Genomic DNA, 115,343 nt, shown 5'->3' with positions numbered 1-115,343 from the left:
GATGAAGTCCGCTGTGATCAAGAAGTAGGAGGCGAAGCCGAGGTCGTTAATAATGTTGATCTCGTAGTTGAGGCGCTCGTCGAGAATTTTCCAGACACCGTCCACGTCGGTATCGAGGATGCTGCAGAGTTCGTCGACCTTGTCTTCCGGGTAGCGCATCTTAAGGCCTTCGTAACAGACCTTGCGGAAATATTCTTCACGCGGGGAGCCGTCCGGAGCCTCGAACTGAGGGTATTTCTCCGAGCTGGTGGGATCGAGCACGAGCTCTACGTTACATTTTTCGGCGATCTCCAGAGTGTTGTCACACGCGCCGGGGATGTCCTTGAAGAGCTCTCGCATCTCTTCCGGGGTCTTGAAGTAGACCTGGTCAGGGTAGCTCTTGCGGTCCTCGTCCAGAAGAAGACAGCTTTCACCGATACAGATGAGAACATCGTGAGCTTCGTGCTCATCCCTGTTTAGGAAGTGGACGTCATTGGTGGCCACTACCTTGAGGCCGAATTCCTCGGCCAGTCCACGGAGGGCAGGGATGGTCTCCGACTGCTCTTCCACGGCGTGGTCCATTAGCTCGATGTAGAAGTCTTCCTTGCCGAAGATATCGACGAGCTCAGCGACCTGTTCGCGGGCTTTTTCCATATCGCCCTTCTCAAGCCACTCATGGATCGGGCCGTTGTCATCGCCGGAGAGGCAGATGAGCCCCTCGGAAAATTTGCGCAGTTGCTCACGGTCGACACGTGGTTCGCCGAAGTAGTCCCCCTCTAGGTGGCCTACCGAGACGAGCTTGGTGAGATTATTCCAGCCGGTGGTGTCCTTGGCCAGCAGGGTGAGGTGGGTGGAGCGCTTGCGGCCCGGAATGTCCTTCTTGTGGTCAAGTGTAGAGGGGGCGAGGTAGATCTCGCAGCCCAGGATGGGTTTGACACCTGCACCGGTGGTGTTCTGGTAGAACTCGACTGCTCCGAAGAGGTTGCCGTGATCTGTCATGGCTACCGCAGGCATCTCCATTTCTGCGGCCTTGGCCGCCAGTGCCTTGATGCGGACAATGGAGTCCTTGATCGAGTACTCGGTGTGGACGTGGAGATGAACGAATGAATTACCCATGGTGCTGGGACACTGTGCAGGAGACCCGGACAAGATGCAATCCAACAGCGGTACTTGGGGGCAAAAAGAACAGGCGCCAGATCGTGGAGATCTGCCGCCTGCGGGAAATCGCTTTTCTAGTCTCTAGAAATTGAATCGCATATCCATATTTTGCAGTGGGGGCATGAAACAATCTACCCGCACCAGTTGGTGCGGGTAGATCGATTTTAGTATGAATAGAAAATAGTCGCGGGGAACTTAGAAGTTCCAGCGAAGACCGAGTTCAACAAGGAAATCTTCGTCGATGGAAGCGCGCTCGTCGATGTCATCAAAATCGGTCAGGTCCGGATCATCCATGAGAATGTATCGGACACCACCGAAGATTTCAAAGGACTCGGAGAAGTTGTAGGTCAGACCGGTAAAAATCTGGCCGTAGAATACTTCATCATCAAAGCCTTCACTGAAGCCAGAGCCTGAAACATCCAGGTCAACGAATGCGATACCAGCACCTGCGCCTATGTACCAACCAAGGTTGTTGGAGAATGAACGCTCATACTTGTAGTTGAGGGTGACTGGGATGATTTCCACATCCAGATCGTATTCGCCTGGAATGACGGCTGTACTCTGGGATGTGTCGAGAAAGTCGTAGTCTTCATCAAACTCAGTATAGCCAACTTCCAAGTAGAGTGCGTGTGAGTGTGTTGGGCACCATTTCTCCGCACCAAACTGAAGGTGGTACATCTCCTCTTCAGCATCTGTTAAGTATCCGCCAGAGGCTCCCAGGAACCACTGTAAGCGGCATGGATCCGGTGGAGGAATCACTTCCTTCGCAGTCATTACTTCACCAGCTTGCGTGGCGGCTGTTAGTCCAAGTGCCAAAGGTAAGGCAAGTATTGTTTTTTTCATAGCACTGTCACTTAGAGCATAATGTGACAAAAAATGCAACCACTAAACTTACATTAAGCATTTGATGAATAATGGTTTATGTGTCTAATCTATCAGCTAAAAAGCCCATCCGGCAAAGGATGGGCTTTTGTGTGTTAGTGATAAAAACTAGGAAATGTTAGAAGTTCCAGCGTAGGCCGAGTTCCAGCAAGACGTCTCCATCGATGGATGCCGTGTCATCGAAATCGCTGAACCCTGTGAGATCCGGGTCATCCATGTAGATGTATCTAGCGCCACCAAAGATTTCGAAATGTTCGGTGAAATTATAGCTCAAACCTGTGAAAATCTGGGCATAGAAGACGGTTTCGTCATCGGACTCATCAAGCGGGCCGGCAGAGACTTCGAGATCCGTGAAGGCCACACCAGCGCCGGCGCCAATGTACCAGTTGAACTTATCCATCAGGTAGCACTCGTACTTGTAGTTCAGCGTAAGTGGAATGATTTCAGAGTCAGACCCGATGTCAAAACTGGTATCGCTGAGTACAATGCTGCCATAATCCTCGTCTGTTTCTGTATAGCCAAGCTCGAGATAGAAGCCATGCGTGCAGCATGCTGATTTACAGACCTTCTCTGCACCAAACTGAAGGTGGTACATTGGCTCATCAAAGTCGGTGAGATAACCTCCAGATGCGCCCAGGAACCATTGGAGTGAACATTCAGGGGCTGGGACTACCTGCTTTTGAACGGGCATCGGATAGTAATCACCGGCCTGAGCTGCTGCTGTTAATGCGATAAATGATAATGCGAGGGTTGTCTTATTCATAACAAGCATATCATTAAGCAGAATGTGTTAGGAAGATCAATAAGTATTTGTTTGATAGTTCCATAAAAAAAGAAAGGCCCGCAAGTTGCGGGCCTTGAAAAAATCACTCTGAGGGAGGGAATTCCCTAGAAGTTGAAGCGAACGCCGAGCTCGACAAGTACGTCTCCGTCGATGGAGGCATCATCATCAAATTCAGACAAACCGGTGAGGTCCGGATCATCCATGTAGATGTAGCGTGCGCCACCGAAAATTTCGAAGGACTCACTGAAGTTGTAGACGAGGCCCGCAAAACCCTGGGCGTAGAAGACTTCGTCATCGAAGCCTTCACTCTGTCCCTCAGCGGAGAGATCTGTGTCTACGAAAGCGATACCAGCGCCAGCGCCGATGTACCAGTTGAGGTTTCCTGTCAGGTTGCACTCATACTTGTAGTTGAGAGTGAGCGGGATAATCTCCGTATCCATATCGATATCGATGATGCTGTCGGTAAAATCGAAGGCATAGCTCTCATCGAGTTCTGTGTAGCCGAGTTCGAGATAGAGAGCATGTGTGCAGCTTCTATCTGGACACACTTTCTCAACGCCGAACTGGAGGTGGTACATTTCCTCTTCAGCGTCTGTCAGGTAACCACCGGATGCTCCGAGGAACCACTGCAGGTGGCATGATGGAGGTGGTGGGATGACTTCCTTGGAGGATTTAGCAGAATAGCTGTCACCAGCGTATGCGGAGGCGGTGAGGCCGAGGACTAATGGCAAAACGAATGCATGTTTTTTCATAACAGTAGGGATGTTAGTCAGATTTATTCCAGGAGATCAACGGTAAACTGCTGAAGGTAGGGGCTAGGTGGTCATGAAAATGGACATCCTGAGAGGCAAAACAGTACTTGAGTCAGAGGTGTGTATTGCTAGGAATAGTAGAGCATGAAAAGGGTTAAAAAGGTATTGGTATTGGGTGGTGGAAGCGCGGGCCTGCTCGCGGCCTTGGCGATTCGTAAACGCTGTCCTTCGGTCCAGGTCCGAGTCGTGGCTAGTAGCAAGAAAGGGGTGATCGGAGTAGGCGAGGGGACGGTGCCTTATGTGGTGGATTTCGTGCACCGTTACCTTGGAATGGATGAGGCAGAAGTCTACCGCGCCCTTGATCCTGTCTACAAGCTGGGCGTACGATTCGACTGGGGTAAGCGTGAGTGCTATGACTACCCTTTTACAGAAAGCCTACATGTCCAGGCAATACCTGGACTAAAGAAAGTTTCCGGCTACTACATCGGTGAACGATGTGAGGGCTTTGATCTGCCGAGTGCGCTGATGGATAAGGGTAATGCCCTGCCTACACGTGGACACAAGAAGGCTGACGTTCCACCTCCCGGAAATTCAGTGGCTTGGCATCTGGAGAACCATCGCTTTGTGGCCTGGCTGGAAACAGCCTGCAAGCAACAGGGCATCGATATGGTGGATGATGAGGTGGAGGAAGTCGTGTTTGAGGATTCAGGAGATGTGAAGGGCCTGAAGATTTCCAATGGGGCCGTGCTGAAAGCTGACTTGTTCATCGATTCGAGTGGCTTTGCCGGGGAGATTATCGGCAAGGCGATGGAGGTTCCCTTCAAGTCCTATGCGGATGCGCTGTTTTGTGACCGGGCACTAGTAGGCGGCTGGGATAGAGAGGAAGGAGAAAAGATTCTCCCATATACCGTGTCTCAGACCATGGACTCAGGCTGGTGCTGGAGGATTGACCATCCAGAGAGGATTAACCGTGGATATGTCTTTAGCTCAGATCACATTTCTTTGGAGGATGCGGAGAAAGAGATGTTAGAAAAGAATCCGAAGATCAAGCAGGTGCGCGAAGTCAAGTTCAGCTCAGGCCGCCGAGAGAAGGTCTGGGTGAATAATGTCATTGCTATCGGTAATGCGGCAGGATTCGTAGAGCCGCTGGAGGCCACCGCGATCATGTGTGCCTGCCTTCAGGCCCGCTGGCTGGCTGATGGATTAATGGACTCAATGAGCGAGCCTACTCCAACGATGCGTGACCTTTACAATGAGCGAGTAGCCAGTGTTTGGGATGAGATCAGGGACTTCCTCGCGATGCACTATCGTTTCAACGACAAGTTAGAGACTCCGTTCTGGAAGCGTTGCCAGGAAGAAATTTCACTGGGCCCGATAGAAAAGCTGGTAGCCTTTTTCCAAGAGAACGGGCCTTCCAGTTTGGGGAGAGCTTTGGTCCCTGAGCAGTCACCATTTGGAGTCCAGGGTTATTATGCTCATTTGGTAGGCATGCGTGTACCACATGCCAGACCCTACAAGGCTGGTAAGGCCGAGCAGGATGTTTGGTCAGCTTACTTGAGCCAGGTTGATCAGGTGGCCAGCAAGGGGATGTCTATGGAAGAGGTGCGCGAGCAGCTCATGGATGCTGGCTACTGGAAGCAGCTGCGTAGCCTATCCCGCTGACCATTATCATGCGCAGGGAGTTTTACTGTAAGTGGGCGTAAAAAAGCCGCATTCTTTACGAATGCGGCTTTGCTTGAAGCGGATGAACGTGCCTCAAGAGATGTCTCCTGATAGCATGGGGAGGTTACTTCCTGCGGCGCAGGATGAAGGCCACGGCACCGAGTCCGAGAAGCGCCGTAGAGGACGGTTCTGGAATGGCTGTGGTGTCTATGATCTGGAAACCAGAGATGGAGGCACGGTCGCCTCCGTTACGGGTCAGCAAATCAACATCGAGGTCTCCACTGAGGTTGGTAATGACCATAGTATTGGTATCGTCAAAGGTCGGGTTGTTTGACCAGACGCTCTTGGTTCCAGTAGTGTCATAGGTGTTACCGTTCACAGTCGCTGTGCGGTAGCTACCCCCTTCAGTATCTGTACTGAAGTAGAGAACGACGGAGTACTGGGCATAGGTGATATTGGTCACGTCAAAAGTGACACCAGTACCTCCACCTGTATCGCCATCATCCAGGTAACCACGAATCAGCTGAGCGGCTGGGTCACCTCCGGCTGCATCGGTATTTGCGGTTCCGTCACCCCAAACGTTGGTTGAGTTCCAGGTAACGTCGGCAGTAGTGGTCAGGCCAGCACTGTCTGTCAGGTCGTTTTGTGTACCTAACTCGCTACCAACGTTGTTCCAATTGGTGGCTTCGAATCCGCTACGGCCAGTACTAGCCGCAGAGTCGATGGTTCCATTGCCTCCATCACCGCCAATAAAGTTGACGCTGATTGAAGCTGCCTGAACCATCCCAATGCTTGCTGCAGCCCCGAGTAAGGCTGAGGAGTATTTGTTCAGTGTTTTCATTGAGTATAGTGTGCGAATAACACATCGGTTGATTCCAATGTGCGAGTGCACTCTCTATAATGCATAGAAACACAGTAATTTAAGGGTGCTAAATTGAGTTTTTTTAAAAGTGATTTTTATGTAACCTTTTATGACTTTGGCGCTGTATACTTGTTACTGAGTTATGGTTTCGCAGTTTGCTTTGTGTCGGAATCGTTGATTTTTATTGGATTAGGACGGTTGGGCTAGTTTGCGGGTATCCAGTAGTATCTCAAAAAAATGTGACTCTATTTTCGAAGATCACGAATAAATACGAAAATTGCCCCTCATAGGGAGTCTGAGTAAGTAGGGAATACGGCCGATTGAGAGAGTGTGACTTGACCTGCTGTATCATGAGCACGCCACAAAAAAACCCGCAGCAGGAAGATCCTGCTACGGGTGAATCTTTAACTCGTTTCAAAGGTCCTTACTTGCGACGACGCATGATGAGAGCGAGGCCTCCAAGGCCGAGAAGAGCCGTAGAAGTTGGCTCTGGAACGGCTGTCGTATCCACGATGATCACACCAGTAATAGGGCCTCTGGCGGCACCATTTCTGATGGATGTGATATCAAGGGTGGAGTCAGTGAGGCCTGTGATTGTTGCATAGTTACCAAACACGGTACCGTCGGCTTCTACCCAGCCTGTGCCGTCAGTCACGCGTCCGTGTGCATTGAAGTCGCCACCGCCAAAAAGAGCGGTTCCTTCTACGGTGATTTCACCATGCTGGTAGTCACCGTTTTGGTCAGAAGTGAATAGTACGTATGCAGTGTATGTGCTGTAGGTGATATTGGAGACAGTCACGGTTACGCCTGTGCTGTCGTCCAGATAACCTACGGCTAGTCTGGCTTCATCAGTTCCAGTTCCATCGGCATTATAGAAGACATTGTTCGAGCTCCAGGTCACGGATGAGGTAGTCGTGGCGCCCGTATCATCGATGAGGCTGCCCATCGTGCCGGTTGCGAGAGTGCCTGAGTCGCGGTCAATGGTGGAGTTCCAATTGGAGCTATCAATGCCTGTTGGCCCGATTGCTGCTCCTCCGGCAAATTGCTGGTTCGTGTTCTCGGCAAAGTTAATAGCGATAGAGGCTGCAGAAGCAACGCTGCTCATCGCTACTAAAGACGCCAAGAGTGAGTATTGGAGTTTCATAGTGTTGTTTGTTCAGTGTTTATATTGAGTGTATTGTGCGCATAACACACCAGATGACTCTGATGTGCACGTGCACTCTCTATGATGCACAAAAACACAGTTCATTGAGGGGGGTTAAATTGAGTTCTCCAAAATTAATTTTTATGTAACCTTTTATGGATTCGAGACTGTATAGATAATACCAAGTGGTATCTTTATCAGTAAGTCTTGTGTCGGAATCGTTGATTTTGCTTGGATTAGGATGGTTTTGCGAGTTTGAGAGTACTCTGTAAATACTTATTACAAAATGCGCAAAATTCTTCACGAAATACGACAAATACGTGAATTGTCCCTCATGGAAAGCCCAGTCAGGTAGAAAAAACAGGCCACTCAAAAACGAGTGACCTGCTCCTGATATGATGTAGATGAAAAGGTTTGCTGAAGGGCTACCTAGACGGTGGCGAGAGCCGCAGGCATGAAGAACTCATCGGGGATGGCGTTCAGGCATGGGGCCACGAGGTCAGGGGTATAGGCATAGCTAGAAGGATTCTGTATGGACGGAGTGAACAAACGGGGCTAGGGGGACTATGCCTGAATATTACCTGGTCTGGATCTACCGAAAGTCGTGCTAACTGAAAACTAACACGTCACACTGAGTGTAGTGACCATGAGAGATGAATCCGATTGCCTTTCTCTCAAATATTGTCTGTCTTTTTATTGTTAATGAAAATCAGAATGACATGGAGAAAGTGGGTGGTTTTTACCATGGTTTCAATACTGCTATTTGGAACATTTAAAATAACGCTAGATAATCCAGCTTGGGTTATTGGGATGAAGTATCCGAATGCAGATCGAAAAATTCATTCAGTCAACAGCCCTGATTTCTACTTTTGGTCATCTTTAGCTAGGTTTTTTGGTGTTCCGATGACTGATCCTGATCATTATTTAGCCGTTCATGTGAGCTGTCACACAGATGATTTGACTCTTCGCGATTTTCGCAAAGTTGATGAGCTTTATGTTAGTAACTCCTCCGTTTCTGATATTTCAGATTTTTTCGATTCTTCTTCCAAGCTGGACTCGGTAGTTTTTACCGATTGTGATTTTTCAAAACTTCCTCAAACACAAGCCATTTATCTGAAAGATTATCATGGTAAAAAAATTCTTTCTTACGAGGAAAAAAAGAAATACATGCAAGACTATTAGATGTTACTCGACACCAAATTGCTTGCCAAAACATTAAGGTCTTGAGTTGCCTGTGAGGAGGTTAACTTACGGTAAGGATCACCAGAAAATTTCTCATCCTCAAATAGTTCCGAATAATATCCGACATGGCGTACCACCTAGAAGGATATAGCCCTTTGGTCGCTCTCATAATAAAGGAGCATAATAAAGAGACAGACAATTTAAGAGAAGAGAATGCTTGGTGCGGATTAACATTCAAGCTGCAACACGAATTCATGGATTTGTTAGGTTGATGTTCTGTGGTCATCCGGCCAATTGTTTGATTAATAAAAGGACAGACAATTTATTTGGCTTAGCTAGAAGGATCCTGTATGGACGGAGTGAACAAACGGGGCCAGGGGGAATATGCCTGAATATTACCTGGTCTGGATCTACCGAAAGTCGTGCTAACTGAAAACTAACACGTCACACTGAGTGTAGTGACCATGAGAGATGAATCCGATTGCCTTTCTCTCAAATATTGTCTTGTTATTGTTTTTAGTGAAACAGTGTCAAACAAGATAATGGATGGTGCCGACCTAATCGCAGCTGCTATGATTAAAGCTCAAAACAATAATATTGGATACAAATTTGTTATTGCTGATGATAGTGCCTATGACATGACGGCATGTGTGGCGAAGTTAAATCAAGCCCTTCAACAGCAGCAGTCGAATCTCGTTTTCTCTGCAGATGATATCATTATTCAATCATTCTAAGTATGGGAGCTGATAGGTCTATCTATTGGATTCGCGGTTCACGTATTCAAGAGTTGGGTGGTAAAGATGTCATCGGAGATGTGGACTGGGCTGAGGCTTTGTTCAAAATACAAGGTGATGGGGGCGCTGGAATGATAGCATCAGCTCCTCTATATCGCTGGGCATTCTGGCATGATGAATTAATACAGAATGCGAGTGGCGCAACTAACAAGTCAGTCAAAAATCTGATAAGAATCATTGAGGTTCTAGAGCCAGATTACGATTTTATTCAGCGGTCCAGTGAGGAAGTATGCGGGATGGAATTGGTTCTTGTGGGTGAACAAAAAAACTTTGTTCTCAACCGGGAGGTTAGTAAAGAACTGATAGCTTTGTCGAAAGAGATTGTCGTCTGTGATGTGATGAAATATTATAGTCCAGATGATAAAACTGTTAAACGGCGTCCTGTTGAAAGGAGTATCTATGAACTAGTGTACGGACTGTCAGATAGTTACTATGCGCTTGATAGGCAGCTCGTGTCGTCTGTTTATTATTAATTAATAATAAACAGACGACACTACTGGACTTGTGTGCGGGTGTTGAGGGCCATTCGGAGAAGCATCACCTGGAACTCTTTGGGAAGCACGCTGCATGAGAGTGCTAGAAGAGAAGGGGACATCACACTTCTGTATCTGTGCGTAGTCCAAATTTGCTCATTGTTTCTGGTCGAAAGGTCCTCGGGTTAATTCGGTTGGTTTTTGCAAAGAGCTGTGTTGGGGAGTAACGGCGCAGTTTGGATTTGAGGCATGATGAAGGATGCGTCACTCTCACGATTCATAGAAAAAACAGGCCACTCGACAACGAGTGGCCTGCTCCTGATATGATGTAGATGAAAAGGATTTGCTAGAGGGCTACCTAGACGGTGGCGAGAGCCGCTGGCATGAAGAACTCATCCGGAATGGCGTTCAGGCATGGGGCCACGAGGTCTGGGGTATAGGCATAGCTCTTGATGTCTTCTTCAGTCGTGTGGCCACTGAGGACGAGGACGGAACGGTAGCCCATCTGAACGGCGCCGAGTACGTCGGTGTACATGGTGTCACCCACCATGATGGTCTCATCGGTACGGAGGCCGAGTGTTTTACGGGCCATACGCATCATGATCGGGCTTGGCTTGCCGAGGGAGAAGGCTTTCTTGCCAGTAGCGCTCTCGATCATGGCCACGATGGCACCACAGCCGGGGCGGATGCCTGCGTCGGTCGGGCAGGTGGTGTCCAGGTTGGTGGCGATGAGGGCAGCGCCGTTGGAAACGAGACGCACGGCCTTCTCGATGTTCTCGAAGCTGATGGTGCGGCCTTCGCCGACCACGACGAAATCAGGATCATCATCCACCACGGTGTAGTCGTTCTGGTGGAGAGCTGCTGCGAGACCGTTCTCACCGATGACGTAGGCGGTGCCATCCGGCTTCTTCTCGGAGAGGAAGCGGGCGGTGGCCATGGCGCAGGTGAAGATTTGTTCGCGCTCGGCAGGGATGCCCATGCGCTGGAGTTTCATCGCCATGTCTCGGCGGGTACGCTGACTGTTGTTGGTCAGGAAGAGATAGGGGATATCGTTTTCACGAAGCTTCTCGAGGAAAGCTGCAGAGCCTTCGATGGCGGATTTGCCTTTGTAGATGACTCCATCCATGTCCAAGAGAAAGCCCACGCGGTTTGATTTAGGTGTTTCCATTACTTAATGTGTAGGGTGTTGGTTTAATATCGTTATGAGTGCCTACGCGCATTGGGCTTGGCGGAAAGGAGTAACGAGCTCGCTTTTCCGCTACGCATGATAGCTGACCTCGCTTGAGCATGTAGTGTGCCAGCGGCAGCTGGTGACGGGATTTTTTGAAACTATTTGTGTGATTGCGGGAGTTATGAAAATGGAGGTACAGGAGACATTAATCGATTTCATTCCGCAGTGCTTTTTAGGGCGTCAAGATGTGTCAATGAGGCTGATTCATGGATACAAAAAACGAGCTCTGCTGAGATAGATCAGAGAGCTCGCCATGATGAAGGGGGAATGAATGGTCTAAATGGCTAGCGTTTGCTGCGTTTGCCCACAGCCATGATGCCAATCAGGAGGAGGGCGATGCCACCTCCCACCATGGCCACGTATTCACCGGGGATGATGAAGTAGTTAACCGTGCTGGTTGTATGGCTCTCTTCTATCTCTGTCGCCTCGACCAAAGGAAGTGGCTTGGTGAAATGAATCGTGACAGGCTCCGAGTGGAGGAAAGAAGCGGTGATCAAGGTGTTGCCATCCTTCAGTTCGGTGCTGACTCCTTCTGGCAGTTGATCGCAGAGGTGTTCGCCTTTGAGGGTAATAGTCGTTGGAAGAGGCTCGCTAGCGTCCGTGCGAGCATCCGGGTTGGTGAAGCTGACGATGAGTTCTTTCTCCGTGTTCTCCGTCATGACCAGAGCCGGGATGGAGGTGGATATCAGTGGCGTCTTGATCTGCGTGAGATCAGCATTGGCATTGAAGATCACGTGGCCGATGCTCTTGCTGGTCTTATCCAAGACAATATGAGCCTCCGCGTCCTTTTTGAGGACCCGGTAGGGAAGTGACTTGGCGAAGGCCTCGGTCTCACCTTCCTCCGGTTGGACTAATACCGCGTATTGATAGCCTGCATCCTGTGGGTCGATGCCATGCTCGATCCAGGCGGTGGCGTAGTTTCCTTTGGTGTCCTTCTTGTCTGAACCATCACGTGAGCTCTGCTCGCCGATGCGCAGATGGACCTGGTCCTGTTTGGAAGTGATGTAGCTGTTTCCGTAGGGGTCTGTTAGGGCGGTGATCTCCCCTGTATAATCTTTGGCAATGACAGAGTCGGCCAAGCTGAAATTTTCTCCGTTCACGATGGTCGTGTTAAACTCATCCGTTAGAAATTTTTGGAAGAGGTTGGTGCGTGCCGGGTAGCTAACATGTTTTGTGGAAATGTTAGATCCCAAGCAGATGATTCGATTGTCAAAGAAGAACCAGGACTTGAGGGCTTTGAAGGGTTCTGGTTTGGGAGAGTCTTTAGCCCGGTCACGCATGACGAGGTCTGAGGCGGCGCTGTTTTGCGTGAGTACGAAGACTCCATTGCGCTGGTCGTGAGAGAGGCCGCCAACGAATGTTTCCTGGCTGCGGGGCATGCGGGTGCCATTGCCGTTGGCGATCTTGTCGAGCGGCGAATGAAAGGTCGTGGCTCCTTCAATGGCGCACCAGTCATAGCCTTCGTTGGGTCTGGTGCCGGAGCCTAGGACGGTGGGTAGCTTTGCAGGGTGCGTGAGTAGCTCAAGCTGGCCCATGGAGAGGTAGTAGCCGTGGCGGTTGGCATTGGCGTAGCTTTCCCCAGAGGCTGCATACTTGGAGTAGCCTTTGACACCGGCCAGCCAGTCCTGGCGGCGGTGCATGCCGAGAGCTGCATAGGGCATAGTGTCAAAGCCATTGGGTGAGGTTTCCGCTTGGTAGCCTTGGAATTCGGGCTTTTCTGCCTGATCCGGTTGGAAGCGAAGATAGGCCGCTGTCAGCTCGCTATCCCATTTGCCCTCCCGGTAGGGGGCATAGGCTTTGGCGAGGTTCAAGAAGGCGCCTACGGGAACCTTCTGGGTGCCGGCTGGGTTTCTGCCGGAGAGCGACCAAAGTGTCGTGCGGCCTGAGTACCAGCGCATTTTCATGACGGCAAGTTTGGCCATATCCAGCCCTTCTTCCGCCACGGCAAAACCGGCTTGGCTCATGAGTGCGAGCGTGCCGGAGACTGAGTTCATGCCCATGCTGCCATAAGCGAAGTAATGGAAACCATGGTGGAAGATGGAGCCGTCCGGCTTGATGGATGTCTGGAGTTGCTTGCCCAGCACATCTCGGAAGGTCTCTACGTGGTGGTAGCGCTCCACGGGGTCGGCATGCATGTTGGCGATGCGCAGGAGGCGTAGGGCCTCGTTATGGAAGTAGTCCATCGACTCGTGGTGATTCTCACCGAAGACCTGATCGTCGTAGTGGTAGGCCCACTTGAGGTAGTTGAGGGTGATGTCTACATTGCCATGTTCCTTGAGGGCATCTCTCATTTTGGTGGCGGCATCCACATAGAGGCGGCCCACGTAGTTGTTGGCCTTGCCGCAGGCACCATTGACGACCAAGCCTTGCTCCTGCAGCCAGTCGTGCGTGGTGTGGAAGGTCTTTGCCAGCTTGGCTTTCATTTCCGGGTCGGCACAGCGGCACCAGTCATTGGCAATGCTGTTGAGGAAGCCAAAGTAGTTGGCCAGTCCCTGGTCGATGGGGTTGCCCATTTGCCACTTCTTGTCCTGGATCGTTTTCTGGTAGCGCGCGATGATCTGCTCCCATTGCTGCCTGCTGACTTTTGGGTTGGGGCTCGGAAGGAGCTCCTTGGAAAGCTGGTCGAGCTTGAGCAGATCCTCGGCGCTAGGTTGGGCTGCGCCGGAGAAGTCGTGCTTCTCTGGTAGCCAGATCTCGGTGATCGCGTTGCGGCCCGCCCTGAAGTCCAGCGGCTTGTTGTAGATGATCTTGTCAAAGATCGCATAGCCTGGCTTTTCCACGTCCTTGGCAGTGATGCGGATGTTGTCCAGCTTGTCGCGCAGCTTGGGTTTGGTCCATTCGATCTTGGAGTGCCAGCTGTAGTGGTAGACGAGCTTTTGCCAGCCAGTATGAGAGAATGGGACCTCAATGAGCCCTGCTGTCTCCTCTCCGGCGCGGATCTCTACCAGCAGCTTGCCTTGGCCGGTCTCGGGCAAATAGACGGGGAGTGTGAGTGCGGAGCGTGAGTAGTTTCCGTAGCCTGTGTAGACATTGATGTTTCCCAGAGCTCCGGTGTTGAGTGTCAACGTGGCTCCCTCTGTAAAGTCCCAGCGTAGCGCTTGGCTGCCGTCCTGGATATGATCCTTGGTCAGTGAGAGCGACCCTCCCTTGGTAAAGTAGTTGGGGGGGATCTGGTCCTTCTCAAAGGAGACGGGCTCATCCAAGCTTTGAGCACTGAGGCTCAGCGGGATCAGAAATGGTAGGATTTTTAGAGCGGAGTGAAACATTCTTGTAATACAGGTAGAGGGGGCCAGACTTTCAATGATGACATGTTATTCTTGCGTCATTTCCCGGCTAGATCGATCTGAGCCTAAAAGAGGACCAGTAAGACTTTGGCATATTTTGCAAGAATTGAGCCCAAAGGTACATATAATTAAGATCAAGTTCACCTCAGGGGTGGGCAACGCAAACACCGAACCTTCTATCTACAGCCCAATGAAATTTACTGTTCTCTATCTACTGAGCCTTTTTGCGGCGTGCCTGACGCAGGCCGCGGAGAAGCCGAATATCATTCTTTTTATCACCGATGACCAATCACCGATAGCCGGATGCTACGGAAATAAAGTCATCAAAACACCAAATCTGGATGCCCTTGCAGCTGAGGGTACCACTTTTACCGAAGCCTTTGCGACAACCGCCAGCTGTTCAGCGAGTCGTTCGGTGATCCTCACAGGTATACAGAATCATGCCAATGGTCAGTTTGGTCACACCCACGATTACCATCACTTCACTACCTACAAGACCATGGCGGCGTTGAGCCTGCCGCTTCAGCTGGCACACCATGGCTACCGTACAGCTACTATTGGCAAGTACCACGTAGCACCAGAGTCGGTTTACCATTTTGAAAACTACCTCCGTAGCTCATTCCACAAGGCAGTGGGAATGGCAAACGGCTGCGAGTCATTCATCAGTGAAGAGAGCGACAAGCCATTCTTTCTGTACTTTGCAACACATGATCCGCACCGCAGTGGGGGAGTGGACAAGACATCCCCGCTCACGCTTAAGGCTAACCTGTTCGGAAACTTGGCTGATAAAAAACATCACAAGGGGGTGAATGAAGTCTTCTATGACCCAAATGAGGTCGTTGTTCCTGAGTTCTTGCCCGATACACCGGAGTGTCGAGAGGAAATCGCCCAGTACTATCAGTCATGCTCTCGAGTGGACCAAGGCTTAGGCCGTCTCATTGAAATTCTCAAGAAGCACGGTAAGTGGGATAACACCATTATCATTTTCTCCGCTGACCACGGCATGGCCTTCCCTGGGGCGAAGACTACCGTCTACGAGGCAGGCCTGCGTGTGCCATTCGTCGTCCGTGATCCAAAGCAGAAGAACAAAGGCGTGGTGAACAACGCGCTGATCTCCCATGTGGACATTACCCCGACTATCCTCGATATGGCTGGTGGCTATGACGTGGCGAAGCAGGCACCGAAGACACTTTTGAAGTACAAGCCGACTGAGAAATTTGAAAACCAGGGGCATCCTGCCAAAAAGTACCAGGGCCGCTCCTGGTATGGGCTGCTTGGTACAGAGGAGTCCGATGGGTGGGATCACATCATGGCATCTCACACTTTCCACGAGATCCAGATGTACTATCCGATGCGTGTATATCGCGACCGCAAGTACAAGCTCATCTGGAACATCGCCCACGGTCTACCTTACCCCTTTGCCTCGGACCTCTGGATTGCTTCCAGCTGGCAGGCCCAGTACCAGCAGGGCAAGGATGCCAAATACGGCAACCGTACCGTGGACTCCTACATCAACCGCCCGGAGTTCGAGCTGTTTGACATCCAGAAAGATCCAGCGGAAGCCAACAACCTGGCCTCTGATCCGGCCTTCGCCAAGGTGCTCGAAGAGTACAAGGAGAAGCTCAAAAAGGTCCAGCGTGAGACCAGGGATCCATGGAGGCTCAAGTGGAGCTACGAGTAGTCCCTCTTTCAGCATAGAGGCACGTTAGAATCATCACACGTGTAACAAGGACGGAACTTGGCTGCAGCTGGGTTCCGTTTTTTGATGGAAATGAAAAAGCTCCGCGAGAGGGCGGAGCTGGCAGATGGAATGATGTTCCTAAATGGCTAGTCGCGTTTGCGCCTGAGTAGTAGGCCGAAGACTCCGAGACCTAACAAGGTGCTGCTGGATGGTTCTGGAACTTCGTTGACTCGGAACTCGCCGAGACCGACTCGGTCGCCACCACCAGCGAAGTCGCCAGCGTAATTGTCTGTCACGGTGACTTGGATATAGCGAGCCGTCACACCTCCTGCGGAGAAGTCTTGGGCTGAATTTGTGCCGCCTAGGTCAGGGACGCTCTGCATGTTGATGTCCAGATCACTGGCACCTCCGAAACTTAAGCCGTTTGCTTCCGTGCTGAATCTTATTTCCAGAGTCTTTGCATGGTTGCCCGGAGTGCCACCTCCATTGTTCTCGTATTGCCAGAAAACCAGGTCAGCAATGGCGATGTCTGCACCGAGATCGAATACTAGGACGGGTATGGTTCCTGCGATAAAGTAGTCCGAGCCAGAAGCGTTGGTGACCCAGGATGTGTCGAAGCCCCCGTCATAGACGTGGTTGGCTGATAAGGCCGTGGCCAGGCTGTCCCCGTTTTCCACCGGACTGAGAAGGCCTGCACCGTTCACCATTTGTTGTGGAGATGAGGTGCTAAACGTATTCGGCGTGGAGCTTCCGGCCACATAGGTGGGCACGACGATAGCAGCCTGCGCGCCTCCGGCGGCTAATAGTGAGCAAAGGACTAGTGGGCATTTTTTCATAACGACTAACTGTCATGCTACTACACGAAGGTAGTCAGCGTCAACATCCTAAGATTTTAATCGACAGTGGTTTCAATCCGATAGAAGGCCTTTCCTGATGAAGGGGTGACTGGAAGAGTCACAGGTTGGCCGGTGGCGATGCCGCTGGAGATCTCAGTCCAGGTAATGAGGTCACTAGATTGCAGGAGGCGATACCTGCGCGATGTCGTTGTCAGGCCGCTGTTGGCCGCAGACGGGACGGTGAAGGTGATACTGTTTCCATTTAGCTGGAGAGGAATGCGGTCTTGCTGAGTAGGAATGAGTCCTTTCTGGAATTCCTGAACCAAGGTGTAGCCGTCCCCATCGTCGTCATTGTCAGCATTCTGCTCCAGAGAGCCAAAGTGGTAGATTTCCCATTCGTCGGCAATCTGGTCGGCATCGCTGTCGGTGAAGTAGGGGATATTCTGGAAAAAATGGCCGCGTGCCCAGCTGGTGGTGTAGCTGCCAGTTCCCTCTGTGAAGGAAGTACTCACGGTGGGGTCATCGCCGACGGTGGTCTGGTAGAGGCCCCATTCCTCGCACACATGGGGAGCCCAGCTGGATTTGACCGAGCCGGCAGGGGCGTAGACGGAAGCGACGTTGAAGCCGCTGCTACCGCCTCCCTGGCTCAGGTGCATGTCCAGTCCCAGGTTGGCAACCTGCAGTGGTGTGCTATCCGGGGTGCCATCACCAGTGGTGTCTATCGAGGTCTGCTTGAAACCATCGTGGAAAAAGGGACGGGTACTGCTACGGTGGACATAGAACTTTTTAACCTGCCAGGCGGGCAAACCATCGATTTCCATCGATTCATCCGCCGCATAGAGTACGGCATCTGCAGTGGCTAGCGCGGCTGCCTTGTGGTTGTTGTGGCCGTATTCGCCATTGAAGTCGTGACCAGCCACGACATCTGGCCGGTAGCGGCGGATGTAGGATGCGAGTCTGGTGGCAGCGATCTGGCGTCCGGTGTCGGCTCCCTGACCATCCAGGGATCCATCCGCCCACCAGTCCCAGGTATCGTCTATGCTCACAGGGGCGTCCTTGAACCTGGGGAAGATCGGCTGGAGTCTGCTGCCGTAGGCCCAGACGGCATCGCGGAATTCTTTCTCCCTGACTTCGGGGGCGCGATTATGGTCACCGCTGGTGACGGACACACAGAGGGTAGGTACTTTGAGAGTCTGGCTGTAGTAGGGAATCACACCGCCGAAGAAGATGCCTTCATCGTCTGGGTGGCAGGAGAAGACCATGAGCCGCACCTTGTCAGGTCGAGCCAACCAGGCACGGCCGTCCTCATTGACTTGAGGGTTGCTACCGAGGAAATACTCCTCGCGGTTTGGCAGACCGTCTTGGTCTGGATCTCCCTCTGCGCCACTGTTCGCATCGGTAGATCCGTTGTCCGTGGCGTCCAGTCCGTGAGTGGTTTCCCAGGTGTTTGGCAAACCGTCTCCATCGGCATCCGTGTTGGGATCTGTAGGGTCCAGAGGATCGCTCTGCAGTTGATTGACTTCCTCACCATCAGAGAATCCGTCGTTATCCGAATCTTCATCCAGAGGGTCAGTGCCCGCGCTGATTTCCTCGCCGTCCTCCAGGCCGTCTTGATCGCTGTCTTTCAGAGTAGGATTGGTGCCTCGCTGGAATTCCTCAGAGTTCAGCAATCCGTCCGCATCGGCGTCAGCATTGGCTGCTCCATCGGTCTGGAGATCGAGCTCGTAGTTCTCGATCCATTGCTCATAGGTGAGCGGAGCGGAGGGACTGTAGACTTCCTCAATCTCCTGAGTGCTCATCTCATGATCATAGATCCGTAACTCATCGATCTTTCCATGGAAGAACTGTGGATTGGACGGGAGCGCCAGCCCTCCGATGATAAAGCGTCCTGAGCTGGCATTGAGTCCAGCCGCAGACGAGTTGACTTGGGAGATGAGCTGACCGTCCACGTACATCGCCACCTGATTGATGGGATTGCCTTTGTAAACATAGGCGAGGTGGTGCCAGGTGTTTGCGCTGATGGTCGAGTTCGTGCTCGTGTCGTAATCCTTGATGCCGTAGGTCGTTGCCCGCAGCGAGGAGGTGGACTGGATGCCGGTACCCCAACCCGTAGCCGAGAAGCCGGAACTCATGTCTGCCGAGATGACTCTCTGCAGGCCGCTGGCCGAGCTGTCCAGCCTGATCCAGTGGCAGACGGTGAATCCATCACCATCACTAGTCAGCCCGCTGGTGTAGGCCTGACCGGATGTGGCTGGCAGTGACAGGTAATCACCAGTACCATCCAGTGCAAGAGAGCCGCTTCCCTGTGCTGCGTCGTTTGAAATATGGGCGTCTCCCGTGAGTGTTCCATGCTGGGCTGCCGAGCCGGAGTCATGGCCCGGGTCTGATGCCTCATCGAATGAAAACGAAGAGACCAATCCAGCATGAGCCGGACTGGTTAATGGTATCAAGATGAGCAGTCTCTTAAGCATCGGGAGGCAGACAAGAGTAAGAAGAGCCCGGCAATGGATCTCGTCAAATTTTTACTATATAGTAATATGCCTTCTCGGAGCTCAAGCTGACAAGAAAAATGAAGAACTGGCCATGAAAGCCAGCGTGGAACCCCGAAAGATGATGCCTATTCGGGAGATGTACGCTGAGTGCGTCGGTGCTTACCAGCGGAGTACTCTGGCGTTCTGCTTTTTACCAGATTTGTGGAGTGTGGTGAGGTCTCTAGGTTCCTCGGGAGGAGTTGCTTCCTTTGTTTGTTGAAAGGGGGAGACGCTTGGTTCGGTTTCCAGATTACGGTACTTTTCCATGAAGTCCCGTTTGCTGTTGCGGGAATTCATATGCCAGATGGCAAGAGAGCAGGTCAGTAATGCGATGATCCCGATTTGAAGAACCACACTTTGCTTGATTCTTTTGATCATGGGAGGGGTTGCCTGGAGAGGCTTGTTTGGGTTGTGTCGCATAATATTTCTCCGAAATCTCTAATAATCAACACAAAACATCCTGTTTAGCAGATTGATGACGAAAGACTTATAAAGTTGCATAGTGTGCTTATTAAGCTGTTTCGGAGATTGAAACTCTTTTCAGATTATGATACGGCCATCCTTTTTTTGTGTGAATGGATAAGGGGGCGTGCAGGCACCCGGAACTGATGAAGATAAATCTTTGCAAGCTGATTCATCGGCTTAGGCTGCGCAGTATGAAAAGCTTCATGTACGTCGTCATTGCTTTATTCAGTGTCATCTTGATCTCCTGTGAGCGAACCAAGAACAGTGGACTTAAGACTTGGGGTGAGCTGCCCATCGCTCACAGCTTCTCTGATAAGCTTGAAGATGGAGCGGATCTAAGTGATGAGATGGTGTTGAAGGTCGTGTTTGAGGAAGAAATTGCAAAAGAGGGCCTCGATAGAGGAGGGGAGGCATTCTTTGTCCGCGGGGTGTTATGGACCGAGCAGGAGAGGGTCTATTATACATGGTTGTGCCGTGTACCAGTGCAGGGAAATTTTGAATTTATGTTAGAGAATGAGACCCATGTGCCTTGAGTTTAGGGGGTAAAAAAAGGGCATCCCCGAGAGGATGCCCTAACACTCTTGATAACACACAGAAAGTGTTTGTTGATTAGCGTCTGCGGCGCAGCAGGAAACCGAGTCCTGTTAGACCGATCAAAGCGGTGCTTGATGGTTCAGGAACGGCAGCGAGAGCAGCAATTTGTCCTGAGGTCAGAGCTTCGTCATAAAGGCGCACATCATCGAGGCCGCCCTTGAAGTCACGGCCGGTATCCTGATAACTGTCACCCATGCGGAGTGGACCAGTACCAGTATTGATGCTCTGGGCGTTTGCGAAGGAACCTACAAAGCTGCCGTCGATGTAGTAGTCCACATCATTGACAGTGGAAGTGGAGTTGTTCACCACGATGGCAACATGGTGCCAGGAGCCATCGACGATGTCGGAGGCGGTGGTGGATCCACCACTCTGGACTTCCAGTCTCAGGTTCTCACCATCCAGGCGAACATCAAAACGAGTGCCTCCACCAGCTCCTGATCCGAGAGAGATCAGGGTAGCGTTGGTGTCACCTGTATCTCCTTCGGCGGCCATCACCCAGAAGCTCAGGGTGCGAACATCGGAGGAGCTCCAGTCGAAGGTGTTGGTGGACACCGCGCCGTCACCGCCAGCGGTATCCGTAAGAGGGGAGCCTGCGAGGTCGAGATAACCTCCGCCTACGGCTGCGCCGGAGTTGTTGATTGAGCCGGAATCTCCCAGGATAGCCTCGCCACCAGAGGTGCCGGAGTCTGTGCCGTCGGAGTCGAAGGTATAGTGTGCAATGAGGGCAGCGTTGGCGCATGGAACCAGTGCCAGAGCTGACATCAGAGTAATTGTTTTCAGCATGTGTACTATGGGATTTGTTTGAGGTTAGTTAGTTATGGGGGGAGTACCTATCCTCAAGAGTCGGCTGGATTGCGGCAAATCTAATTCTAAGTAAATCACTTAGTAATAAACCCCTAACAATGAACATTGTGATCATTGTTAGGGTTGACTCAAAGTTTGATCGAGAGTCTGCAGTGGTGTGGATGACTCAATCGACACAGATGAACTCACCCTGGGGAGTCATGTCACTGGTATAGGGGACGGGAGGGTAGGCTGGATTGAGGGATTCCAAAAAGCCCCGGGTTTTGCCATCGACTTTGCGGCGAACGAATTTTTTGAGCACCTGTCCGTCATCCAGGTTCCAGGCGTAGATGTGGTTCTTAGCAGCGTAGGGTTGCCCCTCTGGCATGGCCTTGATGATGGCCAGCGATCCATCCGGGATGGCAGCAGAGCTACCATCATCCATAGAGTCGCCCATGACTCTGAGGGCGTAGCAATCGGCAGGATAAGCTTTGGAGACGGCAACCTCATCCAGGGGATCTCCTGATATAGCGCTACCGGCAGCTACGGCTCCCAAGAGCGGCAAGCTATAGCTCTCATCCTGTTCATCTTCTTCGTCACTGGGCGGATCCACCAGATGAAGGTGGGTGACTTTGTTGTTTGCAATGTCTGGGAGCTCGCACTGACGGACCTCATCCAGATGTAAACTAGCCTCTCTGGTATCGGGCTCCAGCAGGCCGCCATAGTGGATGAAGTGCTTGAGAGACTCCGTGAGAAAGTCCTCGCGGGAGTCGAAGCCCCCCAAACGCACACATTCATCCAGTAGTTTGTGCTCCAGATCGCCAAGTGGCAGGTGAGAGATCTCATCGTTGAACAGGCGGTCCAGCTGGATCAAGGCGGAGCCTGAGGGGTTTCTTTGTCCCTTCTCCCACTTGCTGACGGTGGCTTTGGTCACCCCACAGAGTTGTCCGAGTTGCTCCTGACTCATCTTCCTGTGTTTCCGGAACGCCTTGATCTCGTCTGGATTCATGGTGAGTAGTCTAAGGAAAAAGTATCCAATGTCGACTAATATCCTTGACCAATGGTATCCAATGTATATAAAAGGGGTGTGATGTGTGTCCTATGTCGATTTAAGGCAGGGAGCTGAACAGTGTGTGTTTGTACGAAGCTTGGAGCTAAATATCAGTGTACGTGGCAGGATATTTTCAATCTCAGAGCAGACAATCACGCCGAATTATCTAACATGAAGAAAATGACTGTGATGAAGACGAGTGCCCCATTGTGCTATGCGGATGTTGCGGAGGTAAAGTGTGAAGAGTTCTATGAAGATCAATATAAAGCCGGTGCAGAAGAGCTGTTTGATAATACGTCTTATGACCGACTGAAGGTCTATCTGGAAAAGCATGGGGGACTTGAGGGTGTGCATGCTGATGTTGTTAGAGCTGGTGATACTTTTGTCTATCGACCAGGTGTCATACGCAGACATGGCTATGTGCCGGGCGAACAGAGGGGGCAGGTGTATGCCGTGTATGCGAAGGCCCACATCAAGGGTGGGGCTACAAGGTGTGTCATACTTGCTCGCCATGAAGTGGAGATAGATATGGATGCGAAGCATGGTGGAAATCCAGATGGAGACTGGGAGAATCTGGCTAAAGTCGTGGCGCTCAGGAGTTTGGCGGAAGCGCTTCCATTGCCGTCCGCGGTGCTCCAGAGCTGCCGGACTTGGTCTGCCAAATAGTTGTGCCAGATTTGTCATGAGAAAGTGGATGCAAACAGGTGGATGAGGTGCATAGTTGGCGCAGGTCGGACAGGATACTGCCCGACCAAAGATCAGTGAAGTTTTGCCTGAGGCTGTGTGTTTCGGTCTCAGGAATACTGGTACGCTTGAGCAGGCGTACTTGTGTGAGGTAGACCTTCTGCTGCATCGGACCTTGTTATCGAATATGGCTTGGTAGTCCTTTTTATGGGTTTAGCGACTGCTGAGTTGGTTACAGGGTAGATAGCAGCAGGGGGTCGAATCGCCTCTCCGGCGGTGAATAAGCCAGCAGTATTCAGCCAATAGGTGAATCAGGAAGATGGTTAGAGTGTGCTCAGTAGAGCTGAGGCTGGGGAAGGCTCTGGAAAATCAAGATGAGCATGACGAGGCCTGCCATGATGCCCAAGGTGAGCAAGATATACATAGCACGGTCTGTGCTGCTTTGTTCGTTCTTCATGATACCGGGGGGGGGACGTACTGATCAAAGACAACTTTAAATACGGATACGAGTGGAGAGATATTACAATCTCGCCAGACAAAAGCCCCCATATAGGGGGCTGGAGTGTGGACTTCCATGAAGACGGGGAGAGCTTTTATTTAGGCAACTCGTCGATGTTTGCCATGGTCCAGAGTGTGAGACCGAATGAGGTGAGCTGCAGCTCTTTGACAAGACGCGCTTTGGGAATCTCGTTGGTGGAAAGGTCCGGGCTGATAGGGTTTCTCCGGCATACCATGACTGAGCGCTTTCCTGCTGCAGCTTCGTAAACCCAGGCAGAGCCATCGAGAGTTTCACTTTGCCAAGGCTCTTTGGGCAGTGATTGCAGGGGGGCCAGGGTGTAGATGGACTTCAGAGCCTTGGTCTGTGCCTGAGTCAGCGTAATGAGCCTATCCAGAGTGATGGTGGTATAGGAGGTGGTAGCCTGAATGGTGTCCACCTTGAGCACTTTGACGTGCAAGGTAGAGGTGCCGTCCCGTCTTTCCGGATGCCAGATCATCATTACCGGTGATTGATTCCCGCGCAAAACGGTGATTCTGATCACGGGCTTCCCATCGGGGGATCCATTATCAAGTCGAGGTTCATTGAACCGGTCGAGAAGATGCTCGCTCAGGTATTGCTCTGAGGCGGGCAGTTGCACGATCTCTGCTTTAGGCGGAGATGTAGAGGCGGGGACTGTCTGTCCATAAACACAGGCAGGCAGCGCAAGTAGCAGGGCTATGGGGAGCGCTTTCATGATGACACAAACACTTTAGGTGGATATCACTTATCGCACGGATCTCACTAAATTCCAAGGATTTGTTGATTATTTGGGAATAGATTTAAAGGCCGGGATCCAGTGTTGATCTTGCTTGCTCAAGCCAGAACAAAAAGCGCCATGAAGCAGGGCTTCATGGCGGATTCTAGAATCACTTTTTGTATCACACAGAGCTACCAGATTTTCACGGTCCAGGAACTCGACTGGGAGGCTCCTGGACTTTGACACACACACTGGGGAGTCTATCTAACGCGTCATTAGACGCACCCGACTCCTAAGTATTCACGAAAACCTGAAGAAAAAAGATGGTTAGCTCAGGATGTCTTTGACGACTTGGCCGTGGACGTCTGTTAGGCGGAAGTTTCTGCCCTGGTATTTGTAGGTGAGTTTGGTGTGATCAATGCCCAAGAGGTGCATCATGGTGGCGTGCAGGTCGTGCACATGGACTGCATTCGGGTTGTAATGGTGCTTGTCCGGGTGAACGGGGTTGCCGTCCTTGTCCACAATGTTGTAGCCGAACTGGTCGGTCTGGCCGTGGGTGATGCCGGGCTTGACGCCGCCGCCAGCCATCCAGATCGGGAAGCAGCGTGGGTGGTGGTCGCGGCCATAGGTGTCCTTGGTCAACTTACCCTGACTGTAGGAGGTGCGCCCGAACTCGCCTCCCCATACTACGAGGGTATCATCTAACATGCCTCGCTGCTTGAGATCTTTGATAAGTGCTGCAGATGCCTGGTCGGTATCCTTGCACTGTCCTGGAAGCTGTTTGGGAAGTGTAAAGTGCTGGTCCCAGCCCATGTGGAACAGCTGGGTGAACTGCACGCCACGTTCGGCCAGTCGACGCGCCATGAGGCAGTTGTAGGCGTAGGAGCCGCGCTTGTGGACATCAGGGCCATACATGTCGAGAATGTGCTTGGGCTCGTCGGAGAAATCAGTGAGCTCTGGTACAGAGGTCTGCATGCGGTAGGCCAGCTCGTACTGCTGGATACGGGCATAGATCTCTGGGTCGCCAAAGTCCTCGAGCTTCTTCTCATTGAGCTTGGCCACTTGGTCGAGCATCTTGCGGCGTGCCTGACCACTCATCCCTTTCGGGTTCTGTAGATAGAGAACGGGGTCACCGATGGACATGAACTTCACGCCGGCGTGTTCGGTGGGGAGGAATCCGCTGCCCCAGAGACGGTCATAGAGTGGCTGGCAGTTCGGGCGGCCAGTGCCGCGGGAAACCATGGCTACGAAGCTGGGCAGGTCCTTGTTCATGGTGCCAAGTCCATAGGAAAGCCAGGAGCCGAAGCTCGGGCGGCCGGCGATCTGGGCGCCTGTCTGGAAGAAGGTCACGGCTGGATCGTGGTTGATCGCTTCCGTGTACATGTTTTTCAGAATGCAGATTTCGTCTGAAATGCTGGCGATATGGGGAAGCAGTTCACTGATCTCTGCGCCGCTCTTGCCATGTTTCTCAAACTTGTAATGCGTGCCGGCGAAGGGGAAGCTGGCCTGGTTTTTGGTCATGCCAGTGACTCGCTGGGTCATTTTGAGATGCTCGCGCATGTCCTCGCCATTCAGCTTCTGTAGCATCGGCTTGTGGTCGAAGAGGTCCTGGGGTGACGGGCCGCCGCTTTGGAAGAGGTAGATCACTCGCTTGGCCTTAGGGGCGAACTGAGTCAGGCCATTGGCAAAGACCGGGCTGCCGGCAAAGAGATCGTCTTTGAGCAAGCTGCCGAGTGCGAGAGCACCGATGCCTTGAGCCATCTTGCCAAAGAAATGGCGGCGGGTCTGCAGCATGCGGTTGTCATCGATTGGATTGTTAGAAATCATGGCTTGGTCAGGTAAAGGTTATTCGATGTTGATTGATTCGTCTGTGTTGAGGACCACGTGGGCGACGGCCGTGTAGGCTGCTAGCTTGGCCTTGTCTGCAGACTCGCTGATTTGAGAGGCTCCCTGTGTGAGGATGCTTTTCGCGGCTTCAGGATCAGCTGTGTAGAGTTCGTTGAAGTAGTCGAAGGTATCTGAGAGAATGTTGAGTTCCTCTTGGTCTGCATCGTAACCAGTGATGTGTGTGTAGATGGACTTGAGCTTTTGCTGGTGGTTGGTGGCCGTGTCTAACAGAGCCCGCTCAGCCACTTTCTTGGCAGCTTCCAGGAAGGTAACATCATTCATCAGCACGAGAGCTTGCAGTGGAGTGTTCGTGCGGTTTTGGGTGACGGAGCAGATCTCACGGCCAGATCCATCGAAGATGCTTTGTCTCGGTGGGTTCACCGCACGTTTCCAGTAAGTGTAGAGGCTTCGGCGGTAGAGAGCATCACCCGTGGACGGGCGATAGCGGATATTCGGACTATGGCTCATGCTGTTCCACAGGCCGTCTGGCTGGTAGGGCTTCACAGATGGTCCGCCCAGTTTTTCAGTAAGTAGGCCTGCCGCATGGAGAGCCTGGTCACGCAGGGCGTAACCGGAAAGTCGGAAGCGTGGGCCGCGTGCCAGCCATTTATTAGTTGAGTCCTTTTCGAGTAGCTCGGCGGTGAGCTTGGAGGATTGTCCATAGGTGGCGCTGAGGACGATGCGCTTGTGCAGTGCTTTCATGTCCCAGCCGCTCTGGCGGAATTCCACGGCCAGGTAATCCAGTAGTTTCGGGTGAGTCGGGAAGGGGGCTTGGGAGCCGAAGTCCTCCGGAGTACTCACGATACCCGTGCCGAAGTGGTGCATCCAGATGCGGTTGACGATCACCCGGGCAGTGATCGGGTTCTTGTCGGATACGATCCACTTGGCGAGCTCCAGTCGATCTTTGGGCGCTGGCTCGTCTCCCAGCAGAGCTGCCGGAACGGTGCGGGTGAGTTCCTCGGATTTATCGGGGTCTGTATACTGTCCACGCTCGAGTAGATAGGTCGGTGTGATCCCCTGAGCCTCGCGCATGATCATGACGCTGGCATAGTGGGCGTCACCATTGGCTTTGATCTTATTGTTGAGCTGGTTGATCTGCTGCTTGAGCTCTTTGACCGGCTGGGTGCTCTCGGCTTTGTCGTTGAGTGCTTTGCCTTTTAGTTTTGGCTCTTGTTTGGCGAGGAGACCTCGTTGTTGGCCGCGGACTTTGTTCAGTTCAGCATTTAGAGTCTGGACCTTCTTGTAGATTTGCTGGCTTTCCTCTGAGGCGTAAAGGGATAGCGAGGTCGTCGTCGGTCTGGCGCTGGTGCCTCGTGCTGTAGCGGCCTCATTGATGTTGTTAAAGTAGGAGGAGAACTGGAAAACCTCCTTCTGGGAAAGCGGGTCGTACTTATGGTCATGGCAGCGTGCACAGCTCATCGTAAGGCCGAAGTAGATGGTGCCCACGGTGTCCACGCGGTCGAGGATGTTCTCGATGATGAACTCTTCCGCGAGCGCACCACCCTCAGCGTTCTGACGGTGGTTGCGGTTGAAGGCGGTGGCGATGACCTGCTCGTGCGTAGCATTGGGCAGCATATCGCCGGCGAGTTGCTCGATGGTGAATTGATCAAAGCCTTTGTTCTCGTTGAACGCTTTGATCACGTAATCACGCCAAGGCCAGTTTTGGCGTTCGTGGTCGTTCTGGTAGCCATCAGTGTCCGCATAGCGGGCAGCCTCCATCCAGGCCACGGCCATGTGCTCGCCGTAGCGTGGAGAGTCCAGCAGGCGATCGACGACTTTCTCTTTGGCTTCAGGTGACTTGTCTTGGATGAAGGCTTCCAGCTCCTCCGGCGTTGGCTGCAGGCCTGTCAGGGAAAGTGTGGTGCGGCGCAGCCAGACTTCAGGGCTGGCCTCTGGAGAATGCTTAAGTCCTAGCTCCTGGTGCTTGGCGGCGATGAAGAGGTCCAGCTCGTCCTTGGCCCAGTCGGATTTCTTTTCAGGAACTTGTTTTTTTGGAGGAATGAAGGCCCAGTGCTTCTTGTACTTGGCGCCTTGCTCCACCCAGCGTTTCAGGATGTCCTTCTGTTCCGAGGTGAGCTTGTGAATGGAGTCGGCTGGCGGCATGATCTCCTCCTCGTCCTCGCTGAAGACGCGGGCAATGATCTCGCTTTCCTCAGGCTTGCCCGGGACGATGCCGTATTTACCCTTGGCATTGACTAGCTCCTTGGTGGCGTCTGCAAAGGTGTGGAGGGCGAAGTCACCCTTCTGGTTTTTAGAATCTGGGCCGTGGCAGTGGAAGCAGGTGTCACTGAGAATAGGGCGGACGTGGATGTTGAAGTCGATCTCCTCGGGTAAGGAATTCTGGCTGATTGCGCCTGTGCTCGGGCTTTCTGAGGATGAAGCCTTTTCTGATGCTGCGGCTTCTTGGTCACAGGAGGTCTGGCACAGGACAGCTGTGATTCCTAGGGAAACGATGGTGAGTCGGGCAATCATTGAAAGAGGTGTACAGTTTTTTGCACGTCTATCTATCATTCATTCTCAGCAAAGTGCAAAAAAAATTGCCATTCTGTGTGTCATTGAGAAGTTGAATGCCTGTGAGGTCTTGGTAGACTGGTGCGCATCATGATGGAGATAAGCGATACCCGTTACTTCGCCCTGGACAGCAAGGGCTGGATCTATGCCTGCGACCGTTTGGAGGAGCTTAGAGATCGGCTGGACTGGTCAGATGTGAAGACGGGGGAATATCTCTTTATTGACTCCGACGGCTGGAAGTACCAGGGAGTGGCTGATGAACATCTGGAGTGCGGCTTCCGGCTGACGCGCAAAGATGAGGGCCGTGACATGGACACGGCCCTGGTGCTCAGCGAATACTCGGATGCTGAGCGGATGAGTGAGGAAAACCTCAAGTTCTGCCGTTAAGGCGCCGAGTTCTCCAGACCCAGCCTCTTATTCCTCACTCTGCAGAGCGGCTAAACAATCGCGCATGTGGGGAGTGACGGCCTTGGCGAACTCCTGCACGCTGATTTCTCTGCCGGCCTCATGCTCCAGGCAGGTCATGGAGACGCCCTGCAAGCCGCAGGGAGTAATGGAAAGGAAGCCGCGCAGGGATTCCTTGGTCACGTTCAGGGCAAAGCCATGCATGGAGATCCATTTGCGTACGCCTACCCCGATGGAAGCGAGCTTTCGCGTGCCCACCCAGACTCCAGTAAGTCCCTCACGGCGCGTGGCAGGGACGCCGAAATCCTGGCAGGCGAGGATGAGTGCCTGCTCGACGGCGCGGATGTACTCATGCAGGTCCTTGCCCAATGGGCGGAGGTCCACGATTGGGTAGCCGACGAGTTGGCCCGGGCCGTGGTAGGTGGCCTGGCCGCCGCGGTTGATCTCGATCACCGGGTGAGGCAGCATGGCCGGGTTCTGCAGCGAGGACTTATCCCGGGTACGGCCGATGGTGTAGACGGGAGCGTGCTCCAGCTGGAAGAAGGTATTCGCGGAAGTGCCCTCCAGCACCTCTGCCAGTTTTTTCTCCTGAATCTCCAGCCCCTCATCATAAGAGACATCCGATCCTAGCCATTGTTCCTCCAGCTGCATGCGGGGAGTCTTAGGCGGTTATGGGAGAGATGCAAGTACTCTGAAACCACCCAAAAGGAAAAAAGTTGCGCCTGAATTGTAACCTGATGAAAGATTTCCCATAGAGTGTAGGTATGAAATATCTTTTTGCTAGTTTGTGTCTGTTAGGTTCTGCAGTATCTGCTCAGGATGGATTTGATCCCACCGGTGAGGAGGCGGAGAGATACATGCCAAAGGTGATCCAGGTACAGGTGGAGTATATTGAGGTGCCGCAGGAAACGGTGCTTGAGCTACTGTACGGTGAGAAGAAGTCTGCCAATGACTCCAAACTGAGGGATGAGCTCCAAAAGCTGCTCAAGGAAGGCAAGGCGACGATGATGGAGAGCCAGATGGTGGTGAGTCGTAGTGGTGAAAGAGCCTCGGCGGAGTCGATCCGCGAGTACATTTATCCTACCGAGTATGAGCCTGCAGAAGTTCCTAACAAGGTGGACGCCAGTGGTGAGAAGACTGGTGAGGGTGTTCGCAAGATGGCGACTGGCCCCACCCCGACAGCCTTTGAAACCCGAAATCTGGGATCTACGCTGGAGGTGGAACCCACCCTCAGTGAATCCGCCAAGATCATCGATCTGTGGTTTGCACCGGAGCTTGTCTGGCATGTGAAGAACGAAGTCTGGGCCGAATGGCGAGATGACCGTGGCAATGCGGATGTGAAGATGCCTATCATGTACACCCTTCGGGTAAACACAGGTCTGACCATGGTTGCCGGTCGCTATCATCTGGCCTGCTGTCTCAGCCCCAAGGATAAAGACGGGTTTCCTGACCCGACTCGCAAAGTGATGATGTTCGTCAAGGCGGATGTCTTGAAGGTGACTTCCAGAAACTAAACCCGGGACTCTCTAAGGTGACCGCCCGATTCATAGCTCGAATTCTCTCTGTGGCTTTGCTTCCCAGCATAGCCTTGGGCATGCAGGATCGCCCCAAGCTCATACGTCTGCATGTGATGACAGTGGGGATGCAGCAAGAGAACTTTGTGGGGATCCAGGCCAAGCAGACGCAAGGCATTACCTATCAGTCGATCCGCCAATGGGTGGATGCCGGGAAGGCAACTGTACTGGATGTTCATTGTGCAACTTGTCGCACTGGTGAAAGGGTGACACTGGAGTGTATACGGGAAATGATCTATCCCTCGGATTATGCACCTCCAGGGTCCTTGCCTGATGATGAAGGCCCCTATGAGAAGAAGTTAGAAGAAGTTCATAAGGTTGTTCCGATCCGCCCGATGGTTAATAATATCTTCGAAACCCGAAATCTTGGGGTGACGCTGGAAATGGAGCCTACTTATGGGGAAACAGGTCTTGTCGACTTACGCATCGCTCCTGAGCTTGTGGATCAAGTAGGTTTTAGTGAATGGGTGAAATTCAAGGATGAGTGGGGGCAAGCTGATCGCAAATTCCCGACCTTCCTCACTCATCGGGTGAATACCGGGAGTACTTTGGTCAATGGGCGATTTTCTTTGGTGACCACCTTTACGGGCAAAAAGGGGAACGGTGATCTCGATCCATCACGTAAGATCCTGCTCTTTGTGATGCCTGAGGTGATCAAGTTGCCGGACCCGATGTAGAATGTTTGTGATGTTAGGCATGAGAAAGTTTGTGTGGAATATGGCTTTGTTTGAGGCTCTGGGTGCCATGAGTCTTAGTGCTCAGGATGCGGAGCAGATCCAGAGGGATCCAACGATTCACCTGCAGTTCGAGTACATCGAGCTCAGTCAGGAGAAATTGACCGAGTTGACCTATGGTGCCAAGACCAGCAGCAATGATAATGAGCTGCGGGATAAGCTCCAGGTGATGCTGGATGCAGGTGAGGCCACGATGTTAGAGACGCAGATGCTGGTGGGCTTGAGTGGTGCGCGGTTGATTACACAATCGATCAAGGAAATGATCTTCCCGACGGAGTATGATCCGGCTTGGATGCTTAATCTCACGGATCCAAAAAAGATGCTAGAGGATACGGATGAGCCACAGGCGCTGGGGCCGGAGCCTTTGTCCTTTGAGACGCGCAATCTCGGTATCACGCTAGAGGCGGAACCTGTGCTCGCTGAGAACAAGCGTTATCTTGATTTGCGCATCGGCCCACAAATTGTCTGGCATGTGGAAAATGTGGTATGGGCCAGCTGGAAGGATAAGTTTAGCGAGGTGGATGTCCAGATGCCCGTCTTCTACACCATGCGGGTAAATACGGGTCTTATCGTACCAGTAGGCCAGTATCACCATGCCTGTACCTTGACTCCGAGGGATGAGAAGGGCTTTCCGGACCCTAGCCGCAAAGTGATGATTCTTGTGAAGACAGAACTCGTGCCCGTAGGGAAGTAACTAAAAGACTTTGAGATGATGATACGATTGAGTCTACTTTTCTTGCTTACCGCCTTGCTGGCGCACGCGCACACTGATCCCAAAAGCATCCGTGTTCATAGCGTGCTCATTAGTATGCCGCAGAGAGAGTATGTGGCCTACACGAGAATGGATAAAGAGGATGGTCACTACGCGGTAGCCATGCAGCAGGTGAAGGCTGGCAAGGCCAGTGTGCTGGACGTGAACTGTGTAACCACGTATAGCGGGGTGAAGGCTAGCTTGGAGAGTATACGGGAGTTTATCTATCCTACGGAGTATGAGCCGCCGCAATTACCCAGTCAACCTGACGGCATTGAGGAGCCATTTGTTCCAAAGCTTCGCACGGAGCTGCCTACTGCCTTTGAAACCCGTAATCTGGGGACGACCTTAGAGGTCGAGCCTACCGTATTAGAAGATGGTTCTACGCTATCCCTGCGAGTGATTGTCGAGTTGGTGGATCCTGTCGGCTACAGCTTGTGGCTGAAGTATAGGGATGAATTCGGACAGGCGGATATGAAGATGCCGCTGTTTCTGACCAAGAGTGCGAATCTGTCGTGTAAGGTGAAAAATCAAAAATTTGCCCTGTTGACTACCTTCACCGGAAGGACCGCAGCGGGTGAGTTGGATCGTAATCAAAAAATCCTGATGTTCGTGCGTGCGGATATCATGGCTATCAAACATGAGGAGTAATCCTATGAGAATGAAGTGTGTATTCGTGTTGTTTTTGTTGGGAGTCTCCATGGTGCAGGCGCAGTTGCCGAGTATGTCTGTGGTGGACAGTGGGAGAAGGCATGATCTGGAGCTGCAGAGTCTGGAACTGAGTGTGGATATCCAGGGGCGCTATGCTGAGACGGTGATGACGGTGGCGTTCTTCAATGATACGAAGAGGAATCAAGAAGGTGAGTTTACTCTGCCGTTACCGGAGGGTGCTACGGTGAGTAACTACGCGCTGGAGGTGAACGGTAAGATGCGTGAGGCCAGCGTGGTGGAGAAGGAACGGGCGGTGAACGCCTATGAGAGTATCAAACGTCAAAACATTGATCCCGGCATTGTGACACGCGAGAAGGGGAATATCTATCGGACCAAGATTTTCCCGGTCTTGCCGAAGCGCGCCAAGGCGGTACGCATCGGCTTCGTGCATGAACTGGAAGAGGTGGATGGGAAGTTGGTTTACGCCTTTCCCTTTGCGCTGAAGAAGATGGTAGAGAATGTCACTATTCGGGTCAGTGGCGATGTGGAAAAGGTTTCCTTCCCCTCGAAAATGGGGCGGATGCAGGAGGACGAGAGGGTGAAATTTGTCGAGAGTAAGCGAGTTGTGTTAGATGGAAAGTTAGAGATTGTCAGTAAGCTGGCGCCTGAGAAATCGATTCGAGGTCAGGTGGGTGAGGAGGTTTATATCGATCTGGTGACGGCCATTCCTGACCGGGTGTTGCGGGCTGAGGCCAGCAAGCCGAATACGGTTAGCCTTTTCTGGGATGCCTCTGTCAGTGGTTATCGAAGGGACTTGAAGAAGGAAATGCAGGTGCTGGATGCTTTGTTCAAGAAACTGGGGAATGTGGATGTGAAGCTGACGGTGGTCGATTTACATGCCGACTACCAGGGGAAGTACGAGGTGCGTGGCGGGGACTGGAGTCAGCTGAAGCAGCAGATCAATCAGATCGACTACGCCGGGGTGGCGAACTGGGGAGCCGTCGATTTTAAAGACCGAAATGCAGACCGTATTTTGTTTGTGGGTGAAGGTGCGCTGCACCTTCCGTTGCAGAAGCTGAGTCCACGAGGGGTGGTGCATATTCTGGATTCGAGTGCACTTGCAGATCCTGACCTTCCTTTACTTGGTTTGGCAGAAGCGACTGGAGGGAGAGTGATGGATGTGAGAGCGGAGAAGGTCGCCGCGATGGCAGAGGAGATTATCAAGCTGCGCCCGCGTCTGATTGAGGTGAAAGGCTATTTCGACAGCACTTATGTACAGGCTGAGGGAGAAAAGCTCCGGATCATCGGCAAGTGTAAGACTGATAGAACGGATGGGATTGTGCTGAAATTTGGCTACGGGCAGGAGGTTATGCTGGTGGAGACTCTAAGTGATGCCGCATTCGCCCAGACTAATGGCGAGGTGCTGCGCAAGCTCTGGGCCCAGCGTAAGCTGGCGGAAATGGAGCGTGAGGATTTTACTACCCAGGGTCCCACGCAGGCGATCCTGAAGCATTGCCAGCAGTATCACCTGGTGAGTGATAGCACTGCCATGATTGTGCTGGAGCGTTTCGAGGATCACTTGCGCTATCAGATTCCGCCGCCGGAGCCTGACTTACTGGAGAAGTATGAGCAAGAGGTGGGTTCCTATGCCAGATCAAGATGGAGTGAGCGATTTCAAGGAACCGTGCATGGGGCTCAACTTGATCACGGTAGGCGCTATAATTGGTACCAGAAATCCTACCCATGGATGGAGTACCAGCTTTACCCACGTTATATCAGGGTCGAGCAATGGACTCATGCCCAGGCCTCCGTCTTTACCAAGGAGCAGCTTGCTGACACCAATCATCAAGTTTTCCTCAAGTGGATGGACGAGGTGAAGGCGCTGGTTCATGGCAAGGACAAGGTGAAGAGCAAGGAGGACCTTAAGCAATGGATGCAGCGGCTGGAGGAGGTGAAGGAGTCAGGAGCTCAGCTCACTGGGACGCCGATCAAGGTGCCGGAACATGAGTTTGCTGTTTCTGTTAGGGGTCTCGTGAATGATGGGAAAACCATCACGCTGGATAAGGGGGCTACCCTGAAGCAGGCGATTGAGAAGGCGGGCGGAATTTACGATGATGAGATCGGTGACCGTGTGGCGATTTACCGGAATGCAGACCGCGCCATCTACAATACTGTGAGCAAGGATTATAAGCCTCAGCAACTCTTTCCCGGAGATATGGTGGTGGTCATGCCTCCCATGCTGGACGGAGACCTTCTCCTCAGTGATGGCTTTTCCGCCGATCCCTTTTCTGATGGAGGTCTTGAAGTGACTAAAGACAGTACAGCCAGGGCGAGCAAGCGCGCCGCAGTCGAGCAGTCGACCTTGCCACTGGGTGTCGACTGGCGGGCTGGTGGCGGCGATTCTGGGAAGGCGGGAGGTAAGTTGCCAGTGCGTCGTCTCAATGGAGTCGAGTTGTCAGGCAAGGTTCAGCCTGTGATCGAGGCGAAGTCTCCAGCGGGTAATGTGAGCGATGTGTTAGAGTCGGGCGATGTCTGGCAGGCCTATCTGAATCTCAAGGGGACGGCGAGCCGCGACGTTAAGCTGAAGGTGGCCAAGAAACTCTATGAGCAAAAGGATGGTCACAAGGCCCGCCGTGTGCTCTCAAGCATCTATGGGCTGAAGTCGGGCATAAGCGTGCAGGACATGCGCGCTGCGGCTTATCACATGATTGCTATGGGAGACGGCAAAGGAGCAGATGAGCTGCTTGCTCTCATTCAGGTTGCGGATCCAGAGGACGAGCTTGTTTTTTACGACCGCTGGCTGGCTATGGGGAGGACGAGTAAGCTCTGCGCCGAGCAGTGGGTGGTGAATTGGTTGAGCTGCCATGTGAAGTTCTTCGAGCATTGGAGGTTGTGGAGAAATGTACAGGCCATGGAAATGACTAGGTTGAAGTTTCTCCCTAATGAGGAGGATTTTTATGGGGCGGTAGCATTTTTCGATTCCCTGGTTTACCCTTCAGATATTCGTATCGTGGTATGTTCATCCCAGGTTGATCAGGGAGCCTACTTGCGTGTGACTGATCCTGCAGAAGTGCAGGCTACCCCTAATCGCGTGAGTGAGACCGGTGGCTGGTGTGCAGCACAGAATGGACTCGCGGACTACATGGTGCGCAAGGCGATGCCAGGGAGTTATCGCTTGGAGCTCGGGAGTTCTCAGCCTGCCACTTACCTGGTCCAAGTCTACACCCATTGGGGTCGTGAGAACGAGACCAGACAGGTCTATGTGGTGGAGGTGCCAGGAGATGGCGAACTTCACGAGGCGGGCCAGATTGATTTCGGTCTTTAAGCGTAGTGGCTTGCTTCCATGTTAGCGAAAAGGTTTATGTTCCTAAAATAACACATTCTACTATATGTGGCGTTTTATTTGTGGAAATACACCACATATGGGATTTTTAATCGAATCGTCTTGGAGATTATCTGAGGGGGATTTATATTCTGACGACTGGCATCCCTCCCTACTTTCCCTACGTGGATGCTGGTGAATAACCCCATAATCTCTTACAGACATGTATCTAAAATCACTCGAAATCCATGGCTTCAAGTCCTTCGCGGACAAGACGAAGTTTGAGTTCCACACCGGGGTGACAGGCATCGTCGGCCCGAATGGCTGCGGTAAGTCGAACGTGGTGGACGCGATCCGCTGGGTGCTCGGCGAGACGAGCGCGAAGGCGCTGCGTGGTGGCGAAATGGCCGACGTTATTTTCAACGGGACGGACAAGCGCAAGCCAGCCGGCATGGCGGAAGTCACCATGACGATGGGCGACTGTGAGGAAGCCCTCAAGGTGGAGTACAACGAGGTCTCCATCACCCGCCGTGTATTCCGCGACGGCAAGAGCGAGTACCGCATCAATGGCACGCTCTGCCGCCTGCGTGATATTCACGATCTCTTCATGGATACGGGTATCGGCCGTACCGCCTATTCCATCATGGAGCAGGGTAAGATCGACATGCTTCTTTCCTCCAAGCCGGAAGACAGACGTCAGGTCTTCGAGGAAGCTGCGGGGATTACGAAATTCAAGAAGGAGAAGAAGGAGGCCATGCGCAAGCTGGACTACACTCAGGCAAACCTTCTCCGTGTGAGTGACGTGCTTGCCGAGCAGGAGCGCCGCATGAACTCCCTCAAGCGTCAGGTGGCCAAGGCTCGCCGCTATCAGGCACTGGCCAAGGATGTCCGCATTCTTGATACCCATCTCGGCCACAAGAAGTGGAAAGAACTTCGCGCCGAGAGCGAGGAGCTGCGTAACTCCATCCGTTCCCTCGAGGTGCGTGAGCACGAGATCGAGCAGGATCTGCCACAGAAGGAACAGGCAGTGATCCGCGCCCGTGACAAGGCTCAGGAGCTGGAGAGCCAGCTGAGCGAGATCCGCCAGCAGCTCAACGAGCGCCGCAATGCCGCCAGCGCCGCCCAAGGAAAAATTTCATTCAACAACGAGCGCCAGGCCGAGCTGATGGGCCGAATCCAGCAGAACGAGTCTGACATTGAAGAAACCCGTCAGAAGCTGATGCAGCAAGAGACGGATCTCCAGGAAGCCGTCCAGACTCTGGACGAGCTTTCCCAGCGCATCGAGTCCCAGCAGGCTCAGGTCAGCGAGCATGAAGAGCGTGTCCTTCAGGCCAAGGCGGTGCGTGAGGAGCGTGAAGGCTCTTTGCGTGAAGTCCGTACCGAGGCGAACCGCACCCAGTCTCTCATTGCCGCCGCCCAGGCGAAGATCGAGAGCATGCTCTCCCAGTTTGAAGGCAACCGTGAGCGCGCCCGCCAGCTGGCTGAGGAGGATGAGAAGCTCCGTATTGAGCACGAGCAGGCAGTGATCGAAAAGCAGAAGCAGGTGGAAGAGCTGGAAAGCCGTACCACCAAGATTGCTAGTCTGGTAGAAGATCTCGAGTCCTGTGAGCGCAAGTTCCAGCACACCCGTGGTGATCTGGATGCCAGCCGAGATGCGGCAGGTGAGGCGCACAAGCAGCTAGCCAAGGTTTCTTCCCGTCTGGAAGTGCTCAAGCAGCTCGTCGACAGCGGTGAAGGATTCCAGAAGGGAACCCAGAGCGTGCTTTCCGGACTGGATGACAAAGAGCTTTACGAAGGTGGCGTGCGAGGCGTGCTAGCCAACTTCATCCAGGTAGAAAATTCCTTCGCACCAGCCGTCGAGGCTGCTCTCGGCAGTCACCTGCAGACCGTGCTTGTCAGGGACAATATGCTGGCGGAATCCATCATCGATACGCTGACCGAGAAGAAGATGGGTGAGGCGGCGATCCTGCCTGAGGATTTCATCCCGGTGCAGAGTGAAGCCCAGCTGATGCATGTGCCGGACGGTGCCGAGGCCTGGGCCTTGGACAAGGTGGAGGCAGACAAGATCGTAGCTCCGGTGATCACCAGGCTGCTGGAGAACGTGCTCGTGGTCAAAGACCTTAAGCTTGCCGCCAAGCTGCGCAAGGATCTCCCGGATGTGACTTTCGTCACGCTTGCCGGTGAAGTGATGTCCCCTGAGGGGATTATCCGCGGTGGTGTGGGCGGTGATGCCAGCTCCTCCGTTCTGGAAAGGCAGAACGAGATCCGCGAGCTGGAAGAATCCAATGCCCGACTGGTTGAAGAAGAGCAGGCAGCCAAGCAGAAGGTGGAAACTCTGGAGAGCCTGATGGCTGAGCAGCGTGAAGCCGTAGAGCAGGCCCGCGAACGCCTGCAGAAAGCCCGCGTGGATGAGTCCACCCTGCAGGGTCAGGTAAGTCTGGCTACCCGCGAGGTAGAGTCACTGGAAAGCAAGATTTCCAACAATGAGTGGGAGCGTAATGAACTGAAGGAACGCGAAAACAGCGCCCTCGGTAACCGTGAGACCCAGGAGGCCGACTTGGCCACCGCACGTCAGCGACTCGAGGAGCTGGAGACCAGCCAGCTGATGCTCAACCGTGAGCTGGAGGACTCCATGAACCGCGAGCAGGAGGCGGCGACAGTTCTGAACGAGCTGCGCACCAACCTTGCGGTTGAGAGACGTGCTCTACAGTCCGCCGAGGAACAGCAACAGCCGATGGCTGCCCGCCTGGAGGAACTCCGCCACCTGACTTCCCGCCGCGAGAGCGAAATCATCTCCTTCCGTGAACGTATCGAGTCCGCCACTGGTGAGAACGCTCAGCTTCTTGAAGAGATCGAGACAGCGACCGCCGCTGCCAATTTCCTTGAGGAAAGACTGGAAGAAGCCGCTTCTGGCCGTAACGCGATCCTGGAATCTATCAGCGTCGCAGAGAAAGAGCTGGGTGAGGTCCGCCGTCAGGTTTCCAAGATCAGTGATCAGAAGGGTAAAGAAGAAGTGTCTGCCACCAAGGTAGAGCTTCGCCTGGAGAGTCTGCAGGAGAACATGATGGAGCGCCACCAGATCGACCTCGAGGTGTTCCGTCCAGACAGTCATGCGCTGCTCCTCTGCATCGCCGATCAGAAGAAAGCCTTTGTCCGCAATGCCCGCCGCAAGTCCAGCCTCAGTGAAGAGGAGGAGAACGAGCAGGAAGAGGAAATCACCAACGAGGCCGATGACTCTAACGACATCGAAATCCCGGGTGAGGATGGTCCTGATTGGGACTTTGTGGAGCGTGCCGTCTCCGAGCTGAAGCACAAGCTGGACTCCATGGGGCCGGTCAATGTGGACGCCATCGAGGAATACGAAGAGCTCGAAGAGCGCCACAACTTTGTCCGCGGACAGCACGATGACCTCGTCAATGCCAAGGATGAGCTGATCGGCGTGATCGAGAAGATCAATATCGAAACCCGCATCCGCTTCACCGAAACCTTCAATCAGATCCAGGCGAACTTCAAAGAGATGTTCAAGGTGCTCTTCGGTGAGAAGGGTCAAGCGAACCTCTTGCTGGTGGATGAGGAAGATCCGCTGGAGTCCGGCATTGATGTGATTGCCAAGCCTCCGGGCAAGAAGCTGCAGTCCATCACGTTGCTCTCCGGTGGTGAGCGCTCCATGACTGCGGTAGCGCTTCTCTTCTCCATCTATCAGATCAAGCCAAGTCCGTTCTGTGTACTGGATGAGCTGGACGCACCGCTGGATGAATCCAATATCGGACGCTTCCTCAAGGTGCTCGATAACTTCATCGACAAGTCACAGTTCATCATCGTGACGCACAGTAAGCGCACCATGGGCCGCGCCGACGTGATGTACGGGGTGACCATGGAGGAGTTCGGTGTCTCCAAGCCGGTGGGCATGCGCCTCACCGCAGAGAAGGACATCGACGAGTCCAAGGCGAGATCCGCCGCCCAAAAGGCAGCCCTCAGGCTGGATGCCTAGACTGCCGGGCAAGAAGACCTTGTGTTGTTGATGCAACAGTAAGAGAGAGACAGGGCGTGGCTTGTAGGGGGCCGCGCCCTGTTATGTTTAGAATCGTTGTCTACTCGCCACCTTCCTGATCAGCGGTTTGTTTGGCTTTATCATCAGCTACCCAGGCGTCGATGGCTTTGTAGGTTTCGAGTTCCAAGTAGGCACTCAGAAAGGCATCACGAATGGTAGAGGAGATAAGAAACATCCCCTCGCCGTGATCGGGGTCGAGGTTGAGGCAATGACCTAACAGGCTGGTATTCCAGTGATCTTGAATGTCTTTGTTCTGAATAGAGCCGGCAATGATGGTCTCGGCAATTTCAAGGCGTTTCTCATCGTTTGATGAAAAGTACTCCAGAATGTCTGTGAGTTTCTGGCCATGCAGGCCCTGTGTTGATTTAGCCAGGGATTTGCGAAGGGAGTGTTTGATGTCTGGTAAATCAGCTAGGATAGCTTGATCGATTTCATTGAAGTCGAGCATGTCGAAGTATTTTTTGCGCAACTTGGCTTTGATATCCTCGTGCTTGTTCAGCAACTGCTGCTGAACTTCGGGTCTCTTGCCAAGTTCGCGAAGCATGTAGGTCTGGCCCTGGGCGATCATTTGCTTGATTATGGGAGAGCCTGTGTCCAGGTGGATTTGCTTATAGTCCGCCCGGTCAGGTAATAGCCGAGATAGTGGTGGGAGGGTGTCCTCGGCTTTTACGAGCTTTGAGGTGCGGGTGACCTCGTCTATGGTTTCGGTGCTGAGTTCCAAGAGACCTGTGTCGTTGTCGATGATGAAGCTGGATTGGGGTGCTTTGATGGAGAAGGTAGTTTTGCCATTCTTGTCTTGGATCTTGCTGACTTCTCGACTATATCCTAACAAAAATTTCCAGTATGCGTAGTGGCTATTGTTAGAGAATCCGGACCCAAAGGATATGTTGCCATTGCGAATGCCTGCGAAAATATATGTCTTGAGAGGTTCCTCTTTTACTTTGTTCTTACTATCTACCAGCAATTCTCCAGCAGTGGAAATGACGGTGAAGACTTGGGAATTGATTCTTTCAATATCTTTTAGTTCAGCCCAAACCTTGTCATGATGGTTGATGAATGAGATTGTAAGTTTGGATTCCTTATCCGCTTTGCCGGCAAAGAGTGAAATGTGGTATTTAACTTTCTGTTTAGAGAGGAGCTTGAGTTCCGCCATTTCCCATGTGTTCGCTTTTGCCTGATAGATCTGATACAGAAAGAGGTCTTCTGGTTGCGAGTTGTTTCTTCCCTCATAGTACAGGACCCGGCCCTCGTGTTGATTTGTTTTGGAGACTAGAGGGGTGACTGCTTCGTCGACTTGCTCGAGAGTCAGGGTGTCTCCAGCACAGAATTGTGCGGAAAAGGCAGCAAGAGCTAGTGTTACTTGAGTGATGTTCATAGAAAGTTAAACGGGATAACGACAATAAGCACTCTGAATGGCTGGGGAGTGCGCCGTCAAGATGTGGCTCACAAAAAATCCATCTCTCGGTGAATAAAATGTTGGTGGCCACAGTCTTACTTGGTGAGCGCCCGATGAGTAGGCGTGAAATGCGAACCAAAAAGAATCATGATGACCGACACCTTTTCCTCAGTATTACGTTTTGCCGCGGTAGGGATCCTTTATGTCGGCCTGGTGGTGATCGCTACCCAGTGTTAGCTTTTCTCTTTTTCCATAGCAGGCTGAGGCCAAAGAGGGTGACGGCTGCAATGCTGAGAACACCAAAGGCGGTGGCGTAGTCACGGAATTCCTTGGAGATAGGATCCAGGAAGTGCCACTTGTGCAGGTTGATGAAACTGAGTGCTTCCACGAGGCCAGCGGGAGAGGTGCGCTGCGCCATGTGGGCGTTGGCGGTGTCCACTGTGTAGTGCCAGTATGGTTGGTCATCGTAGTTCACGCGGGTGACTGGGAGGCGTTTCTGGATGAAGCCGTAGTCCTTGCGGAACTTGGTGATGACTTCGGTGTCTTTGACGCTGTCCTTAGGGTAGCCGGAGAATTCCGTGGCCAAGGAGATCGCGTAGTCGGTTTCTCCGTTTATCCGGTCAGATAAATCGCGGGCAGAGAGGTAGAGTGTCTGACCTGGTTTCTCACGGTTCATAATGGCGAGGCGGTAGTGAGGAATTCCGTCGATGCTGGCTAGACTGATGCCAGATACGGGAGCTTTGCTTTTGGCGATGATTTCAGCAGGGGTGGAGTTGAGCTGGGAGGTAGGAATGCTCTGCTGGCTGCTCCATTGGTCGGAGTCATCATAATTGTACTTTACGGCGACGTGAAAGATGCCGGAGAGGCTGAACATGAGGAAGAAGAGGGATGCGAAGGCGCCGAGCGAGCGGTGCATTTTTCTGCCGAGAGTGAGCTTGCGCTGTGTGCCGTTCTTCTGCTTGGTCTTGAAGAGGATGAGGTTTACAATACCGGTTAGGCCGACCGCAAGTGTCAGCAGGCTGACTAGTAGCACGATCGTGATACGTAGCATGCTGTCCCGCGAGCCGAGGAAGGACCAGGTGTGAAGCCATGAGAAGAGGCTGGAAAAGACACGCTTTGACGGGGAATCGAATGTGCCGAGCTTGCCTGTCTTAAGATCCACTACGACTTGCATGCCGTCCGGGCGGTCAAGCACGACGCGGTAGGCCGGCAGATAGCGGTTGATGTAAGAATAAGTGGAGCCAAACTCCTCGACTTTCTCGATGGTTACCAAGGCGGAGTTCTGGTCGGCAAGGTAGGCGCGTGCCAGTTGCTCAGCGTAAAGCTGCTCAGCATTTTCGATGGTCTGGCCGCTGCGGGCATCGCGGAACAATAAAGTGCCCTCAGTAGTGATCGCGCGGTAGCTGGGTGTGCCGTTGATGTCTATGAGGTTTATCTGACGCAGAGTGCTCTGGTCCTTGTAGGCCTCAGCGGGGCTGAGCAAGTCTGGTGATGGCTTGAGAGGCTTGGGCACTAGGAATGTGTGCGCAATCTCCGGGCGCATCCAGTTCGCCATGAAGGGATGCAGCAGTCCGGACAAGGTCCAGAGAAGCACGGGGATGGCGAGGAAAATGGAGAGCTTCCGGTGAAGTTTGAAGAAGGTGGCTTTCATGGCTGAAAGTACCTCCACCCTTGATGAGTGGAGGTGTATAGTTTTTAGTTGTTAGAAGACCAGCTTCGCGCCAATGTAGGCGGTGCGTCCATCACCGGGGTTAATGTAGGCTGGAGTGCCTGAGGTGTCAGGATTGACGGTCACAGTGGAGACGTACTTCTTGTCGAGGAGGTTATCCACGCCAGCGTAGATGCTGAGGTTTTCAGTGACTTGGTATTCGCCGAAGAGGTCCCAGAGGGCATAGCCTGGTGTGCTGAGGGTATTGTTGTTATCTGCTACGAGTCCGTCAGGAAGCCAATCAACAGAGAGGGCTGCCTTCCAGCGTCCATCACTATCGCCTGCAGTGATGCGGGAGCTGATGACGTGCTTGGATACGACTGGAATGTCCTTACCTTTGGCTGGTCCTTCATCAAAGGTGAAGTCATTCAGCTGGTAGGCTAGGTCGAAGCTGTAGCTTGTGTTCCCTGCCAACTTGAATGCTTCCGTTAGATTGGCGTGAGCAGCGAGCTCGATTCCCTGATGTGTCGTGTCGGCATTCGTTACATTGTAGACATTGGTGCCAGGTCCGGTTTCTTCGTAGACGAATTCCTCGTTCACCTCGGAGTAGTAGAGGGTTAGCTCGCCACTGAGCCAGTTTGTGGGTGCAAGCCGCGTACCGATCTCGTAGGTGATCGCTTCCTGAGGGTTGGCTATGTTGCCGAGTTCGGAAAATGGAGCGGATTCGAAGGATTGAGAAATGTTTGCGAAGTATTGGTTCTTCTCGTCGAGCTCATAGAGGTAGCCCGCGCGCCAGGTGAAACCGTTTTGAGAATCGTCAAAGCGGGTAAGGCCCGTGCTGTCTGCGGAGCGAATTTCTCGCTTGCGGTAGGAGTCCACGTAGCCGAGGCCGTAGATCAGGTTGTGCTGTTCTGTCAGGTGGCTAGTGTTTTCCAGATACACGTTCAGGTTACGAGATGTCTCTTTTCTATCGACGATGCCTGCGGCGCCAAATGCTGAAGATCCTCCGAGTTCATTGACTCCATAGATGAAATCAAAGTTTGAACGGAAGGTGTGTTTCAGGCCCAATGCCGAATAGCTCTGACGTCCACGTAGGTTGAGGGAGAGCTCGTCTGTATCGTAGTCGATCAGGTTATCGAACTTCGGGAAGAAGAGACCCTTGGTGGTCGTGAGGTGGTCGAAGTCGAGGTACTGGTAGTTGGTGGAGAACTGCCAGGCACCGTTTGCGGTTTCCCAGGCGGTGCGTTGACCGATACGGATGGTGGAGAGGTCGCGGTCCAGGTCTGTGCCAGCGTTGGACGATTGTTGTGGATCATCATCGTACTGGTCTTCGGTGAGGGAGCCTGTAAGAAGGCCATCGGAGTCACTAAATAACAGGGAGATGCGTGTCAGAGCACTCTCAGACCAATGGTAGCCGAGGCTGGTATTGAGCTGGTGGCTAGCCCAGCTGCTGTGGGCTCGGTAGCCGTCGGATTCAGCATAGGTGTATCCGGCGAACCAGTCCCATTTCTCGTTGGAGCCACCGTACTGGAAGGCGGTACGGTAGCTGTCATAAGAGCCATATTCTGCGAGTAGCTGGCCGCCTGGATGACTGAGGCCGTTCTTTTGCACGACGTTGATCGCGCCGCCAAGTTGTGAGCCGCCGTAGGCAAGGCCGTTTGCACCGCGGTAGCTTTCCACGTAGCTGATGCTGAGGGGATCGAAGATGCGGAAGTAGTAGGAGCCGTCGGCGTGGTTGGCAGGCATGCCGTCTACCAGCAGGGAGATGCCGCGTGAGCCATAACGGCGCTGGATGCCAGAGCCGCGCACAGAGAGTCGCGTGTCATTGGCGGTTCCTGAGGAACGGGCGTAGACACCCGGGTCTAACTGGAAGATTTCCTCCGGCTTGACGATGCTGCCAGTCCAGTCGGCAGAGTCCGTGATGGTGGCGCCGCCGGGTAGTGAGGCGATTTGTTCCTCGGATTTAGCGATCGATTCCAGTAGGTCCGGGGATTGGGCTGTAAGGGTGCTTGCTTCTAGGGTCTGTGTTTCCTCTGCGTGCAGCAGGGAGAGGGCGCTCACTGACGCGAGCACATAGTGAAATGATTTCATGATATAAATTTACTAGTGTAGCTAGAGGGGTGTGCACGCGCGGAAAGTAAGCGCGATCTGTGCACGGGTATCCGCCATGCGGTGTGCAGGCGGTGGATTCAAGGTGCAGTCAGCTGGATTGTGGGCTGGCCGCTGAGTGTATCAGGCTACAAAAGCATCCGGTGGTGGAGAGTCCGGAGATATACTGAAATTCAGTGGAGCTGAAAAAGAACGGGGACGCGGGAATGTGTCTCTATTGGGCGGATAGATGCGTACAGGCAGTAGGTGGCTACTGAAGAGCACCTGGAGCTTGGTTTTGTCTTCCCTTTGCTCGGGCGCGAATGGTGGTGCATTGTTTTCCATCTCACGCTTTATGGCGGCAAGCTCACACATGGGGCAGGGGTATTTGCCGCTGAAGGTATTCTCGACTGCCTTTTCCACCGAGCCAGTCTTGGCGAGTTGAGTAGGAATCATGGTGGCCCAGCCGACTACCTGGACGATAGTGGTGCCGACACCCAAGGAGAGAGCAAGAAGCAGCACAATAAGCACGCGCAACTGCTTCATGATCAGAATTCTCAAGGATGGAATCGGTGTGGTCAAGCAGGTGCTCGATAGTGAGGATGTGATTGAAAGTCAAGTATGTGTGGGAGCAGTTTTCCTGCTTTGGGATCAATTGACCTCGGGCCTCACTTCGATGGCGACGGCGGAGATGTCGTCGAGCTTTTGGCCGCCGGACCATTCCAGCACATCTTTGAAGATCTGCTGGATGTGTTGTTTGATGGGGACATCCAGATGCTGCTGGATGTGGGAGTAGAGTCCGTTCTCTTGAAACTCCATGCCCTGGTTATTTGGGGCTTCCAGGACTCCGTCTGAGAAGAAAAAGATGCGGTCGGATGCAGTGAGTTGGATTTCTTTTTCCTCAAAAACCGGGGCCGGCAGCAAGCCTATGCCTGGGCCTTTGGCTTGGATGGTTTGCGGTGGATGATTGTGGCGCAGAAGTACCGGCTTGGGGTGGCCGCAGGAGACGAAGCGATAGGTCAGGTCACTCTTGTTCAAGACACCGTAATGCAGGGTGAAGTACTGGTTCAGTTCCGGGTCATAAGGGAACAGGGTGTTGAGCTGCTCAGCGACCCTGACTGGAGGGGTGACGTAGGTGGTGTCTGTGGATTGATCAGTAGACCAGATGACGCTGCTCTCGTGCCGGATGGGGGAGAGTACATGGCTGAGGGTGGCCGCGAGTAAGGCTGCCTGAACCCCGTGACCGCTCACATCTACCAGATAGAGCGCAATGTGGTCGTCGTCGAGATCCAGCACATTGAGTGTGTCCCCGGCGAGTTCTTCGCAGGGGAGGTAGGAGTAGGCGAAATCAAATCCTGGAGCCTCGGGCATGACTTCGGGGAGTAGCGAGCGCTGGACTTTGGCGGCAGCTTCGAGGTCTTTTTTCATCCGGCCGTAGGCTACCTCGACGGCATGTTTAGTGGCGACCAGCTCCTTGTGATCTTTGTCTCTTCGTCTTAGGTCTCGCTGAATAGCGCTGGTCATCTGGTTGAAGCTTAGGGCGAGTGATTTGATTTCAGAGTAGGATTGGATTTCCGGATGGCTGGAGTAGTTCCCTTGGGAGACTTGTTCGGCCTGCTTGGAGATGGATGAGATGGGGTTGACCACTCTCCGGGTGATCTGGAAATAGGCCGCCACACAGAGCGCCACCGCGAAGAAGGCTAGCACCCAAGTCAGTAGGTGGATGGCTCTCTGCTGGGAGCGTGCTTTGGCGACATCATTGGCAGTACGGTATTCGATGCTCTGGATAAAGTGGTCTACTTGTGTCAGGATAGCCTCTTTGAAGGAGCGGTAGCTTTCTCCGTAGACTTGCTGTTCGGCCCATTCCTTGGGTGTCTTGCCGTCTACTGTGTAGTCGGGATCTTTTATGCCGAGATCGATGGCATCCATGGCGCTGATTTCGATCTCGGCGAGTAGATCGGAGAGCTGCTTGCATTCGCGTAGGATGGTGATCTCTTGTTCGGTACAATTGGCCTTTTTGACCCGGTCTTCGATGGAGACTGGGGTGCCGGGCATGGTGGTGTGATAGGTGCCGGGCATTTCCCAGCCCCAGCTGGCCTTGGAGTACTGCATCGGTTCGTGCAGGGTGCCGCTGCGGATCGCGAGGATCTGATGAAAGCGCTGCTTGTAGACAGCATCCCCGGTGGCGATGTAGGAGCGGGCCATCCGGGTGAGATTCTCGGAAGACTGCTGCAGCCGGTGGGCCAGAATCCGGGACTCGTAGCGTTCGTGCTCAGTGGTAGCCACATTTTCAATCGCATTGGAGAGCGATTTCATGGTCACGACCAGTCCCAGCAGGATGGTGATGAGTAGGCTAAAGGTGATAGTGAGAGCTCGTTTAAACGACATAACGACACGCCAGGAGAGACGGACCATTATGCTAGCAGCTAGAGAGGGTTATGGGCAACTAAGTTCTCTCGGAAATGCACTTTAAGTGACTCGCTCTAAGACTTTTGTTGGGCGAGTTCCAGATGGTGTCGGGCTGCTCTGCCGCTGATGGAATCATGTTCCTCTAGCTCTTTGGCGATGACTTTGACGGCGGTCCAGGTCGCATTGTTGGAGAGCAGGTGGTGGGTTTTATCCAGCGTTTTACGGATCAGCTTGGTGGCTTGTCTGGCATTACCGGCGCGCATCATGGCGAGTTTTTCCACCTGCCTGAGGTCCTGAGCGGCTCCTGTCAGGTTGTACTGGCCTGACTTGCGCCCCTCAGCGGCCATGCCAGCCAGAAGAATGAGCATTTCGGCCTCCAGTTTGTCCTGCACCTGCTTAGCGCGCCCTTTCTGGATCGTGACGGCGCCGAGCCGGTTCTCTGAGGGAATGATGCTGACTTTCTGGATCGAGCGGCCCATGAGAAGGGCCATCACGGCGTGGCCAGCTTCATGGTAGGCGGTCAGTGTGCGCGAAGCCTCGGACATAGGTTCAGCTGGCGTAGAGGAATATATCCAGAGCTAGGAGTGAGCCGGTCTGCACTTAGCAAAGAACGGAGCCTTTGTTGTCGATGATGCTGATCTTGCTCTCGCTCTTGAACATGTGAGCGAAGGTGGAGCCCATCTTAATGGCCTCTGCGATGGTGGCGGTGGAGGCCACATCGGAGACGTTGCCTTCCTCATCGTACTGAACCCGGAAAGGGGGCTCGTAGGAGGCGGTCATGCGGTCAATCTCGTCGATCTCCGCGGCGTAGTTTGTGTCCGGGAAGTGCTTTTTGAGAAATTCTTCCAAGCGGGTCTCCAGCTGATAAGGGATAACCTCGTGGTAGGAGAAGACGTGCTTGGCTTCCACTTCGCCGCTCGGGTCAGTGGTCTCATAGGTGAAATCAAATTCTGATGGGTCCGCGATGATGGAGATACGGTGAGCATTCTCCTTGTCCTGACCAATGCGGCAGCGAACGCCTACATTGTACAGGGTGCCGTCAATCGGGGACTCGCAATCCATGAGAACGACTTCCACATGCTGATTCACTCGCTTCAAAGCCTTTGCTGCCCTCACGAACACGGGCACGATGATATCATCAGTGATGCGCTGCATTTCATCGCAGCCCAACTGAAGATTCTGGCGTTCCAGGATGATATCATTCTCGTCCATTTTTTCGTCTGGTGCTGCCTTGGTGGTGGCAGGTGGATCCATGGATATCGGTTGGGGCATCAGTGTTCAGGTGTCAATTGCGGATAACCTTTTTTGTCGGGAAGGTCTCGGCTGAATCGTATCAGGATTTTGGCGAGTTACCATCGGTTTTTATAAAAATTCTTCATGAAATTTTAATTTAAGGTCCAAACTTGTCTTGAGCAACAAGTTGAGCCGCTTCTCACACAGTGCGCTTGATATTCTTGGCGGCGGTGATTACATCCGCCGCAACCAAATATAGTCCAATGTCACTCGTAGTAAATTTCAATAAAGCCACTCTCGAGGCTCTCTCCCTGGCCAAGGTAGGTAATCAGCAGCGCGGCGAAGCTCTCAAGACTTCCAAGGAGTTATGTAAATTCGATGGGGCGGATAAAGACATGCTGACGCTGGCATTCTTGAAGCCCTTCAGAAACCTGGAGCGCTACCGCTTCCAGCACAAATCCTCACTGGATCTGCATGAAATGCATAGCTATGCGGGAACAATCTTTGAGCAGGACGATCGATTCCTGACCTATAGCCGGAAGATTGCCAGACATCTCTACGAGAGTTCCAAGCACCCAAATATTAAGGCTGGTGATCTCTGTGTGGCTTACTTGAAGGGGATTCAAGTGGATGGAACTCCTTGCCAGGCAATCAGTATTGTGAAGTCGGAGACCCACCTTCCTTTCCTGGAGATCTCAGATCAGGAGGGAGACCTGCGTTTGACGACCCACAACGGCATCTATCCGGAGAAAATTGATAAAGGTTGCTTGATTATCAATCATGACAAGCAAGGTGGCTATCTGGTCTACACCTTTGATAAGGGAGGTGCGGATGCCAACTTCTGGGTGCGTGATTTCCTCGGAGCCAAGGCCCGTAAGGATGACGACTTCAAGACCAAGAAGTACGCAGAGATGTGTGTATCCTTCGCGGATGAAGGTCTGCCGGATGAGATGCCCAAAGAGGACCGTTACCGTGTGGCTAATGATGCCATGCAGTACTTTGCGGACAAAGAGGAATTCAACTCAGATCACTTCCAAGAGGAAGTGCTGCGTGAGCCGGAGATCAAAGAAAAGTTCAAGCAGTTCAAAGAGAACTACAAGGATGAGGACGGTGAGCCGATTTCCGAGGAGTTCCAGATCAATCAAAAGGTGGCCAAGAAGATGAGCAGCAAGATCAAGTCAGTCCTCAAGCTGGATACTGGCGTGGTCATGCGCTTCACCCCGGACTTCGCCGAGCGTTCCGAAGAGATCATGGAGCGTGGCTTCGACGAGAAGATGGGAATGAAATACGTGAAGGTGTATTTCAACGAGGAGATGTAATTGCTCCACGGGTCTTCATGAATTTAGAAACCGCGCTTGGTGACAGGCGCGGTTTTTTTGTGCCTACTCACAGCAGCTTGAGAGCCTGCGGAAGAGCATGATGTGCTCGCGGCCTTCGCGGCCAGGGTAGTGCTCGGTGGGTTCGGTTTCCCATTCCAGGGCAAACAGGCTGCCCATCAGCTCAGTGATTTCCGAGCGAGGGATTTTATAGGGAGGTCCTTCGCCCGGAGCCATATCCGGATTCGTGAAGAAAACGCCGAGCAGGCAGCCGTTGGGTTTGAGGTAGCGCCACATGGCTTTGACGTATTCTTCCCGCATCTCGGGAGCGATGGCGCAGAGGAAGGTGTGCTCCCAGACCATGTCGTAGCGGTGATGACGGCTGGCTGGCAGCTGGAAGGCATCGGCGGCGAGCCACTCCACGGAGAGATTGTCCGGTGTGAGGATGCTGGCCTTCTGTAGCGCCAGTTCGGCGATATCCAGGCCGGTGACATCCAGGCCCAATTCGGCCAAGGCAAGAGCGTCGTATCCATAGCCGCAGCCGGGGACGAGGACCTTGCGGCCGGGGCTGAGGAGAGCAGGTTTTTGCAGGGAAATCTGGTTGATGGCTGGAGCCGGGGCGTTTTTGTCCCATGGGGTGTCTCCGTTTACATAGCGTTCCTGCCAATCCATGGCGCTATGGGTACGCCAGATAGGGCGTGCTGTAAAGTGGCCGATAAGGCCCTAGCAGACTTTGCGGCCAGTGTTGTCAAAGAGGATGATTTTGTCCTCACAAGGGCTGGACTTGCAGTAGAGTGACGCCAGGCGTGAAGCTTCGTCGATACTCTCAGCAGTGGCCAAGATGGTGAAGTTGCCATTGCCGATATCAAGTTTGACGGTGAATGGTCCTTCGTAGGTTTGCCAGCTGTCGTTGGTCAGGTCTCGCAGGCTGGCGAAGTTCACATCCTTGAAGCTTTCTTCCAAAAAGCCGAGGAGCCTCTTGTAGAGCTGTGATGGGTTCAGGGTGTGGTACTGCATATCATACTCGGATGTCTCGCCGAGGTGATTGTGAGTCTGCAGATTGAACTCAAATTTGAAGGGGTCTCCCGTGTAGACGATTGCGTGGGTGGCCTCGCCTTTGTGGATGCGGAGGCCGGCACCGCACAGGAAGACTTCGGATTTGATCGGAGATTCGGAATCGAAAATGACCAGCTCAGCGTCAAAGCCGTTCTTGAGGAGCATGGCTCCAATTTCCTCGAACTGAGGAATGATGATTTCCTCGGTGATACGTTCCATTTCAATGCAGCCGATGCGGACTGACTGGCAATAGCGGGCATCCAGAGCGGCATTCACGGTGCCGTACTGGACCTGGTCCGTAGCAAGATGCTGTGGCGCTATTTCGGAGGCGTACATGGGAGAGAGGGTATGTGGTGAGGGTTCTTCCTCAGAAGAGTTTTGCCACCTTAAGAAAAAATTTTAAAAATTCCATTAAAAAATCATTAAATAATGTTCATCTTAGCTTTAATCTTCTTAAATTTTTAAACATCTGGATATTTAACGGGTTTCCTAAGTCGCTGTATTTGAGCGAAAATTAAAACTTTTTAAAATTTAAGATTCCTGAGCTTGTGGTTTCCCATGGCAAGTACAAAAAATAATCCAACAGGGAGCCTGTTGGATTAAGTGGGTGAGTAGCTGGAGTGGGGGGGATCTTGCTTAGTCCATGCCGCGGACTTTGACGACTGGGCGACCGAGCATGTTCTCATAAAGGTTGATGTAGGTGGCGGCAGTCGTTTCATGGCTGAAGCGGTCGCGGGATTCGCGCATGATGCGTCGAATGGTTTCGGCCTTGGCTTCGGGTTGCCATTGGTAAAAGTTGAGGGCTTCGTCGATGGCCCAGCGGAGGCCTTCTGCGCTGTAGTGCTGGAAGCGGAAACCGTTGCCCAGTCTGCCATCGTAGTGAAGGTGGTCTACGGTATCATGGATGCCGCCTGTATCGTGGACGATCGGGAGTGTGCCGTATTTCGGGGAGACCATCTGCGGCAGGCCACAGGGCTCGAAGCGGGATGGCATGAGCATGAAGTCTGACCCAGCGTAGCCCAGACGGGAGAGTTTCTCTGTAAACTCCACTACGGCGACTTTGCCCTGCAGGTCGTGCATCTCGACGATGTCGTTGAAGTGCTTGGCAAAGGAACCGCTGGCGACAATGGCAATCTGGAGCCCCATATGGGAGTAGTCAGATACGAGCTGGTACATGATGTCCGCCAGCAGCTGGCAGCCTTTCTGCATCGGGTCGAGACGGGATGGCCAGAAGAGGATCGGGGCGTTCGGGTCGAGATCGAGGCCTACGGCTTGCTGCAGCTCAAACTTGTTGGCCGCCTTGCCTTGGGTGAAGTCGTCTATGCCATAGTGGTGCTCGAGGTGAAGATCGGTCTTGGGGTCGAAGCTTTCATCCGGGGCATTCAGGATGCCCGTGGCGCAGCCGGCATAGAGTTTGTTGGCGAGCTCGTTACGGATGGAGTCTGGGACGAAGCTGTGTCTTCCCTCGACGACTTCGTAAAGGAAGGTGGGGCTGACTGAGTTGACGTGGTCCGAGGAGAAGATACCCGTGGTGAGTAGGTCCACTGGGATGTGCTCACGGGCGTGCTCATAGCTCTCAGGTCGGTCGCAGAAGTAGATGTTCTGCCAGAAGTCGGCGGCATCGATACCTTTGTCCTCGATGGCAGCCATGCTCACTTTCTCCGAGTGGATATTGTGCACGGTAAACAGGCAAGGGATGCCCAGACGCTTGGCTGCGGCAGGGATCAGCCCAGTCATCCAGTCATTGCAGTGGATGAGGTCCGGCTGGACCATGGGGATGATATGGTTGATGACCTCACGCTGGAAGGCGAGTGCCGTGCTGATGTTTTCAGCGCCGTCATAGACTTTGCTGCGGTGGTAGAAGATGCGGTCTTCCGCGAGGTGGATGCGCTGCTCAGGGAGTGAGCCGGAGACGCGGGCCATGTTCCGGTTGAAGAGTTCCTTCACATCGGTGTGGAACATCTTGCGGTAGTTGGGCAGGGCTACATGGACGTCTGCACCTTGCTGATAGAGTGCATTGACCAAAGAGGCTGAGACATCCGCCATCCCCCCGGCCTTGGCGCTGAGCCGTTGTGCCAGGTTGCCCATTCCAGCTGGCAAATAGGTGATCTCTGGCGTCACCACGAGAATACGGGCTCGAGGAGCACGTACTGTGTCCTTTTCAATTAGAAGGTTACCAGAATCTTTTGGGGATTTACTCATAGACACGTTATCAGGGGTAGCAGAAATGATACCAAGCAGCAACTCGCAGTACGGTCATATGTTTGATTTTTTTGAGGGGTTTTCTAAAAGGTTAATACTGTGCCCATTGTGTCACCCTAAAAAAATGCAGGCCATTTGCTTGGGTGAGAAAAGGGTGCAGTCGAAAATCCACTTCGATGCTTGCGAAATCTGAGTAATACGCTCAAGTAGCGTCTCACAAAGTCCAATTTATATACAATAGAGCAACATGAGTGAGCATCCATTTCTTGCAGACGATTACCACATCCGCTGGTCCACTTTGAAACCCGAACACGTAAAGCCGGATATCGAGCATGCACTTGCTCTGGCCAATGAGCGACTCGAAGTGATCCGCAATCTCAGCGAGGATGAGCTGAGTTATGAGACGACCTTTGGTGCTCTGGAAGTAGCGAGTGAGGAGCTGGAGAGAGGCTGGGGAAGACTTTCCCACTTGGACTCTGTTTGCGACAACGCTGAGCAGCGCGCTGCACTGAATGAAATGCTGCCTCAGGTGTCCTCCTTCTATTCCTCCATTCCGCTGGATGAGAAGATCTGGAAGTCACTCAAGGCTTATGCCGAGAGTTACGCAGTCAAGGAGCTCAGCCCGGTGAAGCAGCGCTTGGTCGAGGAGACCTGTGCAGACTTCATCGCTGCCGGTGCTGATCTGTCAGATGACAAGAAGAAGCGCGTGTCCGAGATCGATGCCGAGCTTTCCAAGCTTACCAAGAAATTTTCCGAAAACGTACTCGATTCCACCAATGCCTGGGAGCTGATTGTGGATGACGAAGCACGCCTCAAAGGTCTTCCAGAGATGGCCAAGGAAGGTGCGCGTCTGGATGCCCTGAGCAATGGCCATGGTTCCGAGGATGATCCGAAGTGGCGCTTTACGCTCCAGTACCCATCCATGGGGCCGGTCATGCAGCACGCGGAGGACGAGTCCCTGCGCAAGCAAGTCTGGGAGGCGAACTGCACTGTTGGCTTCGGTGGAGACTTTGATAACACCCAGTATGTCTGGCAGATCCTCGAGCTCCGCCAAGAGAAGGCAGCGATTCTTGGTAAAGACAATTTCTGTGACCTTATTCTTGAGCGCCGTATGGCGAAGAATGGCAAGGCAGCTCTGAAGTTCATTGAGGATCTTCACGATCGCATCTTTGAAGCCTTCAAGATCGATCTCGCCGAGCTGGCTGAGTACAAAGCCGTAAAGACTGGTGATGAGCCAGCTCCTCTGCAGCCTTGGGAGGGCGGGTACTGGGCGGAAAAGCGCCGCAAGGAACAATACGCTTTTGATGACGAGGCTCTGCGCCCTTATTTCTCCGTGACCAATGTGATGAAGGGGATGTTTGATATCACCTCAAAGCTTTTCGGCATTCACATTGAGGAGCGTGAGGCGGTCTTTGGTGAAGACAGGGAAGGCGCGGTCCAAGTGTGGCATCCAGAGTGCTGCTACTACGATGTCTTTGACAGCGATACTCAGGAGCACCTCGGTTCCTTCTACGCAGACTGGCATCCACGCAGCAGCAAGCGCGGTGGTGCCTGGATGAATTCTCTCAAGACTGGCGGACCATGTGAAAAAGGTGGCCCTCGCAAGCCGCACATCGGTCTCATGGTCGGTAACATGACCAAGCCTGTCGGTGATACGCCGGCCCTGCTGACCCACAATGAAGTGGAGACCATCTTCCACGAGTTCGGTCACCTGCTGCACCACTTGTTAGGTGATGTGGAGGTCAAGTCACTCTCTGGTACCAGCGTGCCTTGGGATTTTGTGGAGCTTCCATCCCAGATTATGGAGAACTTCTGTTGGGATCGCGAGAGCCTGGATCTCTTTGCCCGCCACTACGAAACAGGCGAAGTCATTCCTGACGATCTCTTCGAGAAAATGATCGCAGCCCGTAACTACATGAGTGCCTCTAACTTCATGCGTCAGCTTTGCTTCGGTAAGCTCGACATGGAGCTGCATCTCAATCTGGCCAAGTACAAAGGCCGTGACCTCGATGTCGTGGATGAGGAAATTCTCAAAGAATACCGTGCGGATCTGGCGACCAAGTCACCAAGTATGGCCCGTCGTTTCTCCCACCTCTTCTCTGGTCCTGTGGCCTATGCCTCCGGGTACTACTCCTATAAGTGGTCTGAGGTTCTGGATGCAGATGCCTTCACCCGCTTCCAGAAGGAAGGTATCCTCAATAGCTCTACAGGCCGTGCCTTCCGCAAGGAAGTGCTGGCGAGAGGTAACTCCCGTCCGGTAGACGAGTCCTACCGCGCATTCATGGGCAGAGACCCAGAGCTTGAGCCGCTGCTTGAGCGTGCTGGCTTGGCCTAAGGTAAACTAAATTTTAAAATGTAAGAGGACCCTGGTTCAGGGTCCTCTTTTTTTGTTTGAGTGCGGAGTGGTGTATTAGTCCCAGGTTCTTGGTTCTGACCAATTTTGGAGGGGATAATCTAACAATGCTGTCGGTATTATGCGTATTGTTGACAGAAAATGCAGTTTATACTGCAGTATGATACAAAAGTCGCTTGCGCGCTGGTGGGGTAGTTAGAAGCTGCAGGGGCTTCGCCTTCGGGCAGATGGTGTGTCCTTGGAAGCCTGAGTGATATGAAATACTTACCTTATTTTGCAGCAATAAGCTTTCTGTTTCCCTGTCAGTATGCGTGTGCACGTACGTGGACGGATACCAAGGGGAGAAAGTTGGAGGCCGAGTTGGTAAACAAGTCGGGAAATGAAGTGACTTTGAAGAGGGGAAGTGACGGGAAAGAGTTTACCGTCAAGGTGGAGATCTTCTCCGCTGAAGATAGGGAGTTCGTCACGGAGTGGGAGCCGAAGTCTTTGGAGAAGAAAGAGGATGTGACACCGGCGCCTAAGAGGGTGAATGGCCGAAAGGCCCTGGATGATGTGAGCGAGAAGCACTTCTCCGGTGAGTGGCCGAGGCTGATTTCAGCGGATGTCTCGATGGAGATCGAGGAGGATAGAGGGAACGAAAACGAGTACATCTACCGGAGTGAAAATTACGAATTCATTTCCAACGCCAAGCTCAGTGCGGTGCCGGTGAAGCGCTTTGCCATGCTCTTTGAGGCGACCAAGAGTTATGTGCAGGCGCTGCCTCTGGGGAATTCCAAGGCTCACCGTGATACAGGGGATCGCTATAAGGTCTATCTGTTTGAAACCAAGTCCCAATATGTTAGGGCTGGTGGTCCGGCGCAGTCTGCGGGTGTATTCATGCCGAGCAAGGGAGTGATCATGGTGCCTTTTGAGAGTCTGGGCCTCGTAGGTGGTGCTGGTTCTTATCGAATGGATTACGAGCGCACGAACAAAACGCTTCCTCATGAGATCACGCACCAGATCACCAATGCCGTGTACTATGCTCCCGGAGCCAGAGGCTGGTACACCGAAGGTCTGGCTGAGTATGTGGCCGTGACCCCGTATCGTAGTGGTAAGTTCTCCTGTAATAATGTGGAGCGTGCCGTTGAAGAATTTGTGACTGGCTATTCTAGGAAAGATAACCGGGGGCGTGCGCTTGGGGAGGAAATCAATGCTCCTGATCTGGAGAAGTACATGAACATGAGCTACGGGGAGTTTACTGCGAACGGTAATTTTAACTACGGCTTGGCCGCGCTGATCGTGACTTATTTCTGTCACTATGATGGCGAGGGGGATGGTGAAAATCTGAAGAACTTCCTCAGAGCCTTGGCCAAGGGTGAGAGTGGTAAAGAGGCTCAGAAGAAGCTTCTGGCAGGCCGCACCTTCGATGAGCTGGAGAAAGACATTGCCAAGCAGTGGAGCCGCCGCGGAGTGAAAATCAATTTCCTCTAGGCATCTTGCTGCTAGAGAGGCTTAAAAGGGTATTCGGTCGAATACCCAGTAGATTCCTGTCAGGGCGATGACGGAGGAGATGCTTTTCAGGATGATCGGGAAGTAGCTCTTCTGCTTTGCCCAGAACAGGCATGCCAGGGTGATGCCGATCACGGAGAGCTGGCCCAGCTCGACACCTAAGTTCGTTGCCAGTAGGGGCAGGGTGATCTCTCCGGCTGCGCGGATCTTGTCTCCCAGTACGGAGGCGAAGCCGAGTCCGTGGATCAGTCCGAAGAGGAAGATCATGGTGAGACGGTGGGTCTTTACTTGCTTTGAAATCAGGTTCTCAATGGCTACGTAGGCGATGGTGCCCGCGATGAAGATTTCTATCAGGGTCGTAGCGTTTTCAGAAAATGGCGGGATGATCCCACTGACTGCCAGCCCGAGTGTGATGGTGTGGGCGAGGGTGAAGACCAGTGACTGGGTGAGGAGTGGTTTCCAGGCAAAGCTCAGGCAGACTAGGGCGAGGATGAAGAGAACGTGATCCCATCCTTCTGGAATCACGTGGCGGTAGCCGTAGTCGAGAAAGCTCAGGAAGGAGTCCGCTTGGTCGGGTTCACGGACTTTGCCTTGCTGTTCCATTAGCCTCTCACCTTTGCCGGGGTAGATGGTGAGGATGTGCTGATTGGGGAAGCCGACTGCCAGATCCGGGTAGTCACCTTCGCGGATCTTGAGGCTGAGTGTGCCGGGCTTGTCTGGGGTCTTGCCGTGGCAAATAACGTCGAAGTAGGCAAAGCCAGTGTCGGTAAAGCGCTCCTCAAACTTTGGTGGCGTGTGCTGCCAGGCGGGGAAGCTGAGCTCGAAGTTGAGAGGCTGATTTTCTGAGTCTATGGAGTCCCAGCTGAACTGCAGGTACTCGTGGAGGAAGCTTTCGGTCTCGGCTTTGATCCTGGCAAGTTCCTCAGGAGACCTTTCTTGCAGCCAGGAGAATTTGGGTTGCAGGGCTTCCTTATCCGCCCGCATTTCTGGCAGGGAGATGCCGGCATCAAAGCGGATGGTGAGCTGGTAGCTGCCGTCACTGGCGTTGAAGTCGGCGAACATTTGTTCCACGACGTGAGCCTGGGCTCTCAGCAGGCATAGCAGCGAGAGCAGGAAGTAGAGGGTGAGTCTTCTCATGCCGGCTTGAAGTGATCCCACCCGCCGTGGAGTTCTTGGGATTCATCACGCGTCATGTAGCCAACGCAGGTGAGAGGAATGTCTGGGTAATGTTGGTGCCAGATGGTGGCTAAGTGCTCGGCATGTTCTGCAGAGAGGGTGAAGAGGAGTTCGAAGTCCTCGCCATCGCTGAGAGCGTTCTCTGTGGTGGAGCCATCGCTGCAGGGGAGCTTTGCGGTATCCAGCTGGAAGCCCAGCTTGCTGGCTTGGGCGAGACGGGGCAGGTCCTTTGCCACGCCGTCAGAGAGATCCATCATGGCGGAGGGCCTGAAGTGCTCAGCCAGCCAGCGGGCTTGCTCGATGCGCGGGTGGAAGTCGAGGTGCTTGCCCTGGATGGAGCCGCCGAGTTTTCCGGTCACAAAGATCTGGTCGCCATCCTGGGCGGTACTGCGAAGAATGGCCTGACCTTTCTCTACGAGTCCGGTGCCGGCGATGGAGATCATGGCCGGTGAGCTGCTGGTGGTGGAGGAGGTTTCCCCGCCTACGATGGAGAAGCCGTAAAACTCTGCACAGCACTGCATGCCGCTGTAGAGGGACTCTACCCAGGAGGTCTCCGTTTCTGGCGGGATGACGAGCGTGACGAGTAGAGACTCGGGAAGGCCCCCCATGGCGGCAAAGTCGCTGACGACGCGAGCCACAGCTTTCCAGCCGATTCGCTCAGCCTCGGTGTCCGGCAAGAAGTGGACGTGCTCCACGATGCAGTCCGTCTTGAGCAGGCTGTCGTGGGTGTGGTTGCGCTCGATGACCGCGCAGTCGTCCCCAGGTCCCACGATCACATTCGCCTGCTGGGGGAGTCCGGCAGTAATGCGCTGGATCAAGGGATCTTCGCCAAGGTCGGAAACATTCATCTTAGCAGAAGGGGAGTAGGCAGGCGTTCTTGATTTGCTCGGAGTACTCGGGATGCGTCATGTAAAAGGTGCTCACGCCATTGAAGAGTGCGTGTGTGAGAATGCTGCTCCAGAGGCTGCCGGTGAATTCATAAACGCAAGCCAGGATGATCCCTAGTATAGAGAGCGGAATAAAAGACCAGACTTCCCCGTGGACCGCGCCGAAGAGGACGCCGGTGCAGATGGCGGCAAAGATCGGGCCCGTGTAGCGCTTGGTGACGGAGTAGAGGTAGCCGCGGAAAATGATTTCCTCACAGAGCGGAGCCACGATACAGGCGCCGATGATCAGGATGAGTAGGCGCTGACCCTCGGCACTCATCATCTGGTTCACAACCTCTTGAAATTGTCTTTCACCCAGGCGTTCCGTCAGCCAGTCGTTGAGTTGGAGGACGCTGTCCAGTAAGTACATGGAGGCCAGCATCAGGATAAAAGAGGCTACGGCGCTGCCGACGATAACTAGCAAGTTACTACGGTAGAGGCCAAAACTCTCGGTCACATTGTGACGCAGAGAGACGACGAAGCAGGTTACTCCGGCAAAGAAGATCTGGGTGCTGAAGCCAAGGATGATCATGGAATCTGTGATCGTCCGCTTCTTTTCAGGATCGGGCGGGTTGTAGGGTAGCAGGTAGGGGCCGGCGAACATGAGCACCAGAATGGCCGCCACCGCAATATCGATGACACCCAGATGGTCCACGGGTACCTTGCCCAGCTGGTTCCAGTGGAGGCCACGGGAACGGGCTCTCAGCATACCATAAAACAAGGAGGCAAAGACGTAGCTGACGATGCAGATCAGAATGACGTCCTGCAGGATGTTGTGCTCGAAGGCCTCGGCTGAGAGTGATGCGATGAATTCCATTTCCTTGTGTCCGCCAGTGGTGGCGGCTGAGTACCTGGCTTAGATCTCGGCGACTTCGGCTGGTGGCTCGATCCACTTGCCGTGTTCCTTGATGAGATCGATGAGTCTGTCGACAGCTTCGGCCTCAGGGATGTTGAATTTGACTGGGGTCTTGTTGACGTAGAGGTTGATCTTGTTAGGTGCGCCGCCGACGTAGCCGAAATCGGCATCCGCCATTTCACCCGGACCATTCACGATGCAGCCCATAACGGCGATGCGCACTCCCTTGAGGTGGCCGGTCGCGGCGCGGATCTTCTGGGTGGTGTCCTGAAGGTTGAAGAGGGTACGTCCGCAGCTTGGGCAGGCCACGTAGTCGGTCTTGAAAATGCGGGTGCCGGCTGCCTGCAGGATGTTGTAGGCCAGGCGCAGGGATTGTCCCGGGGCTTGCTCGCCCTGGATGATCACTGCATCACCAATGCCGTCGCAGAGCAGGGAGCCGATGTTTCGCGCAGCGGTGAGCAGCGTGGTCTGGAAATCGGCGTCCGGGTCGGTCGAAGGTGTAAAGGTGTCCTTGAGGAGAATCGGGTGGTGGGCGTCCAGCTTGGAAGCCAGCAGGCGGAAAGCATGAATCACGGCCATGTCCGTCCCATCCGGAACGGTGACCAGAGTTGGCTCGGCAGTAGAGTTGAGTTCGCAGATCTTCTCTTCATCGAGTGGACATACTTCCACGCAGCCGGATTGTTCGATCACAGCCTCAGGCTTAAAGTCGCCCATCTTCTCGATCTTGTGTGCCACGGCATTCCACTTCTCCTGGGAGGTGAAGACGCGCACGGTGTTGTTGCCGCCGAGCTTGTGACCATTGACCGTGATCTCCTTGGAATGACGGCGTTCGTAGGTAAAGGGATTGTATGGAACCGTGCCGCGCTGGGATCCAGTCGGGTCTGCTGGCAGGTGGGACTGCTCGATGTTTTTGACCAGCGCATTTGCCACCGGGATTTCCTTCACGGGATCCTCCGTGAGGGAGACGCGGATGGTGTCACCCACGCCGTCTGCTAACAGGGAGCCGATGCCGATGGCGGACTTGATGCGGCCGTCTTCACCGTCGCCTGCCTCAGTGACGCCGAGGTGGATCGGGTAGTTCCAGTCCGGGCCTTCCTGTTGGAGACGGGCGACGAGCAGGCGGTAGGCCTCGATCATCACCTTCGGGTTGGAAGCCTTCATGGAGAAGATAAAATTGTGGTAGTCGTTCTCACGGGCGATGCGGGCGAACTCCAGGGCGGACTCTACCATGCCGAGCGGTGTGTCGCCGTAGCGGTTCATGATGCGGTCGGAAAGGGAGCCGTGGTTGGTGCCGATGCGCATGGCGCGGCCCAGCTCCTTACAGATCTTGACCAGTGGGGTGAATTCCTCGCGGATGCGCTCCAGTTCTTCCTCGTACTGCTCATCGGTGTACTCGCGGATCTCGAACTTCTTCTTGTCGGCGTAGTTGCCGGGATTGACGCGTACTTTCTCCACCCACTTGGCAGCTTCGAGTGCGGCGTCCGGTTTGAAATGAATATCGGCGACCAAGGGGACGGTGCAGCCAGCTTCGCGTACGCCATTACGGATGTTTTCCAGGTTCTCCGCGTACTTGCGGGTCTGGGCTGTTACGCGCACGAGCTCACAGCCTGCCTCGGCCAGTTCCAGGATTTCCTTCACGCAGGCTTCCGTGTCACGGGTGTCCGAGGTGATCATGGACTGAATACGGACCGGGTTGTCCCCGCCGAATGGGATGTCTCCTACCATGATTACGCGGGACTTACGGCGTTGGTAGGCAAAGAGATCTGGACAGTACTGAAGTGCGGTGTGCGCGTCTGCGGTCATGTTGTTAATGGGTATAGACCATAAAGCCCCGCGGGGCTAGGAATTCTACACGGGGAAAGGGAGAAAATTAGCTCGTGGGAAGGGGTGGAATTTTTGTCACTGGTACATACGCGATCATGGAGTGGGCCTGGCGGGTCAAGCTGCTCCATTTATTCATCTTATAGATCAGGTAGCCCAGGAAAATGGGCATGGGGAGGGCTAGGGGCATGACCAGGCAGAACAGGCCGCTGAATGCGAGCATGACCGCGCAGATAGCGATCGCGCAGCCTTGGTTCTGCGTCTGGGTCATCCAGCCGGTCGAAATGTTCCTGCAGGCCAGTGCGGTAAATTGGCCGGGTTGTGATCCTCCTGCGACAATCACTTGGTCGCCATTCTGAATCATCGGTGGTTGAGGGCTCTTCAGCATGATGCGGTGATTAGCCAGATTGAAGAGGGCAATGTGGGTGGTGCGTGTTGACGATTCGCCGCCACCTGAGATTTGGGTTGTGTATTGTAAGTTTTCTACGGCCCCATCAAGGATCGAGAGGTTTTGTATGCTTGGCTTCGGCATGCTTTGATTCCAGCCGGGTATCAGATTTTCAGCAATGACAATCCCTGTGGTATTTTATAAGCGGGACTCAAAGTGTAAAAAATACACTTTATATCTTGCTAAGTGTCATTTGTACACTTATGAGTAGTGCATGCCAGTGAGCTACGAATATGAGAGACCTGCGCTGACCGTGGATTGTGTGTTGTTTGGGCTCGATGAAGAGGGCCTGAAGGTGCTGTTGATCCGACGCGGGATGGAGCCGTATCAAGGAAAGTGGGCATTGCCCGGCGGCTTCGTCCGCGTCGGAGAGGCACTGAGGAACGCAGCAGAACGTGAGCTAGAGGAAGAGGCGGGCGTGAAGAACGTCTTTCTGGAGCAGCTCTATACCTTTGGTGATCCCGGTCGCGATCCTCGTGAACACGTGGTAAGCGTGGCCTACTATGCGCTCGTCAATCTGGAAGATCATGAGGTGGTGGCGGATACGGATGCCAGCGATGCCGGGTGGTTTGCGCTGGATGATCTGCCCGGACTCGCCTTTGACCACGAAGAGATCCTGGAGGTGGCGAAGGAGCGCTTGAAGGGAAAGATCCGCTATCAGCCGATCGGCTTTGAGTTGCTGCCTGAGTTGTTTTCACTGAGCAGGCTGCAAAAGCTTTACGAAGCGGTGTTAGAGAGGCCGCTGGATAAGAGAAATTTCCGCAAGAAACTCCTGAAACTCGGCATTCTGGAAGAGACTGATGAAGTGGAGAAGGATGTGGCTCGCCGCGCGGCGCGTCTCTATCGCTTCGACCGCGAGGCCTACGACAGGATGGTGAAAGAAGGATTTGAACTGCAACTATAAGTAGAAAGGAAAACCAATGAACCTGATCCCAATAACCATTAGAGAGGGAGAACGGGTGATGGGGTGGAAGCCTGATGGTAGCTACCGCATCATCGAGGGGCCGAAGCGGCTGTGGTTTGAAGACTATGTCCGCATGGAAAAGGTCATGCGCTATCACGCAGAACCGCATCAATACCTCAAGATCCGCTATCTTAGCGGCGAGGTGGAGCACCGTCCGGGGCCTTGTGTGGAGTGGGAGAACCCGGTATTGATCGAGCAGATCGATATCCTGAAAGCCAAAGAGCTTAATGCGCATGAAGCCTTTGTCGTCTATCAGAAGAATGACGGCAAGGTGGAGCGCCGGGTGGAGCTCGGGCCGCTGATGTACTATCCTCAGCCCAACGAATGGCTGCACGAATTCAGCTGGCACGGGGCCAAGCCCGGTGAGAAGGATGCGCGGAAGTATCCCAGCATGCTTCAATTTCAGAAGCTACGCGTGATTCCGGATCAGATGTACTTTGACATCGAAAATGTCCGTACCACGGACGAGGCGCTTATCACTGTGAAGGTGATGGTGTTCTTTGAACTGGCGGACATTAATAAGATGTTAGATCAGACACATGATCCGATAGCAGACTTCATTAATGCGCTGACTGCGGATGTGGTGGCCTTTGTGGCACAAGGGAACTTTGCCGCCTTTAAAGAGAATACCGCCGCGCTCAATGAGCTGGAGACCTACCAGCAGTTAGTCACGCGCGCCAAGCGTATCGGCTATGAAATCAGCAAGGTGGTGTACCGCGGATACGCGGCGGCTCCCAAGCTGCAGGCCATGCATGACAATGCCATCGAGATCCGAACCAAGCTCACCCTGGAGGCTGAGACCGAAGCTCAGGCGCAGAATCTGGCAGACCTCCGCATGAAGCGCGATCACGAGCGCAATCAGCAGGAGCGTCAGGAAGAGGCTCGCCAGACTGAGCAGCGGCTGGCACTCGCCGAGCGTGAGCAAACAGCGGACATCCAGCGCAAGACCGAGATTTGGAAAGCCAAGGTGGAGCAGGAGCGTGAAGAGCACGCTGCGAAACTGAAGCAGGAAGAAGAGCGGGGCCGACTGAAGCTCGAGCAGGAACGCGAGGAATACGCGATCCAGATAGATGCGGAGAATCGCAAGCTCCAGGCTCAGCAGGACAAGTTCAGAATCATGACCGAGCTGGGCATTGATCTCACTCAGGTTCTCGTCGCCGAGAACCAAGTGACTGACAAGCTCATCCGTCTGGAAAAAGTGGATACACCAGAGGTGCACCTGCATGAAGCAGTCTAATCGGATTACCAAGACAGCCGGGGATGAGATCCTCGGCTGTCTCCTGGGGCAGGCAGTCGGCGATTCTATCGGATTGCCTACTGAGGGTATGAAGCGTAGCCGTATAGCCAAGCTTGGATGGGCTGATAATCTGAAGCATCGTTTCTTTTTAGGCAGGGGAATGGTCAGTGATGATACCGAGCATATGGTCATGGTGGTCCGCTCGCTTGTGGATTCTGGTGGGGATGTAAGCAGGTTCCGCTCATCACTCGCGGCCCGGATGCGGTGGTGGTTTGTTTGTTTGCCTGCCGGAGTGGGATTAGCCACCGCGAAGGCGTGCATGAAGAATCTTCTCTTCATGCGCAACACGGGAGTTTTTTCAGCGGGCAACGGGCCATGTATGCGGGCTGGAATCATCGGCGTTTATGCTGCCGAGGACAAAGTGTTGAGAGGTGAATTGGTCACCGTGTCCACTAGGCTGACGCACACGGATCCGAAAGCTATGTATGGATCGATGGCGGTGGCTGAGTTCTGTGCCTTCGTGGCGAGAGAAAAAAGGGCTCCAGAGCTCACGGAGATGATAGAGATTTGGAATGGGTTTGGAAATGATGAGTGGCAGGCCTTATTAGATGGTTTAAGGGGGTCATTGCAGCAGGCCGAGGATTCGGCTGCTTATGTGGATCGTCTAGGGTGCGAGCAAGGTGTGAGTGGTTATGTCTATCACACGATACCTGTATTGTTCCATGTAGGCTTCTCTCATGGCTGGAGCTATGAGAGTTCAATTAAACAGATCATTGCTCTGGGTGGTGATACGGATACCACGTCTGCCATTTTAGGGGCCTGTGCAGGGGTGCTCCAAGGGGAGGAAGGTATTCCGCGGGACTGGTTGTATCGTCTGAGAGATTTCCCCAATGGTGTGAGCGCTTTGGAGGTGTGCTCAGAAAGCCTGATGAAAGGTGTAGATCAGAGGGGTTTCATGCGCAAATGGGCGGAAGTGATCGTGATGCCTCTGCGGAATCTTCTGTTTGTGGTGGTCGTGCTGATCCACGGCTTTGCTCGACTCTTGCCAGCGTGTGTGTTGAGGTGAGGCTATGAAGTGTTTATGTGTAATCTTATTTTCCCTGTTAGCTAATCTTGGCCTCAGTGCTGGTATCACCGTGAAGCAGGCACTGGTGACTTTGCAGAAGCAGAGCATCGCAGCAAATAGTGGAGATGTGGAAGCGTTGCTCAAGACGGTGCCGAAGTTGGGTGTGAAAGTGCATGATCTGGAAACGAACGAGGCTCGGGTAGATACCAGAGAGTCGATGAAGAAGCAGCTGACGGACTTTTATAAGGGGCTGGACTCGAGCTGCTATGTGTATGGGGTAAAGGTGCTGAGCGCCCATCAGAAAGAGGACTCGGTGGTGCTAATGTTGGAGGTGAGTCAGGTGTATCAAATGAAGGGGTCGGATGAATTCCGCTCCTGGACTTATCAGGAGGAAGCCATGATGAAGCTAGAGGGTGGGCAGGTAGTAATCAAGAGTGTCGCCATGAAGAAGTTGGACGGCAAAAGCTTGTAGGTAAGGGCTGGATGCCGTGGGCGGGTGCATCCTTCAGGCTAACAAGAAGAGCGCCACCGGTGGAGGTGACGCTCTTGGGTGAAGTTCTGGCAGGGTAGTTTTATTTGCGGCGACGCATGATGAGGGCCAAGCCTGCCAGCCCGAGCAGGCTGGCGGAGGATGGCTCGGGAATGATGTCCACGGTGATGCTGTCCGCATTGTAGTTCAGCTGGGCAGCGAGCCCGGGGTCGAGGCCGGATACGTTCACATTGGTGAAGTTGTTGTAGGAAACACCGATGCCGGAAACCAGCGTGTAGGTTTCGCCCTGAGCGGCACCTGAGAAGGAGAGGTCTAGCGTGGAACCAGCCTGGAAATCGACATTGGTTCCGGCGGAGACGGTTACTGTGGTGGCGTTGCCTCCAGTGAGGCCTGAGAATTGTAAGATGCCGTCAGCCCCGACGACCACAAAGTCCTGTGCGCCAGTGAAGCTGGAGCCCGTTTCAAAGTTTACCGTGCCATCCAGTACGCTGAAGCCTTTCTGGACTGAGTAGGTGCTGCCGGAGAAAAAGTTGACCGTACCTGCGCCGGAGATGTCAAAGCCTCCTACATTGGCTGTGGATCCGACGAAGAGGTAGACTGCAGCGCCTGCCATGTCGATCAGTCCGCCGCTATTCACATTGAGGGTGCCATTGTTGCCGACGTAGAGGTCGGAGGTTCTGGCTACAGCGCCGGAGCGGAGTTGAAGTTCGAAGGTGCTCGTGTTGAGGGTGCCTCCATCCACAATGATGTCAGTCACCGAGGGGCTGCCATTGTTGGCCATGAGATAGTTGGCGCTCATGGTGGCGGTGCCTTGGACGACGCCGGGGCCGTTTGCATCGGTAGGGAGGCCGGAGTCCCAGTTGCCGGCATCGTTGAAATCTCCCGTGCCCGTGAAGAAGGTGGCAGCAAATGCTGGAGAAGATAGCGCAATTAGTGCGCATATCGAAAGTTTGTGTGTGGGTTTCATGTGAATAAGGGTTTTGAGTAAATCGCTTACAATCTATGTGATGTTAAGTTTTGTGTCCATAATAAATCGGATTATATTAAATATGATGATATATGCGCAAATGGTTAATTTTATGAAGATGGCTTGCGGTAGGGGATAGAGCCTCCTTGGAGGGAGGTCAAAAAAAGACCGGGGTGGTGTACCCCGGCCTGGAAAAGAGATGTAGCTCTGTTGAGAACGCGCTTGTGTGTGGAATGTCTAGCTGAAGAATATGTCAGCTGTCGTCAGAACGGTTTACGCGCAGAGGCTTAACCGGCCCAGCCTGGTTTCTTCATGTATTCCAAGAGCCCTTTCATTCCCACGCCGTTCTCGGCGAGATTGCTGAAATGGTTTCGGTAGTTTTCCCACAGCTTCCACTCCTCAGCAGTTGGGGTATAGGTGTTCTTGTGGGGGACCTGCATGCCAACCAAGAGCGTTAAATAGCCCTCCATGCCATAGGGGTCTCCAGCGTTCATGAGTACTTCCTTTGCGATAAGAGACGGGCCGTTCTGCTGATAGAAGTCAGCCACATCCTGGCCTTTGCCTAGGTTCACCTTCTCACGGCATTCCTGCCAGAACGGTGTGTCCAGAGCGGTGTTATATTTGTAATGTAGGGCGAGGAAGTCCCGGATGTCATCCCAGGCTCCTCCTATGAGTTTGTTGTAGCTCTTGCGTAAGCTGTCATTGGTCATGCCGTCACAATCATAAAGGCAGTCTGTGAGCGCGCGTGACTGGATGCAGATCACCATAATTGCGGAGGCCTCCAGTGGCTCTACAAAGCCCGAGGCGTTTCCGATCCCGACGACGTTTTTGATCCAGCTGTCGCGATAGCGTCCGCTGCGGAAATGCACGAGGCGTGTATCCTTTATCTTTGGATTCGCCTCTCTGAAGGCTTGCTCGGCATCATGATCAGAGACGAATGACGAGCTGTATACATAGCCACGGTTGATCCTGTCCGGGTGATCAATGCGCCAGCTCCAGCCGTGGGGCATTTGCTCACTTCTGGTGCAGGGGAGGATGGTTTCGTCCTCTCGTTCCCATCCTCCGACCACCGCCTTGTCGCAGAACAAGGCATCGGTGAAGGAGTCAAAATGGGCTCCAAGCTTGTTCATGAGTTCTGCACGGAAGCCGGAGGCGTCAATAAACATCTCTCCAGCTACGCGTCTGCCTCCATCCAGAAGCAGGCGCTTCACCTCACCGTTTTCTTGTAGCTCTACATCCTCCACCTTGCCTTCGATGAATTTCACACCCTCTCGCATGCAGGCCTTGTGCAGCCATTGCACGAAACGGTGATTCTCTAAGTGCCATGCGATACCTACTCCAGGAGGAGGGATGTCAGGTTTGCCGTCATCGCCCATGGGGGTGGCGATTCTCCGCTTCATCAGGGCGCCGGGAAGATCGGCTCCATCAAAGCGGTCAAAGGCATAGTAGCCGTTTGGTTTCTTCAGGCCTTGCCACTGGAAGTCGGTCTGTTGGTTAGAAAAACTGTAATGGAATACTCCACGTTTCCCCCACTCAAACTCAATGCCTAGCTTCCAGACGGGTTTCACTTCACGCTGAAATTCCTCTCGGTCCATTCCCAGGTAGCCGTGGATGTGAAGAGGGACATAAGGAGTCGTTCCTTCTCCTACTCCGATAATGCCTATCTTCTCACTGTAGACGACGGTGACTTGTAAATGTTTGAGGCGTCTTTTGAGGGTCAGAGCTGCCAACAAACCTGCACTTCCAGCACCCAGAACAATCACTTTTTTCAGCATATAAATCTATCCTAACAAGATAAAGTCAATCAACGTCAAGTGTTTAGGTAGATTTAATATTGACCCAGTGACTTACAATGAGTTAGAGTATAGGTTGATTATGAAACCCTCATATTGGACTAGAATAGCAGGAACCACGGCTGCCGTATCGGCGATGTCTGCCGCTTCATCGCAGGCGGCCATTGTTGGTGGCATTAATTTTTATCGGAATGGAGGCCAAGCTGATCAGATTGAAGATCCCAACAGTCCGGGTACTAGTTTGGTGGATGCCCTCGGCACCAGCAATTGGTACAACCCGGTAGATCCCAATGCTGGAGCCTTCCCGAGCGCATTTAATTTGCACAATGTGGAGACAAGCCGGGCTCTTCCCGGGACTCTCAGCGGAGTCACGGTCACCTGGACGACTGGCGCTACTTGGGCCCCGGGTACAGGAACTGGATTCACTGGGACACCAGATGAGAACAATGTGCTAAGGGAATACTTTGATGATAATTCGGCTGCAGGTATCACGGTCACGCTGTCTGGGCTTAGTTCTCTCATGACAGGTTCACAGTCTCTTGTGATCCGGGCTTACGCCTCAGGTGCTGAAATGTCAGACGGGAACCCTACCTTCAATGCCTCTTCCGGTACTCCGGGAACTCCAGATGATTATCTGAATCCGGATGATGATGCAGACGGGCGAACGATCTATGAGGTGGATTTCTCGGGAATCACCGAAGATGAGTGGACGCTAACCATTCCTCAGCGAGGCACGGAGGGGAATACAGGTACCAATCTGGCGGCGCTGACCATCGATGTCATTCCAGAGCCCTCGAGTACGACCTTGTTAGGGTTAGGGATGTGTACGCTTTTATTGCGGCGAAAACGGTGAGTCTAGCTCCATGATCAATGTTTGAGACACGGTCGGGATTATCCCGGCCGTTTTTCTTTTTCGAGGGGTCGCCTGGATTCTGCGTAATCGGGGGCGTGGCGAATCTACAAAAAAAAGGCCGGGGTGGTGTACCCCGGCCTGGATTTTAAAAGGTGATTGCTTGGGGCGGATTAGAGGCCGCCACCAAGAAGTGGGCCGAACTGCTGGCCTACTTCCATGAGCTTCTGCTGGAACTCTTCCTTGGTCTTAGTGGCATCAAGTTGCTTGATCGCTGCCTGGACCATGCGGAGACCGCCGAGCATCTGCTGCTTCTGCATGTCTTCCATACCTTCCATGGCGGCGATGCCTTGGCGGGTTTCTTCCATGTTCTTGTCCCAGTCGGTGGTCATTTCCTCTGGTACCCAGAGACCGTCTACTTTGGTGAGCTTCATGGTTTCTTCATTGTTCTCAGGATCCTTCACTTCGGCGGTGTCACCGGACTCGCTGACGAGTTCAGCCTTTGGATTGTCCATCCAGGAGATGTCTTCATCTTCAGCTGCCAAAGTGAAGGCGACATCGGCGACTTTCTGGAACTCAGGTTGAATGTCGCCAAAGAACTTGGTGAGTTCGATGCTCTTGAGACTGTCGGTGTCCTTGATGTCGGAGTTGACGATGGCGTCTACGAGGTTCACGACGGCGTCGTAGTTCTCTTTAACCGCTGCCACCTTGTCTTCACCCATGGCTTCGGAGTTGTCCTGAGCAAGCTCGAGGATGATGTCCTTCTTGCTCTTGAGGAGTCCTGAAGTGGCGCTGAGCGTCTTCATGGTTTCGTTGTAGATCTCAGAGTCCACTTTAGCGCCAAAGTCGCGAGTGATGCCCTGAACGTCGGTCTGGTACTTGGCTGGCATGGAGTTCCAGAGGCTGACGATGCGGCCTGCGCGCATGTCCTTGACCCAGCCCTCCACGGTAGCGCTCGGGGTGAGGTCTTTCTTAGGAGCTTCGGCAGGGGTGTCCTCTGTGGATTCAGGGGATTCCGTGCTGGCGGCTGTTTCTTGGGAAGTGGTGGTGCTGGTGGCTTCCTCTTTTTTACCGCAGGAGCTGAGAAGCATGGCCGCTGAGGCGATGCCTGGAATGATGTATTTTAATTTCATGTTAGTGATCAGGTAGATTCTTAATCTGAGGGTTAAGCTGTGTGGCGCACAGCCAGTGCGAGCGAACCAGCAGGGCGCGTTAGATTCAAGATTAATCCAGTCCATGCATGCAAAGTCTGCTCGTGAACTTTTTCGCCTCAATGGCGAAATGATTTAGGGATTGCACGTGGACTGGGATGTAGGAGGATATCAGGGATGCAAGGACGCGTGCTGATCACTGGTGGAGAGGGTGGACTGGGAGCTGCCTGCGCGGAGGAATTCCGTGCGGCGGGGTGGGAGGTGCTTGCGCCCGGACGTTGGGAGTTAGATGTCTCGGATTCCGGTAGTGTCGATGCGTATTTTCAGGAGCATGGTGCCGAGCTTGACCTTCTGGTCTGCAATGCCGGGCTGACCCGGGATCATCTGCTGGCGCGAATGAGCGAGGAGGACTGGGACCAGGTGATGCAGGTGAATCTCAAGGGAGCGTTTCTCTGCGCCAAGGCAGCGGCACGCGGCATGATCAAGCGCCGCAGCGGGCAGATTGTTTTTATTTCCAGCTACTCGGCCTTCCATCCGCCAGCGGGCCAGGCGAGCTACGCCGCCGCGAAGGCTGGACTGTCCGGCCTGACTAAGTCTCTTGCGCAGGAGTTAGGCGGCCGTGGTGTGCGGGTGAATCTGGTGGTGCCGGGCTTCATGGAGACGAAGATGACGGCGCCGCTGGGGGAGGAGGTCAAGCAGGCTGCCCTGGCCAAGCACGCCCTCGGGCGCTGGAATCAGCCGCAGCGGGTGGCGCGTTTTATCCACTTCCTGCAGACTGAGCTGCCGGAGACCTCAGGCCAGACATTTAATCTGGATAGCAGAATCCTCTAAGGTCTGGTAGACACAGATCGTTTGATAAGTCGTCTGCTATCGCCCAGTATAGTTAAGTTTATGAATGCCTGTTCCGTAATTACATCGCTCGTGCTGGCGACCAGTGCTTTGTTAGCGATGACTTCCTCCGCCCAGAGCGTGAAGCTCGATGTCTCCCAGGTTCCTGAGCAGAAGGAATGGGGGCTAAAGGCGGCCAAAATTATGGAGGAGTGGCATCCGCGTATTTCCCAGTTTCTAGCCAGCCCGGGCTTTACGCCTCCAGGCAAGTGCTCCCTACTGATTGATAAGAATTACAAGGGGGTAGCCTTCACCACGGGGACGAAGATCACCGTGTCCTCCGAGTGGATTGCCAAGCATCCTGAGGATTTAGGGGTGGCGGTGCACGAGCTCGTCCATGTGGTGCAGCAGTATCCTCCCGGACAGCCGGTCTGGGTGACGGAGGGCATTGCCGACTACATCCGCTGGGTGCAGTACGAAAAGAAGAAGCTCAAGGAACTGCCTGTGGCCAATGAGGATAAAGGTTACACCAAGGGCTATCAGGTGACGGCTGGCTTCTTCCTCTGGCTGGAGAAAAACGGCGGTGAAGGCATCGTGCGTAAACTCAATGCTGCCATGCGCAAGAAACAGTACAGCGATCAGATCTTTGAAGACGTGACTGGGACGAATCTGGATGACCTCTGGAGCCAGTATCTCGCTGTCAGGGAGAAGGGGAAATAGATTGTTCTCTTCGGCTGAAGTCATAGCATGCCTGCATGAATCCCGTCCTCAAGAGAGTGTGTGACTCGGCCACGGATGCCGGCACGCTGGCGAAGTCTCTGGCTGAATCCGGAGTCAAGTCGGTCAGCGAGTTCTTCCATGGCATGCGGGTCTTCGGGGCGATGTCTGCCCTGACTTCGGCTGAGGTGGAGAGGGATGAAACGCATTACCTGTTAGTTCCGGTGTCGGGTGAGGAAGGTGGCTATGCCATCTACACCAAACGCATCCTGCCGCCGGATGTCGGGGTGAACAATTCCCTGCCCAAGCTCAGGGTCTTTCACATTCCGGATGAAAATGCCCGTGAAACCATGGAGCATAAACTGGTCGCGGACATGGTGGAGGAAACGCTTGGCCAGGCGGATCTGCAGTCTGACTTGGCGGACACCTTGGATAAATTTGCCGATGAGATCGATAAGCAGACCGAGCGAGTCAGTGGTGGCTTAATTCTGATAGGAGGTGTGGTGGCGCTAGCGAATCCTTTGTTAGGGATCGGAATTGCTGTCAAAGGCCTGATGCCATCCATCGGTGCCAAGGCCTCCAAGGCTGGCACGGATTTTGTGACCGGGAAGATCCGCGGATGGAAGAAATCCAGTGCGGAGGCTAAGGCTCAGAAAGAGGCGGCCAAGGAGGTCAAGAAGCTCAAGCCGGAGGTCTTTACCAATCCTCTGCTACGTGCCCTGGATGCCCTGCTGACGAATCCAGACGAGAGCTATGATCCGCACTGGGATCAGAGCCTCTGGCCGGATAGTTTCGAGTATGCCTACTATTACGAGATGACCCTCGAGGCGATTCGCGAGGTTTATGCCGAGCAGGGTCTAGAAACAGAAAAGCCGGCAGCCCGTGAGTGGGTCGGCCGGCTTTTGGAAAGGGATTGATCCTCCTTACTTGGCGGAGTCTTTATAGGCGTCGATAATGGCGCGGACGACTTCGCTGTCGAATTTGTTCTCACCGCCGCCGGGGAAACCCTGCCAGCAGACTTTGCCATTCGGGTCGATCAGCAGCAGGTGCGGGATGCCTTTGATGCCGATTTCGGCGCTAGTGCGCTTCTTGGTGTCGACTCCACTGTAGTACTCAATGACAGGGCTTTTCATGTTGCGGACTTTGTCCGCTGAGCTGTCACCAGAAAGGCCGATGACAATGAGCTCGTCTTTGAACACATAGGCAATTTCATTGAGGTGGGGAATCGCCCTACGGCAGGGGCCGCACCAAGTGGCCCAGAAATCCACGAGGACAAACTTGCCCTCGGTCTTTGGTTCCTCAGTGAGCCAGGTTTCTACGATGATCTCCGGGGCCTTCTGGTTGAAGAGGTTGTTGGAGGCGTAGATGTTTTTTGCCGGGGCAGGACCCCAGTCGTGGTCGTGCTTGTCAAAGGTGATGCCTTCATGGCCTACGATGGCCTCCTCTGTGGAGGAGCGCTCCGACTGTGCTGGCTCAGCCTGCTTGTTGCAGGCTGCCAGGAGAAGTGTGCTAGCGGCGGTGAGTATGAAGAGTGCTCTCATCCTTACTCGCCGAGGTCGATTTTACCTTCGAAGACGAAGTCGGCTGGGCCAGAGAGGGTGACATCCGTGAAGCCGCCGTTGCCGTCGGATACGAAGCCGATCTCGAGGGTGTCACCACCAGCGACATCCACCTTGATTGGGGATGGGGCTCCGGTGGTGAGGTGGTGGATGAGCGCACAGGCGCACATGCCAGTACCGCAGGCTAGAGTCTCACCCTCCACGCCACGCTCGTAAGTGCGGATGGCGATGTGATCCGGGGCGATGACCTGGAAGAAGTTCGCATTGGTGCCCTTCGGGGCGAAACGGTCGTGGTAGCGGATCGCGGCGCCGCAGTGGACGACATCGAGCTCCGGCAGGTTATCCACGATGGCGACGGCGTGTGGTACGCCGGTATTGATGAAGTGCACGGCGGAGTCGAGGCCGCTGACCTTGACATCGGTGTCCATTTCAAGATCAAAAGGATCGGACATTGCGATGCGGACGTCGTGACCCACCATCTCCGCAGTCAGGGTGCCGGCGATGGTTTCAAAGGTGACGGACTCCTTCACTTCATCAGTGAGGTGAGCGGTGAAGCGGCCGAAGCAGCGGGCACCATTACCGCACATTTCCGCCTCGCCACCATCGGCATTGTAGTAGCGGAACTTGTAGTCGGCACCATTCTCAGCTGGCTCTACGGCGAGCAGGCCGTCGGCGCCGATGCCGCGGTGGCGGTCACAAAGGGCAGCGATGGTGTCGGTGTCGAGGTTGGTGTCGAGGTTACGGTTGTCGATGACGACGAAGTCGTTGCCGGCACCGTTCATTTTGAAGAAATTGAGGATCATATAACTTGGTTAATTGTTATTGGAAAATGGTTCATTGAGGGGCCTTTGCGGCTGGGGCCGCATTGGTGACCTAGGCTTTGGTGGCGTCGATCAGCGGCTTGGTGAAGGCGGCCACTTGTTCGGCTACATTGGCATCGTTCTGGTGTACGTCAACCTGGTTGACAATGGCGGAGCCCACGACCACGCCGTCGGAAACGGAGGCGACCATGGCGGCCTGCTCTGGGGTGTTGATGCCGAAGCCGATGCAGACTGGAGTTTTGGTGTGCTGCTTGATCTTGGCCACAGTCTCACCGATGGAGGCGGACGGGGCTGCCTGGGCGCCAGTCACGCCAGTGCGGGAAAGGGCGTAGATGAAGCCTTCGGACTGCTTGGCTAGTTCGGCGATGCGCTCGTCCGGGGAGGTCGGCGCGATGAGAGTGATGTGCTTGAGTCCCTCGCTCTTGGCCAGCTCGGCATTGAGCTTGGCTTCGTCCGGCGGGAGATCCAGCAGGAGAACGCCGTCAGCACCGGCAGCGGCGGCATCCGCGTGGAAGCGCTCGTAGCCGTAGGTGTAGATCGGGTTCAGGTAGGTGAAGAGTACGATCGGGGTTTCGTGGGTAGTGCGGAAGTCGCGGATCAGCTGGAGGACCTTGGTGAAGGTGGCACCGGCCTTGAGCGCGCGGTCGGCGGCAAGCTGGTTGACCACGCCGTCTGCCAGCGGGTCAGAGAATGGCACGCCGAGCTCGATGACGTCTGCCCCGGCGTCTGCCAGCCCGCGGATAATCTCCAGCGAACGTTCCATGTCCGGGTCGCCTGCGGCCACATAGGCCACAAAGGCGGCGGTATTCGTCTCAGCCAGCTTGGCAAAAGTCGTATCGATACGGTTGCTCATGCCGCGAAGCCTAGAAGCTAGCCCCCAAGAATCAAGCCGTATTGGGGGAAAATGGGGACAGTCGCCTGAATTAAGGACATACGGTTTAGGAGTCGTCTCTGATGATTTCTACAGACAGAAGATGGGGGTCTTTTACGGGGATAGAAAACAAAGTGATCGTGGGGTATTCGTGGGCAGCTCCATAGATCGTAACATTTTCTAGACGGGCTTGAGTAAAGGCCTCGGGGTTCTCAAGGTGTAGCAGCCAGATGAGATTGGAATTCTGATCTCGAAGAGCGAGCTATTCCTCACCCTGCCACGGGCCTTCCCCCCCCCCATCTCACGATATAAGGAGCTTGTTTTCAAAGCTATTCACCTTGTTCTTTAGGGGAGTCATCAAGCAAAAATGATTCAATTTTTGTATGTGAACTGCTACCCATCTCAAATTCGAATTCGTAATCAGGGTCATTCTCTAAACTCTTCATTATTGATTCGATTTCTCTGACAATACTAACAATTTTCTTATAGATATCTGTAAAATCTTTGTATTGAAAAGAACGGCTTCGCCCACTTGTCCAAGATCTTGAGTTGGTGGAAATCTCATAATTGGTGTTTAGGTCTTTGACCAAAGCTGCGCCGTTTACTGTATCAAATGTATTCGGGTTCCAAATACCGTGAATGAAAAGGTTGCGATCTTGACGTATCCTTTCAATGGAGCTTGCCAGATTTTTTATACCTTCTTCGTGTTCTGGGTACTGACGAGCAATTTTACGAAGAGTTTTTAGATTTGATAAGAGTTGTGAGGAGTCAAGAAAAGTTGAGGCAGTTACTGAAGCGCCAGCAAAAGCCAAACCTGAGATCAGTGCGCGAAGATCTCCCTCCATTCGAGCGAAGAGTACTGTGAGTTTTCCTATAATCGAGTAGAACTCAGTATGTAGTATTTTTGATTCGGAAGAATGCGATATATCTTGTGAACTCATTAGTATATTCCATCACTCAGTTGGGGACGTAAATCAATGATCATGTTGATGTGTTCGAGTTTGCGCCGAAAACAAGGCCACGCACCCGACGGTCTCGATCTGCACGTTATCGAAGCGCTGGGTGAGGGCTTCATTCAGGTCTGTTAGGGTGTCCTGGGTGTTGGAGAAGATGCCTTTTTGGTTGTAGAAGGCCATGAGGCGTTTGGCGGCCCGGGATTTGGGGACTTCTTCGTGCAGGATGGTGGAGCCGAAGATGCGGCAGCCTGGCTTCATGAGGGGCTTGAGGTGATCGAAGGCGATGGCTTTCTCCGAGATGGAGCCGGGGACGCAGTGGAGGAGGTAGTTGATGCCGATGGAGTCGAAGGGTTCGATGGGCTGGGAGATCTCCTCCAGGATGTTCTGCTGATAAGTCTCCGGCTGGTGGCGGGCGATGCGGGTGGAGGCGTAGTCCAGCGTGCTGCGGTTCATGTCCATCAGCGCCACGCGTGGGTTGATGGTGGGGAAGTGGCAGTTGTCGAGGAAATGTCCGGTGCCGACGCCTACGTCGAGGTGATTGGCAGAGACTTGGGCATCGTACTGCGCCTCGATCCTGCGCGTGGGGCATTTCCAGATCCACTTGTTGGAAATGCCGAGCACGATGAAGTCATACATCTTCAGCGTACGTGCGGTGTAGACTGCTTGCCCTGCGTGGATTTGTTCTTCGGTGACGGACATCGATATTGGTCTAGCGGTGTATGTTAGATCTGTAAAAACAAAACGGCACCTCGGGTTGAGGTGCCGCTGGTGTTGAGCTTTCGGCGATTTCTGAGCCTAGCGTTTTTTGAGTTCGTCCAGAATGGCTTCGAGCAGGACTTCCTGCTTCGGTGGAGCGGCTGGTTTCTCTTCCTTCTTCTTCTCGAAGGCGGTGATGAATTTCTTCACGACGATGAAGACGACGAGGGCGAGAAGAAGGAAAGCAATGGCATCCGTGATGAACTGGCCATACTTGATGGCAACTTCAGTTTTCTCATCACCGGGTTTGATCACGTACTTGAGCTTCGTGAAATCGACATCGCCGAGCGCGACGCCTATCGGCGGCATGATAACGTTACTGACGAGGGACTTGACGACGGTGGCGAAGGCTCCGCCGAGGATGAAGCCGACGGCCATATCTACGAGATTGCCTTTGAAGGCAAATTCTTTGAACTCTTTGAGCATGGGTGTTTGGTTGTGTTAGGCTGCTCGGTTGACGAGGAAGTAGTCCCAGTCTTTGATGCCGAGGAGATTTTTCAGAGTGATCGTTACGGGAACCGGGCGCGGTTCGTACGGGGGGCGGATCAGCTTGAGCCCTGCTTCAGCTGGAGTCCTGGCTCCTTTCTTGGAGTTCAGTGCTTTCTCAGAGAGCACGCAGTTTTCCCAGGAGGTGGCGCCTCCACGGGAGCGGGGGATCACGTGGTCGATACTGGCCTCGGAGGGCTTGAGCAGCTTGCCGGTGTATTGGCAGCGGCCTTTGTCGCGCACCCAGAGGTTTTTCAACGAGAATTTTGGTTTGTAGAGTGGGACCTGGGCGAACTCACGCAGGATGATCACCGTGGGAGCGCGTACAGCGCCCCGTGCGGTGCCTACCGGGCGGTCGTGTGGCCGCACTTCGAGCTTCAGCCACTCACTCAGGCTCACTGGAGCCATGGATTCGTTCCCTTCGATTTTCAGGGCATCCGCATTTTCGGTGCACATGTGACCGAAGGCTTCAGCGGGGGAGATGATTGAAATCGCCTGCCACTGACGATTTAAAACCAAGACGCATTTCTCATGGATACAGCTACTCATGGCATAAAAAGGAGTTTATTAAACTTATCTTAATAAATAACCCGAAAATGCCCTTCATGGCAACGGAAAAGTCCTTTTCGGTGTTTTATAAGTGGTGACAAAGTTGTTAAATACGAGATTGTTGTGTTTTAGTTGTGAGTGGTGTGTGGTCTATATGAAAATAAATGTGAAAGTTGTCAGGTATACTTGGGTATGTGGTCTATAGAATGCAGCAACAATAAGCGCATAGATAAGAATGATGATTCAGACAGTATGGAAAATAGTCTTGGGCCTGAGCCTGAGCTTGGGATGTATGGGCAAGCCGAATGTGGTGCTCATCATGGCTGATGACCTGGGCTACGAGGTGTTGGGGGCTTACGGAAGCACACAGTATAAGACGCCGAATCTGGACCGTTTGGCCAAGCAGGGCATGCGCTTTGACCATTGCTATTCCACACCGCTTTGTACTCCCTCCCGGGTACAGCTGATGACCGGGAAGTACAATGACCGGAACTATATCGGCTTCGGCTTGCTCGACCCGAAAGAAAGAACCTTTGGCCATGCGATGAAGGAGGCCGGCTACAAGACCTGCATCGCGGGAAAGTGGCAGTTGTTAGGTAATAAGGGGCAGCAAAAGCTGGCAGGAGGAAAGGTGGGCACGACCCCGGATAAGGCGGGTTTTGATCGTTATTGCCTATGGCAGATTGATCAGCTGGGGAGCCGCTTCAGGGCTCCGCTGATCAATACGGATGGGGAGACGAGTGAGTATGACCCGGGATATGGGCCGGATTTTTTTACCAACTATATCAATGCCTTCATTGATGTGAACAAGGAAGCCCCTTTCTTTGTCTACTACCCGATGGTGCTGGTGCATGACCCCTTCGTGCCGACTCCTGATAATCCGAAGTTTGATGAGATCAATCCGAAGAAGCTGAACGATCCGAAGTATTTCGCGGAGATGGTGAGTTACATGGACAAGCAGGTGGGCAAGATTGTGGATACTCTGGAGAAGCAAGGCGTGCTGGAGAATACGCTGATCCTTTTCATCGGTGATAATGGCACAGATAGAAAGGTGGTTTCTGAGTTCAAGGGCCAGAAAATACGCGGGGCCAAAGGGAAGACGATGGAATACGGTACCCACGTTCCCTGCATCGCCTACTGGAAGGGAACTGTGAAGGCTGGTCAGGTGAATGAGAATCTGGTGGATTTCACGGACTTTTTCTCGACCCTGTTAGATATTGCAGGTGAAGAACCCGGAGAGGAACTGGAAGGATTGAGCTTCTACCCACAGCTGGTGGGAAAGGATGGCAAGGTGCGTGAGTGGGTGTTCTGCCACTACGATCCGCGCTGGGGCAAATTTAAGGCGGCTCGCTACGTGCAGGGCAAGCGTTGGAAGCTATACGGGGATGGTAGAATCTTTGACCTCCAGAATGATCTGCTGGAGAGGAAGGCGCTGAAGCTGGACGAGCTGGATCAGGAAGCTCGTGAGACGATAGCTACTTACCAGAAGGTCTTGGATTCAAGGCCTGGGCAGCCGTAAGGCAGTCCAGCCAGCCCTGGGTCTCGATGGCTGGTGAGAAGCAGGTTTGTCGTGTGTGTATCTGCTGGCGCAGGAGCTGGAGGAACTCGGGCTCCTCGATAACCCGGCGTATGATGGTGGCCAAAGAGCCGGGGTCATCCGGTGTGAAGTAACCGGCGTAGTCATCGCCTAACATGCCCAGGTTTCCCTCGATCTTGGAGGCGAGTACCGGGGTGCCAAGCAGGATGGATTCCCCCACGGCATTGGCTCCTCCCTCCAGGTGGGAGGAATTGATCGTGGCGGTGACCTGAGAGATCCAGGATAAGGCCTGCGGATAGGGCACGTTATCCAGCCATCGGAAGCGCGGGTCCTTGGCCTGCCACGAGTGGGCTTCTTCGATCATCTTTTCATCCAGAGCCGAGCCTAAGGTATAGGCATGTAGTGGGAGACCACCAAGCTGCTCCAAGGCCCGGTTCAGCAGGAAGGGATTTTTCACGGGTCTGAGGTGAGCAACGAGAGCGAAGCTGGGCTGTGGAGGAGGTGATACATCCTCTAGCTTCGGGATCACTATGCTGGCGCGCACGACCCGGGATTTCTGCTGATACTGTTCGGGGATGGATGAGAGAGAGGCTGGCTGGGAGACGACGAGGATGTCTGCCAGTTCCATCGCATTAAGGCAGTCCGGCTTCCTTTCTAATAAATCGCGGTAGAGATCCGTGCCGGTGAGGTAGAGGATGAGGGGTTTGCCGGGATGTTGCTGTTTGAACGCTGCGGAAAGCGGATAGGTTTTTGTGGCGTGCAGCGCGATCATGGCATCAGCACCGGTTGGGAGGGTGCCGTGGACTGCACTCGCCTGATGTCCTGCTTGCTTGAGTAGTCTCTCAATGCGCAAGGCGGTGATGGAGTTCCCCTTTGGTGAGTCGAGAGGATAGGGGCTGGTGATGAGTATCTGCATGAGTTTGTAGCAGCATAGACTCTGGGGGGAAGGCTTGGCAAAGGGAAATGTATTTCCCTGAGCTGAAGCATTTTTGCGACTGATAGGTTTGCCACAGGGTGGTGTAATACTATAGTAATCTTGTTATGAATAAGATTGTCCAGATGACGGGCGCTGTTCTGCTAGGAGCTCATGTGTTGTACGCTCAGGAAGCAGCAGAGAAGCCGCCTGCGAATGCGGAAGCCAGTGAAATCAAAGCCGAGAGTATCCAGGGTATCATCAATGAGTATGAAGCTGAAAACCGGGCGGTGCTTGAGAAGTTCCGTGCTGCGAAAACGAGGGAGGAGAGAAACAAGCTCTTTAACAGCCGCCCTGATAAGACGGAATACGGGAAAAGAATTATGAAGCTGGCAGAAGCGAACCCAAAATCGGAGGAGTCCGCCAAGGGCTTGCTATGGGTGGCTACCCAAGGAACGCGTGAGACCAGGCAGAAGGCGTCCGACCTGCTCATCCAGGAACATGCCGATACTGAGACGGTCCTGAGCTACGCCCGCTACCTGGCCGGAGGGTACGGCGGGACTCCGGAGATTTTGACCCAAGTAGTGGAGTCATCCACAAAGCCAAAGATCAAACGTGGAGCCCAGTACTACCTGGCCTCCTTCTACGTCAAAAATGCAGATAGGCAGCAAGATGAAGCCGTGGCCAAGCAGCAGCGAGACAAGGCCAAGGCTTTGCTCACCGAGCTGATAGAAGAGGAGAAAAAATCGCCGCTTGATGCTGGGACTCTAGCTCAGCTCGAGACCAAGCTCATGCAGCTTGAGCAATTGGTGGTCGGCGGAGTCGCTCCAGATATCGTCGGCACGGATCAGGATGATCAGGAGTTCAAACTCAGCGATTACCGCGGCAAGGTGGTTCTGCTAGATTTCTGGGGGTATTGGTGAGGCCCATGCCGTGCTATGCTTCCTCACGAGCGGTCGCTCGTAGAGAAGTGGAAAGAGGAGCCCTTCGCCATTGTCGGTGTCAATAGCGACGACAAGGAGAAGCTTAAGGAAATGGTGAAGGATGGAACCACGACCTGGCGGAACTTCACCAATGAACAGGCTGATGGTAAGATCTCCACCAAGTGGGGCGTTACCGGTTGGCCAACGCTCTTCTTGATCGATCACAAGGGAGTGATCCGCCACAAGAACTTACGTGGCGAGGAGATGGAGAAGGCGCTAGAAGCCATGATCCAGCAGGCCAAAGCGGACAAGTAGACTTCTGGTAAATTCCATAAAAAAGGCGTGGCCTCGAGGGAGGTCACGCCTTTATCGTACCGGGGGGAAGAAGGTTTAGCGTCTGCCGCGGCGGCCCCATCTGCGCTCGCTGCCAGCGCTTTTCACTGCCTCGAGCTGGTCAGGAGAGACAATCTGGCTGAGCTGTTCATCGGAGGGGTTGCGGTTCTCCAAGTAGAGATCGTTCAGTTGCTGGGTCTGTTCGGAGGAGAGATCAACGGAGCGCTGGATGTTGATTACGCGGTCGGTGGCGTACTCCTTGCGGTCCAGATAGTCCAGCTTGCCTGCGTACTCGAGAAGGTCAGCGCCTTCCTGCTCAGGCATCTCCGCGGCGGCTTTGACGAGGAAGGCATTGTCCTCATACCAGTCGCCATTGGAAGGGTTGCGCCAGATGAGGTCGCGGAATGGATCATTGGAGACTTCCTGGCCTTCTGGGTAGTACTGCCCGAAGATGTCGTTCTTAAGCTGGTCCAGGCGGGCTTGCTGGGAAGCGGTGAGGTCTTTATCGTCTTCGCTCATCTCTCTCAAGGCTCTGTATTCCAGATAGCCTTGCTCGTTGGCGATGATGCCGTTCATGATCTTGGTTGAATTTTCAAGGGAGCCAGTCATGCGGCCGTTGAGAAGTTCTTGCACCTTTTCTGCAGATTCACCCTCGAGGCCGAGAGATTTAGCTATGGCTTCAGAATCTCTGGTCACGCGGTCTTGCATTCTGCGGCGCCAGCGGTTGTCGGGATCTTGCATGCCCTCTACGAAACCATAGATGAAGCGCATGCTGCGCTGGGCGTCATTCCAGGCGTCTTGATCAATTCCCTCTGGAGCTGGGCTTTCCTCGCGGTCCTCACCACCACCGAAGCGGCCTGGTCCACCTGGTCTGCGGTCCGGGCGTTCCTCTCTGTCCACGGGAGCTGATTTGGTGACGCTTTCCGTGGCCTTAGGCTTTGGTGAGGTCTCAGTGGAGGACGACTCTGCTGGAGCCACCGGTTTTTCTTCGTTGGAAAGGTAAAAAGTAACCCCTGCAGAAGCTACTCCGACACCGAGTATTAATGCCGCGATTTTTGGTGTATTCATGGTAGTAGATGATTTTTTGAAGCAGATCTTGCACACTTAAGACCCATAGCTCGCGATTAAACCCGATGATATTCGGGAAGTTGCGAAAAAAAATCCGATTTTTTTGTAGGTTCTTAAACGGACCTTCTTCAAGGAAACTATCACCTCTCCTACCGTCTTTTCAAGTGGGAGCTGAATCATCGGCAATCATCCCGGCTGCGGGGGGCTATCTGCCCCAGCCCCGGAAGCGGCGGCTGTTGGCGGCCTTCTTGACTTCCTCGAGCTGACTCGCCGGGATGATTTCGGAAAGTTGCTCATCACTGGGCTCGGGAGAGTCGATGTAGAGTTTTTGGAGTTGCTCGCTCTGCTGGTCGGAAAGCTCAGTGCTGCGGAGGATGTTGTTGACGGTGCGGCTGGCGTTACGTTCCCGGTCCAGGTAGTCCAACTTGCCTGCGTATTCCATCATGGAGCTGCCTTGTTCCTCGGGCATTTCAGCCACGGCTTTGACGAGGAAGGCATCATCTTCATACCAATTTTCAGGCCGCTGCGGACGGAACAGGTTTTGAATGTCCTCGTCACTGAGGGGCTTTCCATCTTCTGCAAACTGGCCGAAGACTTCCTGCCTGAGTGCTTGGTCACGGGCGGCAAGCTCAGGGGAGAGCTCGACTTCGCGTTCCTTCATGTCGCGGATGGCGGCCATTTCTGTGAACTTGGCTTCGTCGGCTAGCATGGCATCCCAGACCTTGCGGGTCTGTTCTAGTGAGCCGTTGGCCCGGTCTAGCAGCATGGTTTCGATCTTCGTGGCCGTCGATTCATCCAGTCCTAACTGGTCGCTGATCATTTTGGCGTCCCCTTTGACTCTGCCTTCGATCATGCGCTCCATCCAGCCACTTTCACGAGCCTGCTGCGCCATGCCGTAGATCATTTTGGTGTTGCGAATGGCACGGTCCCAGGTGTCTTGGTCGATTCCGTTGGGCGGGGTCACGCTGGCTGCGGAGGAGGAAGGCGACGGTGCGGATGAGCTGGTTCGGGGCGTCGGGTTGCTAGAGACGGAGCTTTGTACATTCTCTGGGGAGCTTTGAGAGCTGGTGCTCTGGCTTAGTGGCACCGGATCAGATGACGACTGACTCTGCTGGTGGGAGATGTAGAAGGTGAGGCCGGCAGCGGTAGCACCCACGGCCAGGATGGCGGCGGCAATTTTAGAGCTTTCCATGATGATAAAGTGATGGGTTAAGGATACTTCGTGGCCGGCAGGAGTCCTGGTTACATTTATTTTGGCGTGGATTTTGAAAAATGCCAGATGAGTCAGGGATTTGAGGGGCGAGTAGGCTTGAGGCTGACGACGTGATGTCTCATCTTGGAGGCATGACGGAAGCTAGTTCCATAATCGATGAAATTTTTGAGGTGTTCCGTGATAAAGGAGGGAGAGCCTACGGAGAGGATGTGACTGAGCTTCAGCATGCCCTGCAGTGCGCGACCTTTGCCCAGCAGGAAGGGGAGAAGCCTGAAATCGTGGTTTCTTGCCTGCTTCATGACTACGGCCACCTCTTGCATGATCTGGGGGAGGATATTGCGGACAAGGGCGTGGATACGCGGCATGAACATGTGGGAGCTAACAGGCTGTCCAAGTGGTTTGGTGATACCGTGGTGGCTCCCATCCGCATGCATGCTGACTCCAAGCGCTACCTGTGCTGGAAAGAGGCTCAGTATCTGGCTGATCTCTCTGCGGCATCGCGCCAAAGTCTCGAACTCCAAGGCGGAGTCATGAGTGATGATGAGGCCCGTCAGTTTGAGCAGGATCCCCATTTTGAGAATGCGATCATTGTGAGGCGCTATGATGATATGGGTAAAATTCCGGACATGGTGACTCCGGAGCTTGAGGACTTCCGTCCGCTGATGGAGTCCGTGCTTTCTTGTTAGCCTGGTATAAACTTCGTCTGTCTTTATAAGAGGAGTCTGTTGCATTATCGCACGGACTCTGTTTTAAGCTGTGGGCGAAACGTTAAAAGACCATGGCTGACCTGATCCCGAACTTACTCAATCTTCTCATGCTGGTACTGCTGCAAGCGGTGCTGGGCTTTGATAATCTTCTCTACATTTCACTGGAGAGTAAGCGGGTGATTCCTGAGAAACAGCGCATGGTGCGCACCTGGGGGATTGGCCTAGCGATTGGTCTGCGTATCATCCTTCTGTTCGTGCTGCTCTATCTGATGGACAGCCTGAAGGCGACCTGGTTCACCATCGATACCCATGCGGTATCCGGCAGCTTTGATTTCGGCTCGGTGATCACCTTGTTTGGTGGTGCCTTCATCATTTACACCGCGATCAAGGAGGTGATGCACATGGTGCAACTGGAAATCTCCCATGAAGAGGAGAAGAAGTCAGCCAGCGTGGTGAAGACGATCGCTCTCATCGTGGTGATGAATGCGGTGTTCTCCTTTGATTCCATCCTGAGTGCCATGGCGATCACCAAAGTGCCTTGGGTGATGGTGACGGCGATTGTTATCAGTGGTATTCTGATGATCTGGCTGGCGGACGGGGTTTCCCGCTTCCTGCAGAAGAACCGAGTTTATGAGGTGCTCGGTCTCTTCATCCTCTTCATTGTAGGTATCCTGCTCGTGTCCGAGGGTGGGCACAAGGCGGAGTTGAGCTTCTGGGGTCATGAGGTGCACGCCATGTCCAAAGGCACCTTCTACTTTGTGATCGGTGTTCTGGTAGCGGTGGAAATCATCCAGGGACGCTACCAGAAAAAGCTCTTGGCCAAGGCCGAGGCCAGGCTGGGCAAGATCCAGGGATAAACCTATCAGATGTCCGCGGCGTAGTGCTTCTGAATGGTTTCGAGAAGCGCTGCGTGCACGGCGGGCAGGGCGGCTACCATCAGGCGGTCGCTGAAGATATCGTATTCACCACCTTGGTGGTTGGTCACGATGCAGCCGTTTTCCTCCGCAAAGAGCATGGCGGCAGCGATGTCATAGGGCTGGAGGTCGGTCTCCCAGAAGCCCTGCATCCAGCCGCAGGATAAGTTGGTCACATCCAGCGCAGCACTTCCTGTGCGGCGGATGCCCCGGCCGAGAGTCAGTACTTCGGCGGCACAGGCGAAGAAGGATGGCGCGACATCCGATGAACGGTAAGGGAAACCAGTAACGAAGAGTGCGTCCTTTTCGGTGAGGTTCTCGGAGACCTTGCTCGTCTTCTCACCCTTGTAGAAGACTCCCTCTCCCTTGATGCAGGTCCAAGTCTCATTGCTGAATGGCTTGCATAAAATGCCAAGGATGGGCTTGCCATTTTTAACAAGAGCAACGGAGATGCTGAAGTGGTCATTGCCGGAGAGGAAGTTGGTGGTGCCATCCAGTGGGTCGACGATCCAGACCAGGTCTTGTGAACCGGTCTTGCCGGACTCCTCGCCGTAGAAGCCGGCTTCCTCGATCAGTGGAAGCAGGGCGTCCTGGAGGATTTTCTCAGACTCCACATCCACGAAGGAGACAGTCTCACGGAGGGATTTGATGTTGTCTGCGCCGACTGGCATGGCGCGGAAATGTTTCAGCTGGAAATCGGCTACGGCCTGTACGGCTTCCAGTGCTTTTTCGAGAATCGCTTGCATCGGCATGAGTGTGTCGGGGCTCAGGTGTGGATGCAAGTGTGAGAGGTGTCTTGATGTTTAAAAGCGCTAGTAGTGTGCGTCATCAAGGTGCTTAGGACGTGGAGATAAGAAAAAAATAGAAAATGAAGTAATACAAATCTATGGGACATCATTTTGAAGTAATCACTCTATCTGTTTCTCGTTGATGGTCTGACTAAGGCTATCCGCGAGAGAGGTACGAACACTCGATAGCTCTCATGAAAACCCACACACAAACCCTCAATCCATGGGGGCAGAAGGCTGATTTCTTTACGCGCTTCAACCTTCGCCCGCTATTCATCTGCATTCTTGGGATGCTTGCTTGGCATCCCGTGAGTCTCCAAGCGCACCCACCCAGGAAGCTCATGAAGGTGGAGTTCTCCTTGGAAAAGCAGGCGCTTGTTTGCAAGGCAGACATCCATTTCAGTCAGCTCTATGCGCTGAAAAAGAAGGAGCTCGGGGATGTCGGTGAACAGGACCACGCTAAGATCCTACGCTCGTTGAGTATGAACTGTCCGGTGCTGATAGACGGCTTGCCGGTGCAGGGGAAGCTCGTGAGTTGCAAGTTCCCCAGTGCCGCGGATCAGCGTGATGGCCATTACCATGATGAGAATGAGATGCGCCATGTCAGCGTCGAGCTCAAATTTCCTGTTAGCAAAAAGCCAGAAACCATTTCCGTGGATTGGAAGCTGATTCCTCACAATGAGGGAGAGCTGAAGATCCCGTTCCACAACGCATATATAAAAAACCAGGTGTTCAAGGTGTCCCTCTCAAGCACCTCCTTCACCTGGCATAGACCTACCCAGGAATAGCAGTCGCCTTGAAGGCTGCGTTCTGCTCCAAACCCACACTAAGCAATAAAATGACCAAAACCCTCATCCGGATTTTGCCCGGACCCGCTATGCTGATTACTGCTGTGGCACAGACGCCCATTGTCTGGGATAGTCTGAGTAGTCAGCAATCCATCGATCAGTACAACCAACTCAAAAACATCGTCCAGTATGAATTAGTAGAGGGCTCAGGGCCTTCTGCTAACCGTGTGGATATGTTCTATTTCTCTCACTACATCGAGGGACGCGGCTCCATGCCGACGACTAACATGGAGGATGTAGTCGGGGACTACAACTACCGCATCACCGCTGCTGCTGACATGCACCTGCGTGACATTGATCGCTCTGCGGATGCAGGCAATCAGGTGATAGCCAATCCGCTGCTTCGTCACAACTACAAGCGCTATGCGCCATTCATGAAGCTGTGGAAGCAGAATAGTATCAGGGTGGATTACCCGATGTACCCCCAAGGGAAGTACAAGAGTGAGCTGCACTCTGCCGCTCTGGCCAATACCCAGCCTGACTGGGGCCCGGCGAATTTCTTTATGAATGGGGTGACCGGTGCCGGGGCAGCTGGAGATGTTTCCAATGCCAAGGTCTGTGGTACACCCTATGTGTCTGACTCAGGTACTGCCTGGGCCTGGGTGCATGAGAGAACGCATGCCCACCACAAACTGGGACACGGTGGCAACGCCCGCCCAATGAAGACGAGCCATATCAATGGAGAGTCTAACAGTTTGACGAGGAATGCGACTTTTGAACCCACGGCCGCCATGTGGGGGCAATGGATGGGCTATGATGGCAAAGGGATTGAGAATTTGAGCACCTATGACGGTCCACCCATGTTGGACGTCGTGGGTATGGATAAGGATGTGCAGATTGCCTTCATGGATGTGGGTGTGGATAACGCGGCGCCGCTGCAGAACCGCATCGAGAATGCCATCTTCATCTACCACAAGGCCTTCGATCCTCTGGACACTTGGACAGATAATTCCGCGGTTCTTGTGGATCCTGCAACGATCGATGTTGAAGTGGCATCCACGGATGTCATTACTCTGCGCTGGTATGTCAACGGAACAGAGATTGCATCCAACCTAGGACTTGAGCAGCTGGATGTTGCTGCTCTTGGATTGGCCAGCGGTACGTACAAGATCACCGTGGAAGCTTATGACTCCGTGGTGGATCACGCCTTCACAGGTGACAAGGAGCTGGACCTAGTGCGAAGAGATTTCGAACGTCTCTGCCAGGTAGAGGGATGGACCGTCTCCATTACTTCCGGTGGTGCGAACAGCTACGATCAGAGTGCCGCACTAACCAAGATGGGTGGTGGTGCATTTAGTGCTGCTGATTTCACAAGCAGCCCTGCGGGTAAGACCGCTGTATTTCCCGCCAACCAAGGATTGGAGACTCTGACCGGGTCAGGCCTGAATGTGGCAGGCTTGCGCTTCGAGGGGGACTACCTGATCGATGGAAGTGGTGCCTTTAACTTGGCAAGCGGTTCCGTGCACTCTCTGCCTACAACACTGAGCCAAGTTACCACGGACGCAGTAATCGGTGGTGACCTGGTGAAGACCGGTCTGGGTGAATTTGCTTTGGGCGGAAACACTACCTTGTCCACGGGCAAGATTGATGTGCAGCAGGGTACTCTAACGGCGAATGCTTCCGATTCCTTCGGGGATGTCACTGAAATGACGATCCGCCGCGGAGCGCAGGCCAAGCTGAATGCTGGTGAAACCATCAACAACCTGACCATGGAGGGCTTCAGTGCGCTCTGGGCGGATACTGGAGCAGAGGAAGCCGTGATTGATGGCCTTACTTTCCAAAAGATGGGTGATGCGAATATTGGCTATCAGTTTCATAACTACTTTAAGATTGGTACGGGAACTCTGGCCTTTGATGGTGCGGTCACGCTCGATGATACCGTCATGGTGCTTACAGGTGATGACAAGCAAGGTGAGCTGGACCCTACTCAGAACATGTACCGCACTCACTGGATGATGGACATGGGCCGTGGAGGCTCTTTTGATATCAGGGGAAATGTGAGTGGCTTTGGTAGTATCGTGGTGAAGCACGGTGGGCCCATGAGTATCTCCGGCAGTGTCAATCTACAGGGTGAACACGACGAGCTAGATCATTTCCGCGGTCTGTTCAGCATGATCTACGGGTCTCATGTGACTGTGGAGCCGGGTGGTAGCTTGGCTGCAGATGTGATTGATCTCAGTCACTACAGCACTCTGGAGTACAACGGATCCCAGCCATTGGTTGGAACCATCATCCCAGCTCATCAGACTCGCGAAGGTTCTAATCATCAGATGACCTTCCCGGGGTTCTGGGGCCATCTCTGCGGGACTGGGGATATCACGAGCCAAGTCGTCATGCGTAATGGATCTTCTGCTTCTCCTGGTGCCTTTGGTCAGGTGGGTCGTCAGGATCTGTTAGGTGGAATGTTTATCGATAACGTAGCAACCATCGACTGGCAGATTGCGGATACCGACGCGGCCAATGACGTGGATGGTCTCCCGACTGGCTGGGATGTGTACAAGATTTCGGGAACCTTGGATCTTGATGGCGTCATGCCTTCGGGGGCATGGAAGAAAAATGGCAACAACATCAACGAACCCGTAGATGAGGTGGTGGATATCACGCTGAAACTTTCCAGCATGGGTCTTTCTGCTTCTCAGATCAATCTTGATCCGGCACAGAACTATTCCTTCCTGATAGCGGAGGCGGACGCCGTCGTGGGCTTTGATCCGGCTAAGTTTAGCATTAGCTTTGAAGCTGGCTCAGCCCTAGCCTCTCTTCCCGGTGAATGGGGAGTGGCGCTCGTGAATGGCACTCGAATCGAACTTCAGTATGTTGGCGGAGCAGCTGGTGCTCCGGTTGTGAAGAACCAGACTCTTGCTCTGGACGAGAATCAATCTGCTGGTTCTTCTGTAGGCTTTGTAAACCCGACTTCATTCATCGGAACCTTGGCTTGGTCTCTGACCGATGATGCTGGTGGACTGTTTACGATTGATGCCGTTACGGGTGAGATCGCTACGACAGCGGTACTCGATGCCGAGCTGCAGTCATCCTACTCCCTGGTGGTGAGTGTGACTGATGATTCCGAACTCACGGACACAGCCACCGTGACCATTCAGGTGAATAATGTGAATGAGCCACCAGTGCTTGCAGACGTGCAGGTCACTGTGCCGAGAAGTGTCGCCCCGGGGGTGATTGCTACGCTGAATGCGACGGACGATGATGTGAATGATAGTGTGAGCTATCACTTGGCGGCTACGGCCTCCAGTTTGTTTAGCATCAATTCGACTACCGGAGATTTGAGTCTGACTCAGAGTCTTGTGGGTCAGTCATTCTATGTCCGTAATCTTGCGGTCTATGCGATTGATTCCAGTGGTCTAGTTACGCAAGCGGTGGTTTCCATCGCAGTGAATGAAGATGGTGTGATCAATGACTTCACAGGAGCTGGTGGTAATCTGAGTGATGCCGCCAACTGGTCTCAAGGTTCACCGGACGGAAGTACTCCAGGATTCGTGAATGCTGATGGCCTGATCAATTCCAAACTGAATAATTATGATCTCATCATCCAGTCTGGAACGATCACGCGTGCAGAGAATACTGTTTACGAATGGACTGGCGACACGGATATCGTGATTGCTGGTGGTTTGTTAGATTACACGGCAAACAGTGCCAGTGGCAACTCTCACCGTGTGCTGCGCCTGAAGAATACTTCATCCCTGACCATGGAGGGTGGAGAGCTCAAGCTCTGGGGTGATCGTTCTATCGAGTTCTTCGATCAGGGAACCATCATCATCCGTGGCGGGAAACTCTCCGCAGAGTCCTTTGGTATAGGAAATACTGTGGCTCAGATCGCCTTTGTGACCTTTGAAGCGGGCGATGGTGAGTTGGTTCTCAGTTCCTTGCCAGCAGGCCTGGATGCGACCCGCTACATTGATTTCCATAGCGGCTCCGCAGGCAAACTGACGGTGAGTAATGCCGACGCAGCTTATTACGAAGCCATCTGGAATAATGGGGGAATCAAAGTGGACGGGGCTAACAATGGCAGCTTTGCTAGCCTGTTCGAAGTCGATGGAAACACGCTTACCCTGCGTCCGGTGATCGCTCCCGTGTTGGCTGATACCAGCTTTGACGTCGATGAAGGCCTGCCAGTGGGCTCAGTTGTCGGTCAATTGGATGCTGTCTACAGTACCGGAGTAGAAGACTGGGATCTTACCAATGATGGAGGAGGCGCTTTCTCAATCGATGAAGCTAGCGGTGAAATCATCACTGCCGTGGTATTGGATGCCGATGTCCAGTCGCTTTATCAGCTCAGTGCTCTCGTTACTGACGACACAGGGCATACCGCGACAGCCTCGATCACCGTCAATGTGCTGGCTGTGAATGCTGCGCCTGTGGCCTCAAATGGTAGTGGCTCTGTATCGGAAGATGCTGCGATCGGCACCCCTGTGGTGACCGCTAGCGCCAGCGATCCAGGCGATACGCTGACTTATGCCATCACGGGAGGAAACGCATCCGGAGCCTTTGCCATCGATGCTGGTACAGGTGAGATTAGCACTGCGGCAGCACTCGATTACGAGACGGTGACAAGCTACAGCCTCACGGTCACCGTGACGGATTCAGGAGGACTAAGTGATTCGGCCCTGATCGATATTACCGTGACCGATGTCGTCGAGGTGAATGAGTACCTCGTAGCAGGTGGTAACCTGAGTAATGCGAACAACTGGTCGGTTTCCGCTCCTGATGCCAATACAGCTGGAGTCGTAACGGTGAATGCCCTGATCGACTCAGTGTTGAATGACTATGATCTCATTCTTCAGGCGGGAACCATTACTCGTGCAGAGAGCTCTGTTTACGAGTGGAGAGGTGATACGGATGTGGTGATCGATGGAGCTACCCTCGACTACACGGCTAACAGCGCCAGCGGAAATACCCATAGAGTGCTTCGCTTGATCGGAACTTCATCTCTGGAAATGCAGAGTGGCGAGTTCCATCTCTGGAGTGATCGTAATATTGAGTTCTTCGATGAGGGAACTATCGTGATTCACGGTGGTGTCCTCAATGCTGGTGGACTCCTGAACAAGTCCAGCATGGTTGGACCAGTTCTCACCTTCGACATCGGTGACGGGGTGGTGAACATCTCGGGAACTAACATCAACCTCACCGACCTGAACTACATCGACTTCCTGACGGGTACTGAAGGCAAGTTGGCGGTGACTGGTGCTGACGCAGCCTACTTCGAGTCCAAGTGGAACAGCGGTGAAATCAAGCATGATGGCGCTAACAATGGGTCCTTCACTAGCCTCTTCAAGGTGACTGGTAATACGCTCGAATTGCGCGCCATTCCTCTGCCGGTGGTGGGAGATGCCAATGTCAGTGTTAGTGAAGATGCTGCAATCGGTGCCGTTGTCACTCAGATGGTGGCGACATCCAGTACAGGCACGGAAACTTGGGCGCTTACTAGTGATGCTGGTGGCTTGTTTGTGATTGATCCATCCACTGGGGCGATCAGCACCACTGCTACCCTGAATTATGAGTCAGCCACCAATTATCTCATCGTGGTCTCCTTGACTGATGATGCTGGTGAAGCCGTGAGTGCCAACGTGTCCATTGATGTGACGAATGTGAATGAAGCTCCCTCTGTCGGAGATAGCTCTGGCTCTGCTGCTGAAGATGCTCCAGTAGGAACCGTTGTCGCGAGTGTTTCATCAAGTGATCCGGATGCGGGTGACAGTGTCAGCTACACAGTGACTGGAGGTCCTTTCGCCATTGATGTCTTCGGGGTGATCAGCACGACAGCGGCTCTGGATTACGAGAGTGCCAGTGCCTATAGCTTGACCGTTACTGCGACTGATACTGGTGGTCTGAGCGATACCGCCACAGTGACTGTCAGTGTGACGAATGTGAATGAAGCGCCTAGCGTTGCGGATACTTCAGGAAGTGTCGCGGAGAATGCGAGTACAGGCACGGTGGTCGCTAGCGTATCTGTTAGTGATCCTGATGCGGGGGATTCCTTCACCTACTCGGTGGCAGGAGGCCCATTCAGCATCGATGCCTTCGGGGTGATCAGCACGACAGCGGTACTTGATTATGAAAGTGCTGCTAGCTTTAGCCTGACAGTGACGGCTACAGATGCCGGAGGGCTCAGTGATTCCGCATCGGTTGTGGTGAGCGTCACTAACGTGAATGAAACACCTACAGCTGATGACTTGTTTGTCTCCCTGTCTGAGTCTGCATCCGTCGGGACGCTTGTGGGCACGGTCACCTCGGGTGATCCTGATGGAAATGACTCCGTGACTTACAGCATCACGGCTGGCAACGAAGATGGAGCTTTCACGATCGATGCGGGCAGTGGGGATATCACCACGGTGCTGCCACTCGATTATGAGACGGTTCCTGATTACTTGCTCACTGTCACCGCCACCGATGCTGGTGGTCTTTCTGCCACGGCTATCGTGGATATCAGCCTCATCGATGAACAAGAGTTGCCAGATCCGGTGATTCACTGGGCACTCAATGACGGTAGTGGAGCTTCTGCGTCAGACTCCAGTGTGAACGGCCGGGATGGTTTAATCACCGGGTCTCCTCTCTGGACCAATGAGGGACGATCTGCCGGTGCACTCGAACTGGATGGTACAGATGACAAGGTGGGCTACACCATGAATACTCTGAGCGTCAGTGCCTACACCGTATCTATCTGGGTGAAGTCTGCCTCAGACAGCCAGAACCAGTTTGCCTCAGTCATGTCCAATGACAGCACGACCTCGGGGTCGACATTCCAGATCGACCTCGGAGGTGGTGGTTACCGCTACAATGGTAGTGGAAACGCGCAATTCGGGGACTCGCCGCTTGGTGAGTGGGTGCACCTTGTTGTCAGCTGTGATGGCACGGATACCAAACTCTACTACAATGGTGCGTTGGTGCAGACTCTCACAGGAGTGGCTGATACCCAGTTCAATGACTTCCATCTCGGGGTCAACCGGAACGGCGTAAGGCATTTCCAGGGGGCGCTGGATGACTTCCGCTTCTATGACCAGGCACTCAGCGATGCCGAAGTAGCCGACCTGTTTGCTCTCTATCAGGATACAGACAGTGATCTGCTTTCGGATTCATGGGAGCTAGAGAACTTTGCCAGTCTGGCTGTCAGTGACGGAACAGGCGATGCAGACTCAGACGGACTCAATGATGCGGATGAATTCCTCTACGGAACGGATCCGAACATTTCGGATACAGATGTAGATGGTCACAGTGATCTTACAGAGGTGAATGCAGGTAGCGATCCTCTCGATCCTCTGAGTCAGCCATAAGTTTCACTATTAGTATCAATAGTATAAGGGTAATGGCCGGCCAGTATATGGCCGGCCATTTTTTGTGCTACTTACTCCGGCCTGAAATGGCGGTGTCTTCTGCCGAGGGCGATGCCGGCGATGAGGCCGCATAGGTGGCCTTGCCAGGATACCTGGAGGCTTTGGTTGGGGAGTACGCCGTAGATCATCCCGCCGTAGAAGATGATGACGATGATGCCGGTGAGCATCCACAGCGGGTGCCGGTCCAGCCAGGCTCGCGTCAGGATGTAGCCGAAGTAGCCGTAAATCAGGCCGCTGGCGCCGATGTGGACTGAGTTGGTCGGGGAGATCAGCCAGGTACCTAGGCCTGATAGAAAGATCAGGTAGACCGAGCTGTAGAGGAAGCGCCGCCCTTCCGCCTTGAGCATGATGTAGCCGAGCACGAGGAAGGGCAGGGTGTTGGATAGAAGGTGGGAGAAGTTCCCGTGCAGGAAGGGCATCAGCGGAATGCCAATGAGCCCCATCAGGCTCCTAGGGCGGACCCCGAACTGATCCAGAAAGCCGCCAAGCAGCAATTGGTCGATGGCCTCGATGATCCAGGCTGCTAGAACGAGCTCTAGCAGGATCATGGGACTGAGTTTAGGTACGGGGCGGTAGGATGTCTGGAGGTGATTCGCCATCTCGAGTCACAGAGTGGCGTTGGATGGCATGATGCGCAAATAATTTAGATTCTTTGTCACAAATCCAGCCGCTGGAGCCAATGTGGGTAGAGCAGCACGCGGAAGGGATCTTGCATGTGCTGCCATTTTAGCGCAAAAACTACAGAGTCATGAAGAGTACGTGTTGTCTATATCTGCTGGGCTGGATGGGAATGTTCCTGTTGGGGGGAATGAGTGCGGTGGCTGGAGTCGCGGAAGATCGTGCTGCGGAGGCGAAGATGCGCAAGGATGGGAACTGGAAGGAAGCTCTGGAGCTCAACAAGAAACTCGTCAATGAAGTGTCCGACTCCGAGAGCGGGCAGGATCTTAAAGATGCCGTCGAGTGTATCAGCAGGCTTGGCCTCTGGAAAGAGGTCGATCCTCTCATCGATACCGCAGACGAGAAGAAGAATCCTCTGCTGTGGCTGGCTGCAGGTGAGGTGCTTTTGAGTGCGAATCATAATGGCATGCTCATCGCCAATGAGTTTGAGCGTGGTGGTCGTCAGTGGCGGCAAGGGGCTCAGTATGCCAATGTGAATGAGCGTGACAGGGTGTACGCGATCCAGATGTTCAGACGATGTGAAGGCAAGCTGGAGAAGAAGGATGACCAGCTGCGTCAGCTCAGGGGACTGGGTCAGGCATTGATGGCCTATCGTGGTGGCGGGCTTAGCTGGAAGATGCAGGTGAAGACGGATCTGGATGTCCTTCCCGAAGCGGAAGTGGGATACCAGCGTAATGCGGGGACTGGAGGTGCGCCGCAGGACGAGGAAGGGAATCCGGTTTTCTATCAAGTGCCTGCTAGTTTCGAGGCTGCTAAAAATGATGGCGAGCGCTGGCGCTGGACGCTGATGCAGCGGATCAAAGTGGACGAGAAGCAAAAAGCGAGTGCTGATTTCGAGTGGGCTGGCTTCCTGCATCAGCAGTTTGGGGTCAGCAGCTTGGCAGGCTACTCTTGGTTTGGTCGTATGCCTGATGAAGGCAGTGACAAAAAAGCAGGCGTGATGCAGGTGCGCACACTCAAGGATAACGAGACCATCTGTAAGCTAGCGGGCTCGGTGAAGCGTTTCGAGCTTCCTCAGGACCAGAACTACATCCATCTCTACAAGCAGCTCTATGAAGACGGCAACATCATTGCCGGAGATCAGTTGGTGAGGATCTATCTGGACAGAAGGCAATACACCAAGGCCAAGAACCTGCTGGAGCAATTGCTGGCCAAAAAGGAAAACAAGCATCGCCGTAATCAGTTAGAGCAGATCACGGGAAACTGGGGGCAGTTTGATTATGTAAGCCGCGCATTCCCAGCTGGGCAGGAGCCGGAGCTCAACATGGTTTTCCGGAATGCCAAGGAGGTAAAAATCTCCGTACTTCAGGTGAAGACAGACGAACTCTACAAGGCAGCCTGGGATTACCTTGAGAGCAATCCTGAGCAGCTGGACTGGAGTCAGGTTAGAATCTACAACTTGCTGAACGAGCTGATCAACGGAAAGCAGAGCAAGTTCATCGGGGAGACCATTGCCGAGCAATTGTATCCTTTGAAGCCTCGCGAGAATTATTGGGATGTACGCACCCAGCTGAAAATCCCAGTGAAGCATGGTGGGCAGTACATCATCAAGGCTGAGATGGAGGGTGGTACCCCATTTTACACGATGCTTTCTGTGGAGGAGATTGTCATGGTGGCGAAGAATGTGGAGGGTGGAAAGCTGGTCTATGTGGCCGACGGCAAGGATGGCTCTCCGGTAGCGGGAGCCAAGGTAGAATACTTTGGTTATAAACAAGAGAGTCTGAAGAAGCCCAAATTGAAACGTAAGTTCCAGACTCTCACCAAGAAAGTGAGCGCTGTGACTGGTGAGGATGGTGGTGTGCTGGTGAAGGGGCTGGAGTCCGGCTACCGCTGGATGACCAGGATTAGCAAAGGGGAGCATGTGGTCTGGTCTGGCGCAGGAGCATACTATTGGTACTCACACAATAGGCAACGCTACGACAAGGTCGCGGCCTTTGGTATGACCAACCAGCCGGTCTACAAGCCGGAGAGCGAGGTGCTGGGTAAGTTCTGGGTGCGCCAGGCCAAGTATGATCTAGGGGGGCGCTCCGTCTTTGCAGGCAAGAAGTTTAAGGTCGAGGTCTTTGATCCCTTGAATGAAAAGTTTGGCAGCGAGCTAACAGGGAAAGCGGATGAGTTCGGCGGTGTGCCATTTAAGCTGGATGTGCCAGCGGATGCCAAGCTGGGTGTCTATCGGGTGGTTGTCTGGATCGATGGTGTGCACCGTGGCCAGACCACCTTCCGGGTGGAGCAATTCAAGAAGCCGGAATATGAGGTGATTGTGGAGGGCCCCAAAGAGGCCATCCAGCTGGGTGACAAGTTTGAAGCCACCGTGAAGGCGAAGTACTATCACGGAGCGCCTGTGACGAAGGCGACCGTCAAAGTCAAGGTGATGCGCCATGACTACAATGAACTTTGGTTCCCTTACGGCCCCTGGGATTGGCTTTATGGCAGAGGCTATGGCTGGCTTGATATTGAGCGTCCGTGGTACTCGGGCTGGAGTGAGTGGGGTTGCCGCTGTCCGCGTCCATTCTGGTGGCCGGGTGCTTGGTCCCAGCCTGAGTTGGTATTTGAGCGTGATATGCCGATCGGCAAGAATGGTGAGCTCAAGGTGGAGATCGACTCCGAGCTGGCTAAACTGGTGCACGGTGACAAGGACCACCGCTATGACATCACCGCCGAGGTGGTGGATGCATCCCGCCGTACGATCTTTGGAAATGGCAGTGTGCTGGCGACCCGTAAACCCTATCAGGTCAGTGTCTGGCTAGACCGGGGCTATGCGGAAGTGAACCAGAAAGTGACTGCTTCTATCGCGGCACGTACCCTGGATGGCAAAGTGGTGGAAGCTGAAGGCAAGGCGATCCTCTACAAGGTAAGCTATGCCAATGGTGGTAAAGCCAATGAAGAGCAGGTGGCGGAATGGGAGGTGCTGAAGCATCCCGAGGGGACAGCCAAAGTGGAACTCTCTATCAAAGACCCTGGCCAGTACAGGCTGGCTGCCAAACTTAAGGATGCCAAGGGCCGTGAAGTAGAAGGTGGCGTGCTCTTTACCGTGCGAGGCGGTAAAGGTGAAGGTGACTACAAGTACAACGATCTGGAGCTGATCGCAGACAAGCGTACCTACAAGGTGGGTGATACCGTCAAGCTGCTCGTCAATACCAAGCAGGAGAATAGTACCGTCTGGCTATTTATCCGCGGAGCGGAAGAGCGGAAGATGCTCAAGCTCTCTGGCAAGAGTACCTTGGTCGAGATTCCCGTGACAGAGGTCGATATGCCGAACTTTTTTGTCGAGGCGGTGACCGTTTCCGATGCGACGGTGCATGAGTCTGTTAGGGAGCTCATTGTTCCGCCTGCCAAGCGCGTGCTGAACATTGCGGTACTTCCCAATGAGGAGAAATACAAACCGCGTGCCGATGGTAAGGTGAAAGTGAGAGTGACTGGCCTCGATGGCGAGCCGGTGAAAGGGGACGTAGTTCTGACAGTCTACGACAAGGCGCTGGAATACATTTCCGGCGGCAGCAATGTGACGGGAATCAAAGAGTTCTTCTGGAAATGGAGAAGGCATTTCCGTGGCGGCTTTGAGAACTCGCTTTCTAAAGGTCACGGCTCGATGGTGAAGAGCGGAACGTCCTCCATGCAATTCCTCGGTGTCTTTGGCTATTCTTTGGCAGACGACGCCACTGATCTGGATATTCCCGGGATTCCTAAAGCGGCCGGGAAGAGTGTGAGTAACATGGCAACAGGTGGTTTGCGTAGCGGCGACTATGCGATCAATCGGGAAAGTGTCGACGCCTTCTTGAATAATCCATCACGAGACGGTTCAGGGGGAGCGGTCGAGATGGAGGAGCCTGCCTTGGATTTTGGCGATGGTGAGGATTTCGGTGATGGCTGGGGAGAAGGCGGTGCTCCAGAGGTGCAGATCCGTAAGGACTTTGAAGATGCCATTCACTGGAGTGGTAGCGTCGAGTTGGATGAAAATGGCGTCGGTGAGGTGGATGTGAAGTATCCCGATAACCTGACTACCTGGAAGATCAAGGCCTGGGCGATGGGGCATGGCACCCGTGTGGGCGAAGGAGATGCTGAGGTGATTACTAGCAAGGACCTGATCGTTCGCTTGCAGGCTCCAAGATTCTTCATCGAGAAAGACGAAGTCGTCCTCAGTGCCGTGGTGCATAATTACCACAAGGAGAAAAAGGATGTTAGTGTCTTGTTAGAGTTGGAAGGTGGTACGCTGAATACAGAGGAGGAGCTTACCCACAAGCTCGCCTTGGATGCCGATGGCGGTGAGCAGCGCGTGGACTGGCGCGTCAAAGTGACAGGAGAAGGTGAGGCGATCGTCCGCATGAAGGTACTTGCCAAGGATGACAGCGATGCGATGGAAATGACCTTCCCGGTCTATGTGCATGGCATGCTCAAGCAGGAATCCTGGAGCAGAGTAATCGAGCCCAGACAGGACAAGGTGGCGATTGAGATCAGTGTGCCCGCCGAGCGCAAGCCGGAGGAGAGCAAGCTGGAGATCCGCTACTCGCCTACCATTGCCGGTGCGGTGGTGGATGCCCTGCCTTATCTGGTGGAGTATCCCTATGGTTGTACAGAGCAGACGCTCAACCGTTTCGTCCCTACCGTTATTACGCAAAAACTCCTCAAGGAAATGAATGTGGATCTGGAGGCGGTGCGCAACAAGCGGGCAAACCTTAATCCACAGGAGATCGGCGATGACCAGGAACGCGCCAAGCAATGGAAGCACTGGAAGCGGAATCCTGTCTTCAGCCAGAAGGAAGTGGACAAGATGGTGAAGGCAGGCGTGCGTCGCCTGCTAGAGATGCAGTTGAGTGATGGAGGATGGGGCTGGTTCAGTGGTTACGGAGAATACTCCAGCCCGCATACCACGGCAGTGGTACTGCACGGACTGACTATCGCGAAGCAGAATGGAGCGAGTATTCCCGAGGATCGTATCAAGTTGGGAATCCAGTGGTTGAAGCGCTACGAGGACGAGGAGACCGAGCGTATCCGCATGTGGCAGCAGCGTAAGGTGAATACCAAGCAGCATGCGGATGCCATGGATGCTTTTGTCCGTTTCGTGCTGATGGAAAACAGCGTGAAGAATGAGGAAATGACAGGCTATCTCTTCCGGGATAAGAATCATCTCAGTGTTTATGCAAAATCTTTGTTAGGGATGAGTCTCCATCTGATGAAGGATGCCGAGCGTCGTGACGAGGTGATCAGAAACATCGATCAATACCTGGTTTACGATGCGGAGAATCAGTCCGCTTATCTCGATCTGCGCAACACGGGTTACTGGTGGTACTGGTACGGCAGTGAGTTTGAGGCACATGCCTGGTACCTGAAGCTCAAGTCAGCCACAGCGCCAAAGAGCAAAGAGACTCGCGGTCTTGTGAAGTACCTGATCAATAACCGGAAGCATGCCAGCTACTGGAATTCCACCAGGGACACGGCCTATTGTATTGAAGCGATTGCTGACTACATGCGTGCTAGTGGGGAGAATACTCCGGAGGCCGAAATCGAGGTGCTCTTCGATGGCAAGGTCCTGAAGACTGTAAAGATTACCAAGGAGAACCTCTTCAGCTACGACAACAAGGTCACGCTGGGCGGGGACATTCTGAGCGATGGCAAGCACACGGTAGAAATCCGCCGCAAGGGTAAAGGGCCGCTCTACACCAATGCCTACCTGACGGTCTTTACCAAGGAGGACTTCCTCAAGAAGACTGGCTTGGAAGTGAAGGTGGAGCGCAAGTATTACAAGCTCGTTCGTGATGAGAAGAAAGAGAAGGTCGCCGGCCAGCATGGCCAAGTCGTCGAGCAGCAGGAGGACAAGTACGAGCGTATCCCGCTCAAGGTGGGGGACACCGTTCAGAGCGGTGACATCATTGAGGTGGAGCTCATCATGGAGAGCAAGAACGACTACGAGTACCTGATCTTCGAGGACTGGAAGGCTGCCGGTCTGGAGGCTGAGGAAGTACGCAGCGGTTATCTCTACGAAGGTCTCCACGCCTACATGGAGGTGAAGGATGAGAAAGTTTGTTTCTTCGTCCGTTCATTGACACGGGGTAGACACAATCTCAGCTACCGTCTGCGGGCAGAAATTCCCGGCAAGTTCAGTGCCTTGCCTGCCCGTGCCGAAGCGATGTACGCGCCGGAGCTGAAGGCGAACTCAGATGAGATGAAGCTCGAGGTGAAGGACAAGTAATTCACCAGACAGAAAAGCCCTGCTCGTGAGAGGTGCAGGGCTTTTTGCTATCTAGAGGCTGAGGCCCAAATTAGTGGCGGTAACGTCTGTAGTGATGTCTGTGGTGCCTGTGATGGCGGTGGTGTCTGTAGTGCCTGTGATGGTCGTCGTTGTCATTGGCCAAGGCATAGCCAAGAACGCCAGCACCGATGATCCCCGCAGTAGCTAGGCCTGGATCAACAGATTGAACCGGGCGTCCATAGGCATCGTAAGTGGTGGTGCAGTTGGAGAGTCCCAAGGCTGTTACCAAGGAAACTGCGATGAGTAGTGCTTTTGTTTTCATGACTTGTTTGTGTTGGTTGATGTCTATTAGTCGGGATTGATCCCGGATTTATTCAATCGAGTCCAAAAAAGTGATGAATGGGTGTTTGAATGCTCGTTTATGCGACGCTTCTCAATCACACGAAAAAAGCCCTGCCGCAGCGAGCGACAGGGCCTTGGGAAAGTGGGCTATAGGGCCGGATTACTTGAGATTGCGAATGCCTTTTTTGGCTTGGCGAATCTGCTTGATCTTGGTCGCCATGCTCTGGGCGCGCTCAGGGTGATCCTTGATGATGTTTTTCTGCTCACTAGGGTCCTTACTGAGGTCGTAGAGCTGAGGCTTCTTGCCTTCGATGTACTTCCAGTCGCCTTCACGCAGGGCGAGGCCACGTGCCTCTTCCAGCATGAATGGGAGGCCCTTGTCGTCTTTGCCGAGGAAGGCGTCGAGGGTATCGCGGCTGTCGAAGGCATCGCCTTCGGCCAGCTCTACGCCGACCAGCTTGGCGAAGGAGGCCAGGAAGTCGATCTGGCTGACGGTAGCCTTGGACTGGCCTGGCTTGATCTTGGCTGGCCAGCTGATGATGAATGGCACGCGGGTACCGCCTTCATAGATCTGGTACTTGCCGCCGCGGTAGATGCCGGAGCCATCGTGGCCGTTGTCGACTTCCTTGGTGGAGGTGTGGACTTTGGTGCCGTCATCATAGCCGTCGTCATAGACTGGGCCGTTATCGGAGGAGAAGACGATGATCGTGTTCTCGCGGAGACCGGCTTCTTCCAGAGCCTTCATGATCTCACCAGTGGACCAGTCAAACTGAACCATGGCGTCGCCACGGTAGCCGAGCTTGGTCTTGCCTTGGAATCGTGGGTGCGGTGCACGTGGCACGTGGATGTCCTGGGAGGCGAAGTAGAGGAAGAAGGGCTCTTTGGACTCCTTCTGCTTGCTGATGTATTCCTTGGCTTCCTTCACGAAGACGTCGGACATGGTCTCATCGTTCCAGAGAGCAGACTTGCCGCCCCACATGTAGCCGATGCGGCCAATGCCGTTGATCACGGAATTGTTGTGGCCGTGGGTGCTCTTGTAGTAGGTCATGGCCTCCGGATTCTTTTTGCCGTCCGGGTACTCAGTACCGGTAAAGTTAGCCGGCTTCTTGCCTACGAAGAGAGGATCCTTAGGATCCAGGTTGACTACGCGGTGGTTCTTTACATAGACGGTAGGAACACGGTCATTGGTGGAGGGGAGGAGGAAAGAATAGTCGAAACCGATCTCCAGTGGACCAGGCTTCACATCGCCATTCCAGTCTACCGGAGTACCTTTGGCGCCGATGCCCAGGTGCCACTTGCCAATCACGGCAGTGTTGTAGCCAGCCTGCTTGAACATTTTAGGCAGGGTGAGTGCCTCGGTGGAAATAGTCAGTGGAGCATTCGGTGGAAGCACGCGGACGCCATGGCGGAATCCGTGCACGCCAGTAAGAAGGGAAAAGCGGGATGGAGTACAGGTGGCAGCGGAGCAATGGCCATCCGTGAACATCAGGCCTTCGCTGACCAGCTTGTCGATGTTCGGGGTCGGGATCAGCTTGGAGCCATAGGCGCCAACATCTCCGTAGCCGACGTCATCACCATAGATGAAGACGATGTTCGGCTTCTCCGCTGCGGTCACTGCCATGCAACCAGCAAGAAATGAGCTAATGATTAGTTTTTTCATAGTTGTCTTTAGATGATTCAAGAGGAGTGAGTATTAGTCGCAGTGCTATGGCGTGAGCTCCTTTATACGATGAGAATTTCCGGCTGTATCAGATTCACACGTTTAAACGTAAAAAGATACCCTGATTCCCGCATAAGGTTAATCAGGGTATACTAAGGGATCTCAGCCACTCAAAGAGGAAACTCTGTCACCATCAGTGTCTGCGGCGGTAGTGGTGACCGTGGTGGCGATGGTGGTGGTGATGGTCATCATCGTCTGCTAGTGCGGCTCCGATCAGCCCGGCACCCACGATGCCTACGGTGGCGGCGGCGGGGTCTACGGATTGTACCGGGTTGCCTTGGGCGTCATAGGTGGTCATGCAGCTGGATAGGCTCAAGGCTGCTAGGCTACCTCCGATGATGGAAATGGCGGTTTTGAATTTCATAGCAACCTTCATTCTACGCTATATTCTGTGTTAGGGCAAATTGTGGGGAAGTGTTTTGCTAGGGTTTCTTGAATTGGTGTGCCTGGCTGTCTACTCCTCGTTCGATAAGCAGGCGATGGGTGCGGCCCTGATTGATCGGGAAAAAGAAGCCGATGACTCGCTGGTCTTGGCGGCCTCCCACGGTCATGACGGTGAGGTTCTTGTTCTTATCCTTGGCCGGGTTGACCACGATCCGAAGTGTCTCACGCTCTCCAAGCGTGTAAGGGATGTACACGGTGCTCTGAGCTTTGACGGGACGTGCTTTGCCATTGATGGTGGCGACGATGTCTTGGGTGGATGCATTGACAAAGGCAAAACTGCTTTTTGGGAAGGTGTTCTTACTAGTATCCACAGGGTACATCTTCAGGCCTTTCTTGGTATTGAAGAGGTAGATAAAGAGATCCTTGGTCGCTGTGCTCGGCTGGTAGCTTGCTGCGGGCAGGTACGACTCTTTCTTGTCTTCAGAAGTGACCTTGCGGAAAAGGTGAAGTTTTCCGTCTAACAAAGTGGACTCGTAGAGAGGCGATGTTTCCGCGGGGTTGAGGTTCATCGCCGTGTAGTCACGGCCTTTGAGGTAAAAGAGATCTCCCAGGTCTTCCTGCTCGTCTGCTTTGAGTTGTTCGTTGAACCAGCTATAGATCCGGAACTGTACCTTGCGCCCTGACGAGGAAGTGTCGGACTGAGCCATGGTGCCTAGTGTGGTGCTTAGAAGCAGGGTGAGGAGTGATGTCGTTTTCAGAACGGCAGCTAACATGATGGATGAGGTAGTGATAGATAAGATGGCTGGGAGGGCGAGAACTTACGGTGTCTTTCCTTTGAGGGTCATTTCAGCGACTTCGTTTTTTGGCAGCCAGCGGAAGGACTGCACTTCAAATCGTCTGCCGTAACGCTGGTTGACGGCGCTCAGTTGGCTGATGAAGCTAACAGAGTCTCCTGAGCTACGGTTGGCCTGATAGGGTTCCGTATCGGGTTCCTGGGATTGGTCGCAATAGGCGACCTTTCTCTGAACAATGACCTCGCAGGCGGCCTTGGCACGGACTTTGCCTGTATCATCCTTGCTCACGCCCACGGTTCTGATGATGAAGGTGTCGCCGCGGGCCGTGATGACCGGGTCGATCTGGCGCAGGATGTCACTCTGCTTGAGAGTTCCCGGTAGGTGAGAGTTGGCCGAGTCTCTCATGCATTCCACAGCGGGGTAAAAGCGCTTGTCTGCAACAAACTCTGAGGGTGAGAGTGGCTTTTCAGAGCTAGTGGCTTGATTTAGCTTGAGGGAATCGATCGCTGCCTGGATGGCTCCGGCATAGCGGACGTCCTTGTGGGTGGAGCCTAAATTGCCGTTAGGGTCCTCGCGGTAGAGATCCTCCAGATAATTGGTGCGGTTTACGAAGGCGCTGAGACTTGGGAAGGGGCCGCGGCGCTTCACCTGCTTGACGATGGCTTCCGCCAGTTCTCTGATTTCCTCTTGGTTGAGGGAAACGGCAGCGGTTCCTGCGACCGCATCTTCGCTGCTCTGGGATTTCACGTCGAAGGAACCGTCTGAGATGACCAAGTTAGAGAAATGAGCTTCTGAGCTGTTGGCATTCGGGTAGTCCACTCCCAGAGCAGAGGAGAGGAGCATCTCCCATGCGGCTACTGAGGTGGAGTTGATGTTGAAGCCGCCCTGCATGGTGAGGTGCTCTGCGACCTCAGGCTGTTTGTATTCCTCCTGATCTTCTGTGGAGAGCTTCAGTCTGCCATTCACCAGCGGATGAGCTGGATCGTATGCTTTGCTTTGTGGAATGGTGGAGAAAAAGTAGCGGTCGTAGAAGCGGTCATTCAGCAGGTAGGAGACATCATAATGCACGCTGGATACCCTCCAGTTCTGGTTGTCGAGCCTGGCCAGGCTGCTGATGTACTCGAGCCCTTTGCTATCGATATCCTCGTGCTCAACATTGAGGCGGTAGTCTGCCACCGAGTTACCGATCGGGTAAGCCGGGTAGTTTGAAGTGCCCATCCAGAGGTAGCGGATGGCCCCTGTCGGGGTGTTGGTGCCTTTGGTCAGGTCCGAGTGATTGAGCTGGGTCAGTGAGGTGATAGCGCCGGCGTCTCCGTTAGGATAGCTTGCAAGGGAATGAGTGGGGAGTTCATTGACGACCATACGCTTGCTTGGTCCCAGATAGTCAGCTCCAATGTAGGTGTTGAGCTCCATGCTGTCAGTGGTCGGGACGGTATAGATGGAGCGGGCATTCTGGTAATCGTAGGTAGAGCCCATCAAAGTAGGGGAGAGTTCCGTAGCTGCGGAGGAATAAAATTTGGAGTGACCCGATTGGGGATTGCCGGAGTAGGAGTCACCGATTGCCGCATGATAGACAGCGGTCGGGTTGTAGTTAGACATGTAGGGGAAGAGCTGGGTCTTCTGGTCCGGGTGAGTGTACTTCGGCAGGGAGGTCAGGTAGTTGTCCCCCATGCGTAAAGCGTGTTTCACCAGAATACCGGGGAAACTGCCGCGGGCATCCTGGTTTTTATCCGTGGTGAGTGGCGGGTCAAAGAAGGGTGAGTTGGCTGCTGTCTCGCTGCCCAGTCTGGACCAGTAGGAGAAAATGCCGCCCTTGTCCACGCTGGCGCTCCACAGGAGGTTGTCGTCGCCCAGTCCTCCTAGTCCGAAGGAAATGCGCGGGAACGAGTTGCCAGCGGAATAGGAGGAGGCATCGTGCACACGGCCGTCCAGTGAGAAGAGGTGACCTTTGCCGGGTCTCCAGCCGGGGTGGACTTTGATGTCAAAAGAAGTGCGGGTGGCGGATCCTGTCCAGGCCTGCCCATCTGTCGGAGGAGTGAACTTGGCCACTGGCGTGTGGCTGACCGTGTTCTCCCGGGGAGAAAATACGATGGCTTCTCCGGGCTGAATGACAGTCTGTGCATCAGGCTCGATGGTGACCTTGAAGTTCCAGCCGCCTCGGGCTCCGCCGCTGTTGTTGAATACATTGTTTTCGGTAAAGCCGATGGAGCCGTCAGAGCGTTGGATGCGGTAGTTGGCACGGAATAAATTCAGCCACCAGTTCAATGTGCCGCTACGGCGCTCCAGAGCGATGGTGATTTTCTTGTCCAGCTTGATCGGTGCATTGTGCGGGTTCCAGAGGGTAACGGAAGGGAAGACGGAGTAGTACACCTGGAACTGACCCGCTCCTACCGGGCGGTAGGCGGTGTGGATGCCCACCTGTGCCTGGCTCAGTACCGGAGTGATTCCTTTTTCACCGACAGAAACCGCCACATCGGGATCGACGCTGGATCTCTGTGCATAGTTTCTCAAGGTGGACACAAAGGGGCTGAGTCCACCATTGCCGCTGTCTCCATGTCCGGCTACACCGCCCCAAGGTTTGGTTTTGATGGTATCTAACAGAGGGGCGTTGTTCTGGAATTCTCCAGGCATGTTAGAGGCTTGGTCATCATTGTGGAGAATGTAAGTAAGATCCTGTTTTAGGCCGCCGCTACGGACATCCGTGAGAAGGGAAGTGGAAGAAGAAGTCATGTCTGGAGAGTAGCTCCAGCCGGTCTCTAGTTTGCCTTCGGTGGGGATGGAGTTACTGAGTACGCTGAGCACTTTGTTCGCCTCGGCCTCGTCCATCTTGGTGTTATCCAGGCCGTCGCGCAGCGGATTGATCGGGCTGCGCTGGGCCATCAGGCGTGCGGCCACGCTGTCGCTTTCATGGCGGTTGCCTAAGTTGGTTCTAGCTTTGATAGATTCATCGCCAATCCACCAACCGTAGCTGCTGTGTTCATTCACTTTGACCAGCGGCACATCCACGGACTTGCGGTCGGATGATTTGGCTGTCCGGTCTGCGAGTACACTATCAGCTGGAATGATAGAGATGGAATCATCGTCTAGCTTGCTATCCGCTGTGATGTATCCCTCCGGATAGCTCGTGCTAGATATCTTTCCTTCCTCGTCGGTGAGCTTGTAGAATTCATTGCCACTCACGAGCACGGCGGGCTTCTTGCTGAAATCATGTCCCGGCTTCATGCCCGGGCGGTGGGACTCGGTCGTGCCGGTGAACTGGACATTGGTAGCGCTAGTGGCTGGCGTCGCTGTGCCTGCGCTTCCCTGCTTCAGGTCTAACTCGGAGCCGCTGACGTCCCACACGTAGGTATAGTGAGGGTGCTGCAGGCTGGATTCTGTCTGGTCCCAGTCGGGATCTGTGATGTCGGCTCGCGCGGTGACCCTCTGGTCCGGGCCGGCATATTTCTGCAGCTCGGCGATGGCGATGTTGAGCGCCAGCCGGGCATTGGCTTCGGCGATGGCCTGGTGGTCCTTTCCCTTGGATTCCAGGCGGGCGAGATTCACAAATGATAGGCAAAGCAGCATGAGCAGGCTCATGACAGTCACCGTAGACACGAGTGCGAAAGCCTTCGGGTGCTTGCGTTTGTTTTGTGGTAGAGCTGGGTTTGGATGCCTCATGGGTTTGTGAGTATAATGTATTTTAAGCAGTAATACAGGTGGTGAATGGATGAATACTCTATTCGCTGGGTCACTGATTGTCGATGAGAGAGTTCGAGTGTCCTGAGTAATTAATGGCAAGTTATCTGTATGACAAGTTAATTATTCTGGCTGACACAATCAGGAAGCCTCCACAAGGTGCACGACAAAAGGCGTGCATTTCCTCTGCGGCTGGCTAGGGTGGCTGGCCTAAAGCAACGAACGACAAGCAAATGGCAGTGAAAAAAGTAGCGATTGTAATGGGGAGTAATTCGGATTGGCCAACCATGAAGCTGGCCGCAGAAGCTCTGGATAAATTCGGTATTTCCTATGAAGCCAAGGTAGTCAGTGCGCACCGTACCCCGCTGGGCATGGTGGAGTTCGCACAAAAGGCGGAGGAGAACGGCTTTGAAGTCATCATCGCAGGTGCCGGTGGAGCCGCTCACTTGCCGGGCATGATTGCCGCCATCACTACTCTGCCGGTACTCGGTGTGCCAGTGAAATCCAGCGCCCTAAATGGCCAGGATTCTCTGCTCTCCATCGTGCAGATGCCAAAGGGCATTCCGGTGGCGACCTTCGCGATCGGTCCAGCCGGTGCTGCGAATGCGGGCCTCTTCGCCGTCAGCATGCTCGCAGGCCACGACAAGGAGCTTGCGGACAAGCTCAAGGCCTACCGCCAGGAAATGGTGGAAATGGTTGCACAAATGAAGCTCGAAGACTAAGCAGCGCGCGTCATGTCAGATAAGGTCTTTCTTCCCGGTTCTACGATTGGAGTGCTTGGCTCCGGCCAGCTTGCCAGAATGATGTCCCAGGCCGCTTTGCCCCTTGGCTACAAGGTGGTGGCGTGGTCCGGCGGAGCGGATAGCTCCTCCGTAAAGCGCGAGGTGGATCTAGTGATCGAAGGCTCTTATGATGATGAAGCTGCCAAGGCGGAATTCCTCGGCATGGTGGACGTCGTCACCGTGGAAACGGAAAAGCTGCCGCCGGCCCTGCTGCAGGACATCGCTTCCAAAGTAGAGCTCAGGCCGAATGCCAAGGCGGTGGAAATCACCGGCAACCGCGAGCTCGAAAGAAATTTCCTCCAGTCCATCGATGCCGCCCAGACGGAATTCCGTATCGTCGATACGCCGGACGAGCTGGAAAAAGCCTTCCATGAGTTGGATGGCAACTGCGTGGCTAAGACCGCCACGGACGGCTACGATGGCAAAGGCCAGTGGAGGCTGAAGTGCGTGGAAGACCTGGCCAACTGCAAGGAAGACTGGAATGGCTCCTGCCGTCTGGTTGTCGAGGGCTTCGTGCCCTTCACCATGGAGTGCTCGGTCGTTGTCGCCCGCAATGCCGCTGGCGAAGTAGCCGCTTTCCCACTGGTGGAGAATATCCACCGTCATCACGTGCTGGATGTTTCCATCCTTCCCGGCCGCGTGGATGAGAGTGTGGCTGAAAAAGCCAAAGTGCTGGCTGAGAAGGTTGTGCAGGGGCTGGACTACATCGGCATTCTTGCCGTGGAACTTTTCGTGCTGGAGAATGGCGATGTCTGGGTCAATGAGATTGCACCCCGCCCGCACAACTCCGGCCACGCCACCAATGACGGCTGCGTGACTTCCCAGTTTGAGCAGCATGTACGTGCGATCTGTGGACTCCCCCTGGGAGATACCCGCCCGCACGGCACCACCGTCATGGTGAACCTGCTCAGCGACATCTGGAAAAAAGACGAGGATGCATTCGCTAACCCGCAGATCGCGGCGCTCAAGTCCGCCAAGTGGCACTTTTATGAAAAAGAATGGAAGGCCGGCCGTCGCAAGCTGGGCCACGTCAACTTCGTCGCCCCCACGCTGGAGGAGGCGCTTGCCGAGAGCGAGAAGCTCCGCTCCATCCTTTTCGAGGCGTAAATAGTTAAGCCTTAGAAAGTATCCAGATTCATTTTTCTGAAGCCGTCCTTGCCTCTGTAAGGGCGGCTTTTTCATGCACTTATGGCAATGTGGCCGGGATGGATGGAATTTATCCTTGTCTTTAAAATGAATATAAGATGAATATATTTTCATAAACAGAAGGAGGCATTTCTGCCGCAAGCTCTCACTCGGAGCCAGGCAAGGACCGCTGAACTCGGCAACACACACAAACTACAGAAATAACCGTGCAGAATAAGTTTATCAAGAAAGCGTGGCTTCCTGCAGCAGCTGTGGCCCTGGTGGCCCAGCCAGTGCTGGCAGAGGAAGAGCAGGGACAGTGGAGTTTCACCTCTGGTATCGACTACAGTACCGGTGACTATGGTGATGAGGGAGATACAGACATTCTTTTCGTGCCATTTTCACTCGGCTACTCCCAGGGTCCATGGGCGGCTAAAGTGACGGTACCATGGGTGCAGATCAAAGGTCCTGGTTCCGTGATCGGTGGCGGTGATGGTGGCGTGGTTGTTGGCGGCGCAGAAGCCATTGATGATTCCGGCCTCGGTGACATCTGGGCCCAGCTTACTTACAGCCTTGAGTCCTTCCCGGCTGACTACGGCTACCTCGATCTCGTCGGTAAGGTGAAATTCCCGACAGCCGATGAAGACAAAGGTCTCGGTACTGGTGAGTTCGACTACACACTCCAGGTCGACTACTTCAAGCCACTCGGCAAGCTCACTCCGATGGCCACCGTGGCCTACAAGATCAAGGGGGATCCGGAAGGCTCCGAGCTCGACAACGTTTTCTTCCTCTCCGCAGGTGCTGACTACCGTCTCAATGAAACCATCAACTTAGGAGCCACTCTCGACTGGCAGGACGCCAGCTCCAGCGCATCCGATGATTCCCTCGAGATCTTTAACTACTTAGGTTATAAGGTGAACGATGCTAACCTGTTGACTTTCTATAGCTACATCGGTCTCTCCGATGGCAGCCCGGACATCGGCGGCGGCATCCAGTGGAAGTACAGCTTCTAACACGCCTCCGTAGACTCTCTTACCTTCCCCAAAGGTGCCAATATAACGAACCTAACCATGAAATATAAATACCCATTGATTACGGCCCTACTGGGTTTCTCTGTAGCCACCGCGCAGGCGCAGGACACAGGTACGACTACTCCTGAGTCCCCAGAGACCACACCGGAAACGACAGAAACTGTCGAGACTCCGACTCTCTCCGGTGGAGAACAAAAAGTGATCGACAAGATCGCTGGTGATTTTTCCGAGTTCGCAGGCGATGACGCCGGCACACTCGCTGAAGCACTTCGTCTCGGCTCAGACCTGAGCTACGAGAAGGAAGTCCAGGTTGAGAAGGAAGTGGAGAAGGAAGTACCTGCTGTGGATGCAGACGGAAACCCTGTCTACAAGCTTAACCCAGACGGCACTCAAGTCGTAGACGTCGACGGCAATCCTGTCCAGGACACCATGATCGTCACGGAGACTGTTATCGAGACCGTGATCGAAACAGTCAACGTTGAGAACACCGCTGGCCCAATGGGGATGGGCAACGTGAAGATCAGCATGCTCCTCGCCGAGGAAATGCTTAAGCGTGACGGCCTCGAGGGGAACCTTGAGACATTCTCCGGCGCCCTCTTCGGTTCCGATCCTGAACTCGCTGACGGTATCCTCGAGCTTCGCGCCGAAGGTGCTGGCTGGGGTGAGATCAGCAAGCAGCTGCTCGACACCAAGCTTGGTTCACTCATGTCCGGCAAGAACGCCGCTGGCAAGGCTGACAAAGCCGCCCGCGTTGGTAAGGCAGACAAGGCCGGCAAGGCGGACAAAGCTGCACGCACCATTTCCACTGGTGGCCGCCCAGACTGGGCAGGCAGCGGCAAGCCTGAAAAAGCTGGTAAGCCTGAGAAGGCCTCCAGACCAAGCAAGCCTGAGAAGCCAGCCAAACCTACCAAGCCAGCTCGCCCAGAAAAACCTGCTAGACCGGAGAAACCATCTCGCCCAGAGAAGCCTAGCAGACCAGAAAAGCCATCCAAGCCTGAGAAGCCAAGCCGCCCTAACCGCTAAGCGCGGCGTCAGAGTTGTTTTTCACTAACATGTGTTTGCCCGGAAGGTCCGCCTTCCGGGTTTTTTGTGTAAATGAGGTGACGACGGGGTGGAAAGCTCCGGCGAACTCAGCGGCCACAAACGCAGGGGCTTCACCAGCGAGGCCGTGGAGCGCGAGGAAAAACGCAGCGGCCAGCTCAGCGTGGCCGTGATCGCACGCTGCAAGACTCGCTACTTCATCGACGGTGCCGTGTTCGGCACCAGTTTGTAGAAGACGTGGTGACCAGCCTGAAAGGGAGCTATCTCCCGGCTAACAGAAAAGGAAACGGCGACCGCCTCGGCGGACGGATGAAATCCAACAAGCTCTGGAGCCTGCGCAAACTGGCAGAGAACGGGGTTTAATTCTAACAAAGTAGCATCTGTAGTCATCTCCGGATACCTGAGACAGCAGCAGGCATGAACTACACCCCGGAGGGGTGGTGGAAGGACTTGAGTTCAAAGGCTAACAGAATACGTAAAGATACGACTTGTCTTTTCCTCGAATATTGTCTGTCTTTTTATTGCATGTGGGGTCTTCAACAAGTAGTGGGCAACCAGTCCGACCAGCTTTCATTCATTGGAGGAAAGCCGCGCCTTCCGAGCGGGACAAAAGTCCCGACATGCAAGTTATGCGGATCGACGCAGACCTTCTTCTTCCAAGTAGCGATGCCCAAAGGGTCGATTTGGGATGGGCTAACGCTTGCGGTCTACCAATGCACGAAGTGTGCGGATGAAAGCCATCTCATACCGGAGATGCTTGAATCACGGCTCGCGGGAGCTGACATTCCCTCCGGCTTCCTTACTCAATACCAGCGCAACTTCTCTTTCGTTATCTTCCCAACTGATCAGGGAGAAATCGTCGACAGCTACGATGAGCCAATCTCATTTTCCGAGATCCAGCTAGTGGAAGGTGACTCGGTTGGCTCATTCGGTAAGTTAGAAGGAAAACCCAACTGGGTTCTCGAGGACGAGAGCCCGGCAACCTACGGTGGAAATGTTCAAATGAAGTTCCTCTTGGAGGTCGTGCCAAACTTCCAGTTCAAGATGTACGCCGCTGCTGAGCCGCAGATCGAATTGGGCATCATGGGTGATCCTGAGCCATCGCCGCTTGATTACTATCAGCTTTTTATCGGCAATGCTCTTTACCTGTTCGGAACGAGCAGCGGTGATCGGGCAGTCTACGCGGTCACCCAAGTGTAGCGTATCCGGCTGTTTGCACGTTGCACGCTGTCGCCAAAACGTAAGCGCTATATCGAATATTGTCCTTTTGCTTACAAATATTGTCTGTCTTTTATTGATATACGTGCGAAAGCTGGCAGAGAACGGAGTGTAATCCTAATAAGGCGGCATCTGTAGTCATCTCCGGATACTTGATCCAGCACCAGGCATAAACTACACCCCGGAGGGGTGGTGGAAGGAGTGAAGTTCAAAGTCTAACAGAGGAAATAGAGATGCGGCTTGTCTTTCCCTCGGAAATTGTCTTGCCTTTTAAATAAGGAGTAACTCCTAAGATGAGGGCTGAAGATGCACGGTTACATTGGCAGATGCGCGGACAAGAAATGGGAAACCCAGCACCAGGAAGCTAAAGTTAAAAATGAATAACCTTACACTAGAACAAGCTAAGCAACAGTTGACCTCGGGAAGGGCTATTGAGCAGTGGCTAGGTCATCAGACAGAAAGTGGATATCGCGCTTTAAAATGGTTAAGAATCGATAAGGAACCTGATGGAGGCTATTCCGTAGCCAAATATGAGTGTTTCGATGATGGTAACTTTGAAAGCTTGGACATCTATAGTTTTGGGCAAGTTAACCCAGAGCTACCTTATGGGGAAATCGTCGATGCTAACTCGCCTGAGGAAGCATTGGAAAAAGCTAGAGTGGATTTTAAAGCTGATGGTTCAAAATACTTGGGTCCAGGAATGATTCAAGACGCCTACGCAGAATTTTTGAGGGAATATGGTGAGTTCAAAGGCAATTAAACTAAATCACTATATTAAAAGGACAGACAATTTACGAGCATGAGCACATTTGAAATTAAACAACAGTCATTGGCTGTGATGGTGCTTAAGCGTCCTAAAATGTTTACAGTTAATGGAGAATTGTCTGAAATTATAACGTTATTTCGAGGTTATGAAATTGCTATGGATAATGTTAATGAAGTTTTAGATGATTCTCCAAAGATAGCACTGACTTGGCTGTCTGAGAAGGTTGATTTAAATTATAAATTTGTTCCACCAGCAGATTTTGTTAGTAAAGTTTCGGCTGTTTCAGAGTAAGCGCTAAATCATCGGCCCTTGGATTTCACTTGCGGCTGACGTTGCAACATCGATTTCGTAGACGTCATAGAGCGTCGTATATGACGTCTATGATCAGGCGGCGGTCTCTTGTCTGCTCGTCTGCTGTTTGTCTTGCTGGAGTCTGATCCAGACTTTGGGTAGCAGCTCACGCAGGTTGTCCTGATTGGTCATGTGGGGAATTTTTTCGAAGACCCATTTGAGGTAGGCGTAGGCATCGTGGCCTGCGCGGCGGATGTTTTCGATCAGCGTGAAGATGACCGCACTGCGCCAGCCCGTGTCTTCGTTGCCTAC

95 protein-coding genes and 1 pseudogene (1 of these 96 running past the window's edge) are annotated in these 115,343 nt (G+C 53.6%); 42 read left to right on the top strand and 54 right to left on the bottom strand.

Features of this window, described 5'->3' with window-relative positions; genetic code table 11:
* From dnaE to BUB27_RS00455, 4 genes are all read right to left on the bottom strand, one after another.
* Positions 1-1,095 carry the beginning of a DNA polymerase III subunit alpha gene (dnaE, locus tag BUB27_RS00470; RefSeq protein ID WP_143157576.1) on the bottom strand. Its footprint begins 2,406 nt before the window's first position, so 1,095 of the gene's 3,501 nt are visible here — the first part of the coding sequence; it begins with the start codon at positions 1,093-1,095; its stop codon lies beyond the left edge, outside the window.
* A gap of 237 nt (positions 1,096-1,332) precedes the next feature.
* Complete coding sequence (locus tag BUB27_RS00465) at positions 1,333-1,980, bottom strand: outer membrane protein (protein ID WP_143157575.1); 648 nt, start codon at positions 1,978-1,980, stop codon at positions 1,333-1,335.
* A 157-nt stretch (positions 1,981-2,137) separates the two neighbouring features.
* Positions 2,138-2,782 carry an outer membrane protein gene (locus tag BUB27_RS00460; protein WP_159434705.1) on the bottom strand — a complete coding sequence of 215 codons (645 nt, stop codon included), beginning with the start codon at positions 2,780-2,782 and terminating at the stop codon, positions 2,138-2,140.
* Between the two features lie 125 nt (positions 2,783-2,907).
* Entirely contained in the window at positions 2,908-3,555 is a 648-nt protein-coding gene (locus BUB27_RS00455) for an outer membrane protein (protein ID WP_143157573.1), read from the bottom strand.
* A 144-nt stretch (positions 3,556-3,699) separates the two neighbouring features.
* Here BUB27_RS00455 and BUB27_RS00450 point away from each other — a divergent pair, with 144 nt between their 5' ends.
* Positions 3,700-5,217 carry a tryptophan halogenase family protein gene (locus BUB27_RS00450; protein ID WP_143157572.1) on the top strand — a complete coding sequence of 506 codons (1,518 nt, stop codon included), beginning with the start codon at positions 3,700-3,702 and terminating at the stop codon, positions 5,215-5,217.
* Between the two features lie 124 nt (positions 5,218-5,341).
* Here the strand turns inward: BUB27_RS00450 and BUB27_RS00445 are convergent, their stop codons facing one another.
* Positions 5,342-6,058 (bottom strand): PEP-CTERM sorting domain-containing protein, encoded by a 717-nt coding sequence (locus BUB27_RS00445; protein WP_143157571.1) that lies wholly within the window; start codon positions 6,056-6,058, stop codon positions 5,342-5,344.
* 445 nt (positions 6,059-6,503) lie between these two features.
* Positions 6,504-7,223: a PEP-CTERM sorting domain-containing protein gene (locus BUB27_RS00440; protein WP_143157570.1), complete on the bottom strand. Its 720-nt coding sequence runs from the start codon at positions 7,221-7,223 to the stop codon at positions 6,504-6,506.
* Between the two features lie 714 nt (positions 7,224-7,937).
* Here BUB27_RS00440 and BUB27_RS00435 point away from each other — a divergent pair.
* The 3 genes from BUB27_RS00435 to BUB27_RS00425 all read left to right on the top strand — a co-directional run bounded on the left by BUB27_RS00435 (position 7,938) and on the right by BUB27_RS00425 (position 9,672).
* A complete protein-coding gene (locus BUB27_RS00435; RefSeq protein WP_143157569.1) occupies positions 7,938-8,405 on the top strand; it encodes a hypothetical protein in 468 nt (155 codons plus the stop codon).
* A 464-nt stretch (positions 8,406-8,869) separates the two neighbouring features.
* The gene (locus BUB27_RS00430) at positions 8,870-9,139 is read left to right on the top strand and encodes a hypothetical protein (protein ID WP_143157568.1); all 270 of its coding nucleotides are present in this window, start codon (positions 8,870-8,872) and stop codon (positions 9,137-9,139) included.
* Between the two features lie 2 nt (positions 9,140-9,141).
* A complete protein-coding gene (locus BUB27_RS00425; protein ID WP_143157567.1) occupies positions 9,142-9,672 on the top strand; it encodes a hypothetical protein in 531 nt (176 codons plus the stop codon).
* Positions 9,673-10,030: 358 nt separating this feature from the next.
* On the opposite strand, the gene BUB27_RS00420 is transcribed toward BUB27_RS00425, so the two are convergent.
* Together BUB27_RS00420 and BUB27_RS00415 are read right to left on the bottom strand one after the other, a co-directional pair.
* Positions 10,031-10,840, bottom strand: a complete 810-nt coding sequence (locus BUB27_RS00420; RefSeq protein ID WP_200797030.1) for an HAD-IIA family hydrolase — start codon at positions 10,838-10,840, stop codon at positions 10,031-10,033.
* Between the two features lie 347 nt (positions 10,841-11,187).
* Positions 11,188-14,169, bottom strand: a complete 2,982-nt coding sequence (locus BUB27_RS00415) for a chondroitinase family polysaccharide lyase (RefSeq protein WP_143157566.1) — start codon at positions 14,167-14,169, stop codon at positions 11,188-11,190.
* A gap of 208 nt (positions 14,170-14,377) precedes the next feature.
* Here BUB27_RS00415 and BUB27_RS00410 point away from each other — a divergent pair, with 208 nt between their 5' ends.
* Positions 14,378-15,868 carry a sulfatase family protein gene (locus BUB27_RS00410; RefSeq protein ID WP_143157565.1) on the top strand — a complete coding sequence of 497 codons (1,491 nt, stop codon included), beginning with the start codon at positions 14,378-14,380 and terminating at the stop codon, positions 15,866-15,868.
* Positions 15,869-16,014: 146 nt separating this feature from the next.
* Here the strand turns inward: BUB27_RS00410 and BUB27_RS00405 are convergent, their stop codons facing one another.
* The 3 genes from BUB27_RS00405 to BUB27_RS00395 all read right to left on the bottom strand — a co-directional run bounded on the left by BUB27_RS00405 (position 16,015) and on the right by BUB27_RS00395 (position 19,613).
* Positions 16,015-16,704, bottom strand: coding sequence for a PEP-CTERM sorting domain-containing protein (locus BUB27_RS00405; protein WP_143157564.1), 690 nt, complete (start codon positions 16,702-16,704; stop codon positions 16,015-16,017).
* A 56-nt stretch (positions 16,705-16,760) separates the two neighbouring features.
* Positions 16,761-19,154: a LamG-like jellyroll fold domain-containing protein gene (locus tag BUB27_RS00400; RefSeq protein WP_159434704.1), complete on the bottom strand. Its 2,394-nt coding sequence runs from the start codon at positions 19,152-19,154 to the stop codon at positions 16,761-16,763.
* A 201-nt stretch (positions 19,155-19,355) separates the two neighbouring features.
* Positions 19,356-19,613 carry a hypothetical protein gene (locus BUB27_RS00395; protein ID WP_143157562.1) on the bottom strand — a complete coding sequence of 86 codons (258 nt, stop codon included), beginning with the start codon at positions 19,611-19,613 and terminating at the stop codon, positions 19,356-19,358.
* A gap of 278 nt (positions 19,614-19,891) precedes the next feature.
* On the opposite strand from BUB27_RS00395, the gene BUB27_RS00390 reads away from it, so the two are divergent.
* Positions 19,892-20,233, top strand: a complete 342-nt coding sequence (locus BUB27_RS00390; protein ID WP_143157561.1) for a hypothetical protein — start codon at positions 19,892-19,894, stop codon at positions 20,231-20,233.
* Positions 20,234-20,309: 76 nt separating this feature from the next.
* On the opposite strand, the gene BUB27_RS00385 is transcribed toward BUB27_RS00390, so the two are convergent.
* Together BUB27_RS00385 and BUB27_RS00380 are read right to left on the bottom strand one after the other, a co-directional pair.
* On the bottom strand, positions 20,310-21,077 hold the full coding sequence (locus BUB27_RS00385) for a LamG-like jellyroll fold domain-containing protein (RefSeq protein ID WP_143157560.1): 768 nt from the start codon (positions 21,075-21,077) through the stop codon (positions 20,310-20,312).
* A 187-nt stretch (positions 21,078-21,264) separates the two neighbouring features.
* Positions 21,265-22,086, bottom strand: a complete 822-nt coding sequence (locus BUB27_RS00380; RefSeq protein WP_143157559.1) for a LexA family transcriptional regulator — start codon at positions 22,084-22,086, stop codon at positions 21,265-21,267.
* Between the two features lie 213 nt (positions 22,087-22,299).
* Here BUB27_RS00380 and BUB27_RS00375 point away from each other — a divergent pair, with 213 nt between their 5' ends.
* The gene (locus BUB27_RS00375) at positions 22,300-22,794 is read left to right on the top strand and encodes a recombinase RecT (protein ID WP_143157558.1); all 495 of its coding nucleotides are present in this window, start codon (positions 22,300-22,302) and stop codon (positions 22,792-22,794) included.
* 352 nt (positions 22,795-23,146) lie between these two features.
* Here the strand turns inward: BUB27_RS00375 and BUB27_RS19150 are convergent, their stop codons facing one another.
* From BUB27_RS19150 to BUB27_RS00360, 4 genes are all read right to left on the bottom strand, one after another.
* The gene (locus BUB27_RS19150) at positions 23,147-23,269 is read right to left on the bottom strand and encodes a hypothetical protein (RefSeq protein WP_268793956.1); all 123 of its coding nucleotides are present in this window, start codon (positions 23,267-23,269) and stop codon (positions 23,147-23,149) included.
* A gap of 136 nt (positions 23,270-23,405) precedes the next feature.
* Positions 23,406-24,044 (bottom strand): hypothetical protein, encoded by a 639-nt coding sequence (locus BUB27_RS00370; protein WP_143157557.1) that lies wholly within the window; start codon positions 24,042-24,044, stop codon positions 23,406-23,408.
* Positions 24,045-24,374: 330 nt separating this feature from the next.
* The gene (locus BUB27_RS00365; RefSeq protein WP_143157556.1) at positions 24,375-25,874 is read right to left on the bottom strand and encodes a DUF1501 domain-containing protein; all 1,500 of its coding nucleotides are present in this window, start codon (positions 25,872-25,874) and stop codon (positions 24,375-24,377) included.
* Between the two features lie 18 nt (positions 25,875-25,892).
* Entirely contained in the window at positions 25,893-28,406 is a 2,514-nt protein-coding gene (locus BUB27_RS00360; protein WP_159434703.1) for a PSD1 and planctomycete cytochrome C domain-containing protein, read from the bottom strand.
* 129 nt (positions 28,407-28,535) lie between these two features.
* Here BUB27_RS00360 and BUB27_RS00355 point away from each other — a divergent pair, with 129 nt between their 5' ends.
* Positions 28,536-28,832: a hypothetical protein gene (locus BUB27_RS00355; protein ID WP_143157554.1), complete on the top strand. Its 297-nt coding sequence runs from the start codon at positions 28,536-28,538 to the stop codon at positions 28,830-28,832.
* Between the two features lie 27 nt (positions 28,833-28,859).
* On the opposite strand, the gene lipB is transcribed toward BUB27_RS00355, so the two are convergent.
* Positions 28,860-29,501: a lipoyl(octanoyl) transferase LipB gene (gene lipB, locus BUB27_RS00350; protein ID WP_143157553.1), complete on the bottom strand. Its 642-nt coding sequence runs from the start codon at positions 29,499-29,501 to the stop codon at positions 28,860-28,862.
* A 113-nt stretch (positions 29,502-29,614) separates the two neighbouring features.
* Here lipB and BUB27_RS00345 point away from each other — a divergent pair, with 113 nt between their 5' ends.
* From BUB27_RS00345 to smc, 6 genes are all read left to right on the top strand, one after another.
* Positions 29,615-30,364 (top strand): hypothetical protein, encoded by a 750-nt coding sequence (locus tag BUB27_RS00345; RefSeq protein ID WP_143157552.1) that lies wholly within the window; start codon positions 29,615-29,617, stop codon positions 30,362-30,364.
* An 80-nt stretch (positions 30,365-30,444) separates the two neighbouring features.
* Entirely contained in the window at positions 30,445-31,101 is a 657-nt protein-coding gene (locus BUB27_RS00340) for a hypothetical protein (protein ID WP_143157551.1), read from the top strand.
* A 19-nt stretch (positions 31,102-31,120) separates the two neighbouring features.
* A complete protein-coding gene (locus BUB27_RS00335) occupies positions 31,121-31,852 on the top strand; it encodes a hypothetical protein (protein WP_143157550.1) in 732 nt (243 codons plus the stop codon).
* A gap of 15 nt (positions 31,853-31,867) precedes the next feature.
* Positions 31,868-32,560: a type II and III secretion system protein gene (locus tag BUB27_RS00330; RefSeq protein ID WP_143157549.1), complete on the top strand. Its 693-nt coding sequence runs from the start codon at positions 31,868-31,870 to the stop codon at positions 32,558-32,560.
* A 10-nt stretch (positions 32,561-32,570) separates the two neighbouring features.
* The gene (locus BUB27_RS00325; protein WP_159434702.1) at positions 32,571-35,885 is read left to right on the top strand and encodes a VIT domain-containing protein; all 3,315 of its coding nucleotides are present in this window, start codon (positions 32,571-32,573) and stop codon (positions 35,883-35,885) included.
* 220 nt (positions 35,886-36,105) lie between these two features.
* Entirely contained in the window at positions 36,106-39,873 is a 3,768-nt protein-coding gene (smc, locus tag BUB27_RS00320; RefSeq protein WP_143157547.1) for a chromosome segregation protein SMC, read from the top strand.
* A 100-nt stretch (positions 39,874-39,973) separates the two neighbouring features.
* Here the strand turns inward: smc and BUB27_RS00315 are convergent, their stop codons facing one another.
* From BUB27_RS00315 to BUB27_RS00285, 7 genes are all read right to left on the bottom strand, one after another.
* The gene (locus tag BUB27_RS00315) at positions 39,974-41,308 is read right to left on the bottom strand and encodes a hypothetical protein (protein ID WP_143157546.1); all 1,335 of its coding nucleotides are present in this window, start codon (positions 41,306-41,308) and stop codon (positions 39,974-39,976) included.
* 244 nt (positions 41,309-41,552) lie between these two features.
* Positions 41,553-42,980: a PepSY-associated TM helix domain-containing protein gene (locus tag BUB27_RS00310; protein ID WP_143157545.1), complete on the bottom strand. Its 1,428-nt coding sequence runs from the start codon at positions 42,978-42,980 to the stop codon at positions 41,553-41,555.
* Positions 42,981-43,031: 51 nt separating this feature from the next.
* A complete protein-coding gene (locus tag BUB27_RS00305; protein ID WP_143157544.1) occupies positions 43,032-45,068 on the bottom strand; it encodes a TonB-dependent receptor family protein in 2,037 nt (678 codons plus the stop codon).
* Between the two features lie 141 nt (positions 45,069-45,209).
* Complete coding sequence (locus tag BUB27_RS00300; RefSeq protein ID WP_143157543.1) at positions 45,210-45,611, bottom strand: hypothetical protein; 402 nt, start codon at positions 45,609-45,611, stop codon at positions 45,210-45,212.
* Positions 45,612-45,716: 105 nt separating this feature from the next.
* Positions 45,717-47,453, bottom strand: coding sequence for a SpoIIE family protein phosphatase (locus tag BUB27_RS00295; RefSeq protein WP_159434701.1), 1,737 nt, complete (start codon positions 47,451-47,453; stop codon positions 45,717-45,719).
* A gap of 95 nt (positions 47,454-47,548) precedes the next feature.
* Positions 47,549-48,019: a M50 family metallopeptidase gene (locus BUB27_RS00290; RefSeq protein ID WP_143157541.1), complete on the bottom strand. Its 471-nt coding sequence runs from the start codon at positions 48,017-48,019 to the stop codon at positions 47,549-47,551.
* Positions 48,020-48,074: 55 nt separating this feature from the next.
* The gene (locus BUB27_RS00285; RefSeq protein WP_143157540.1) at positions 48,075-48,728 is read right to left on the bottom strand and encodes a hypothetical protein; all 654 of its coding nucleotides are present in this window, start codon (positions 48,726-48,728) and stop codon (positions 48,075-48,077) included.
* Positions 48,729-48,970: 242 nt separating this feature from the next.
* Here BUB27_RS00285 and BUB27_RS00280 point away from each other — a divergent pair, with 242 nt between their 5' ends.
* Entirely contained in the window at positions 48,971-50,026 is a 1,056-nt protein-coding gene (locus BUB27_RS00280) for a nucleoid-associated protein (RefSeq protein WP_143157539.1), read from the top strand.
* 63 nt (positions 50,027-50,089) lie between these two features.
* Here BUB27_RS00280 and BUB27_RS00275 read toward each other — a convergent pair whose 3' ends face one another.
* From BUB27_RS00275 to BUB27_RS00265, 3 genes are all read right to left on the bottom strand, one after another.
* A complete protein-coding gene (locus BUB27_RS00275; protein WP_143157538.1) occupies positions 50,090-50,695 on the bottom strand; it encodes a methyltransferase domain-containing protein in 606 nt (201 codons plus the stop codon).
* A gap of 51 nt (positions 50,696-50,746) precedes the next feature.
* Positions 50,747-51,415, bottom strand: coding sequence for a hypothetical protein (locus BUB27_RS00270; protein ID WP_143157537.1), 669 nt, complete (start codon positions 51,413-51,415; stop codon positions 50,747-50,749).
* 300 nt (positions 51,416-51,715) lie between these two features.
* Positions 51,716-53,281, bottom strand: coding sequence for a glycogen synthase (locus tag BUB27_RS00265; protein WP_143157536.1), 1,566 nt, complete (start codon positions 53,279-53,281; stop codon positions 51,716-51,718).
* Positions 53,282-53,528: 247 nt separating this feature from the next.
* Here BUB27_RS00265 and BUB27_RS00260 point away from each other — a divergent pair, with 247 nt between their 5' ends.
* Positions 53,529-55,616: a M3 family metallopeptidase gene (locus tag BUB27_RS00260; protein WP_143157535.1), complete on the top strand. Its 2,088-nt coding sequence runs from the start codon at positions 53,529-53,531 to the stop codon at positions 55,614-55,616.
* Between the two features lie 273 nt (positions 55,617-55,889).
* A complete protein-coding gene (locus tag BUB27_RS00255; RefSeq protein ID WP_143157534.1) occupies positions 55,890-57,104 on the top strand; it encodes a hypothetical protein in 1,215 nt (404 codons plus the stop codon).
* 21 nt (positions 57,105-57,125) lie between these two features.
* Here the strand turns inward: BUB27_RS00255 and BUB27_RS00250 are convergent, their stop codons facing one another.
* The 5 genes from BUB27_RS00250 to BUB27_RS00230 form a co-directional block, all read right to left on the bottom strand.
* Positions 57,126-58,259, bottom strand: a complete 1,134-nt coding sequence (locus BUB27_RS00250; RefSeq protein ID WP_143157533.1) for a HupE/UreJ family protein — start codon at positions 58,257-58,259, stop codon at positions 57,126-57,128.
* Positions 58,256-59,146: a thiamine-phosphate kinase gene (locus BUB27_RS00245; RefSeq protein ID WP_143157532.1), complete on the bottom strand. Its 891-nt coding sequence runs from the start codon at positions 59,144-59,146 to the stop codon at positions 58,256-58,258. The genes BUB27_RS00250 and BUB27_RS00245 overlap by 4 nt, the downstream gene beginning before the upstream one ends.
* A gap of 1 nt (position 59,147) precedes the next feature.
* Positions 59,148-60,041, bottom strand: coding sequence for a CPBP family intramembrane glutamic endopeptidase (locus BUB27_RS00240; protein WP_143157531.1), 894 nt, complete (start codon positions 60,039-60,041; stop codon positions 59,148-59,150).
* A 39-nt stretch (positions 60,042-60,080) separates the two neighbouring features.
* Positions 60,081-61,883 (bottom strand): (E)-4-hydroxy-3-methylbut-2-enyl-diphosphate synthase, encoded by a 1,803-nt coding sequence (ispG, locus tag BUB27_RS00235; protein ID WP_143157530.1) that lies wholly within the window; start codon positions 61,881-61,883, stop codon positions 60,081-60,083.
* A gap of 67 nt (positions 61,884-61,950) precedes the next feature.
* Positions 61,951-62,433, bottom strand: a complete 483-nt coding sequence (locus tag BUB27_RS00230; RefSeq protein ID WP_143157529.1) for a hypothetical protein — start codon at positions 62,431-62,433, stop codon at positions 61,951-61,953.
* Between the two features lie 130 nt (positions 62,434-62,563).
* Here BUB27_RS00230 and BUB27_RS00225 point away from each other — a divergent pair, with 130 nt between their 5' ends.
* From BUB27_RS00225 to BUB27_RS00210, 4 genes are read left to right on the top strand one after another with little or no spacing between them, the layout of a single operon-like run.
* On the top strand, positions 62,564-63,253 hold the full coding sequence (locus BUB27_RS00225; RefSeq protein WP_143157528.1) for an NUDIX hydrolase: 690 nt from the start codon (positions 62,564-62,566) through the stop codon (positions 63,251-63,253).
* Between the two features lie 16 nt (positions 63,254-63,269).
* The gene (locus tag BUB27_RS00220; RefSeq protein ID WP_143157527.1) at positions 63,270-64,550 is read left to right on the top strand and encodes a hypothetical protein; all 1,281 of its coding nucleotides are present in this window, start codon (positions 63,270-63,272) and stop codon (positions 64,548-64,550) included.
* On the top strand, positions 64,537-65,616 hold the full coding sequence (locus BUB27_RS00215; RefSeq protein ID WP_143157526.1) for an ADP-ribosylglycohydrolase family protein: 1,080 nt from the start codon (positions 64,537-64,539) through the stop codon (positions 65,614-65,616). Before BUB27_RS00220 ends, BUB27_RS00215 begins: the two co-directional genes overlap by 14 nt.
* Positions 65,617-65,620: 4 nt before the next feature.
* Positions 65,621-66,088: a hypothetical protein gene (locus tag BUB27_RS00210; RefSeq protein WP_143157525.1), complete on the top strand. Its 468-nt coding sequence runs from the start codon at positions 65,621-65,623 to the stop codon at positions 66,086-66,088.
* Between the two features lie 100 nt (positions 66,089-66,188).
* Here the strand turns inward: BUB27_RS00210 and BUB27_RS00205 are convergent, their stop codons facing one another.
* Together BUB27_RS00205 and BUB27_RS00200 are read right to left on the bottom strand one after the other, a co-directional pair.
* Positions 66,189-67,073: a PEP-CTERM sorting domain-containing protein gene (locus BUB27_RS00205; RefSeq protein ID WP_143157524.1), complete on the bottom strand. Its 885-nt coding sequence runs from the start codon at positions 67,071-67,073 to the stop codon at positions 66,189-66,191.
* 287 nt (positions 67,074-67,360) lie between these two features.
* On the bottom strand, positions 67,361-68,848 hold the full coding sequence (locus tag BUB27_RS00200) for an FAD-dependent oxidoreductase (protein ID WP_143157523.1): 1,488 nt from the start codon (positions 68,846-68,848) through the stop codon (positions 67,361-67,363).
* Positions 68,849-68,948: 100 nt separating this feature from the next.
* On the opposite strand from BUB27_RS00200, the gene BUB27_RS00195 reads away from it, so the two are divergent.
* Positions 68,949-69,719: a PEP-CTERM sorting domain-containing protein gene (locus tag BUB27_RS00195; protein WP_143157522.1), complete on the top strand. Its 771-nt coding sequence runs from the start codon at positions 68,949-68,951 to the stop codon at positions 69,717-69,719.
* Positions 69,720-69,889: 170 nt separating this feature from the next.
* On the opposite strand, the gene BUB27_RS00190 is transcribed toward BUB27_RS00195, so the two are convergent.
* Positions 69,890-70,849 (bottom strand): hypothetical protein, encoded by a 960-nt coding sequence (locus BUB27_RS00190; RefSeq protein ID WP_143157521.1) that lies wholly within the window; start codon positions 70,847-70,849, stop codon positions 69,890-69,892.
* A gap of 195 nt (positions 70,850-71,044) precedes the next feature.
* On the opposite strand from BUB27_RS00190, the gene BUB27_RS00185 reads away from it, so the two are divergent.
* From BUB27_RS00185 to BUB27_RS00175, 3 genes are read left to right on the top strand one after another with little or no spacing between them, the layout of a single operon-like run.
* Positions 71,045-71,698, top strand: a complete 654-nt coding sequence (locus tag BUB27_RS00185; RefSeq protein WP_143157520.1) for an SDR family NAD(P)-dependent oxidoreductase — start codon at positions 71,045-71,047, stop codon at positions 71,696-71,698.
* 60 nt (positions 71,699-71,758) lie between these two features.
* Positions 71,759-72,415, top strand: a complete 657-nt coding sequence (locus BUB27_RS00180; protein ID WP_143157519.1) for a basic secretory protein-like protein — start codon at positions 71,759-71,761, stop codon at positions 72,413-72,415.
* A gap of 35 nt (positions 72,416-72,450) precedes the next feature.
* On the top strand, positions 72,451-73,329 hold the full coding sequence (locus tag BUB27_RS00175) for a hypothetical protein (RefSeq protein WP_143157518.1): 879 nt from the start codon (positions 72,451-72,453) through the stop codon (positions 73,327-73,329).
* A 6-nt stretch (positions 73,330-73,335) separates the two neighbouring features.
* Here the strand turns inward: BUB27_RS00175 and BUB27_RS00170 are convergent, their stop codons facing one another.
* The 7 genes from BUB27_RS00170 to BUB27_RS00140 all read right to left on the bottom strand — a co-directional run bounded on the left by BUB27_RS00170 (position 73,336) and on the right by BUB27_RS00140 (position 78,410).
* Positions 73,336-73,953 (bottom strand): TlpA family protein disulfide reductase, encoded by a 618-nt coding sequence (locus BUB27_RS00170; RefSeq protein ID WP_143157517.1) that lies wholly within the window; start codon positions 73,951-73,953, stop codon positions 73,336-73,338.
* A gap of 2 nt (positions 73,954-73,955) precedes the next feature.
* On the bottom strand, positions 73,956-74,774 hold the full coding sequence (dapF, locus tag BUB27_RS00165) for a diaminopimelate epimerase (RefSeq protein ID WP_200797029.1): 819 nt from the start codon (positions 74,772-74,774) through the stop codon (positions 73,956-73,958).
* Between the two features lie 70 nt (positions 74,775-74,844).
* Entirely contained in the window at positions 74,845-75,645 is an 801-nt protein-coding gene (gene trpA / locus BUB27_RS00160; RefSeq protein WP_143157516.1) for a tryptophan synthase subunit alpha, read from the bottom strand.
* A gap of 347 nt (positions 75,646-75,992) precedes the next feature.
* Positions 75,993-76,604 carry a hypothetical protein gene (locus BUB27_RS00155; protein WP_143157515.1) on the bottom strand — a complete coding sequence of 204 codons (612 nt, stop codon included), beginning with the start codon at positions 76,602-76,604 and terminating at the stop codon, positions 75,993-75,995.
* Positions 76,605-76,637: 33 nt separating this feature from the next.
* A complete protein-coding gene (locus tag BUB27_RS00150; RefSeq protein ID WP_143157514.1) occupies positions 76,638-77,318 on the bottom strand; it encodes a class I SAM-dependent methyltransferase in 681 nt (226 codons plus the stop codon).
* Between the two features lie 96 nt (positions 77,319-77,414).
* Entirely contained in the window at positions 77,415-77,801 is a 387-nt protein-coding gene (gene mscL, locus BUB27_RS00145) for a large-conductance mechanosensitive channel protein MscL (protein ID WP_143157513.1), read from the bottom strand.
* Positions 77,802-77,816: 15 nt separating this feature from the next.
* On the bottom strand, positions 77,817-78,410 hold the full coding sequence (locus BUB27_RS00140; protein ID WP_143157512.1) for an HNH endonuclease: 594 nt from the start codon (positions 78,408-78,410) through the stop codon (positions 77,817-77,819).
* A 235-nt stretch (positions 78,411-78,645) separates the two neighbouring features.
* On the opposite strand from BUB27_RS00140, the gene BUB27_RS00135 reads away from it, so the two are divergent.
* A complete protein-coding gene (locus BUB27_RS00135) occupies positions 78,646-79,929 on the top strand; it encodes a sulfatase family protein (protein WP_200797028.1) in 1,284 nt (427 codons plus the stop codon).
* Here BUB27_RS00135 and BUB27_RS00130 read toward each other — a convergent pair.
* Complete coding sequence (locus BUB27_RS00130) at positions 79,886-80,863, bottom strand: glycosyltransferase (protein ID WP_143157511.1); 978 nt, start codon at positions 80,861-80,863, stop codon at positions 79,886-79,888. The genes BUB27_RS00135 and BUB27_RS00130 overlap by 44 nt on opposite strands.
* Before the next feature lie 125 nt (positions 80,864-80,988).
* Between BUB27_RS00130 and BUB27_RS19205 the strand changes: the two genes are divergently transcribed.
* Both BUB27_RS19205 and BUB27_RS00120 read left to right on the top strand, forming a co-directional pair.
* Positions 80,989-81,783, top strand: a complete 795-nt coding sequence (locus tag BUB27_RS19205; protein WP_143157510.1) for a peroxiredoxin family protein — start codon at positions 80,989-80,991, stop codon at positions 81,781-81,783.
* Positions 81,784-81,795: 12 nt separating this feature from the next.
* Positions 81,796-82,098, top strand: a pseudogene (locus tag BUB27_RS00120) (peroxiredoxin family protein); the annotation flags it as partial.
* A 75-nt stretch (positions 82,099-82,173) separates the two neighbouring features.
* On the opposite strand, the gene BUB27_RS00115 reads toward BUB27_RS00120, so the two are convergent.
* Together BUB27_RS00115 and BUB27_RS00110 are read right to left on the bottom strand one after the other, a co-directional pair.
* Positions 82,174-83,184: a hypothetical protein gene (locus BUB27_RS00115; RefSeq protein ID WP_143157508.1), complete on the bottom strand. Its 1,011-nt coding sequence runs from the start codon at positions 83,182-83,184 to the stop codon at positions 82,174-82,176.
* A gap of 205 nt (positions 83,185-83,389) precedes the next feature.
* Entirely contained in the window at positions 83,390-84,376 is a 987-nt protein-coding gene (locus BUB27_RS00110) for a hypothetical protein (protein WP_143157507.1), read from the bottom strand.
* A gap of 152 nt (positions 84,377-84,528) precedes the next feature.
* On the opposite strand from BUB27_RS00110, the gene BUB27_RS00105 reads away from it, so the two are divergent.
* Both BUB27_RS00105 and BUB27_RS00100 read left to right on the top strand, forming a co-directional pair.
* Entirely contained in the window at positions 84,529-85,083 is a 555-nt protein-coding gene (locus BUB27_RS00105) for an HD domain-containing protein (RefSeq protein ID WP_143157506.1), read from the top strand.
* A gap of 92 nt (positions 85,084-85,175) precedes the next feature.
* On the top strand, positions 85,176-85,961 hold the full coding sequence (locus BUB27_RS00100) for a TerC family protein (RefSeq protein ID WP_200797027.1): 786 nt from the start codon (positions 85,176-85,178) through the stop codon (positions 85,959-85,961).
* 5 nt (positions 85,962-85,966) lie between these two features.
* Here the strand turns inward: BUB27_RS00100 and BUB27_RS00095 are convergent, their stop codons facing one another.
* A complete protein-coding gene (locus BUB27_RS00095) occupies positions 85,967-86,764 on the bottom strand; it encodes an inositol monophosphatase family protein (RefSeq protein WP_234991644.1) in 798 nt (265 codons plus the stop codon).
* 236 nt (positions 86,765-87,000) lie between these two features.
* On the opposite strand from BUB27_RS00095, the gene BUB27_RS00090 reads away from it, so the two are divergent.
* Both BUB27_RS00090 and BUB27_RS00085 read left to right on the top strand, forming a co-directional pair.
* Positions 87,001-87,594 carry a hypothetical protein gene (locus tag BUB27_RS00090; RefSeq protein WP_143157504.1) on the top strand — a complete coding sequence of 198 codons (594 nt, stop codon included), beginning with the start codon at positions 87,001-87,003 and terminating at the stop codon, positions 87,592-87,594.
* Between the two features lie 50 nt (positions 87,595-87,644).
* On the top strand, positions 87,645-94,937 hold the full coding sequence (locus BUB27_RS00085) for a cadherin domain-containing protein (protein ID WP_143157503.1): 7,293 nt from the start codon (positions 87,645-87,647) through the stop codon (positions 94,935-94,937).
* Between the two features lie 71 nt (positions 94,938-95,008).
* Here BUB27_RS00085 and BUB27_RS00080 read toward each other — a convergent pair whose 3' ends face one another.
* Positions 95,009-95,596 carry a rhomboid family intramembrane serine protease gene (locus BUB27_RS00080; RefSeq protein WP_200797026.1) on the bottom strand — a complete coding sequence of 196 codons (588 nt, stop codon included), beginning with the start codon at positions 95,594-95,596 and terminating at the stop codon, positions 95,009-95,011.
* Between the two features lie 149 nt (positions 95,597-95,745).
* On the opposite strand from BUB27_RS00080, the gene BUB27_RS00075 reads away from it, so the two are divergent.
* The gene (locus tag BUB27_RS00075) at positions 95,746-101,862 is read left to right on the top strand and encodes an alpha-2-macroglobulin family protein (RefSeq protein ID WP_143157502.1); all 6,117 of its coding nucleotides are present in this window, start codon (positions 95,746-95,748) and stop codon (positions 101,860-101,862) included.
* Between the two features lie 70 nt (positions 101,863-101,932).
* Here the strand turns inward: BUB27_RS00075 and BUB27_RS00070 are convergent, their stop codons facing one another.
* The 5 genes from BUB27_RS00070 to BUB27_RS00050 all read right to left on the bottom strand — a co-directional run bounded on the left by BUB27_RS00070 (position 101,933) and on the right by BUB27_RS00050 (position 108,759).
* Positions 101,933-102,184, bottom strand: a complete 252-nt coding sequence (locus tag BUB27_RS00070) for a hypothetical protein (RefSeq protein ID WP_143157501.1) — start codon at positions 102,182-102,184, stop codon at positions 101,933-101,935.
* Positions 102,185-102,364: 180 nt separating this feature from the next.
* Positions 102,365-103,864: a sulfatase family protein gene (locus BUB27_RS00065; RefSeq protein WP_143157500.1), complete on the bottom strand. Its 1,500-nt coding sequence runs from the start codon at positions 103,862-103,864 to the stop codon at positions 102,365-102,367.
* Positions 103,865-104,057: 193 nt separating this feature from the next.
* On the bottom strand, positions 104,058-104,288 hold the full coding sequence (locus BUB27_RS00060; protein ID WP_143157499.1) for a hypothetical protein: 231 nt from the start codon (positions 104,286-104,288) through the stop codon (positions 104,058-104,060).
* 58 nt (positions 104,289-104,346) lie between these two features.
* Positions 104,347-105,081, bottom strand: a complete 735-nt coding sequence (locus BUB27_RS00055; RefSeq protein WP_143157498.1) for a hypothetical protein — start codon at positions 105,079-105,081, stop codon at positions 104,347-104,349.
* A 45-nt stretch (positions 105,082-105,126) separates the two neighbouring features.
* Positions 105,127-108,759, bottom strand: a complete 3,633-nt coding sequence (locus BUB27_RS00050; RefSeq protein WP_143157497.1) for a hypothetical protein — start codon at positions 108,757-108,759, stop codon at positions 105,127-105,129.
* A 251-nt stretch (positions 108,760-109,010) separates the two neighbouring features.
* On the opposite strand from BUB27_RS00050, the gene purE reads away from it, so the two are divergent.
* The 9 genes from purE (at position 109,011) to BUB27_RS00015 (ending at position 115,031) form a co-directional block, all read left to right on the top strand.
* Positions 109,011-109,499 (top strand): 5-(carboxyamino)imidazole ribonucleotide mutase, encoded by a 489-nt coding sequence (gene purE, locus BUB27_RS00045; protein ID WP_143157496.1) that lies wholly within the window; start codon positions 109,011-109,013, stop codon positions 109,497-109,499.
* 12 nt (positions 109,500-109,511) lie between these two features.
* Positions 109,512-110,666 (top strand): 5-(carboxyamino)imidazole ribonucleotide synthase, encoded by a 1,155-nt coding sequence (locus BUB27_RS00040; protein WP_143157495.1) that lies wholly within the window; start codon positions 109,512-109,514, stop codon positions 110,664-110,666.
* Between the two features lie 245 nt (positions 110,667-110,911).
* Positions 110,912-111,697, top strand: coding sequence for a hypothetical protein (locus BUB27_RS00035; RefSeq protein ID WP_143157494.1), 786 nt, complete (start codon positions 110,912-110,914; stop codon positions 111,695-111,697).
* Positions 111,698-111,754: 57 nt separating this feature from the next.
* Positions 111,755-112,738 (top strand): hypothetical protein, encoded by a 984-nt coding sequence (locus tag BUB27_RS19055; protein ID WP_143157493.1) that lies wholly within the window; start codon positions 111,755-111,757, stop codon positions 112,736-112,738.
* Positions 112,739-112,826: 88 nt separating this feature from the next.
* Positions 112,827-112,988 carry a hypothetical protein gene (locus BUB27_RS18810; protein ID WP_159434700.1) on the top strand — a complete coding sequence of 54 codons (162 nt, stop codon included), beginning with the start codon at positions 112,827-112,829 and terminating at the stop codon, positions 112,986-112,988.
* An 8-nt stretch (positions 112,989-112,996) separates the two neighbouring features.
* Complete coding sequence (locus tag BUB27_RS19145) at positions 112,997-113,119, top strand: hypothetical protein (protein WP_268793953.1); 123 nt, start codon at positions 112,997-112,999, stop codon at positions 113,117-113,119.
* Between the two features lie 54 nt (positions 113,120-113,173).
* Complete coding sequence (locus BUB27_RS00025; protein ID WP_143157492.1) at positions 113,174-113,956, top strand: programmed cell death 2 domain-containing protein; 783 nt, start codon at positions 113,174-113,176, stop codon at positions 113,954-113,956.
* Between the two features lie 394 nt (positions 113,957-114,350).
* On the top strand, positions 114,351-114,734 hold the full coding sequence (locus BUB27_RS00020) for a hypothetical protein (RefSeq protein ID WP_143157491.1): 384 nt from the start codon (positions 114,351-114,353) through the stop codon (positions 114,732-114,734).
* Between the two features lie 39 nt (positions 114,735-114,773).
* Complete coding sequence (locus BUB27_RS00015; RefSeq protein ID WP_143157490.1) at positions 114,774-115,031, top strand: hypothetical protein; 258 nt, start codon at positions 114,774-114,776, stop codon at positions 115,029-115,031.
* Positions 115,032-115,124: 93 nt separating this feature from the next.
* Here BUB27_RS00015 and BUB27_RS00010 read toward each other — a convergent pair.
* A partial coding sequence (locus BUB27_RS00010; protein WP_143157489.1) for a transposase domain-containing protein occupies positions 115,125-115,343 on the bottom strand: 219 nt, incomplete at its 5' end.

Source organism: Rubritalea squalenifaciens DSM 18772, assembly GCF_900141815.1.
Classification (GTDB): Bacteria; Verrucomicrobiota; Verrucomicrobiia; order Verrucomicrobiales; family Akkermansiaceae; genus Rubritalea; species Rubritalea squalenifaciens.
This window is presented reverse-complemented; position numbering and strand designations above follow the sequence as displayed.

Bases quoted from the DNA above. Each gene is read 5' to 3' on its own strand.
- BUB27_RS00465 (WP_143157575.1), bottom strand. From the start codon at position 1,980: ATGAAAAAAACAATACTTGCCTTACCTTTGGCACTTGGACTAACAGCC.
- BUB27_RS00460 (WP_159434705.1), bottom strand. From the start codon at position 2,782: ATGAATAAGACAACCCTCGCATTATCATTTATCGCATTAACAGCAGCA.
- BUB27_RS00455 (WP_143157573.1), bottom strand. From the start codon at position 3,555: ATGAAAAAACATGCATTCGTTTTGCCATTAGTCCTCGGCCTCACCGCC.
- BUB27_RS00450 (WP_143157572.1), top strand. From the start codon at position 3,700: ATGAAAAGGGTTAAAAAGGTATTGGTATTGGGTGGTGGAAGCGCGGGC.
- BUB27_RS00445 (WP_143157571.1), bottom strand. From the start codon at position 6,058: ATGAAAACACTGAACAAATACTCCTCAGCCTTACTCGGGGCTGCAGCA.
- BUB27_RS00440 (WP_143157570.1), bottom strand. From the start codon at position 7,223: ATGAAACTCCAATACTCACTCTTGGCGTCTTTAGTAGCGATGAGCAGC.
- BUB27_RS00435 (WP_143157569.1), top strand. From the start codon at position 7,938: ATGACATGGAGAAAGTGGGTGGTTTTTACCATGGTTTCAATACTGCTA.
- BUB27_RS00430 (WP_143157568.1), top strand. From the start codon at position 8,870: ATGAGAGATGAATCCGATTGCCTTTCTCTCAAATATTGTCTTGTTATT.
- BUB27_RS00425 (WP_143157567.1), top strand. From the start codon at position 9,142: ATGGGAGCTGATAGGTCTATCTATTGGATTCGCGGTTCACGTATTCAA.
- BUB27_RS00420 (WP_200797030.1), bottom strand. From the start codon at position 10,840: ATGGAAACACCTAAATCAAACCGCGTGGGCTTTCTCTTGGACATGGAT.
- BUB27_RS00415 (WP_143157566.1), bottom strand. From the start codon at position 14,169: ATGTTTCACTCCGCTCTAAAAATCCTACCATTTCTGATCCCGCTGAGC.
- BUB27_RS00410 (WP_143157565.1), top strand. From the start codon at position 14,378: ATGAAATTTACTGTTCTCTATCTACTGAGCCTTTTTGCGGCGTGCCTG.
- BUB27_RS00405 (WP_143157564.1), bottom strand. From the start codon at position 16,704: ATGAAAAAATGCCCACTAGTCCTTTGCTCACTATTAGCCGCCGGAGGC.
- BUB27_RS00395 (WP_143157562.1), bottom strand. From the start codon at position 19,613: ATGATCAAAAGAATCAAGCAAAGTGTGGTTCTTCAAATCGGGATCATC.
- BUB27_RS00390 (WP_143157561.1), top strand. From the start codon at position 19,892: ATGAAAAGCTTCATGTACGTCGTCATTGCTTTATTCAGTGTCATCTTG.
- BUB27_RS00385 (WP_143157560.1), bottom strand. From the start codon at position 21,077: ATGCTGAAAACAATTACTCTGATGTCAGCTCTGGCACTGGTTCCATGC.
- BUB27_RS00380 (WP_143157559.1), bottom strand. From the start codon at position 22,086: ATGAATCCAGACGAGATCAAGGCGTTCCGGAAACACAGGAAGATGAGT.
- BUB27_RS00375 (WP_143157558.1), top strand. From the start codon at position 22,300: ATGAAGAAAATGACTGTGATGAAGACGAGTGCCCCATTGTGCTATGCG.
- BUB27_RS19150 (WP_268793956.1), bottom strand. From the start codon at position 23,269: ATGAAGAACGAACAAAGCAGCACAGACCGTGCTATGTATATCTTGCTC.
- BUB27_RS00370 (WP_143157557.1), bottom strand. From the start codon at position 24,044: ATGAAAGCGCTCCCCATAGCCCTGCTACTTGCGCTGCCTGCCTGTGTT.
- BUB27_RS00365 (WP_143157556.1), bottom strand. From the start codon at position 25,874: ATGATTTCTAACAATCCAATCGATGACAACCGCATGCTGCAGACCCGC.
- BUB27_RS00360 (WP_159434703.1), bottom strand. From the start codon at position 28,406: ATGATTGCCCGACTCACCATCGTTTCCCTAGGAATCACAGCTGTCCTG.
- BUB27_RS00355 (WP_143157554.1), top strand. From the start codon at position 28,536: ATGATGGAGATAAGCGATACCCGTTACTTCGCCCTGGACAGCAAGGGC.
- lipB (WP_143157553.1), bottom strand. From the start codon at position 29,501: ATGCAGCTGGAGGAACAATGGCTAGGATCGGATGTCTCTTATGATGAG.
- BUB27_RS00345 (WP_143157552.1), top strand. From the start codon at position 29,615: ATGAAATATCTTTTTGCTAGTTTGTGTCTGTTAGGTTCTGCAGTATCT.
- BUB27_RS00340 (WP_143157551.1), top strand. From the start codon at position 30,445: ATGCAGGATCGCCCCAAGCTCATACGTCTGCATGTGATGACAGTGGGG.
- BUB27_RS00335 (WP_143157550.1), top strand. From the start codon at position 31,121: ATGAGAAAGTTTGTGTGGAATATGGCTTTGTTTGAGGCTCTGGGTGCC.
- BUB27_RS00330 (WP_143157549.1), top strand. From the start codon at position 31,868: ATGATGATACGATTGAGTCTACTTTTCTTGCTTACCGCCTTGCTGGCG.
- BUB27_RS00325 (WP_159434702.1), top strand. From the start codon at position 32,571: ATGAAGTGTGTATTCGTGTTGTTTTTGTTGGGAGTCTCCATGGTGCAG.
- smc (WP_143157547.1), top strand. From the start codon at position 36,106: ATGTATCTAAAATCACTCGAAATCCATGGCTTCAAGTCCTTCGCGGAC.
- BUB27_RS00315 (WP_143157546.1), bottom strand. From the start codon at position 41,308: ATGAACATCACTCAAGTAACACTAGCTCTTGCTGCCTTTTCCGCACAA.
- BUB27_RS00310 (WP_143157545.1), bottom strand. From the start codon at position 42,980: ATGAAAGCCACCTTCTTCAAACTTCACCGGAAGCTCTCCATTTTCCTC.
- BUB27_RS00305 (WP_143157544.1), bottom strand. From the start codon at position 45,068: ATGAAATCATTTCACTATGTGCTCGCGTCAGTGAGCGCCCTCTCCCTG.
- BUB27_RS00300 (WP_143157543.1), bottom strand. From the start codon at position 45,611: ATGAAGCAGTTGCGCGTGCTTATTGTGCTGCTTCTTGCTCTCTCCTTG.
- BUB27_RS00295 (WP_159434701.1), bottom strand. From the start codon at position 47,453: ATGTCGTTTAAACGAGCTCTCACTATCACCTTTAGCCTACTCATCACC.
- BUB27_RS00290 (WP_143157541.1), bottom strand. From the start codon at position 48,019: ATGTCCGAGGCTTCGCGCACACTGACCGCCTACCATGAAGCTGGCCAC.
- BUB27_RS00285 (WP_143157540.1), bottom strand. From the start codon at position 48,728: ATGGATCCACCTGCCACCACCAAGGCAGCACCAGACGAAAAAATGGAC.
- BUB27_RS00280 (WP_143157539.1), top strand. From the start codon at position 48,971: ATGTCACTCGTAGTAAATTTCAATAAAGCCACTCTCGAGGCTCTCTCC.
- BUB27_RS00275 (WP_143157538.1), bottom strand. From the start codon at position 50,695: ATGGATTGGCAGGAACGCTATGTAAACGGAGACACCCCATGGGACAAA.
- BUB27_RS00270 (WP_143157537.1), bottom strand. From the start codon at position 51,415: ATGTACGCCTCCGAAATAGCGCCACAGCATCTTGCTACGGACCAGGTC.
- BUB27_RS00265 (WP_143157536.1), bottom strand. From the start codon at position 53,281: ATGAGTAAATCCCCAAAAGATTCTGGTAACCTTCTAATTGAAAAGGAC.
- BUB27_RS00260 (WP_143157535.1), top strand. From the start codon at position 53,529: ATGAGTGAGCATCCATTTCTTGCAGACGATTACCACATCCGCTGGTCC.
- BUB27_RS00255 (WP_143157534.1), top strand. From the start codon at position 55,890: ATGAAATACTTACCTTATTTTGCAGCAATAAGCTTTCTGTTTCCCTGT.
- BUB27_RS00250 (WP_143157533.1), bottom strand. From the start codon at position 58,259: ATGAGAAGACTCACCCTCTACTTCCTGCTCTCGCTGCTATGCCTGCTG.
- BUB27_RS00245 (WP_143157532.1), bottom strand. From the start codon at position 59,146: ATGAATGTTTCCGACCTTGGCGAAGATCCCTTGATCCAGCGCATTACT.
- BUB27_RS00240 (WP_143157531.1), bottom strand. From the start codon at position 60,041: ATGGAATTCATCGCATCACTCTCAGCCGAGGCCTTCGAGCACAACATC.
- ispG (WP_143157530.1), bottom strand. From the start codon at position 61,883: ATGACCGCAGACGCGCACACCGCACTTCAGTACTGTCCAGATCTCTTT.
- BUB27_RS00230 (WP_143157529.1), bottom strand. From the start codon at position 62,433: ATGCCGAAGCCAAGCATACAAAACCTCTCGATCCTTGATGGGGCCGTA.
- BUB27_RS00225 (WP_143157528.1), top strand. From the start codon at position 62,564: ATGCCAGTGAGCTACGAATATGAGAGACCTGCGCTGACCGTGGATTGT.
- BUB27_RS00220 (WP_143157527.1), top strand. From the start codon at position 63,270: ATGAACCTGATCCCAATAACCATTAGAGAGGGAGAACGGGTGATGGGG.
- BUB27_RS00215 (WP_143157526.1), top strand. From the start codon at position 64,537: ATGAAGCAGTCTAATCGGATTACCAAGACAGCCGGGGATGAGATCCTC.
- BUB27_RS00210 (WP_143157525.1), top strand. From the start codon at position 65,621: ATGAAGTGTTTATGTGTAATCTTATTTTCCCTGTTAGCTAATCTTGGC.
- BUB27_RS00205 (WP_143157524.1), bottom strand. From the start codon at position 67,073: ATGAAACCCACACACAAACTTTCGATATGCGCACTAATTGCGCTATCT.
- BUB27_RS00200 (WP_143157523.1), bottom strand. From the start codon at position 68,848: ATGCTGAAAAAAGTGATTGTTCTGGGTGCTGGAAGTGCAGGTTTGTTG.
- BUB27_RS00195 (WP_143157522.1), top strand. From the start codon at position 68,949: ATGAAACCCTCATATTGGACTAGAATAGCAGGAACCACGGCTGCCGTA.
- BUB27_RS00190 (WP_143157521.1), bottom strand. From the start codon at position 70,849: ATGAAATTAAAATACATCATTCCAGGCATCGCCTCAGCGGCCATGCTT.
- BUB27_RS00185 (WP_143157520.1), top strand. From the start codon at position 71,045: ATGCAAGGACGCGTGCTGATCACTGGTGGAGAGGGTGGACTGGGAGCT.
- BUB27_RS00180 (WP_143157519.1), top strand. From the start codon at position 71,759: ATGAATGCCTGTTCCGTAATTACATCGCTCGTGCTGGCGACCAGTGCT.
- BUB27_RS00175 (WP_143157518.1), top strand. From the start codon at position 72,451: ATGAATCCCGTCCTCAAGAGAGTGTGTGACTCGGCCACGGATGCCGGC.
- BUB27_RS00170 (WP_143157517.1), bottom strand. From the start codon at position 73,953: ATGAGAGCACTCTTCATACTCACCGCCGCTAGCACACTTCTCCTGGCA.
- dapF (WP_200797029.1), bottom strand. From the start codon at position 74,774: ATGATCCTCAATTTCTTCAAAATGAACGGTGCCGGCAACGACTTCGTC.
- trpA (WP_143157516.1), bottom strand. From the start codon at position 75,645: ATGAGCAACCGTATCGATACGACTTTTGCCAAGCTGGCTGAGACGAAT.
- BUB27_RS00155 (WP_143157515.1), bottom strand. From the start codon at position 76,604: ATGAGTTCACAAGATATATCGCATTCTTCCGAATCAAAAATACTACAT.
- BUB27_RS00150 (WP_143157514.1), bottom strand. From the start codon at position 77,318: ATGTCCGTCACCGAAGAACAAATCCACGCAGGGCAAGCAGTCTACACC.
- mscL (WP_143157513.1), bottom strand. From the start codon at position 77,801: ATGCTCAAAGAGTTCAAAGAATTTGCCTTCAAAGGCAATCTCGTAGAT.
- BUB27_RS00140 (WP_143157512.1), bottom strand. From the start codon at position 78,410: ATGAGTAGCTGTATCCATGAGAAATGCGTCTTGGTTTTAAATCGTCAG.
- BUB27_RS00135 (WP_200797028.1), top strand. From the start codon at position 78,646: ATGATGATTCAGACAGTATGGAAAATAGTCTTGGGCCTGAGCCTGAGC.
- BUB27_RS00130 (WP_143157511.1), bottom strand. From the start codon at position 80,863: ATGCAGATACTCATCACCAGCCCCTATCCTCTCGACTCACCAAAGGGG.
- BUB27_RS19205 (WP_143157510.1), top strand. From the start codon at position 80,989: ATGAATAAGATTGTCCAGATGACGGGCGCTGTTCTGCTAGGAGCTCAT.
- BUB27_RS00115 (WP_143157508.1), bottom strand. From the start codon at position 83,184: ATGAATACACCAAAAATCGCGGCATTAATACTCGGTGTCGGAGTAGCT.
- BUB27_RS00110 (WP_143157507.1), bottom strand. From the start codon at position 84,376: ATGGAAAGCTCTAAAATTGCCGCCGCCATCCTGGCCGTGGGTGCTACC.
- BUB27_RS00105 (WP_143157506.1), top strand. From the start codon at position 84,529: ATGACGGAAGCTAGTTCCATAATCGATGAAATTTTTGAGGTGTTCCGT.
- BUB27_RS00100 (WP_200797027.1), top strand. From the start codon at position 85,176: ATGGCTGACCTGATCCCGAACTTACTCAATCTTCTCATGCTGGTACTG.
- BUB27_RS00095 (WP_234991644.1), bottom strand. From the start codon at position 86,764: ATGCAAGCGATTCTCGAAAAAGCACTGGAAGCCGTACAGGCCGTAGCC.
- BUB27_RS00090 (WP_143157504.1), top strand. From the start codon at position 87,001: ATGAAAACCCACACACAAACCCTCAATCCATGGGGGCAGAAGGCTGAT.
- BUB27_RS00085 (WP_143157503.1), top strand. From the start codon at position 87,645: ATGACCAAAACCCTCATCCGGATTTTGCCCGGACCCGCTATGCTGATT.
- BUB27_RS00080 (WP_200797026.1), bottom strand. From the start codon at position 95,596: ATGGCGAATCACCTCCAGACATCCTACCGCCCCGTACCTAAACTCAGT.
- BUB27_RS00075 (WP_143157502.1), top strand. From the start codon at position 95,746: ATGAAGAGTACGTGTTGTCTATATCTGCTGGGCTGGATGGGAATGTTC.
- BUB27_RS00070 (WP_143157501.1), bottom strand. From the start codon at position 102,184: ATGAAAACAAAAGCACTACTCATCGCAGTTTCCTTGGTAACAGCCTTG.
- BUB27_RS00065 (WP_143157500.1), bottom strand. From the start codon at position 103,864: ATGAAAAAACTAATCATTAGCTCATTTCTTGCTGGTTGCATGGCAGTG.
- BUB27_RS00060 (WP_143157499.1), bottom strand. From the start codon at position 104,288: ATGAAATTCAAAACCGCCATTTCCATCATCGGAGGTAGCCTAGCAGCC.
- BUB27_RS00055 (WP_143157498.1), bottom strand. From the start codon at position 105,081: ATGTTAGCTGCCGTTCTGAAAACGACATCACTCCTCACCCTGCTTCTA.
- BUB27_RS00050 (WP_143157497.1), bottom strand. From the start codon at position 108,759: ATGAGGCATCCAAACCCAGCTCTACCACAAAACAAACGCAAGCACCCG.
- purE (WP_143157496.1), top strand. From the start codon at position 109,011: ATGGCAGTGAAAAAAGTAGCGATTGTAATGGGGAGTAATTCGGATTGG.
- BUB27_RS00040 (WP_143157495.1), top strand. From the start codon at position 109,512: ATGTCAGATAAGGTCTTTCTTCCCGGTTCTACGATTGGAGTGCTTGGC.
- BUB27_RS19055 (WP_143157493.1), top strand. From the start codon at position 111,755: ATGAAATATAAATACCCATTGATTACGGCCCTACTGGGTTTCTCTGTA.
- BUB27_RS00025 (WP_143157492.1), top strand. From the start codon at position 113,174: ATGAACTACACCCCGGAGGGGTGGTGGAAGGACTTGAGTTCAAAGGCT.
- BUB27_RS00020 (WP_143157491.1), top strand. From the start codon at position 114,351: ATGAATAACCTTACACTAGAACAAGCTAAGCAACAGTTGACCTCGGGA.
- BUB27_RS00015 (WP_143157490.1), top strand. From the start codon at position 114,774: ATGAGCACATTTGAAATTAAACAACAGTCATTGGCTGTGATGGTGCTT.